Genomic DNA, 115,343 nt, shown 5'->3' with positions numbered 1-115,343 from the left:
GCGGGGTTTTCACCGGTGATTTCGGACAGTCCTACCTCACCGGTCAGTCCGTGGCCGGGGCGCTGCAGGTCCGCGTCCCGGTCACCCTCGCCCTCACTCTGATCACTCTGGTCCTCACCGCCGTCATCAGCGTCGTCCTCGGCGTGACGGCGGCGGTGCGGGGCGGCTGGGTGGACCGGATGGTGCAGTTCCTCTCGGTGCTCGGTACGGCCGTTCCCTCCTTCATCATCGCGATCGTGCTGGTGTTCACCTTCGCCGTGCACTTCAGAGCCTTCCCGGCCACCGGATACACCTCGCCCGAGATCAGCTTCGGTGGGTGGATCTCCTCCGTGACGCTGCCGGTGCTCGCCCTGCTCATCGGGTCCGTGGCGAGTGCCGCGGTCCAGTTCCGGGCGGCGTTCCTCGACAACCTGGGGCGGGACTACGTCCGTACGCTGCGAGCCCGAGGCGTCCCCGAACGCGCGGTGCTCTTCCGTCACGTCCTGCGCAACGCGGGCGGCCCCGGTCTCACCGTGCTCAACCTCCAGCTCATCGGCACCCTCGGTGGCGCCGTCTTCGTCGAGCAGATCTTTGCCCTGCCGGGCATGGGCCAGCTCGGCAACCTCTCCGCCCAGTCCGGCGACGTTCCCATGGTGATGGGCACGGTCCTCGTCACCATCGCGATCGTGATCGTCGTCAACATCCTCGGTGACCTGGCCACCATGCTCCTCAACCCGAAGGCGAGGACCCGATGACCGCGCCCGACCTCGCGGTGCCCGACGCCGGCACCGCCGCTGCCTCCGTCGCCTCCGCGGAACGCTCCTTGTTCGTACGGCTGCTGCGCAATCCGCAGGCGGCGATCTGTCTCGCCTTCGTCGTCCTCATCGCGTTCGTGGCGATCTTCGCACCGCTCCTCGCCCCGTACAGCGCCACCTACACCGACCTTGAGGCCGTGGGCGCCCCCGCCTTCAGTACGGGGCACGTTCTCGGTGGTGACGCGGCCGGGCGCGATGTGCTGTCCCGCCTCATCTGGGGCACCCGGCAGAGCGGGCTCGCCAGCCTCATCGTCCTCGGTGTCTCGCTCGCCGTCGGGGCGGTCAGCGGTCTGGTCGCGGGCTTCTACCGGGGTCGCTTCGAGACCGTCTCCGGCTTCGCCACCGACGTCGTCATGTCGCTGCCCGGCGTCGTCCTGCTCATCGCCCTCTACTCCCTGACCGGTCCCGACATCCCCGTCGCGATGGCCGTGTTCGGCCTCCTGGTCGCTCCCGGCTACTACCGTCTGGTGCGCGGCGTCGTCCTCGGCGTACGCGGAGAGCTGTACGTGGATGCCGCCCGGGTCGTCGGCCTCTCCGACCTGCGCATCGTCGGCCGCCATGTGCTGTGGGCGGTGCGGGTGCCGATCGTCATCCAGAGCTCCTTCGTGCTCGCCGCGGGCATCGGCATCGAGGCCGGTGTCACCTTCCTCGGCCTCGGAGACAGCAACGCGGGCTCGTGGGGTGTGGTGCTGCAGAAGGCCTTCGAGGACGTCTACAACAACCCGCTGGGGATCGTCTGGCCGGCCCTGCTGATCAGCGTCACCATCCTCGCGCTCATCCTGCTCGGCAACGCTCTCAGCGACGTCCTGCAGGCTTCGGCCCGCAGCAAGCCGGTGACGGCGCGGCAGCGCAAGGTGGCGCTCGCCGTCGGGACAACCGATGTGGGGGAGCCCGCGGACGACGCACTCCTGTCCCTGCGCGGCATCCGCATCGCCTACCCGCAGGGCGACGAGATCCGCGAGGTGGTGCACGGCGTCGACCTGGACGTGCGACGCGGCGAGATCCACGGCCTGGTCGGCGAGTCCGGCTCGGGCAAGTCCCAGATCGTTTTCTCCGTGCTCGGCATCCTGCCGCGCGAGGCCCTCACTCTCGCCGGAAGCGTCCACCTCGACGGCGTGGACCTGCTCGCCGACGAAGGCCGGATGCGCGCGGCCCGCGGCCGCCGTATCGCGTACGTCCCCCAGGAGCCGATGTCCAACCTCGACCCCTGTTTCACCATCGGCCGCCAGCTCCTGTACTGGCTGCGCGCGTCCACCGACCTCGGGATCGAAGAGGCCCGGGAACGGATCGTCGCGCTGCTCACGCGGGTCGGCATCCAGGATCCGGAGCGTGTGATGGGTCTGTATCCGCACCAGATCTCCGGTGGTATGGCCCAGCGTGTCCTGATCTGCGGCGCGGTCGCCTCCGACCCCGACGTGATCGTCGCCGACGAGCCGACCACCGCGCTCGACGTCACGGTTCAGGCCGAAGTCCTCGAACTGATGCGTGAGTTGGCGCGTGAACGCGGCCTCGCCATGATCATCGTGACGCACAACCTGGGCGTGGTCGCCGACCTGTGCGACACCGTCAGCGTCATGAAGGACGGCTGGATCGTCGAACAGGCCGCGGTGGACGACCTGTTCGAGTCGCCGCGCGAGCCGTACACCAAGGAACTCCTTTCCGCCTCCCGCCGCGTCGAGCTGATGGAGACCGAGACCTCGTGACCGAGCCCGCATCCGACACCGCACCGCTCCTCAGGGTCGAGGAGCTGGTAGTCCGTTTCGCCGATCGCCGGGGCCGCGGCAAGACGGTCATCGACGGCGTCAGCTTCGACATCGCCCCCGGTGAAACCCTCGGCCTGGTCGGCGAGTCCGGCTCCGGCAAGACCACCATCGGCCGTGCGATCCTGGGCCTCACCCCGGTCAACGGCGGCGAGATCACCTTTCGCGGCAAGACCATCAGCAACGTCTCGCGCGCCCGCCGACGCAAGATCGCCAGCGATATCCAGGTGGTCTTCCAGGACCCGTACTCGTCGCTCAATCCCGCCATGACCGTGGGCAGCATCCTGGTCGAACCCCTCGACGCGGCCGGCGTCCAGGGCGGAGCGGCCAGGATCCGTGAACTCCTCGACGCGGTCGGCCTCCCCGCCGACTCCGCCCGCCGCTACCCGCGCGAATTCTCCGGCGGCCAGCGCCAGCGCGTCGCCATCGCCCGTGCCCTGGCCCTCGCCCCGTCCGTCATCATCTGCGACGAACCGACCAGCGCCCTGGACGTCACCACCCAGGCCAAGGTCCTGACCCTGCTGAAGAACATCCAGGACGAGACCGGCGTCGCGTACATCTTCATCAGTCATGACCTCGGAGTCGTCAACGACATCAGCGACCGCACCGCGGTCCTGGACGGGGGCCGGATCGTCGAGCTGGGGGAGTCCGCCCAGGTCGCGGCGGCGCCGGTCCACCCCTACACCCGCAAGCTCCAGATGGCGGCACCGGTTGCGGACCCGAAGCGACAGCGCCTCCGTCGGGCGAAGCGGCTGAGCCTCGCCGCCGACGAGGGCACCGACGTGCCCGAGACCACGGACGCCTGCTGACACACCGCCGCGCCCGACGGCCCGCCCACCCCTGAGTACCGGCGGCTCCCCGGCATGCCCTGTCACCGACGGGAGTGCCCGGCATCCGCCGGGGACCCGCCATGCCCCGCACCAGCGCGGAACCCACGCCGGCCCGCAACGAACCAGCCCGGAACCCACGTCAGCCCGCAACGAACCAGCGCAGCACGCCCCTCCCAGGAGATGCACATGAGCGTACGACGACCCTCCCGACGCGATTTCGTCCGCACCTCGGCGGCAGGCACCGCCGTCGTGCTGGGAGCGACCCCGCTGCTCAGTACCCCCGCCTCCGCCGAGGCACGGCCGGTGTGCTCGCCGAGCGCCCCCGGCGGCCCCGTGCAGATCACACCCGACTGCGACGACCCGACGTACAACCGGCCCGTCATCGACACCGAGGAGGACCTGACCACCCCCGTCCGGCACCGAAAGGTGTCCGGCCACTTCGAGGGCACGTCCAAGAAGTTCACCATCTACCTGCCGCCCAAGAAGCAGTGGCAGGGGCGGTTCTTCCACAAGGTGTACCCGACCCAGGACGAGCAGGCCCCCGACGACGTCGTCGCCTTCGGCGCGGCCAGCGGCGGGTACGTCGTCCAGACCAACGGAGGCATCGGTTACCGCGTCGAGGCGGCGGCGGCCAAGTTCTCCAGGACGGTCGCGGCGAAGTACTACCGTTCCAGCCGGCGGATCTACGGATACCTCTACGGCGGCAGCGGCGGTTCCTACCAGACCATCGGCGCCATCGAGAACACTGTGGGCGTGTGGGACGGAGCGGTGCCGTTCATCCCCGGCAGCCCGGTGTCCATCCCGAACAGTTTCACCGTGCGCGCCCTGGCCAGGCTGGTGCTGCGGGAGAAGGCCGCCCGCATCGCTGACGCGGTCGCCCCCGGCGGCTCGGGCGATCCCTACGCCGGTCTCAACAGCGTCGAGCGCGCGATGCTGCGCGAGGTGTCGCGCATGGGTGTTCCGCTCCGGACGTGGGAGGACTACTCCTACGTACTCAAACTGCCGGTGGACCCTGACAACCTGCTGGGGTTCGTGGCCGTCGTGCGCAACATCGATCCCACGTACGCGGACGACTTCTGGTCGAAGCCGGGCTATCTGGGCACCGAGCAGTCACCTCTCGGCGACCTGGTCCGTGCCGCGCGGATCGATCACACGGCCACCATCACCGAGGTGCGCCGCGACGTGGACGACGTGCCGACAGCTCTGCTCCTCGACAGCGTGCCGGCCACAGCGATCAGGACACCCCTCGACTTCACGGTCCGCGGTGCGCACGGCACGACGAACGTCGGCGCGCTGAAGGGTTCGCTGGACGTCGCCGCCAAGGTGTTCACCCTCGCGGACGGAAACAGCGCGGACGTCCTCGACGCCCTCGCTGCCGGTGGGAGGCTCCAGTCCGACAACCGCTGGTTCCTCGCCTTCCACGCCTACCACCGGCATCAGGTTCCGACCCGGCCCGGATTCCACACCTTCGACCAGTACCGAGGACCGGACGGACAGCCCCTGTACCCGCAGCGGGCGATCCAGATCGGCCCACTCATATCCGTCGGCACCAGCGACGGCGGTACGCACACCGGCAAGGTGAACGGCAAGGTCATCGTGGTCGCCAACCTGCTCGACTGCGATGCCTGCCCCGTGCCCGGCGACTGGTACGGCGCCCAGGTGAAGCAGGCCATGGGCGAACGCTTCGACGACACCTACCGGCTCTGGTACAACGACAACGCCGACCATCTGGAAGGCTCCGCCACCGGGGCCCGTGCGACCCGACTGGTCGACTGGACCGGCATCCTGGAGCACGCGCTGCGTGATGTGAGCGCCTGGGTGGAACAGGGCAAGGCACCGGCGCGGACGACCTCGTACCGCATGAGCGACAGCCAGATCGCCGTGCCGGCGCGGGCCCGCGCCCGGCTGGGTGTCCAGCCCGTCGTCGACCTCACGGTCCGTGGCCGGGACCGCATCGAGGTCGCCGCCGGACGGCAGGTCGTCTTCCGGGCCAGGATCGAGGCGCCCCCGAAGGCCGGACGCATCGTGTCCACCGAGTGGGACTTCACCGGATCCGGAAACTTCACCGCACGCCCCTGCGGCCCCGCGCGGGAAACCGTGGAGGTCCAGGCCGCCTTCACCTACGACAAGCCCGGCACGTACTTCGTGGCACTGCGCGCGACCGCTCAACGCGAGGGTGACACGCACACGCCGTTCGCCCGGGTGCGCAACCTGGGCCGGGTACGGGTCGTCGTGCGCTGACCCGAGTGCTCACGGGGGGCTCCCCGCAGCCGCCGCACACACCTCGACAAGGAACAGAGTGAACCCATCACGTCAGCCCCACCAAGACGCAGCGGGGACTCGGCCGTGTCCGTAGCCACCTACCGGGAGTTCCTGCGCACTCCCTCGGTGTCCTGGCTGTTCCTCACCTCGATCGTGGGGCGCTTCAACCAGGGCACGACCAGCCTCGCCCTGCTGATGCTCACCATCGACCGGTCGAGCTACGCGGTGTACAGCGCGGTGTCGGCGGTCGGCATGATCGGAGCCCTCGTCTCCGGACCACTGCTGAGCAGACTGGCCGAGGGGCGCGGCCGTCGCCGGGTCCTCGCCGCCACCGCCGTACTGCACACCGTGGCCATGGGGACACTGATCCTGGTGCCCCCGGAGCCGGTCCTGCTGATCGGCCTGTCCCTGTGCCTGGGGCTGTGCACGCCTCCGCTGACCTCGACGGTGCGGGCGACAGTGCCGATGCTGGTCCGTCCGGAACAGGGACGCACCTTCTTCGCACTGGAGGCGACCGCGCAGGAGGTCGTCTTCGTCGTGGGGCCGGTGATCACGTCGACCCTCGCCGCGTTCGGCGGACCCCACCTCGCGCTCGCCGCGTGCGGCACGCTCGTCCTCGTCGGCACGCTCGCCTACGCGGCGGGCCGCGACGCGGAGGCCGGTCGGGTGGCTGTGGCGCCCGTCCGCGGCGGGGCCGTGCTGCGGGTACGGGGCCTGTCTCGTCTCTTCACGGCGGGAGCGCTGCTCACCTGCGCGCTGGCCGCCCAGGTCCTCGGCGTGGTCGCCCTGGTGAGCGGCTCCGAGGTGTCGACCGATGCGGGATTCGTGCTCGCGGTGGGCAGCCTCGGGTCTCTCGTGGGAGGACTGGTCCACGGTGCGCGCAGGCGTCAGAAGGCGAGGCTGCGGCGCCCGTTGCTGTACGTGGCGGCGGGACTGGGGCTGCTGGCGCTCACCCCGGGCCAGACCGCGGTGACCGTCCTGCTCTTCTTCTGGGGCATGACCGTCGCGCCCGCGCTGTCCAGTCTCTTCGAACGGTTGTCCGCGACGGCGCCGACGGGCTCCGCCGCCGAGGCGTTCGGATGGATGGGCAGCGTGCTCGCCATCGGCAACGTGGCAGGGACGACTCTCGCGGGGCTGCTCGTCACGGGCTGGGGTGCGCGCGCCCCGCTGGCCGTGGCATGTGTTCTCGCGCTGCTGGCGGCGCTGGTGTGCGAGCCCTGGCGCAGATCCGGACGGCGGGGCGCCGCCGCGTCCGACGGGACGACCGACCAGGTCACGGGTCAGCCCGCGCGGCCGCCGGTCCCCCCGGACGATCCCGCGACCTTCGCCCCCTCGACAAGGCAGGACCAGCCATGACCTCACCGAACCCGCACCCGGCCGCACCGCTGCCGAACCCGCTGATCCCCGGCTTCAACCCGGACCCCAGCTGTGTCCTCGTCGACGGCGCCTGGTACCTGGTCACCTCGTCGTTCGAGTACCTGCCGGCGCTGCCGCTCTACCGCAGCACCGACTTCGTCACCTGGGAACACATCGGCAACGTGGCGACCCGTGAGGAGCAGGTGGGAGTCGCGAACGTGCCGGACTCCGGGGGAGTGTGGGCCCCGACCATCCGCCACCACGACGGCCTCTTCCACGTGATCGTCACGGTGGCCACCAGTCCCCGAGGCTGCGTCGTGTTCACCGCCGTCGACCCGGCCGGGCCCTGGAGCGACGGCACCACCCTCGACGGAATCATCGGTATCGATCCCGACCTGGCCTGGGACGAGACCGGTGCCGCCTACGTCACCTACAGCGGCCTGCACCTGGACGGGACGACGGTCGTCGAGCACCGGGGCATCCTCCAGGCCAGGGTCGACCTCGCCGAGGGGCGGGCGCTGGAGGAACCCAGGGAGCTGTGGTCCGGAACGGGGCTGGTCGCGCCCGAGGCTCCGCACCTGTTCCGGCGCGGCGACCACTGGTACTTGATGATCGCGGAAGGCGGCACCGGGTACGGCCACGCGGTGAGCGTCGCCCGGGGCCCGAGCATCGAGGGGCCGTTCGAAGGAGCCCCGGGCAACCCGGTGTTGTGCGCCTCGGGCACCGACCGGTCCGTCCAGTGCACCGGCCATGCCGACCTGGTCCGCGGCCCGCACGGCGAGGACGTCCTGGTCCTGCTCGGCACGCGTATGGCCGGCAAGGCCTCGCCCCTGGGACGGGAGACGTTCGTCACGGGCGTGGAATGGGCCGACGACTGGCCGTGCCCGGCGCCCGTGGAGGTGAGCCCGCGCCCGGAACCACTGGACGAGTACTTCGAGTTCACCGACCCGGTCGCCCTGGCCGACCCCGGCTGGCTGGCGGTGGGCCGCACCCCCGCCGACGTCGCGTCCCTCGACGCAGGACCCGGTCACCTGACCGTGAGCGCGGGCTCCGGCGGCCTGGACACCTTCCGGCCCGACTTCGTCGGCCGCCGGCAGCGCCATCTGAACAGTGTGTTCGCGACCCGTGTCGACCCGGCGGACGGCAGGGGCGGGCTCGGTCTGCGCTTCGACGAGCGGAACACGGTCACACTGGTCGCCGAACGGGCACCGTCAGGCAACGGCCTCCTGATCACCGCACGTGGCAACCTGCCCTCTCTGACCCAGACCTGGACCACCGTGGTACCGGGCGAAGAGGCGCTCCTGCGGCTCGAAACCCGTGTCCCCGAACCGCACCAGGTGCCCTGGCTCCCGCCGGGCGACACCATCAAACTCGTCGTCGAGGACGAGTCCGGCACCGAGACAACACTCGCCGAACTGGACGGGCGCTTCTGGTCCGTCGAGCTGGCGTCCCCCTTCACCGGCCGCGTGACCGGCGTGTTCGCCGAGCACGGCACCGTCCACTTCGCCGACTTCCGCTACCGCGGAGAGGGCTCGTCATGACCTCGCCCCCGCGCCGCGTCCTGTTCGGCGCGGCCTACTACCACGAGTACCAGCCGTACGACCGTCTCGAGGACGACCTCGATCTGATGGCCGAGGCGCACTTCACCGTCATCCGGGTCGGCGAGTCCGTCTGGTCCACCTGGGAACCGGAGAACGGCCGCTTCGACCTCGACTGGCTTCAGCCCGTCCGGGAAGCTTGAACGTGTTGGTCAAGGCTTCCTGCACCAAGCGGTAGACGGTCAGTTGTGCGGTGGCGGGTATGTGGGTGTGGCCACCCTGGACCTCGACGCGGGTCGGCAGCCCGGCGGCACGCATCTGGTCGGCGAGAGCTGCCAGTTGCGCGATGCCGGGCAGCGGGTGGCGCTCCGCGTCCGGTTCGTCGGTCCGCAGGATGCCCAGCGAGCGCCGCATGCCGGTCAGGGTCTGCCGGCCCGTCTCGGAGATCTGGATCATCACGGTGGCGACCGGGACAAGGACGACCTGCTGGCGGCCGACTGGACGGCCGTGCGGGCCGCTGACCTCAGCTTCGTCCTCACCCAACTGAACCGTCCGGCTCGAGGTGAGATCGCCGGCCCGCTGACCGGACGCCTGGACACCAGCCGGGTCGCGGTGACCGGCCACTCCATGGGGGGTGCCGCCGCCTTGCAGGCGGCCGGCAGGACAGCCGGTTCGACGCCGTCATCGACCTGGACGTTACCCTCACGGCCCCACCTCGCCCTCCCTCCGCCAGCCGACGCTCGCGGTCACTCAGGCCATCACCCCCGGAACCGACCCGCACTACCTCCCCGCCTCACCAAGGTCCTCAAGCTCAGCACTGCGACGGGCTACCGGCTCACCATGCCCGGCGCCGCGCACCTCACCTTCATGGACGGCCCCCTGTACCTGCCGCCCGCACCCTCGATAGTTGGCTCCCTGGGCCGCACCGAGAGCCCGCGCGTCGTCGCCGCGACCGCGCTCGCCTTCCTTGACACCACCCTGCGGCACACACCCGGCGACCTGGCCGACGTTCTGTCGACCTACGGCGAACTCCGCGTCTACCGCCCGGGCAACACCCGCTGATCAGCTGCGCCACGGCTGCCGAGCGTTGCGGGCTCGACCGCTCGACCGCTCGACCGCTCGACCGGCCACCTGCGCACCCGTCACTCGGACGAACGCGTCTCCCACGGCCACCTGGAGTCCCTGCCGGCTTCGATGAGAGGGATCAGCCGGAACGCGGCGTCGCTCAGGCCGCCGAAGGTGTGGTGGTGCGGGCCGGACGGCGCGTGAGCCGGGGCGTAGCCGGCCAGGTTCCAGGTGTAGACGGGGATGTGCAGAGGGATCGCCCGCAGCGGGTTGGACCACTGACTGGGCCCGGTCTGTTCGTCGGTGACCATGACCACCCGGTCGTGGCGGTCGTAGTGCCGCCTGAGCGCGAGGGCCGTATTGGTGCCGCCGAGGTCATGGAAGCGATCCAGGACGCGCAGTACGGGCTCACCCGGGGCGAGTTCGACGCGACGGCTGTCCGACCCGAACTCCACCAGGTCGGCCCGCGCGGCCCGCTGCGCCAACGCCGTACCGAAGATGGCCGCTGAATCCGCCCGGTTGAGCTGGGTGTGCTCGCTGGGCCGGTCGAACATCGAGCCCGACCGGTCCACGAGGATGAGCGTGCGGCCGGGCAGTTCGGGGACGTTGGCCAGGGAGTGTCCGAGGGCTGTCTCCAGAGCCTCCTCCCAGCGGCGCGAGGGCGCGTTGCGATGGGCGGCGAGGTAGCGGAACGGGAACTGCCGCGAGCGGCGCACCTCCTCCGGGCAGGAGATCCGCGCGGCGACCTCGGCGGCGACCCGGTCGCTCACGCCGGCCTGGTCGAGATTGCGCAGATTGCGTACGAGGGCCATCGCTCCCATCGAGGGGATCAGCGCCTCCCACACCGCCGCGTCGAGCGGCCCCTGCAGCCAGCCCGCCACCGACTCCCAGGTCATCCCTGCCGCGTTCAGCCGCTCATCGCCGCCCGGTGCGGTGACCAGAGAACGCCGTTCCTCGACCGGTACGGCCATCAGCTCCCGGTGTGCGGCGAGCAGAGTCGCGCCGGACGGGGGAAGAGCGCGGTCGGGGTGGTGGCGGCGGTCGATCGCGTACTTGAACAGGTCACCCTGCCAGGGACGTCGGGGGTCGGGGGAGGGGTGGGTGAGTTCGATGACGTCGCCGAAACGGTAGGGGCGTGAGGCGGTGTCGTACTTGAGGAGCGCGCGCCCGGTGTACAGACGCCGTGCGGCGTCGGCGATTCCACGCTTGAGCGGCTGCGGGATCCTGCGCCCGTGCCGAGACGTCCAGTACGCCAGCAACTCACCGGGCTCGTCGGCCCGTTGGAGGACGGCGGACACGGCCTGCCGTGAGAAGCCGACGGCGCCCGCCTCCAGCCTGGCCCGCACGAACTCGGCGGCGCCCACGAGGGAGGCGGTGCGCATGTGGGCTTCGGTGCGCAGCCAGCCCAGCAGGCCGAGGGTCCACTCCGGATCGCTGACCGCGAGCTTGCGTACCAGTTGCTCGTAGCGCTCGTCACGGGCGGCGGCGTCCTCGTAGAAGGTGTGATGGCCGACCATGTTGGCGACGGACAGCAGGAAGAGTTCCATCTTGGGCGTGCGCGCGTAGGCGGCGCCACCCTGGTGCGTACGGTTGTGGAGTCGGTGCGCGGACGGGGGCCGCACGCCCGGTGCGGTGACGGACGGCGGGAGCAGCCACCGGCCGTGGGTGGAGAGCGACGAGGTCGCTCCGCCAGCGGTCAGTCCCGGTATCTCCGCCTGGATCTCGCTCCTGGCTTCGGACTTGGCTCGCTGACGGTTGAAATGGGGCATGCAGAAGGTCCCTTGGGAGACGTTCCTGGAAGAAGGAGAGACGCCTTCCGAGATCAGTAGTGGCACCGGGGTGGTGTTGCGTTTTCAGAAAGGAAGTAACCGGGGCACAGCGCATCGGAAGGCGTCGGACACGCACGCTATTCGATACGACGAGCGGCCGCACGCCATTTATTGCCCGTCCTCCGCCGGCCAGGCCGCCTGGAGTGCTCCTTTGGTCGTGAGCGGGAGTTTGAGCGGATCACCCGGCTCGGGGTCCGGGGCAGTCACCGGTCTCGGTGACCAGTTGCGCTTCGGCCGCCATGACGGTGCCGGCGCCGGCGGGCGCGGGCTCCACCTCGCTGGTGTCGAGTGCGAAAGAGGCAGTACCGCACCCTCAAGCCCCCTGGCCCAGCACCGTTCGGCCGGTCAGGTCTCGCCGCTGCTCCGTCCGGCGACGGCGATCGGGGTACGGAGTCGGGGAGCCGCGCTCCGACGGGCGTTCAGGGCGCCGGCTCCTCCTTGCTGAATCCCTGTGAACGGCAGGTGCTCGCGAGACGCCGAGCGGCGATGTCGCCGCAAGAACGCGGGGCGCGTTGCGCACGTCAGTCCGTTGTGGCGCTCAGTACGGCTTCGAGCTCGGCAGCGGCGCCCGTACCGCCGTCTTCGAGGAGGACCCTGTTCAGCAGGGAGGGCAGTCGGCGGGCGGGCAGGTCCAGGAAGGGCTCCAGTCGCCGGGCCACTTGCGCCGAGTCGCTGCCCAGACCGTGCCGGGCCAGGGCACCGGCCGTGCGCCCCCAGAGCAGGGGGTCGTCCATCATGTCCCGCACCGTGACCACCTCGGACCGTGTCGGCGCCGGGCACGGATCGTCGATGGTCCAGGTGTGCGTGCCGTGGGCAACGGCCACCGGCGGCTGCTCGGAGCCGGGCAGGTGGACGGTGGCCCGCGCTCCTGCGGGCACGACCACTTCGAGGTGGAAGCGGCCGGCCTCGCGCCGCCAGCACACTGACGCTTCGCCGTACGGGGTGGCATGCACGGCCATGGCGTGGGTGAGCGACCGGTGCGGGAGGGGACGCACGAGGATTGCGCGGTAGCCGGGTGCGGCGGGGGCCAGCCCGGCCACGGCGCGGTGCATCCAGTCGGCGACGGCTCCGAGCGCGTAGTGGTTGAAGGAGGTCATCTGGCCGGGATTGACCGAGCCGTCCGGCAGCATGCTGTCCCAGCGTTCCCAGACGGTGGTGGCGCCCATCGTCACGGGATAGAGCCATGAGGGGCAGCCCTTCTCCTGCAGCAGCCGATGGGCGAGGTCCGGGTACCCGGCGGTGGTGAGAGCGTCAGTCATCAGCGGGGTGCCGACGAATCCGGTGGCGATCCTGAAGCCGTTCGTGCGGACGAGGTCCGCGAGCCTGTGCCCGGCCGTCGCGCGATGTCGCGGAGTAGGCAGCAGGCCCCATTGCAGGGCCATGGCGTACGCGGTCGGTGAGTCGCCCAGGATCCGGCCTGCCGGGGTGATGAATGTGCGGGTGAACGCCTCTCGGGTCCGCTGGGCGAGCGCGGAGTACTGGGCGGTCTCTTCGGTGTGGCCCAGTACCTCCGCGGTGCGGGCGACGATGTCGGCGCAGCGGGCCAGGCACGCGGTGGCGACGACGTCCGTAGGGGTGCGGGCGGCGAACGGGTTGTCGGGCGGCGCGGTGGGGTCGAGCCAGTCGCCGAACTGGAAGCCGCCCGCCCACACGCCGTCCGTGGTGAGGGAGGCGATCTTGTCGACCCATGCGCGGGCGCTTGCGAACTGCCGCTGAAGAACGCCGCGGTCGGCGTACCGCTCGTACAGCACCCAGGGCACCACCGCCGCCGCGTCGCCCCAGGCCGCCGCGGTCGGTGCCGCGTCGTCCAGGATGTCGGGGATCACCCAGGGCACCGCGCCGTCGGGGTGCTGCTCGGCGGCGAGGTCGGCGAGCCAGGAGGACAGGAAGCCGGCTGTGTCGAAGAGGAAGGCTGCTGTGGGGGAGAAGACCTGGATGTCGCCGGTCCAGCCGAGCCGCTCGTCGCGCTGCGGGCAGTCGCTCGGTACGTCCAGGAAGTTGCCCCGAGTGCCACGGACGACGTTCTCGTGGAGCTGCTCCAGGTCCGGGTCCGAGCAGGAGAACCAGCCCGTGCGGCGTAGGTCGCTGGCCACGACCACGGCCTGCAGGTTTTCCGCCTCCAGGTCGGTCACGCCGGTGACCTCGGCGTAGCGGAAGCCGTGGAAGGTCAGCGAGGGTTCGAGGACGGTCTCCGCGCTGTCGGCCAGCAGATAGGTGTCGGTGGCGTCGGCGGTGCGCAGCGGTCTGGTGCACAGTTCCTCGTGCTCCAGGACCTCCGCGTGCCGGATGGTGACCTCCGTGCCGGCCGTGGTGTCGCGCAGGCGCAGCCGGACCCAGCCGACGACGTTCTGCCCGAAGTCGACGAGGGTACGGCCGGACGGCGACTGCCAGACCTTCAGGGCCGGCAGTACCTCGACGGCGCGGACGGCCGGGCCCTCCGGGGCGACCAGCCGTGCGAGGTCCGCTTCCTCGTCGGACAGCACGTCCACCGGGCCGTCGGCTGCGCCCGGGAGGAAGCGCAGGTCGGTGTGCTGTCCTTTGTAGAGGTCGTCGGCGAGGACGCCGGTGTCCCGGGCTCGCCACTGCTCGTCGGTGCCGAAGACCTCCACGGAGCCGTCGGCGTAGCGGACTTCGAGCTGCGCGAGCAGGGCCAGCCGGTCGCCGTACAGGGCGCGGGCGCCCCACCAGCCGAGGTGGCCGCGGTACCAGCCGTTGCCCAGTACGACCGAGAGTGTGTTCTCGCCTTCTCCGAGCAGTGCGGTGACGTCGTGGGTCTGGTAGCGCAGCCGGTGGCGGTAGCCGGTCCAGCCAGGGGCGAGGACCTCGTCGCCGATCCGAGCACCGTTCAGGGAGGCGGTGTAGACACCGTGAGCCGTGGCGTACAGACGAGCCGAGATCACGTCCGCACGCAGCACGACCGTCCGTACGAGCTCCGGAGCGGGCGCGTCGAGGGAGCCTTGGCAGCGGGGTGTGATGAAGCGGGCGTTCCAGTCGTCGGGGCGCAGCAGTCCTGTCTCCACGACGGCGGGTGAACTCCAGTCGCTCCAGCGCGTTCCGGACAACACCCGGATCCGGATCCTTGCCCGGGTGCGTGAAGGCAGAGGGGCGAACGGCCAGGGCACGAGGACTTGGTCGGCGGACTCGACCCGTACCGTCGCGGCGCCGTTCAGCTCCACCTCGTACGCCGTCTGCCGCCAGGCGGGATCGTCGGTGCGGACCTGCCAGGACAGGCGGGGTTCCGGGGTACCCACGCCGATGGCGTCCTCGCGGTGCTCGAAGCGAACCGATGCCACTGCGGTGCCTGGTTCGGGACGCTCAACGGTCATGCCGACTCCCTGCCATTTTGTGGAACGTGCCACGATTGAAACGACTCAACCGTGAGGTTCTCGTACCCGGATAGTCAAGAGCTGCGCATGGAATTTGGTGGATCCGCCAGCATCGGGCCGGGCCGGGCCGGGTCGGGGCCTGGGCGGGCCCGGCCCGGCCGGCGTGCGGGTGGTTCAGGCGCGCGGCGCCGCGGTGCTGCCGCGCGACACCAGATGAGGTGCCGAGGCCATGACGACGGCGCGGTCGCGCCGGTTCTCGATCCGCTCCAGCAGCAGCCGGGCCGCGGTCTCGCCCATCATGGCGCCCGCCTGGTCGACGCTGGTCAGGCTCACGGGCGCGAGGGAGGCCACGGAGGTGTTGTTGTATCCGGCGAGCGAGAGGTCGCCGGGGATGCGCAGGCCGAGCTCGGCGGCGGCCCGGAAGACGCCTGTCGCGGCGACGTCCGCGCCGGCGAAGATCGCGGTGGGGGGACGCTCCGAGGTGAGGAGTTCCATGGCGCCGCGGTAGCCGCCCTCCTCCGAGTAGCCCGAATGCACCATTCGGGCCAGGTCCGCCAGGCCGTGCCGGGCCATCGCCTCGCCGTAGGCGGCCCGGATGTGGTGTTCGGGCCGTTGCCGCCACTGGCTGCCGCGCACCGTCGGATGGGACAGGTGGGCGATGTCCCGGTGTCCGAGAGCCACCAGGTGGTCGATGACCTGGTCGACGCCCGCTCCGTCCTGGTTGACCACGTTGTCGTACGCCGGGGAAGGATCGTGATGGCCGATCACCACCGTCGGCACATCGGCCGCGATCTGCAGCACCTCGCTGCGCCGGACGGCGGGCGCGATCAGGACGAGACCGTCCATCTGTCGATCCACCATGGCGTGGATCAGTTTGGTCTGGTCCTCTATCTCGGCGGACCCGCTGGAGCCCAGGAACAGCGCGTATTCGGTGTTCCGCAGCACGGCGTGCATGCCGTCCAGGAGATCGGAGTAGAAGGCGTTGCGGGTGCTCGCGAGGAGAACGCCGAGTGTGTACGTGCGGCTGCCCCGCATGCCGCGGGCGGCGGCGTGCGGGCGGTAGCCCAGCTCGGCCATGGCCGACCGCACCCGCTCGCGCATCGCCGGACTCACGCCATAGGCGTTCGTCAGCACCTTCGACACCGCCGACGTGGACACGCCCGCGCTGCGCGCCACGTCGGCGATGGTGACCCTTTTCGAGCCGCCTGCTGGTCGCACTGGAGCCTTTCTGCTGTCCCGCAACGCTCTCCCCCTTCGGCAGTTTCCGGAACGTTACTCGCGGATGACTTGACGGCTCCGGTGTGTTCGCTTCAACCTTTGGGGCATCCCTTCGTGGCACGTTACACGAAATGGAGCGCACAACCCTCTGCGGGCGGCTTGGGTACTGCCGAGTCGCCTCAGGGGGCCGGAAGGGTCGATCGCGTCCAGGGGCTCAGAAGGGCGCTGTCCGATAGGTATCGACCAGCTTCTCTCATCCGGGAGCCGCCCGGAAGGAGGGTCTCCCATTCGGCTCGCCCCTGCCTCGGCGTCTCGGGCGGGCTCGCACCTGGCATGACCTGGTGCGGAGGTCTTGCGTTACCCGGAGGGCCGCCTCCACGGCGACTGCGGGCCCCGCGGGTGTGCGGATGGAGGCGGTGAAGGGCCTGCTCGTCCGGTGCTCGCACTCGCCACGGCGTCCACGGGGCGTGGTGTCACTACCACTGGTCGTGGCGTGCAACTTGATTGAAACGATTCATACCCTCGAGCGAAGGACATACCCATGAGGTCGACCATCCCCGGCAGGAGAAAGGCGATCGTCGCCGCGGCCGCCGTTCTGCCGCTCCTGCTCAGCGCGTGCAGCGCCGGCTCTCTCGGCTCCTCCAGCGGGGACGGCGCTGCGACGACGATCAAGCTGCTCGTCGACAACGCGCCCGACAACCTCAACGCCGCCAAGCAGCTGGCGAAGGATTTCGAGGCGAAGAACCCGAAGATCGAGGTCAGCGTGGAGACGCGCCCGGGCGGAGCCGACGGCGACAACCTCATCAAGACGCGACTCCAGACGAGCAGCATGGCCGACGTCTTCACGTACAACACCGGTTCGCTGTTCCAGCAGATCGACCCGGCGAAGAACCTCACGCCGATCACCCAGGACCCGTATGCCGAGAAGCTCGACAAGTCCTTCCTCCCGCAGGTCACCGTCGGCGAGGAGACCTATGGCGTGCCCTTCGGCTCCGCCCTGGGCGGCGGTGTTCTCTACAACAAGAAGGTCTACGACAAACTCGGACTGACGGTCCCGACGACCTGGGCACAGTTCATCGCCAACAGCAAGAAGATCAAGGCCGCAGGCATCGCTCCGGTCATCCAGACCTATCAGGACACCTGGACGTCCCAGCTCCTCGTCCTGGGCGACTTCCACAACGTCTCGGCCGCCGAGCCGGACTTCGCCGAGAAGTACACGGCCAACAAGGCGAAGTTCGCCACCGACGCGAACGCGGTCAAGGGCTTCGAACATCTGGAGCAGATCCACGAGCTGAAGCTGCAGAACTCCGACTACGCGTCGGCCACCCTCACCAAGGGACTGCAGATGCTGGCCACCGGCAAGGGGGCCCAGTACCCGATGCTCTCGACCGTCGTCGGCGCGATCAAGGCGAGCAACCCGGACCAGCTCGACGACGTCGGTTTCTTCGCCCTCCCCGGGGACGACGCCTCCACCAACGGTCTGACGGCGTGGTCCCCGAACGCCTTCTACGTCCCGAAGACCACCACCGGGGACAAGCTCACCGCGGTCAAGAAGTTCCTGGCCTTCGCCGCGAGCCCCGCAGGCTGCACCTCCCAGGCGACCGCGGCGATGCCGACCGGCCCGTACCTGGTCGAGGGCTGCACCCTGCCGGCGGACGTTCCCACGGTCACCAAGGACGTCGCCGCGTACTTCACGAAGGACGCCCAGAGCCCGGCTCTTGAATTCCTCTCGCCGGTCAAGGGCCCGAGCCTGGAGCAGTTCTGCGTCCAGGTCGGCTCCGGCATCACCAGCGCGAAGACCGGCGCGGCCCAGTACGACAGGGACGTCGAGAAGCAGGCTCAGCAGCTCGGGCTGTCGGGCTGGTAGGAACGAGAACCCGTGCCTCCCCGCCCTCGGCAGGGGCCGGGGAGGACTTGAGAGAGGTCGACCGATGACCACAGTTGTACCGACCAGGCCACCCACGGCCAAGCGGCCGACAGCGGCAGCGAGGACGGGTCGGTCCACGAAGACGCGCAGCGCCTATCCCCACTGGTTCTACGTGCCGGCGGCGGTGATCTACGGCGCGTTGTTCCTGGTCCCGACCTTCGCGTCGTTCTACTTCAGCCTGACCCGGTGGACCATCTTCAAGTCGACCTTCATCGGGCTGGACAACTTCACCGCGTTCTTCCAGGAACCCGCCCTGGTGAAGGGCTTCGTCAACACCTTCGTCTACGCGGTCGTCACCTCCGGCCTCAAGGTGATCCTCGGCCTCCTGCTGGGCATCCTGCTGACCAGCCAGATCCGTGCCCGCGGTTATCTGCGCTCGGTGGTGTTCTTCCCGGTCCTGGTGAGCACCGTGGGCGTGGGCATCACCTTCACCGCCTTCATGGACCCCTCCACCGGTGCCATCAACAGGGCGTTGGCGACTGTCGGCATCGACGGCCCTGGATGGCTGACCGACCCCTCGCTCGCGCTATTCTCGGTGGCCCTCGTCGACGTCTGGAAGGGCGTGGGACTGGCCACCGTCATCTACATCGCCGGAATCGTCTCCATCCCGAACGACTACTACGAGGCGGCGAAGATCGACGGCGCGGGCCCATGGCAGCTGTTCCGCAACGTCATTCTGCCGCTGAGCTGGCCGGCGACGTCGACGGTGATCATCCTGTCGCTCATCGGTGGCCTGCGGTCCTTCGACCTCATCTGGGCCATGACCCGCGGCGGCCCCGGCTTCAGCTCCGACGTGGTCGCCTCCGTCATCTACAAGCAGTATCAGGCCGGGTTCTACGGCCTGTCGACGGCCGGAAACGTCATCCTCTTCCTGGTCGTGACGGCGATCATCGTCCCCTTGTCCCGCTTCCTGGCCCGCAAGGAGGTCGAGCGATGAAGAACCCCGCCCGCACCTGGCTCGCCGTCCTGCCGGTCGCCGTCAGCCTCGTCGTCTTCGTCGTCCCGTTCGCTTTCATCCTGCTCACGGCGGTGAAGGACCCCCAGCAGGCCGCGCAGCTCGACTTCTCCTGGCCGCGCAGCTTCCAACTCGTGGACAACCTCGTCCAGGTGGTGCAGGCGCGGGACTACATCCTCATCATCGCGTTCGTCAACAGCGTGATCCTCACGGTCGCCAGCGTGGCGGCGATGGTCGTCCTCGGGGCGATGGTCGCCTTCGTCCTCCAGCGGAGAGTCACCCGATGGACCGGACTCATCAACTTCCTGGTCCTGTCCGGGCTCATCATCCCGCCGGCAGTGGTGCCGACCATCTGGGTCCTGCAGAAAGCCGGCCTGTTCGGCACACTCCCCGGGCTGATCCTCGTGGAGATCGCTTTCGGACTGTCCTTCTCCATCCTGCTGTTCCGTGCCTTCATCGCCACCATCCCACGCGAACTCGACGAGGCCGCCATCATCGACGGGGCCTCACCGCTGCGGCTGTTCTTCCAGGTCATCTTCCCGGTGCTGCGTTCCGTCGTCGTGACCGTGATCGTCGTGCAGTCGGTGGCCGTGTTCAACGACTTCACCAACCCGCTGTACTTCCTGCCCGGCGAACAGAACGCCACCGTCCAGCTGACACTGTTCAACTTCCAGAGCCAGTACAGCACCAGCTACAACCTGCTCTTCATGGACATCCTCCTGATCACGATCCCGCCGCTGATCATGTTCCTGTTCTTCAACCGGCAGATCGTGGCAGGCATGACCGCCGGAGCGGTCAAGGGATAGTCCGGACCGCCGACGGCCTTGCAGCGGCTCACGTCAGGCCGAGGCGGACCAGGCTCCCGCTCCCCACACGCCCCCTGCGCCGACGCGATCCAGCGGATCGCCGGCCCGGGCCTGTGGCCGGGGCCCCACATCTCCCCCCCAGCGACACGAAGGAGTCTCGCATGAACCTCCACACCACACCGGGGCCACGACCCGGCATAGGCACAAGACGCGGCCGTTCCGCGCTCGCCACGGTCCTCGTCGCCTTCCTGACCCTTCTCGGCCTGGTCACCGCCTCCCCGGCCCAGGCGCTCAGCGGTGACATCCGCATGCATGACCCGAGCGTCATCAAGGTGGGCAGCTGCTACTACGGCTTCTCCACCGGGTTCGAGAACGACTCGCTCAACCCCAGCGGATCCATCACCATCCGCAAGACGTGCGGCGGCACCGCGGCCTCCGGTTGGGCGAAGGCGGGGAACGTCTGGGAGTCGACCCCGTCCTGGGTCACCGAGAAGCTCGGCTCGACCCCGCCGAACATCTGGGCCCCGGACATCAAGTACTTCAACGGCAAGTACCACCTGTACTACGCGGGGTCCCGCTGGGGCACGAACTACGCCGTGATGGGACTCGCCACCGCCACGAACATCGAGGGCCCCTGGACCGACCAGGGCATGGTGACGGATGTCAACTACCCGATCGACCCCAACGTCGACTGGGGACCGGACGGCCGGCTGTACATCTCCTGGGGCTCGTGGACCGGCTCAGGCACCTACATGCACGTCCTGGACCAGTCCACCGGGAAGCTCTCCACCACCGACCACAACCTCTGGCGCATCGCCATCAACATCGAGAACCCGACGATCATCCTCAACGGCGGCTACTACTACCTCTTCGGCTCCAAGGGCCTGTGCTGCAGCGGGACCAACAGCACCTACTACACCGTGGTCGGCCGCTCCACCAGCATCACGGGACCGTATCTCGACCAGAACGGCACCGACATGGCCTCCGACGGCGGCACCACCGTCCTCACCGGCGCCTACCCCCGGGTGGCCGCGGGCGGCGCGGACGCCTACGACGACGGCACGTCCAAGTTCCTCGCCTACCACTACTACGACGGCAACAACTCCGGGCGCGAGACCCTCGACATCCGGCAAGTCACCTTCCAGAACGGCTGGCCGGTCATCGCCGCCCCGCTGGAGGCCCCGAACAACCACCTGCTGAACCGCAACAGCGCCAAGTGCGCGGACGTATGGAGTCTGAGCACAGCGGACGGGGCAGCGGTGAACTCCGGCAACTGCAACGCCGGGGCCAACCAGCAGTGGGTGCCCGCCGCCGTCGGCTCCAACTACCGGCTGGTCAACGTCAACAGCGGCAAGTGCCTGCAGATCTCCGGTGCCTCCACCGCTGACGGCGCGGTTGCCGTGCAGTCCACGTGCACCGGGGCCTCGCACCAGCTGTGGACCCGAAACGCGGTGATCGGCGGCTACGTCACCTTCACCAACGTCAACAGCGGCAAGTGCCTCCAGGTGGCCGGGGCGTCCACTGCCAACGGCGTGGCCCTGGACCAGGCGACCTGCGCCTCCGGTGCGAACCAGCAGTGGATGGTTGTCTGAGACACGTCGCCAGCCCTCGACGACTTCACGCCGCACAGGTCGGCAGCGGCACCGGCCCCCGGCGACGTGATGTCGCCGGGGGCCGGATCGTGGTAGCGGGGGCGGGATTTGAACCACGCGACCTCTGGGTTATGAGCCCAGCGAGCTACCGAGCTGCTCCACCCCGCGTCGGTCTGACCAGCGTACGGGATACCGGCGGACCAGGCAGGCAATTTTCGCGCTGTGGTGCGGTGCAAGGGCCCAAGTCACCTGTCAGCTGGTGCGGGAGGGCCCTTTCTGTGGCACGGTGCGGTGGATCGGGCCCGTGCCCTGGGACAAGGGCAGCCCCGAGCCCCCGCCGATGTGGGCGATGATCTCCGCGGTGATGGACACCGCCGTCTCCTCGGGGGTACGGGCACCGAGGTCCAGGCCGATCGGGGAGGACAGCCGGGCCAACCGCCCTTCGCTCACGCCGTCCTCCCGCAGCAGGCGCAGGCGTTCGTCGTGGGTACGTCTGGATCCCATGGCGCCGACGTAGCCGACGGGCAGGTCCAGCGCCAGACGCAGCAGGGGTACGTCGAACTTCGCGTCGTGAGTGAGGACGCACACGGCGCTGCGCGCGTCCACCTCGGTGCGTTCCAGGTAGCGGTGGGGCCAGTCGGCCACGACCTCGTCCGCGTACGGAAAGCGTGCCGCGGTGGCGAAGACGGGCCGGGCGTCGCACACCGTGACCCGGTAGCCCAAGAAGGCCCCGGCCTGACTGAGAGCGGCGGCGAAGTCCACGGCGCCGAAGACCAGCATGCGGGGGCGGGACGCATGGACGTGCACGAGTACGGACAGCGGCTCTGGGCAGCTCTGTCCGGTACCACCGAGCGCGACGCGGGCGGTGCGCCCCGCGCGCAGCAGGGCAAGGGCCTCGTCCACCACCACCGTGTCCATCGCGCCGTTGTCCAGCGTCCCGGAGACGACCTGGCCGTCCCCGAGAACGCTGAGTGTCGCTCCGAGAAGGCGGGCCGGCCCGTCCACGACCTGGGCCACCGCAACGGGCAGGCCCCGCACCACCTCGTCGAGGGCCGCCGCGAGATGCGGCTGCGCCCCAGGATCGACGGCCTGGACGAGGACATCGAGTTCGCCGCCGCACGTCAGGCCCACCACGAAGGCGTCGTCGTCCGAATACCCGAACCGGGCACGGTGAGGGGTGCCCCCCTCGCGAAGCACCTGCCGGCACATGTCATAGACCGCGCCCTCGACGCAGCCGCCGGAGATGCTGCCGACCGCGGTGCCGTCCGCGTCCACCGCCACGGCCGTGCCGACGGGCAAGGGCGCGCTGCCCCGGACGTCGACGACGGTGGCCAGGGCGAAAGGACGTGCGTCGCGGCACCAAAGCAGCAGTGTTCGCGCGATGTTCAGCATGGAGCCTGTCTCCGTGGAGGTGAGGGAGCGGTATGTCTCACCAAGGGGGCGTGACTGGCGGCGTTGGCGGCTTCGGCTCCGATTCGGGCTCGTCCTTGCTCCACGCCTTGGTGACGCCGTCGAAGGCGTCGCTGAGGAAGCGCACCAGACTTCGGAACCACCTCACCCCTCAACCTCCGCTTCCGGTGCGCGCGTTGGCGAGGGCGACGACCCCGAGTCCGGACGGGAGTCCCGCTCGGCCATCGTGAGGACCACCCGGTCCGCGTCCAGGGGCAGCTGGTACGGCTGTACGCCCAGCAGGTCACGGAGAGCCGAGCCGATGGCTGCCGCCGGGAGGATCACCGGCGGCTCGCCCAGCCCCTTGGCCCCGAACGGTCCCGTGCGCGAGGGGTTGTTCTCGATGAACACGGTCTCGATGTTCGGCGGTACGTCGGCGATGGTCGGAAGCCGATAGTCGTGGAAGTTGCCGTTGACGATGACTCCCAGGTCGTTCGTCCTCAGGTTCTCCGTCAGGGCGTAGCCGATGCCCTGGACGACGCCTCCCTCGACCTGTCCGCGTGCGCCGACGGGGTTGACGACCCTGCCGACATCGTGGACGGCGATGAAGTTGAGGACGTCGACGCGTCCGGTCTCCTCGTCCAGGGCGATCTCCACGCCGTGGCAGTGGAAGGTGGGCTCGCCCAGCCGGAGGAAGCGGGCGCCCAGCAGGTCGGAGCCTTCGACGGGGGCGAGCTCTGCTCGGTATCGACCGGTCGCGACCACCGGACCGGAGCGCAGATGAGCGGATGCGGACACTTCGGCGATGGTCATGCCGGTCCCCGGGGCGCCCTTGACCTCGACGCGCCCTTCGCGAAGCACCAGGTCGGCCGGGTCGACCTCTAGCAGTCGTGCCGCTTCCTTCCTGATCTGCTCGGCGACGGCGCGCGCGGCGAGGACCGTGGCGTTGCCGGTGGCGAACATGGTGCGGCTGCCCCGGGAGCCTGAGTCGTAGGGGGATTCCCGGGTGCTGCCGGACTTCAGGACGACACAGTCGGGCCGCAGTCCGAGTTCTTCGGCGACCATGCTCGGCAGGGCGGTCGAGATGGCGCCGGTCCCGATCTCGGTGCCGCCCGAGGAGAGCGTCGCTGTGCCGTCCTCGTGCAGTTCGACGGTCGCGGCCGACGGTGTGCCGAGGGTGGACCACCATGCGCAGGCGAGCCCGTAGCCGCGTCGGCGGTGGTCGCCCGGGGCGACGTCGGCCTGTCGCCATCGCTGGAGACGGCTCTCGACGACCCGCATGCACTCGTCGGTCGTCCCGCGGAGGGTGATGAGCTCGCCTGTGGGGCCGCGGTCGCCTTCGCCGATGAAGTTGCGTCGCCGGATCTCTGCGGGGTCCAGCCCGAGCCGCTGGGCGATGTCCTCGATCTGGGCCTCGGCGGCGTAGACCATCTGCGGGCCCGACGGGCCGCGGAACGAGCCGGTGGGGCAGGTGTGGGTGTAGACCGCACGCCCTCGGATGTCGAGGGTGTCGATGCGGTAGGGGCCGGTCGCGTAGAACGCGGCCATCGAGGTCAGGATCGGGGTGTCCATCGCGTACGCGCCGGCGTCGAGCACGACGTCGCACCTACGGGCCAGGATGCGCCCCGTCTCGTCGACCGCGCTGGACATCCGCACGATCGAGTTCTCGCGCGGGTTACCGGTCGCCATGTCCTCCGCACGGGAGCAGACGATCTGGACGGGACGACCGGTGGCCAGCGTCATCGCGGCTGCCTGGGGAGCGAACAGCAGGTGCAGCTTCCCGCCGAAGCCACCGCCGACGGCGGGCACCCGCACCTCGATCGCGCCGGTGGGGAGGTCGAACAGCTCGGCGAGCTGGGCCCGTACCCCGAACGGCTGTTGCGTGCTCATGATCAGCGAGAACCCGCCGGGTGCGGGTGCGGCGGTCACGGCTCGTGGTTCCAGGTAGGCCTGGTGTGCGCGGTGCGACTCGACCTCGGTGTGCACCACGGCGTGTGCCGCGTCGAAGACGGCGTCGACGTCACCTCGCGAGATGTGGACGTCCTCGATGACGTTCGTGTCCCGGTCGTGCACCAGCACCTCGGAGCTCGTCAGTGCCTCGCGGAGGTCGACGACGGGTGTGGTCGCCTCGATGTCGACCTCGACCAGGCCTGCCGCGCGACGGGCGATGGCCAGGGACGTGGCCGCGACCATCGCGACGGGTTCGCCGACGAACCTGACCCGGTCACGGGCGAAGATCGGCTGGTCCTTGACGTAGTTCCCGTAGCGGCGGTCGGTCACGTCCTCGGCGGTCAGCACCTTGACGACGCCGTCGAGTGCCCTGGCCCGGTCGACGTCGACGCCGCGGAGCCGGCCGGCCGCGACGGGCGACTGCACGAGGACGCCGTGGAGCATCCCAGGGAGGCGGATGTCCTCGGTGTAGGCGGTGTGGCCGGTGACGCGCTCGGCCGCGTCGCGGCGGACGAGCTGGGCGCCGATGTTCAGGTGGGGACCGTACTCTTCTGTGCTCATCGCGGTGCCCCGCTCGCTCGTCGGACGGCCTCGATGATCGGCAGGTAGCCGGTGCAGCGGCACAGATTGCCGGCGAGCGCCTCCTTGATGTCCTCGTCGGTGGCCGCTCCTGGTTCGGTCCTGGCGAGCAGCGCACAGGTCGACATGATGATCCCGGGGCTGCAGAAGCCGCACTGGACGGCGTCTGCTTTCACGAACTCCTCGGCGACGACCGCGCCGATCCCGCTCGCGGTGACGCCTTCGGCCGTCTCCACCGAGTGCCCCTCGCATTCCAGCATGTACACGAGGCAGCTGTTGACGGCTTCGCCGTCCACGGTGACGGTGCACGCGCCGCAGTCGCCGGTGCCGCACCCGAGCTTCGCGCCGGTGAGACCGCACTCGTAGCGGAGGGCGTCCAGGAGCAGCGTGTCGGGCGCGACCTCGATGTCATGGTCCGAGCCGTTGACCCGCAGGGTCATGCGTGTGGTCATCGTCGGTGTCCTTCTCGCGCACGCTCGAACGCGATGCCGATCGCGCGTTTGGCGAGCACTGGTAGCACGGTGCGCCGGTGGGCACGTGAGCCTCGGCCGTCGTCGATGGGGGTGGCGGTGTTGAGCACCAGTTGGGCGGCGGCCTCGATGGAGGACGCGTCCAGCCGTGTCCCGACGAGCGCGTCGGCGGCGTCGGGAGCGGGCACAGGGGTGGCCGCGGCGGCGCCGAGCGCAACGCGGGCGGCGACGCAGCGTCCGTTCTCGATCTCCAGATGGGCTGCCACGCCGACGACGGCCAGGTCCATCGCGAGACGGTAGGTGAACCGCAGATACGCGGAGGCACCGGGGGACGCGGGAACGATGATCCGTGTGAGCAGCTCGTCGGGTGCGCGGACCGTCCGGCCCGGCCCGGTGAAGAAGTCGTGGCCTGGCACCAGTCGTGTCCCGGTGGCGGAGGCCAGCTCCAGCTGAGCGTCTGCCGCCAGAACCCCGGGGAGGGTGTCGCCCGCCGGTGAGGCCCGGCAGATGTTGCCCCCGATCGTTCCCCGTGCGCGGGTCTGCCAGCCGCCGACAAGGGCCGCTCCGTCAGTGATCGCGTTGGGCGGGACGACGGTCGTCCGGGCCAGCTCCCGCAAGGAGGTTGCGGCGCCGATGGTGAGCGTGCCGTCCGCGCCGAGACTGATTCCCCGCAGTTCGGGGACGCCCTTGATGTCGACGATGTCGTGTGCGCGGTCGACCATGCCCTCGGCACGCATCACGACGAGGTCGGTGCCGCCGGCGAGCACTGACGCCGGACGGCGGTCCAGGAGGGTCAGCAGTTCGGAAAGGTTGTCGGGCCGCCTGTAGCTGCCGACGTCGGGCTCGGACATCCCCATCCTCGTTGTCATGGCTTGCTGGCAGACGCGCGCACCGAAGCGGCCAGTGCGACGACCGCTCCTATGTAGCCGTGGTGGCGCAGACCCATGACGGTCGCGTCGCAGGACCGGGTGAACGTGGAGAGGTGCCCGGTCGCGAAGATGTTGGCGAAGTGCACCTCGACGAACGGCCTGCCGGTCTCCTCCAGGGCGATGCGCGTCGGGTCGCCGAACGCCCAGAGCCCGCCGGGGTTGATGATGTAGCCGTCCATGCCGGGGTTGTTCTCGAGGAAGTCGACGAGGTCGCCCTCGTGGTTGGAGTGGAAGGCGGTCACGTCGACACCGACGGCGTCGCCGACTTCGGTGACCAGGTCCTCGAGCGCCTGAAGGGAGGCGATGCTCCCGTAGATGTTCCGGTCGCGCCGGCCGAGATTGGTCATGTTCAGGCCGTTGAGCAGCGCGAAACGGAGGCGCCCGCCGTCCTCGGCGCCCGGCGTGCTTGCGCTGCCTGCCGTGCTTGCGGTGCCCGCACTGCCCGCGGTGTCTGCGTTGGTCATCTGAGCCTCCGGGTCAGCCGTAGAGAGAGCGTGGGTTGCCGTGCGAGCGGTTGATCTCGCTCGTTCCCTCGGGGTTGAGGAAGTCGAGGTCGTCGAGCGCGAGGGAGAGGGCCACCAGGGCTCCCAACACCGCGTGTCGGCCGGGCCCGGCGAAGATGCCGGTGACGCTGGGGGCGAAGATCGATTCGCCTCGCAGCTCCTCCTGGCTCAGGTGCAGCTCGATGGAGGGCTTCTTGGCGTCCTTGAGGACGTGCCGCAGGGACTCGCCCACGCGCACCAGGCCGCCGGGGTTCACGAGGAACCCTTGGACCTGGCCGGAGTTCGCGTGGACGTACTCCAGCAGCTTGCCCTCGTGGTTGGACCGGAAGTGCCGAACCGCGATCCCGAGGCTGTCGCCCCACATGTGCAGCTCACGCTCGAACGCGTCGGCAGGCTGGAGCCGGCTGCTGGTGTTGGGGCCGCTCAGGAGGGCGATCTCCCACCGCTGGTCGGTCGTACGAAGTGTCTTGAGGTCCACGGCGTGTCCTTTTCGCATCGGGGAGAGTCAGGACCGTTGGGTCGCGAACCGGGCGGGGGCGGGGCTGTTGCGGGAGCGCAGAGCGCGCACATCGCCGTCGATGACGACGCCGGCGATTCCGGGGATGTCCCCGCGTTCGATGGCGGAGAGCGCGTCGGTGGCGACGCCTCCGGTGGGAGGCTGCATGAGCACGAAGTCGGCGGGGCGGCCGATCTCGATGACGCCCTCGCGGCGGCGAAGCACCCGGCCACCGTTCCCGGTGGCGAGCGCGAGGGCGTCCGTGGCGCTGATGCCACCGAGGGAGGAGAACTCGGCGACCGTCTTGATCATGCCGAGGGGCATCACGCCGGTGCCGGTGGGGGAGTCGGTCGCGATCAGGATGCGGTCGAGCTCGTCGCGCTCCTTGGCGATCTCGAGCATCAGCAGGCTGGAGCGCAGGTTGCCGGCCTGCACCAGCTGGAGAGCTCCGGGAGCCTCGAAGACGGCCTTGAGGTGTTCGTCGGGAAGGGAGGTCGTACCGCCGTTCGCGTGGCCGACGATGTCGCAGCCGAGCGTGATGACGTCGTCGAGCGAGACGGCCGCGGACCCGGGCACGGACGCGCCGCCTGTGTGGTTCATGACGATGAACCCCGCGGCCTGGGCCGCGCGTACCAGCGGGGCCGCCTCCGACTGGCTCTCGAAGGCACCGAAGCCCACCTTCGCCAAGCCGACCCGTTCGGCGGCGAGTTCGGCGAAGTCCTCTTCCTTCAGGGAGGGGCTGATGATGACCGAGCCGCCGAGCACTTTGACGCCGCCCGGACGGATGTTCTCCCAGGACCGCTGCGCCGCGATCGCGAGCCCCTTGAGGCCGGCGCGGTCGCTGGGACGCCCGGGGACGTGGATCTCGGAGGCCGACATCATCAGGGTCGTGCCGCCGTGCATGTAGCTCTCGATCCAGCCGACGGTCTGCTGCCGGGGAGTCCAGTCGCCGAAGGTGACATGCACATGGGTGTCGATGAGGCCCGGGGCGAGGATCGCTCCGTTGGCGTCGAGGGTGACGTCGGCGTCGCCGGCTGCACCGTCGGCGCCGAGCGCCGCGATCTGCCCGTCGACACAGCGGACCGACTCGATCGGCATGAGCGGGTCACCGAGCCGGCCGCTGACGGCACCGGCGAGATTGATGATGTCGAGGGTGCTCACGACGCCTCCCGGCTCTTCGCATCCTCGACCGTCATGCCGCCGACGCGGTCGTTGAGCCGGCCGCGGGAGGAGACGGCCACGATGACAGCCACCTCGTCGGCGAGCGGCGCGTCGGGAACGAACAGGGTGAAGGCGTCGTAGTGCGAGCGGACCCAGATCTCGTCCTTGTAGGCGAGGGGTACGTCGATCTGTACGCCGGGGCCGCAGCGCTTGCTGACCGAGGAGATCCACGCCTCGCCGCCCACCGCGTCGCGGACGCCCTTGCCGAACTCGCCGATCTTGTGAGCGACGCCGTGCTCGATCTCTCCGCCGACGCCCACGAGGGACGCCTTGCCGTAGCCCTCGACCTCGAGTCCGAGGGTCTGGGCAGCGGTGGAGGCCAACAGGTGCCCGAGCTCGTAGTTGTCGTCGGTGATGGCCGCGAGGTCGTCCGAGTAGGGGCGGCCGGCGTAGGGATTGCTCAGCACGGCGATCGCGGCCGCCTTGACGAGAGGCCGGTCCGTTTCCTGGCCGCCCTCGGACCGGGTCTCTTCCCGGACGGTGAGGATCTTGCGGATCCGCATGGTCATCGCTCTTCCTCCAACAGTTCTGCCGACTTGAACCACTGAGTGGGGTCCAGGTCGCGAAAGATCACGTGGACCGTGTCCGGACGAGCGTCGCCGATCTCCACGAAGGCCTCGCAGATCGCGCGTGCGAGCTGCTCCTTCTGCTCGTCCGAGCGCCCCCGGTACCACGTCACATCGACGAGCGGCACGGCACACTCCCGTCCGAACGCGCACCCGGCGCGGCCCACGTGCCCACCGGACGGATCCACGGTGATCCGCCGGCCGTCGCCCGCACACGGTTGTCGAACTCACCGGTCCGCGTCGCGATGTCATGACCGTCGGCGGCCAGGCGCCGCGCCCCGGCCTCTCCGAGTCCGCCTGAGCCGCCCGTGACCGCGGCCACCCGACCATTCATGGAGCTTCACCTTTCGTAGGGCCCTCTTCGACGAGCCCTGATCGTGGGCGGACGGCCAACGCCCGTGGAGGATCGCGAGGCTGCGATCCTGACTTCGCAGTCGGACGTGCACTCCGCGGCAACGCCGAGGTGGCCGGCGAGCCGGTGCGGCACATCAGCGCCGGTGCGAAACAGGATGCCGCGCCGATTGGTTCATGAATAGCGCGGAAACTTGTCCAATATCTTTCAGAATTCCTTCATGGTAGGTTCCGGGCGTGAAGTTCGACCTCCACCGCATGCGGTTGCTTCGAGAGCTGGCGCAACGTGGCACCGTCACCTCGGTGGCCGCCGCGCTGGCCTACAGCCCGTCAGCCGTCTCCCAACAGCTCGCCGTGCTGGAGGAGGAGATCGGGACGAGGCTTTTCGAGCCGGACGGCCGGCGCATCAGACTCACCGAGCAGGCGCACATCCTCGTCGCTCACACAGCCACCGTGCTGGAGCAGCTGGAGCGTGCCGAAACGGACATCCTCGCGTCGCTGGACACCGTCGTGGGCACGATCCGCCTCGCCACCATCCAGACCGCCGCGCTCGCACTCGTGCCCGCGACGCTGACCTCGCTGGCGGAGGACCACCCCGGACTACAGATCCAGCTCACCCAGGCCGAGCCCGAAGTCGCCCTGCCCGGACTCCTGGCGCGCGAGTTCGATCTGGTCTGTGGCGAGAACTATGTCGACTATCCGACCAGCCGCTCCAGCGAGATGAACTTCGACGTGGTCGCCGAAGATCCCATCCGCGTCGCGTTCTTGCGGCCACCCGAGGGGCGCGAACCGGACGAGGTGGCTCTTGTCGATCTTGTCCATTCTCCTTGGGTGCTGGAGCCGGAGGGCAGTCCAGGGCGCGACTGGGCCATGGCCGCCTGCCGTCAGGCCGGCTTCGAACCACGAGTGGCACACGAGACCCCTGACGTACTGGTGCAGGCGCAACTCGTGGCGAGCGGCCACGCGGCGGCGTTCCTGCCGGACCTCACATGGTTCGGCCGTGAGCCGACATTCCACCTGCGACAGATGTCGGCCTCGCACGTACGGCAGATCGTCACGACCTGCCGGGCCGGCTCACACCGCAACCCCGCGCTCGTCGCCGTGCGCGACGCACTCCGAGATGCCTACCGACACAGCAGGCCCAGCATCAGCGACCGCTGAGTCCTGCGAGTCGTCGACTCGCCAACGAGCCCCGCCAGGAACACTTGGCGGGGCTCTTTCGACCCCACCACGTGAACACCGCGAACGACGCGCGCAGGGCCCGAACGCCGATCGACGGAGCAGCTTCGGGTGCGAGCCCTGTTCGAGGAACTGTGCGAGATCCTCGCCGCCTACGCGAATGAGCACTTTTCCTTAACGGTTCCATCCATGTTTCCCCGCTTTACCTGGAGAGCGGGACATGCGTCACTTGGCTCCACGCTGATCGAGGGCCCGGGGGGCTCGATGTCTGCACAGCGCTTCATGACCTACATCGCCTGTCCTGTGCCACCGTGCGCGATCGCTGCTCGTCACGTCGCCTCGCGGGGGCGCGTGCCACCTCAGCCCCACCTCACCACGAGCGACCAGGAGACAGCGTGAGTGCGAGTACCGACGTGGCCGAGTACGGCCTCAAGCGCCAACTGTCCCGCCTGAACATCCTTCAGATCACGATCAACTCGATCATCGGAACGGGGTGGTTGTTCAGTGCGATGAACGCCGCCTCCATCGCAGGACCCGCGGCGCTGCTCGCCTGGTTCGTCGCGATCGCGATTCTCGTCCTCATCGCCTTCAACCATGCCGAACTGGGCGCGATGTTCTCCGTGGCCGGAGGCTCGGCCCGGTTCGTCCACTACTCCCACGGCACCCTCGCCGGATTCGGTATCGGCTGGATGGCCTGGATCTACGGAGCGGCGACCGCCCCCATCGAGGTCCAGGGAGTCCTCAGCTACGCCGAGGGCTACACGCACCTGAACCTGTTCCACGTCGACGGGACCCTGACCGCGCTCGGCTACGGCGTGGCCATTTCCCTGCTGGCGGTCTTCGTCGTGCTCAATCTGTTCGCACTCAAGGCCCTGGGCCGAGTGCACAACGCGGTCACCTGGTGGAAGGTCGGCACCATCCTGCTTGTCATCGTGGCCATCCTGTTCGCCCGCTTCGAACCGTCGAACTTCCACTCTCACGGCTTCGCGCCCTACGGTTTCCACGGCGTGCTGGCCGCTGTCGCCATCGGTGGCATCGTCTTCGCCTACACCGGGTTCGAGCAGGCCGTTCAGCTCGGCGCCGAGACCAAGAACCCTGGCCGGAACATCCCGTTCGCGCTCCTCGGCTCCCTCGTGGTCTGCTCGATCCTCTACATCGGCCTTCAGGTCGCGTACATCGGCGCGCTCTCGCCCGCGGAACTGGCGCACGGCTGGGAAGGAACCACCGTCGACGTCACCACGGGCCCGTTCGCGGCATTGGCCACCTCTCTCGGCCTGGGCCTGATCGCCGCGATCGTCTACATCGACTCCGTCGTCTCCCCGACCGGCAACGGAATCGCCTACGTCACCTCGACCGCGCGAGTCACCTACGGGATGGGGCGGAACGGGTACATACCCGAAGTGGTCACTCGTGTCGACAAGCGTGGCGTCCCTGTCATCGGCGTGATCATCAGCTTCGTGGTCGGCCTGCTGTGTCTGCTGCCGTTCCCGAGCTGGCAGTCCCTCCTCGGCTTCCTCACCTCGGCGACGGCCATGCTGTGGGCAGGCGTTCCCATCGCGCTCGGGTCGCTCCGGCGCTCATTCCCCGACGCGGCCCGTCCGTTCCGACTCAGACCGGCCGGCCTCTGGGCGCCTCTGGGCTTCGCCGCGGCCAACCTGCTCGTGTACTGGACCGGTTGGGAGACGGACTGGAAGGTCTTCGTCGCCATCGCCATCGGCTACGCGGTGTTCTTCATCAACCGTGCCTTCCAGCAGGCCGAGGAACGACCCGACCTCGACTTCCGCTCTTCTTGGTGGGTGTGGGTCTGGATCCTGGGCACAGCGGCCATCAGCTACATGGGCACCTTCGGCCAAGCCTCCCACCCCAGCGGCCTGGGCTACCTGTCGTTCCCCTTCTGGGACACCGCGGTCATGGTTGCTTTCAGTCTCGCCGTCTACTACCTGGCGATCAGGACGAGACTGCCGGCCGAGAAGGCGCGGCAGTACGCCCCGAGCGACGACGAACTCAACCTCACGCCCCGCGCGGGAGCGGCCGGCCTCGGTTAGCCGTCCAGCAGCGCACCCGCCCCTCCCCGAGCACAAGACCAGGACTCAGACATGACGGACTTCCCGAACCTCTTCAACCCGATTCAGGTAGGTCCATACACCCTGAAAAACCGGATCATGAACACCGGTCACGCCGCACACTTCCAACTGGGGGACGGCACCCCGACCGATGCGTACGCCTACTACGTTCGCGAACGAGCCAAGGGCGGTGCCGGTGCCATCGTCACCGGGCATACGGTTCCCGTCTACGACGGCGACGCGTCACTCTCGCTGGCCACCTACGGCGACGCGACCATGGACGCGTTCAGCAAAATGACGCAGGGGTGCCATGAGTTCGACGTCCCCCTCATCGCGCAACTCGGCCACCGTGGACGTCGGCTGATGGACCACGCGGGATTCCTTCGCCGCGACATCGTCGCCCCGTCGCCGGTCCCGACCCCCGAGTATTCGGTGCCCCTGTTCATGCCCCACGAGCTGTCGACCGGCGAAGTGGAAGGAATCGTCGAGTCGTTCGGCGCGGCCGCGCACCGCATGCGTCGCTGCGACTTCGACGGGATCGAGCTCGCCATCGGCATGGACTACCTGTTCGCGAACTTCCTGCATGCGCACGGCAACCGCCGCGACGACAAGTACGGCGGCGATGACCTGCGGGAACGGATGACGTTCCTCAACGAGGTGCTCGAGGTGACGCGCGAAGGCATCGGCAAGGACCGGATTCTCGGCGTCCGACTCTACGACGACGGTGTGGACTACAGCATGAGTCTGCCCGAGCACGTCGAGCTGGCGAAGATCCTCGAAGCAGAACGACTCGTCGACTACATCAGCGTCTGGCAGGCCATCACCTCCATCCCTCGAAGCGGCCGCGCGCACTGGCCCAGCCACTACTTCGAGACCGGGGCCTTCGTCCACCTGTCCGAGGCCATGAAGGACGCCGGCATCACACTGCCGATCATCGGAGCGGGCCGTCAGGACTCACCCGCCTTCGCGGAGCAGTGCATCGCCGACGGAAAGCTCGACATCGTCGGAATGGCGAAGACCCTCATCGCCGACCCGCACTTCCCGAACAAGGCGCGGGAGGGCCGTACCGACGACATACGCACCTGCATCGCCTGCACCCAGTCCTGCGTCGGCCATGTGGACAAGGGCCTTGGTGTCGGGTGCATCTACAACCCCGTCACCGGCCGGGAGCAGGCGTGGGGAGAGCTGGAGGCGGTCGACGAACCGAAGCGGGTCGTCATCGTCGGCGCCGGGCCGGCCGGTATGGAGGCGGCCCGCACCGCCGCCATGCGGGGACACGACGTGGTCCTCTTCGAACGCGACCAGCGCATGGGCGGCCAGGTCAACCTCGTCATGACGACACCGAGACGCGGCAACTTCGAGGAGGTCATCCTCTGGTTCGAACGGCAGCTGCCGAAGGTGGGAGTGGACGTCCGACTCGGCGTGGACGCTGACGTGCGGACCGTCCTGGCCGAGTCTCCCGACGTCGTCCTCGTCGCCACCGGGTCCACGCCCTTCGTTCCGGAGGTGATCGGCGCGGACCTTCCGCACGTGCGCACCGCACGAGAAGTCCTCGCCGACGACACCGTGGCCGGCAGGAACGTGCTCGTGTTCGACGTCGGCGGCCGTGCAGAAGGGGTCACCACAGCCGACCACCTCGCCGCCAAGCGACACAACGTCAGGTTCGTGACCGGGATGGAGACCGTGGCCCCGGAGATGCCGTCGCCGGCGCGACACCATCTGCTCGAAGCGCTCATGAGCAGCCCGCGGGTCGAACTGCGGACCCACACATCCATCCACGAGATCGAAGACGGCTCGATCACCACGTTCAATGTCGTCACCTGGGAGCCCGACAGCATCGAAGGCATCGACACCGTCGTCGTGGCCGCCGGCGGCATCGCCGACGACTCGCTCTACCGGCAACTGGCGAAGCAGCACCCGGACGTCCAGGCGATCGGTGACTGCTACCAGCCGCGCGACATCGAGATCGCCATCGTCCAGGGGCACCAGGCCGGTCGCGAGATCTGACGGGTGTCGGGCCGGAGCCGCCCGCGGGGTGGGCACTGCCGCCGATGTGACCGCACGTCACATCGTCCCGCACGCCGTGGCGGCACGTCCCATGCGCAGCCCACGAGCATCAGGAAGCAGGACCCATGAAGATCGCTGTCTGTGTGAAGTACGTACCCGACGCCACCGGAGACCGGTGCTTCCAGCATGACGGGACCGTCGACCGCGTGGGCGTGGACGGACTCCTCTCCGAGCTCGACGAGTACGCCGTGGAGCAGGCGCTCCAGATCAAGGAGAAGGCCACCAGCCCCGACGACGTCGAGGTGACCGTGTTGTGTATGGGTCCCGAGCAGGCCGTCGATGCGGTCCGCAAGGCCCTGCAGATGGGTGCCGACAACGGCGTGCACGTCCAGGACGACGCGATCGCGGGCTCCGACGCGATCGCCACGTCGCTGGTACTGGCGAAGGCGCTGCGACGGGGCGGTGCCGAGGGGGGGAGGCGTGCCCTACGACCTGGTGCTGTGCGGCATGGCGTCCACCGACGGTTCGATGAGTGTGGTGCCCGCGATGCTGGCCGAGCGGCTGTCGCTGCCTCAGCTCACCTTGGCCTCGACGATCCAGACGGAGGGTGTCCAGGTGCGGATCCAGCGCGACGGCGACGCCGCGACCCAGACAGTGGTCGGGGTGATGCCGCTGGTGGTGTCGGTGACCGACCGGTCCGGCGAGGCGCGGTACCCCTCGTTCAAGGGGATCATGGCGGCCAAGAAGAAGCCGGTGAAGATCCTGGCGCTGTCCGACATCGGGGTCGACGCCGGCGATGTGGGTCTGTCCGCGGCGTGGACCGCGGTCGAGGAGACGACCGCGCGTCCGCCGCGTGAGGCCGGCGAGATCGTCAAGGACGACGAGGGCTCGGGGGCCGAGGCCCTGGCTGACTTCCTCGCCGCCCGGAAGTTCATCTAGGCAAGTCCATCTGAGTCATCCGAGTCATCCGACCATAGATTGCGGAGAGCGCGTCCATGTCCGAGATCCTGGTGGTCGTCGACCACACCGACGTTCCCGAGGGTGGGGGGATCAAGAAGCCGACGTACGAGATGCTCACGCTCGCGGGGCGCATAGGTGAGCCGTCGGCGGTGTTCATCGGCCCGAGGGCCAAGGGGGCGGAGGTCGCCGATGCCGTCAAGCGGTACGGCGCGCAGCGGGTGTACGTCGTCGACGAAGAGGGTCTGAAGGGCTACCTGGTGGCACCGAAGGCCGAGGCGCTCCAGCAACTCGTGGAGAAGGCCTCGGGGTCCGGTGGCGTGGGCGCGGTGCTGATCGCCTCGACCGCCGAGGGCAAGGAGGTCGCCGGCCGGCTCGCCATTCTGACCGGCTCCGGGCTGATCACCGACGCCGTGGACATCGAGGCCGGAGACGACGGCCCGGTGACCACCCAGTCGGTGTTCGCCGGCAGCTACACGGTCAAGGCCAGGGTCACCCGGGGCACACCGATCATCACCGTCAAGCCCAACTCCACGGCGCCGGTGGAGGCCGACGGCGCCGGCCAGGTCGAGGAGGTGGCCGTCGCCGTGTCCGAGGCCGCCCGGGGTGCCCGGATCGTGGCCTCCCAGCCTCGTGCCGCCACCGGCCGCCCCGAACTGACCGAGGCCGCGATCGTGGTCTCCGGCGGCCGCGGCACCGGCGGCGACTTCGATCCGGTCGAGGATCTCGCCGACGCCCTCGGCGCGGCCGTGGGTGCCTCGCGGGCCGCGGTGGACTCGGGGTGGAAACCGCACGGCCACCAGATCGGCCAGACCGGGAAGACCGTCTCCCCCCAGCTGTACCTCGCCGCCGGGATCTCCGGCGCCATCCAGCACCGCGCCGGCATGCAGACCTCGAAGACCATCGTCGCCGTCAACAAGGATGAGGAGGCTCCGATCTTCGAGCTCGTCGACTTCGGCGTCGTGGGCGACCTCCACACAGTCCTCCCCGCCGTGACCGAGGAGATCAGGCAACGCAGAGGCTGACCCCTGCCCAACAGGACGCGGACAGAGCCTCCTGCGCCAGGCGCCAAGAGTCGTCGGCTGCGGGCGCCAGCGGCCGAGCGAGACCACGGATCCGGGGGGCGGCCCCAGTGCCCTCAACGTGCCGCGAGCTGGTCGTCGAGCACCACCGGCTCGTCGCGCAGCGCACGCACCGTGCGACGGGTCTCCTCCACGCCCTCGACGACCAGGCGGCGGGATCGGCCGACCGCGGCCCGCACAGCACCGGCCCCGGCACCGTTCTCCACCAGGCCGTTCACGGCGGTCAGTTGGACGGACAGGGCCGACAGGGTGTGGGCCAGCACATCGTGCACCTCCCGCGCGAGCCGGTTGTGTTCGGCCAGCAGCTCGACCCGCTCGTGTTCGAGGAGGCGCCGCTGCCGCTCCACCACCGGCTCGGCAGCGGCCCACTCCCGCGCCCACTGCTGGCGGCGCGCGGCTCCCAGCAGCAATCCCAGGAGGGCACCGATCCCGGTGGCCGCGAGCCCGCCGAGGCCGTGCCCGGCAAAGCGGCGGCCACGGCTGCCGCCGCCACGCCGGCCCGCCCGGGCGCGTCGTCGGCGCGGCCCCGTGCAGCAGACCGGCTAGACCGACCAGACCCACCACCCAGCTCAGCACCGGCCGCCTACGGACCGCGGACATCCCCTCACTTCCCGGACCAGGGTGAGCGGTTCACGGGCGGCCTTCGGGTGGATCCCGGCCTCCACCCGGTCCGGGGCCAGGTGGATCCAGCCCGCCACCCGGTTCGGGGCGCCGGTGCGTGGGGGTCAGAGACGCAGACTGGTCATGCCACCGTCCACCCGGAGGATCGTGCCCGTGGTCGATCCGGCTCGCGGGGAGGCGAGAGACGCGATGGCGTGGGCCACTTCCTCGGCAGCCACCAGACGCCCCAACGGCTGGCGTGCGCGCAGGGCCTCGGCCGCCGCCTTAGGGTCCTCCGCGTCGTCGAGCAGACGGGTCACCCATGGTGTGTCCGCCGTGCCGGGAGCCACGGCGTTGACACGGATCCCGTCCGCCGCGTGGTCGGCGGCCATGGCCAGCGTGAGGGCGTGGACCGCGCCCTTGCTGGCGCTGTACAGCGCCCTCTGGCGTACACCCAGGTAGGCGACGGCAGAACACACGTTCACCACCGCCGCGTGGGACGAGCTTCGCAGGTGGGGCAGAGCCGCGCGGGTGACCCGCGCGATGCCGGTGACGTTGATGTCGAGGACCCGGGCCCACTCGGCGTCGGCGTTCCGGGCTATGTCGCCGACCGCTCCGATGCCGGCGTTGTTCACCAGGATGTCGAGACCGCCCAGGCGATCGACCGTCTCCGCGATCGCCTCGTCGACCGCGGCCGAGTCGGCGATGTCGCACCCCACAGCCAGTACGTCCGCGGGCGCGCCCTCGACCCGGAGGTCCAGGACGGCCACCCGCGCGCCCCGGTCCCGCAGCAGCGCGGCGGTCGCGGCCCCGATGCCACCGCATCCGCCGGTGACGACCGCGGTGAGACCGTCGAACTCGGTCATGGGTTGCTCACTCCTCAGGCTGATCAGGCAGCGTGTCGACGGGGGTCGACATGGATCTTCGGACCGGATCCCGCGTCCGGTGGCCGCTCGCCGGCGAGGACCGCGCCGGCCTGGGCGAGTCCGACGGTCGCGGCGACCAGGGGTCTGGGGTCGATGGATCCGTCGGCGTAGGCCTGGATGGTGGCGTCGAGGCCGGGGGAGGCCGACAGGATGCCGACGGCCGTGATGTCCTTGAGGGCGAGGGTGCGGGTGTCGATCCTGCTGGGTTCGCCGGCCAGACCGATGTACACGAGGCGGCCGGCGGGTTCCACCAACTCCAGTGCCCTGTCGGGCAGATGGGCCGCGTTCGAGGCGTCGACGACCGCGTCGAACGGCAGGTCCGGCAACGACTCCTCCGTCCACACGTGCGCGAAACCGAGACTCCGGGCGAAGGCGAGCGAGCCTTCCGTGACACCCATGAGGTGGACTTCCGCCCCGGCGGCGCGGAGGAACATCGCGCTCAGCAGGCCGATCGTCCCCGGGCCCAGGACCAGCGCCCGGTCCCCGGCCCCCGCCGAGGCGGCCCGAGCAGCGCGCAGGGCGTTGCCGCCCGGCTCCACCAACGCGCCGAGCACCTCGTCGACGGAGTCCGGCAGTGCGTGCAACGAGCTTGCCGGAACGGCGAGTTGCTCGGCCAGGGCGCCGGGACGGCCGGTGCGCACGCCCACCTCGTGCCGTCGCTCACAGACATGCTGATGCCCGCGCCGACAGCGTCGACAGGTGCCACAGCCGATCATCGTGTCGCCCATGACGCGTCGACCGATCCACCCGTGATCGACGCCGTCGCCGACCGTCGTGACACGGCCGCACCATTCGTGGCCGAGCCGCATCGGGTAGGTGGAGTGGCCCTGGTGGAGGTAGGCCATCTCCCCGGTGAAGAACTCCACATCGGTGCCGCAGACGCCGACCCGCTCGACGGCGATGACGACTTCGCCGGGCCCGGCCACCGGCGCCGGGAGGTCCCGGACCTCGTGGACGCCGGGTGCCGTCAGGACGAACGCGCGCATGGAGGGCAGGCTCACCGGGGCCCGAGCACGCTCTGGCGCTGGGTGCCGAGCTGCTTGATGCCCAGTTCCATCACGTCGCCCGGCTGGAGGTAGACGGGTGGGGTGAGACCCATGCCGACTCCGGGCGGGGTGCCCGTGTTGATCAGGTCGCCGGGCTCCAGCACGAGGAACTGGCTGAGGTAGTGCACGATGAAGTACGGGTCGAAGATCATCGTCTTGGTGCTGCCGGTCTGCCGGCGCACGCCGTTGACATCGAGCCACATGTCGAGGTCGAGGACGTCGTCGACCTCGTCGGCGGTCGCGAGCCAGGGCCCTGCCGGGTTGAAGGTCTCGGCGGACTTGCCCTTGGCCCACTGCCCGCCGCGCTCCAGTTGGAAGGCGCGCTCGCTGACGTCGTTGACGGTCACATAGCCGGCGATGGCGCCGCGGGCGTCGTCCACCGACTCCAGGTAGCTGGTGCGGCGGCCGATGACGATGCCGAGTTCCACCTCCCAGTCGGTCTTGGTGGAGCCACGCGGGATGCGCACGTCGTCGTTCGGGCCGATCAGGGTGTTGGGGGACTTGGTGAACAGGATCGGCTCGTCGGGGACCGGCATGCCGCTCTCTGCCGCGTGGTCGCGGTAGTTGAGCCCGATGCACAGGATCTGGTGCGGGCGCGCGATGGGGGCGCCGACGCGTTCCCCGTCGAACCGGAGGACCTGGCCTGCGGCAGCCCGCTCGGTCACGACGGGGCGGACGCGGTCGATGCCGCCGTCGCCGAAGAACGTCTCGTCGAAGTCGGTGACCACGTCCGACAGGTCGACGTAGGTCTCGTCGTCGATGCGGGCGACGGGCTTCTCGGCGCCGGGTGCGCCGATGCGCATGAGGTACACGGGGGTGTCTCCAGATTCGGTGAGAGGGGGAGGGGGGCGGGGCTCTCAGTAGGAGGGCTCAGCAGTGGGGCTCAGCAGTGGGGCTCGCCGAGCGGGCCGAGCAGTGCCCGGGTCTCGTCGAGGGCGTCGAGCAGGGCGGTCAAGGGCGTCCGGTAGGCCAGCGCGCTGATGCTCACGGCTCCGGACGGCGTTGTCGGTGAGGTGGCGTACACGGGCAGAGCGACACAGTTGACGCCGGTCTCGTTCTCCTGGTCGTCGACGGCGTACCCCCGTTCGGCCGTGGCCCTCAACTCACGGTGCAGGTCGGCGGCCGTGCACAGGGTCTGCGGGGTGCGCCGTTCCAGGGGCGAATCGCCGACCCACGCCTCGACCTCCTCCACGGCACCCAGGTGGGAGGCGAGGAGCAGTTTGCCGACGGCGGTGGCGTGCGCGGGGTTGCGTCCGCCGATCGTCGACGTCAGCTTGACGGCACCGGTGGGCGGATCGACCTTGGCGCGGTAGACGACCTCCCGGCCGTCGAGCACCGCGTAGTGGGCCGTCTCGCCGAACCGGTGCGCGAGAGCTTCCAGTACGGGCCGCACGCGGACGTGGTCGGGCCGGGCCTCGTGGTGGGCGAAGGCCATGCGCAGGAACTCGTCGCCGAGCACATAGCGGCCGTGAGCGTCCTGGTCGGCCAGCCCGGCCCGGCGCAGGGCGGCGAGAGCCCGGTGCACGGTCGGCTTCGGGCTGGCCATCAGGTGCGTCAGCTCGTCCAGGCCCGCTCCGTCGGGGTACCGAGCGAGCTCCTTGAGGACGGCGAGCACCCGGTCCGAGCCGACGAGCCGACCGCCGTCGGCGCCGGTCGCGCCGTTCTCGCCGGGGTCTGTCGATCCGTCGTGTGTCTGCGTATGCTTCATCGTGTTCCACACCTTAGAACGGCATACCGATTATTGGAAGAGGTTCGGGATGACGCTCCGCAGTGCGCAGTGGTACGGGGGACAGGACCGCAACGCCTACATCCACCGGGCGTGGATGCGACGGGGCGTGCCGGACGACGCCTTCACCGGCCGGCCGCAGATCGCCATCGCCAACACCGCCTCCGAACTGACCCCCTGCAACACCCACCTTGACGAGGTCGCGGCCTCGGTCCGCAACGGGGTGTACGAGGCGGGCGGGATCCCGCTGAACCTGCCGGTGGTGTCACTGGGGGAGACGAACGTGCGGCCCACCGCGATGCTGTGGCGGAACATGGCCGCGATGGCCACGGAGGAGATGCTGCGGGCCAATCCCATCGACGGCGTGGTGCTGCTCGGCGGCTGCGACAAGACCATCCCGTCGCTGCTCATGGCCGCCGCCTCGGTGGACCTCCCCGCGGTCGTGGTCCCCGGCGGTCCGATGCTCACCGGAACCTTCCGAGGCAAACCGCTGGGCTGCGGCACCGACGTCTGGCGTCTGTCGGAGGAGGTACGGGCCGGCACGCTCTCCCAGGAGCAGTTCACCCGCTCCGAGTCGGCGATGATCCGCAGCCGCGGGCACTGCAACACCATGGGCACCGCGTCCACCATGGCGCTGGTCGCCGAGGCGCTGGGCACGGTCGTCCCCGGGACCGCCGGAACTCCCGCTCCTGACAGCCGACTTCTGGAGGCGGCGCACCACACGGGCCGGATCGTGGTGGAGATGGTGGGCGCCGACCGGCGACCGGCGACCTTCCTCACCAAGGCCTCCTTCCACAACGCGATCGTCGCGCTCGCGGCGATCGGCGGCTCCACCAACGCCGTCGTCCATCTCCTGGCCATCGCGGGCCGGTTGGGCATCGAGCTGACACTCGACGACTTCGACCGCATCGGCTCCCGCGTGCCCGTCCTGGTGGACCTCCAGCCGGCCGGCCGCTTCCTCATGGAGGACCTGCACCGCGCCGGAGGCCTGCTCGCCGTCCTGCGCGAGGTCCGTGACCTGCTCGATCCGGACGCGCTGACGGTCACCGGCACCCCGCTCGTCGACTGTCTCGACGACGCCCCGATCTGGGACGGCGAGGTCATCCGCACCCGCACCGAGCCGCTGGTCGCCGAGGGCGGCATCGCCGTACTGCGGGGCAACCTGGCTCCCGACGGCGCGCTCATCAAGCCCGCGGCGGCCTCTGCTCACCTGCTCCGACACCAGGGCCGGGCGGTGGTGTTCGACTCCATCGAGGACTTCCACGCCCGCATCGACGACCCGGATCTCGATGTCGACGCCGACTCCGTCCTGGTCCTGCGCGGCTGTGGCCCCAAGGGGTATCCGGGCATGCCCGAGGTCTCCAACATGCCCCTGCCGAGGAAGCTGCTCGAACAGGGCGTGCGTGACATGGTCCGGGTCTGCGACGGCCGGATGAGCGGCACGGCGTACGGCACTGTCGTCCTGCACGTCGCTCCGGAAGCCGCCGCCGGCGGCCCCCTCGCCCTCGTCCGCACCGGCGACCTGATCACCCTGGACGTCGAGTCCCGCCGCATCGACATCGACGTACCCGCCGACGAACTCGCCGCCCGCAGGCCCAACCAGGCCACGCTCGACGGATTCGCCGCTCCCCGCCGCGGCTGGGAACGCCTCTACGTCGACCACGTCCAGCAGGCCGACACCGGCGCCGACCTCGACTTCCTGATCGGCTCCAGCGGCTCCGAGGTGAGCCGTGAGTCGCACTGACGGTCTCCTCACGCCCGACGCCACGCTGCTGGCGCGGCTGGAGGCGGCCGCACCGGGCACGGTGGCCGCCCGCGCCTCCGACCGACTCGCCTTCGCCCACGACGCCTCGCACTACCTGCTGGTGCCGGACGCGGTGGTCACCCCGAAGGACGCGACCCAGGTGGCCGAGCTCCTGCGTACGGGCGCGGCCCACGGCCTGTCCCTGACGTTCCGCTCCGGCGGCACCAGCCTCTCCGGCCAGGCCACCAACGACGGAATCCTCGTGGACACCCGCCGCCACTTCCGCGGCATCGAGATCCTCGACGACGGCGACCGCGTACGGGTCCAACCGGGCGCCACCGTACGGGCGGTGAACCAGCGGCTCGCCCGCCACGGCCGCAGACTCGGCCCGGACCCGGCCAGTGAGAGCGCCTGCACGATCGGCGGTGTCGTCGCCAACAACTCCAGCGGCATGGCCTGCGGCACCGAACTCAACACCTACCGCACCCTGGAGTCGGCCGTGCTCGTGCTGCCGAGCGGAACGGTCCTCGACACCGGCGCCGCGGACGCCGACGACCGACTGCGCACTCTCGAACCGCGCATCCACGAAGGGCTCGTGCGACTGCGGGACCGGGTGCGCGTCAACCCCACCTCACGCGAGACGATCCGCCGCCTGTATGCCATCAAGAACACCATGGGCTACGGCGTGAACTCCTTCGTCGATCACACCCGCCCGGTCGACATCCTCACCCACCTGGTCATCGGCAGCGAGGGCACCCTCGCCTTCGTCGCCGAGGCGACCTTCCGCACCGTCCCCGCCCATCCGCACGCGGCCACCGGGCTGCTCGTCTTCCCCGACCTCGCCACCGCGACCGGCGCCCTGCCCGACCTGGTGGCCGCCGGCTTCGCCACCATCGAACTCCTCGACGCCACCAGCCTGAGAGTCGCCCAGCGGGACCCCGGAGCGACCGCCGCACTGCGGGAAACGCGGGTGCGGGACCACACGGCACTCCTCGTCGAACACCAGGAGCCGACTGCCGAGGCACTGCGCCAAAGGGTCTCGGACACAGCCCAGATCCTGGCCGCTCTCCCGCTGACCACCACCGGCACGCTGACGAGCGAACCCGCCACCCGTGCCGCGCTCTGGCACATCCGCAAGGGGCTCTACACCGCGGTCGCGGGCGCACGTCCGTCCGGCACCACGGCTCTGCTGGAGGACATCGCGGTACCGGTCGACCGACTGCTGCCCACCTGTGCGCAGCTCACCGAGTTGTTCGACCTTCACGGCTACACCGGAGGCGTGATCTTCGGGCACGCGCGGCACGGCAACATCCACTTCCTGCTCAACGAGGATTTCGACAGGCCCGAACTGGCCGAGCGCTACCTGGCGTTCACCGACGACATGGTCGATCTCGTCCTCGGCCACGGCGGCACCCTCAAGGCCGAGCACGGCACCGGGCGCATCATGGCCCCGTACGTCCGTCGCCAGTACGGTGACGAGCTCTACGACGTGATGCGCGAGGTCAAACACCTTCTCGACCCGCACGGACTGCTCAACCCGGGCGTGCTGCTCAGCGACGACCCGAGCGTCCACATCCGTCACCTCAAGTCGACTCCCACGGTCGAGGAGGAAGTGGACCGCTGTGTGGAGTGCGGCTACTGCGAACCGGTCTGCCCCAGCCAGGACCTCACCACGACCCCGCGCCGTCGGATCGTGCTGCGCCGCGAGATCGCGCGTGCCCGAACGGCGGGAGACACCGACCTGCTCGCCCGACTGGAGGCGGAATCCCAGTACGACGTCGTCGACACCTGCGCGGTCGACGGCATGTGCCGCACGGCGTGCCCCGTGCTCATCGACACGGGCGACCTGACCCGCCGACTGCGCGCCGAACGACGCGGCCGCGCCGAACAGAAGGCCTGGGCATCGGCGGCCCGGCACTGGGACGGTGTCACCCGCGTCGCGGCCGGCGCGCTCACAGCGGCGCGGGCCGTGCCGGCCGCCCTGCCCGGCGGCGCGACAGCCGCCGGGAGGGCGCTGCTCGGCACCGACGTCGTACCCGCGTGGTCCCCGGACCTCCCGCGCGGCGGCACCCGGCGACACCCCCGAACTGCCGCGGCCGCGCAAGCGGTCTACTTCCCGGCCTGCGTGTCCACGATGTTCGGCGCTGCCGAGTCGGGGACGGGAAAGGGCGTCGGGGAGGCCTTCCTGGCCCTGTGCGAGCGAGCCGGAGTCGAGGTACGGGTACCCGACAGGATCGCTTCCCTGTGCTGCGGAACGCCGTGGAAGTCGAAGGGCCTGACCGACGGCCATGCCGTGATGCGGGAGCGTGTCGTCCCCGTACTGCGGTCGGCGACGGACAACGGGGCGCTACCGGTCGTGGTCGACGCGGCCTCCTGCACGGAGGGCCTGACGCACCTCCTGGCGAAGGAAGGGATCCGCGTGATGGACGTGGTGGCGTTCGTCGACGCGGAGGTCCTGCCGGGTCTGCCTGCCGCCCGGCGCATCCCCTCACTCGTCGTCCATCCCACCTGTGCCTCGACGCAGCTCGGTCTCGACCCGGCATTGCTACGCGTGGCCTCCGCGGCCGCCGAGGACGTGATCCAGCCGGAGGAATGGCGCTGTTGCGCCTTCGCCGGGGACCGGGGACTCCTGCACCCCGAGCTGACGGCCTCCGCGACCGCAGCTGAGGCCCGCTCCCTGCGCACCGTGCACGCGACGGCGTACGCCTCGGTGAACCGCACCTGCGAACTCGGCATGACGCGGGCGACCGGACGTCCCTACCGGCACCTCCTCGAAATGCTCGAGGAAGTCACCCGCCCGACGCCCGACTGACCGGGAGAGGAAAGCTCGCGCGTTCGTACCCACGCCCTCGACTCACAGGAGAGCCATGACGACCACGAAGGCGGCCCTCGTCACCGGAGGCGCCGGCGGACTCGGCCGAGCCGCTGCCCAGAGGCTTCGGAGCGAAGGGGTACGGGTGACCACCCTGGACATCCACGGCGCCGACGCCTGCGCGGACGTGACGGACGAACGGGCCCTGCGCCAGATCCGCGACGAGATCGGACCGGTGGACATACTCGTCAACGCGGCGGGCATCGTCGGCCCCAACAAGCCGCTCACGGAGACCACCACCGAGGAATGGCGCCGGGTCCTCGACGTCAACGTCCTGGGCACGGTGAACACCATGAGGACCTTCGTCCCCGGGATGCGCGACCGGGGCTGGGGACGCGTGGTCAACTTCGCGAGCATGGCCGGCAAGGACGGCAACCCCAACCTGTCGGCCTACTCCGCGTCCAAGGCGGCCGTGATCGCGCTCACCAAATCGGCCGGCAAGGAACTGGCCACCAGCGGTGTCCTCGTCAACGTCATCACACCCGCGGTCATCGCCACCCCCATGAACGACAGCACCGCTCCCGAGGTGCTCGAACACATCACCGGCCTCATCCCCATGCAGCGGATCGGACGCCCGGAAGAGGTGGCGGAACTGGTCGCCTTCCTCGCCTCGGACCGGGTCAGCTTCTCCACCGGTGCGGTCTACGACATCAGCGGAGGGCGGGCGACGTACTGACAGCCTTACGCCTGGTGTCGCGTACGAGCGCACGACGGCCGCCGCGGGCGGATGGCCCAGGGCGCGCTGGGCGCTCGACCGCTGAGAGACCGCACCACTCGGCGACAGCCCGCTGCGACGCTCGTAGGATGCCTGAATGCCCAAGCCGTTACTGACAAACCGCCGCACGTGGGCTGCCGTGTGGGCGGTGCTGTGCGTGGCCGGTATCGCTGTCACCGCCGCACTGAACGCCTCTACGGCGCCTGACCCGCAGCCGGAGAAGCCCGTCAGTGCCGAGTGCGCCGAGTACATCGCGGACATCGAGGCCAAGGTGGCCAAGGCCAAGGCGGAAGGCAACGACGACGGCGTGCTGGCCTTCACGCGCACCCGGCCCGGAGCGGACGACTGCCACGATGCCCTTCTCGACCACTTCGACGGCGAGCGGTGAAACCGCCGTACGGGGCTTGCCAATGGACCAGGACCAGGCGTGGTTGCTGGACCTCGCGCGCCGCAGCGTGCCCGGTGACCACACGCCACCCGGCCGCGGCGCCGTCCACGCCGAGTGCTCTCCTCCAGGTCGCCAGCCCTCCCGCCCGCCTGGTTGGCGGAGCCCGCGCTTCTCGGTGCTGTGTCAGTGCCGCGTGCCACACTGCCGGCTGTGTCGCTTGCTGATCTCACCCTCGACCTGTGGCGGACCTTCGACGAGGTCACCGCCCGGCGGATCGCCCAGAACGTCGCTGACCACGTCGGCGGCCGGGTGTCACTCGTCGAGGCCGTGGAACACCTCGGTGCCCCGCTGCACCGCGTCCGCGTCGAACGGGACGGGCAAGAGTTCGCCCTGATACCCGGCGGCCGGGTGTCCCTGGGCTTCGACGTCGCCACCTGGAAGCCGACCGCGCAGCAGGCCGCCGACTACGCCGAGAGCCAGGAGCAGGGCTACGGCTACGGGCCCGATCTGCGGACCCACCTCGCACGGATTCTCAGCGCTCGCCGCAGCGTCCATCTGGACACCGTCCTGATGGCCGTGGAGGACGAGACCCTCACCGGACCTCCGGCCGACATGCCGCCCGCCCTCTTTGCCCGTGGCCTGCGGATGCCGAGCTCCGACGAGTGGGAACACGCCTGCGGCGCCGGAGCGGACACCCTGTTCCGCTGGGGCGACGACTGTCCCCTCGACCGCATCCCCTACGGCGACGACACCGGCCCGCACAACGAACTGAACGCCTTCGGCCTGCACATCACCTACGACACCTACCGCGCCGAGCTGACCAGCGATGTCACCGCGATCCACGGCGGCGACGGGGGCGAGTCGGTGTGCGGCGGCTACGGTCACCTGCTGGCCTGGCTCCCCCTGGCGACCGCCAACCGAAACCCCGAGATGGCCGAGTTCGTGTACGGACCGGACGGAGAGGACCAGTACGAAGACTTCTCCACGCGACCGGTGCTCACGCTCTGACCCGATCGCGCGGCCGCCCCGGTCGACGGCGACTCGCGACTGGTGGGACAGATTCGCTCTGCTGCCCTGGGGAAGAGGTCGGTGCCGTTGCCGGGGGTAGGGGTGCTGGTCTTGACGTGCAACGAGCCTCGACCTGATTCGCGGAGGTCTCGACAACACCGGCGACCGGCAGGACCTGCCCGACTGCCGTCGGGGGTGCGGGATACGGTGGCCGGGTGAACGGATCGAACGTACCGGCCGGGCCTGCCACACCCGCCTGCCGCTCCGGCCGCCCGGAGGCATTGCTGCCCCTCCTGGGCGCCGATGAGGAGGCTGTCGCGTTCTTTGCCGGTGTCGCGGACCTCGATGCGACGGCCCCCGACGACCACGAGTTGGAGGAAGGAGTCCGACTCGCCTCCGGGGCCCGGTTGGAGCAGTTCGCGCGGGCGGGTTCGGGGGATGCGTTCTGCTTCGTCGGTGAGGGCGGTGAGGAACGCCCGGTGGTGTACGTGAGCCTGGACGGCGAAGCCGGTCCGCTCGCGCTCGGGCTGCCGGAGTTGGTGCAGCTGTGTCTTGTGGTGCCGTGGTGGCGAGACGCTCCCGGTCGGACAGCTGAGGAACTCCAGACGGTTGCCGATGAGTACCGGGAGGACCTGCCTGACTTCGACCGGCGACGCGACCGTGCGGCCCGCGCGCTCGGAATCGACCCGGACGAACTGCCGTCCGAGGCGACGGTCCTGGCCCGGCTCGTGGAGCGTTCCGGAGGACCGGAAGCAGCGGCCTGCCTCGTCATCGGCTACGAGGGAGAGCCGCTCGAACCCCTCTTCGACGCCGCCCGCCCCTGACCGACCGGCCACCGGCTCCGCTTGGGTGCCAGTACCGTTCGACGCTCGCCTTGTGGGTCACACGCTCCGAGCGCACGCGGCGGGTCGCGGGGGAGCCGGTCACCGATTCGACGTTCAGGTCGTCGATTCCGTCGAACACGAGCGAGTCCCAGAACGTTGCGTCGGCCTGCATGACCAACACCGTCACCGCTCGCCGAGACGGCCATCGAAGCCGCCGAACGCCAGCACACCAGCCTGCCCGGCCTGGGAATCATCCTCGGTGCCGAATTCCTGGCCACCACCGCCGGCGACATGACCGCCTTCGGCACCCCCGACCGCCTCGCCGGCTTCGGCGGCGTCGCCCCGGTGCCCCGTGACTCCGGGAAGATCAGCGGGAATCTGAAGCGCCCGCAGCGATACAGCCGCCGCCTCCAACGCGTCTTCTACACCTCAGCGTTGTTCAGCATCCGTAAGTGCGAGGAGTCGCGCAGGTTCTACGACCGCAAACGAGCTGAGGGCAAGCGCCACACCCAGGCCGTCCTCGGCCCTCGCTCGACGCCGGGGCAACGTCCAATGGGCCCTCCTACGTTGACGGTGCTACGAGCCAGCTCCGCCGGCAAGGGCTGCCGCGTAGGAACGGACGCGACACGTTCCGCGTCGGACGGCCGATCTGGCGCGTTCCGTCAGACCAGGCAGAACTCGTTACCTTCAGGGTCTGCCATCACCACGTGATCCGGCCTGCCCTGCAGCTCGTCCTCGCGGACCACAGTCGCACCCGCCGTGGTCAACCGCTCGACCGCCTCGACCACACGCGGCCAGCGGATCTCCCACGGTGTTTCACGGCCGCCACCTACGTGCACGTCGAGGTGCAACCGGTTCTTCATCAACTTCGGCTCCGGCACCTTCAAGAAGGACAAGGTGGGGCCTACGCCGTCCGGATCCGAGAGATACGCCCCGTCATCCCACTCGTCCTCCGGAACGCCATGGTGCGCGAACCACTCCTCCCAGCTCCCGAACCCTGCGGGCGCGGGCTTCTCCACGTAGCCCAATGCCAGCGCCCAGAACTTGGCCAGCTTGGCCGGGTACGCGCAGTCGATCGTCAAGCTCCACTTGGTCGCCATGAGCCCTCCCCAGTCTGATGGACTGACCGTACCGGGCACCTCTGACAATCCCCGGCCCGTTACTTCGCGCGTGCCCTGTGGCTTGACGAACGGCATGAGGAATCGTCGGGCCGCCACAGCCAGCGCAGCGCGTCAGGCAGCAGGACGCCGCCGTGGTTGGGGCTGTGGCCGCCGTCTCCCAGGACCAGGCGGAAGTCGTAGCCCGCTTCGGCGAGAGCGGCTGCCACGCGCAGGTTTTCGGCGAGCCAGTTCCACTGCGGCTCGTTCCAGTTCAGGTCGCGGTGTCCGCCTTGCATGAAGACGCGCAGCGGCTTGCGGGGTACGCGGGCGATGAGCTGCGGGTAGGGATTGCCGTCCGGCATCTGCGCGAAGCTGGACAGGTATCCGATGACACGGCGGAACTTGTCCGGACGCAGCCACGCGGCGGTAAAGGCACAGTTGCCGCCACTGCTCCCGCCGCAGATGCCCCACTGTTCGGGCGACTGAGCGATGGCATAGCGCTCCGCGACCTGCGGGATGATCTCGGTGAGGAGGAAGGTCACGTACTGGTCGTCGAAGGCGTCGTACTCGTTGTTTCGATTCTTCGGGTTCTCCGCTCCGGGGAAGACACCGGGATCGACGAACACGCCGATGGTGACGGGTATGTCGCCTCGGTGAATGAGGTTGTCCAGGACCATCGCGCCGCGTACCTCCCCTGCGGGGTCCAGATACCACCATCCGTCCTGGAACACCATCAAGGACGCTGGTTCCGCTGGGTCGTACTGCGCGGGCACGTGGACCCAGAACTTGCGGAAGGTTCCCGGGTAGACCGCGCTGTCGCTCCACTCGAACGCGACCGTCTCGCCCGCGGGCACGCCCGGCTGCGGAGCGGAATCGGGTCCGTGGATGTAGCGCACGTCGGACTGGTCGATCGGAAGCGACTGGTAGGGCATCTCGATGGTCACGGGAGGCAACCGTAGGGCGCTCACTGCCCTTGTCTGCAAGGAATTTTCGTCCAGACCGTCCACCCCGCGGCTCAGTTGACGGGTAAGCAAAAACCTGCGGCGCGGTTGCGCGAGCGCCCAGCGTGACACCGAGCAACTGGCACGGCGGGGTCAAGCGGTGCGCTGCGCAGGTGCGACGGGCCGCCGCGGCGACCGGCGCGTTCTGGGCAGGTCAGTTCGGGGTTGTGGTGTACCCGTGCTCGATGCCCAGCAGTGCGAGGGCGTTGTGGACGCCCTGTTCGAGGACTTGATCGGCCAGCTGGGGGTCGGCGAGGGCGCGCGCGAGTTGGAGCGTGCCGGCCATCATGGCGTACGCGCTGAGTGCCATGGTGCGGACCGAGAGCGGGTCGTGCGGGGCCAGGCGGGCGGCGATGCCGTCGGCGACGACCAGCACGCCGTCGGTGTACGCCCGCTTGGTCGGGTGTGTGCAGCGCCCTATCTCGTCGAGCAGGGCGGCGGAGGGGCAGCCGGTGTCGCGGCTGTCGCGGTGCCAGGGGGACAGGTACCAGCGCACGATCTGTTCGAGGCCCGCGCGGCCTGGCTCCGCGTGCGCGACGATGCTCGCGTTCTGTGCCTGCAGCTGGTCGGCGATCGTCGTGGCCACCAGGTCGTCCTTGGACGTGAAGTGGGTGTAGAAGGCGCCGTTGGTCAGCCCCGCGTCCCTCATGACCGCCGCGATGCCCGAGCCGTCGATGCCGTCCCCCTTGAAGCGGCGGCCGGCCGTCTTGATGATCCTCTGCCTGGTGGCCTGCTTGTGCTCTTGCCTGTATCGCACCGCACACTCCTCTGCGTGCCGGGTGGGCCACTCGCCCTCCAGCGGCTCCTCCAATGTATTGTATTGTGAACGTAATTCAATAACCTCGTAAACCTCGGACTCCGGCGCCCTCGCTGCGGTGTCCGCTCCGCCTCTCGGTCCGCGCCGCGCATGTCCGTCCGTACTGCTGGCCCGCACGCGGGTCCGCGTCTGGTCGCGGTCTCCGCTCGCCATGAAGGCCCCCTGTCGACCCAGGTCGCCCCTACTCGGCGTGAAGCCGGCGCGGCGTAGTCGGGGGGCTGTCCCTTCGTCCAGGGCGGCTGCGCAGGAGCACGGGTGAACGCTGCGGCAGTTCGAGGTTCAGGCTGGGGCGGACGTGCATGCCAGTCGCGCCCGCCAGGCCGAACCGGGGCCGTCCACACTGTTCGCCGTCCTCCAGGACCTCGGCATGCCGCCCGACTGGTCTCACGTGCCAGGCGGAACCTGTGATTCCACCGTTGTGCATCTCGTTCGGCCCGCCACTTGCACCTCGATAGAAGTATGATCATACTTCAATGGTCGACGGGTTGTCCGGGAGCCTGATCCAGTGGGTTCTCGCCATCCGGGGCCTCCTCTGGCCGCCGACACCGGACTGCAGTCGCAGCCGGGAATCCTGGGATCCGCTCCGCGCCCATCCGTGAGGAAGAAGAGGTTGGCGCAACCGGCGGTAACCCACACATCGAAGGGCACGACCGTGAACGCACGCGAAACACGAAACGACGGCGACGTGGTGACGTCGTACAAGCACGCGCAGACCCGCACCGTCACCGCCGACGGAGTGACCTTCGCCTACCGCGACCTCGGCCCCCGGACCGGTATGCCGGTCATCTTCATCACCCACCTCGCCGCGGTCCTCGACAACTGGGACCCCCGGGTCGTCGACGGCATCGCCACCAAGCACCGGGTGATCACGTTCGACAACCGGGGCGTGGGCGCGTCCAGCGGCGTGACGCCGAAGACCATCGAGGAGATGGCCAAGGACGCCGTCACCTTCATCCGGGCGCTGGGCTTCGAGCAGGTCGACGTCCTCAGCTTCTCGATGGGCGGCATGATCGCCCAGGTGATCGCCGAGACCGACCCGCAGCTCATCCGCAGGCTGATCCTCGCGGGCACCGGTCCGGCCGGCGGCGAGGGCATCAAGAACGTGACCCGGATCTCGCACTACGACACCCTCCGGGCACTGCTCACCCTTCAGGACGTGAAGCAGTTCCTCTTCTTCACCCGCACCCCGAACGGGATTCGGGCCGGCAAGCAGTTCCTGGCCCGCCTGAAGGAGCGCACCAAGGACCGGGACAAGGCGATCCGCCTCACCTCCTACTTCTCCCAGCTCAAAGCCATCCACCGCTGGGGGCTGGCACAGCCGCAGGATCTCTCCCGCATCCAGCAGCCCGTGCTCGTCGCCAACGGTGACGACGACAGGATGGTTCCGACGTCGAACTCGTACGACATGGACCGGCGACTGCCGAACTCCGAGCTGGTGATCTACCCCGACGGCGGCCACGGCGGCATCTTCCAGTACCACGAGCAGTTCGTGCCGACGGCTCTCGAGTTCTTCGGCCGGCCGTAGGGGCCGCGGTGCGGTCGGCGTACGGACCGAGGACGTGGGTCAGAGCCGTGACGCATGGTGGGCGTCACGGCTCTGTCGCTTGTTCGACGTCACTGACCTGCCCGCTTCTCGGCCGTACGGCACCGAGGCGGTCGTCGTGCGGGATGCCGATGCGGAGACCGGTGTGGCTGACGTCCCTCCCGTCCGGGCGCCGGACCCAGGACCAGCACGGAAACGCGGGTGCGCGGCACCGGCGTCCTGGCCCTTACGAGGTGGTCACCCGGCCGGTATTGACGGGCACCGCGCCAAGGCGAGGATGTTCTCGGTTCCCTGCTCGAGCACCTCGTCGGAGAACTCCCGGTCGGAGAGCGCGCGGGACAGCTGCAGCGTGCCCACGGCCATGGTGTAGAGCCCGATGGCCTGACCGCGGGCGGACTGGGGATCCTCGGGTGCCAGGCGGGCGGCGAGCTCGTCGAGGATGGCCTTGGCGCCGTCGGTGTAGGCGTCCTTGGTCGCGTCACCGCAGCGGCCGATCTCGTCGAGCAGGGCGGCGGACGGGCAACCGTCGCCGGGGTTGTCCCGGTGCTCGGGCGACAGATACGCGCGGATGAAATCTTCCAGTCCCTCGCGACCGGGCCGCAGCGCGTCGTACTGCTTCACCTGCGCGCGCAGCTGCTCGGCGACGACGTGGGCGACGAGGTCGTCCTTGGACTCGAAGTGGGCGTAGAAGGCTCCGTTGGTGAGTCCGGCGTCGGACATCAGCGTGGAGATGCCGGAGCCGTCGATGCCGTCCTGCTTGAACCGGTGACCGGCGGTCTCGATGATCCGCTGCCGCGTCACCTGCTTGTGCTCCTTGGTGTAGCGCGCCACAGGGTTCCTCCGTCAACTCCGCCGGGCCATTGCCTTGCATCCCATCCTAAGGTGTGGTCTGACGCACGTAATATTATGGTCGGCATTTGATCTTGGGTGGGACTTCGTCGTCATCGCCGGCAGACGCGCCCGCCTCGCGAGCGCGTCTGCACCGCTGCCTGGCCGCGCCGCGCGTACGCGGAAGCGCCCGAGGGAGACAGCTCCCCCGGGCGCCGGGCGCTCCGGTCAGGCGGTGTAGGTGGGGTAGTCGGTGTACCCGGCCGCGCCGCCGCCGTAGAAGGTGGCGGGGTCGGGGGTGTTCAGGGGGGCGCCTGCACGTATGCGCTCGACCAGGTCGGGGTTGGCGAGTGCCATCGAGCCCACGGTGATGACATCGGCGATGCCGTTGTCGATGTCCTTGGTGCGGGTGGCGATGTCGGTGCCGGCGCGGTTGAGGATCAGTGTGTGGGGCCACAACTCGCGCAGTGTGCCCAGGAGTTGATCGTCGCCGCCGTGGGCGAGGTGCAGGTAGGCGAGGCCGAGGGGGGCGAGGGCGCGCACGAGGTGCGGGTAGAGCTCGTGGGTGTCGTCCTCGGCGAGGTCGCCGAGCTGGAAGGGGTTGCCGGGGGAGAGCCGGATGCCGGTGCGGCCGGCCCCGATCTCGTCGGCCACGGCGCTGGCGACCTCGACCGCGAAGCGGATGCGGTTGTCGAGGGAGCCGCCGTACAGGTCGGTGCGCTGGTTGGTGCTGTTGGCCAGGAACTGGTGGACCAGGTAGCCGTTGGCGCCGTGGATCTCGACGCCGTCGGCGCCGGCCGCGATGGCGGCCGCGGCGGCGCGGCGGAAGTCGTCGACCGTCGCGGCGACCTCCTCGGTGGACAGCGCGCGCGGCTCCGGCATCTCCTGCATCCCAGCGCCGGTGAACATCTGGCCTGCCGGTTTGATCGCGGAGGGGGCCACCGGCTGTCGTCGGTGGGGGGTGTTGTCGGGGTGGGAGATGCGCCCGACATGCATGAGCTGGATGACGATGCGTCCGCCGGCCTGGTGCACGGCGTCGGTGACCTTGCGCCAGCCGGCGATGTGCTCGTCGGTGTAGATGCCCGGCGTCACCGGGTAGCCCTGGCCGTCGGCGGACGGCTGGGTGCCCTCGGTGATGATGAGGGCGTGCGAGGCGCGCTGGGCGTAGTACTCCGCGTTGAGATCGGTCGGCACGCCGTCCGGGGTGGCCCGGCTGCGGGTCAGGGGGGACATCGCCAGACGGTGCGGCAGGGAGATCTTGCCCGCGACGGTCGGGGTCCACAGGTTGTCGAGCATGCGTGGTTCCTCAAGTGGTCGGTGGCGGGCATACGGGAGCCGGCGTTCTGGGCTGTGCATCCGATGAGGCATCCGCCATGAGCGTGAATGAATTACATTACGATCGTGATTTTTTTTATTGTTCGTGGCTGCGGGCCACGCCGGCGGGAGGGGTCTTGGCGACGTCCGGGCCGGCCTGCATGTCGGTGTCGACCGGCCTGACGTGGACGGCGACGACTTAGGTCCCCTGGGTCTTGAGCTGCTGCCTTGCGGCGTTGGTGTAGCTCCACGCGGCTGCCTTCGACGCGCTGTACGTCGCGGCTACGGGGTAAGCCGCCCACGAGGCGACCGAGAGCATGTTGACGAAGGCACCGCCGCGCGACGGGCGTGAGCCGCGGGTCCGTGATGTGGCGACATCGCGGACAGCCACGTACGCATTGGTTCGCACCGCGGTCGAGGGGCTCGTCCGCGAATGCCTTACCGATGCCAAGGTTGGCGCCGGGTCACCAGGGCTGTCGGACGCGACTGCTGCCCGTGCGTATCGACTTCCTCGCCGCCGCGGGTCGATGACCGCGAAACCGTCGGCCGAGGGCGTGCCGTTCGTCTTTCGCGCGCGGCTGCTTACTCGTCGAGGAACTGGAGGGCGTGCTTCAGGAACCGCTCGGGGTACTGGAAGTGCGCTCCGTGCCCGGCGTCGGGGTAGATCAGCAGTTGGGCGTCGGGGATGTTCTGGGCGAGGTGCCAGGAGTTGATCGAGGCGATCATCACGTCGTTCTCGCCGTTGAGGACCAACGTGGGCTGGGTGATCGCGTTCAGGTAGGCGTAGGGGTTCTCGCCGGGCAGGGGTTCGGCGTAGGCGGCAACCGCTTCGAGCTGCGCCTGTGCGACTTCGAGCGAGCTCGGCGGGTCCTGGTCGACCCGCTGGTGGCGTCGCTCCCAGAAGGCCCGGCCCGCTTCGACGGCGGCTTGTGAGCGGCCGAAGAACAGGAAGAGGAAGTCCTCCACGGTGGGGACCGGATTCGTCGCCACCTCGGGCACCTTGGGGTCGATCGTCGGGTCCCCGCCTCGGAGGCCGGTGCCGAGCAGGAGGAGCTTGCGCACCAGCCGGGGGTGGCGCAGCGCGACCTCCTCCGCCTGCCAACCGCCGATCGAGAAGCCGAGCAGATCGACCTGCTCCAGCCCCAGCGCCCGGATGACCGCGGCGATGTCGTCGGCCATGTCCTCCATCCGGTTGCGCGGCGTGCCGGATGAGGAGGCGATGCCGCGCCCGTTGAACAGGATGACCTCGCGGCCTTCGGCCAGGCCGTCGGTGAGCAGGGGGTCCCAGTGGTCCATTCCCCCGCGGAGGTGCTGGACGAGGAAGATCGGGACGCCGGAGGGCTTGCCCCAGCGGCGGTAGGCGAAGCGGTCGCCGTCGACCTCGATGTACTGAGTGGGTGCGGTCGCATGCGTGTCACTCATGGCCTTGAGCCTTTCTGGTGGGCGATGAGTAATACGATGACGATCGTAATTTAAAAAGTCAACCTCATAGATGTCGATCGACATCTATGTATGCTTGACCGTCGAGCGTCGACCGTGGAAGGGGCGGCCGGACATGCGGGTCACCAGGGCACAGGCGGAGCAGAACCGTGCGCACATCGTCGCGACAGCCGCCAGGCTGTTCCGCGAGCGCGGCTATGACGGTGTCGGCGTGGCGGAACTGATGGCGACCGCCGGCTTCACTCACGGCGGGTTCTACAAGCACTTCCACTCCAAGGCCGACCTGATGGCCGAAGCGTCCGCGAACGGGCTCTCGCAGACCGCGGCACGGACAGAAGGTCTGGATCCCGCCTCGTTCGTCGAGAGCTACGTCTCCCGGGAGCATCGCGACGGGCGCGGCGAGGGCTGCACCATCGCGGCCCTCAGCGGCGACGCCGCACGCCAGCCGGCGGGCATCAGAACAGAGTTCGCAGCCGGGATCGAGAACCTGCTGACGGCCCTTCAGGCCCCGGGCGACACACCGGGGGATGCGGACCAGGACCGACGCGCGGATCGCGCCATGGTGCTCGACATGCTCGCCCATTCGATCGGAGCGATCATGTTGTCGCGGGCATGCCCCGACGATTCTCCGCTGGCGGACGAAATCCTCGATGTCTGCCGCAAGGAAATCCTCGCTTCGCTGGCGCACGGCAGCAGCGATCAGCCGACGGGACTGAGCCCAGAAGCCTGACCACACCCGACCGACGCAGGGCCGACCATCCGAGGGACAGGCTCTGAGGCAACAGCCCTGCGATTCCAAGCCGTTGGTGCGGCAGCACGAGCCCGCTCGACGGATGGTCTGCACCGCTGCCGAGAGCTGTTCATGTGCCGCCGACGAAGTCGCCGCCCGGACGCGAGAACAGGCGACTCGCACGTCTCGACTGTGCGCGGTGGGGCATCGGCCGCCGCGGTCGGTCGTGGGCGCGGCTGGGGGCGCTCAGAGGGCTTCGTTGACCCGGCCGATGTACTCGCCGAGCTGGTACTCGACGTCGAGGCCCTTTTCGGCGGCCAGTGCGCCGAGCCCGACCGCGCGCGCGGCGAATCCCGGCTGCGTCAGGGTGCCCGCGAACTCGCCGAAGGCGGCGACCAGGTGGACGTCCGGCGGCAGTGTCGCCCGGTTGACCTGGGACTTCGCGGTCGCCAGTGCCTGCCGGTCGAAGGAGGCGAGACGGGTGACGGTCGCGTCGACGAAGGCGTCGAGTTCCGCGTCGGGCAGGGTCCGGGTGACCCACCCCCAGCGCTCGGCCAGGTCGGCGTCGTAGTCGGCGCTGGTCAGGATCGCCTCCAGCGCGCGGTCGCGGCCGATCGAACGGGGCAGTCGTTCGGCGCCGCCTCCGCCGGGGACGAGGCCGATGCCGACCTCGGGCTGGCCGAAGAACGCCTTCTCGCGGCTGGCGTAGCGCAGGTCGCAGGCGAGGGCCAGCTCGTTGCCGGCGCCGCGGGTACGGCCCCGGATGGCCGCGATGCTGACGAACGGGGCCTTGCTCAGCCGCAGGACCATGTCGGTCCAGAGCGGGTTGTCGTCCTCGTGCTCGGGCAGGGGGAGGTCGGCGGCCGCGGCGGCGTCGAAGTGGTTGATGAAGAAGTCGGGAAGTTCGCCGGCGAAGACGACGACCTGGATGTCGGGGTCGTTCTCCAGCTCCGAGACGATCTTGTGCAGCGTCACGATCGACTCGGGGACCACCAGGTTCACGGGAGGATTCGAGAACGTGATTCTCGCTGTCCGCGGAGTCGTCCGCTCAAGGCGGATCGTGCTGGGCTGGCTCATGGCGTGGTTTCCTTTTCGTGTTTCATAGAGGGCTTGGGCTTGCGTGGCCGTGATCGCGTCCGGCGACCGTGGCGGTGTTGCGCCGGGTGAGGGCCGGGTGCCGAAGGGGGCGGCGGTGACGTTCAGGTTTCCTTGGCGGACGTGTCATCGCGGTTGGCCGGTAGGGGCGGGCGTTCCTCAGGGGAGCTGCGGGTAGAGCGCCGAGACGCCCCCGGACAGTGCTGCCTGTGCCTGGCGGGCCGCGTTGTCGGCGAGGATCTCGTAGGCGTCGGCGGCGATGCCGTCCACCGCGATGCGCGCGATGTCGGCGGGGTCGGACTTGGCCGCGTCGACGGTGCGGACCATGTCGGTGTCCATGTAGCCGACGTGCAGACCGGCCACGCGGATGCCCTGGTCGGCCAGTTGCACGCGCAGGGTGTTGGTGAGTGACCACTGCGCGGATTTGGCGGCGCAGTACGCGCCGAACTCCGGGAAGCTGACCCAGGACAGGCCGGACAGGACGTTCAGCATGGCCCCGCCGCCGCCTGCCGCGATCTGGGGTGCGAAGGCGCGCGCCACCGTCAGGGTGCCGAGGTAGTGGGTGTTCATCTCCAGGCGGATGTCGTCCAGGTCGGCGGTGAGCAGGTCGGCGCCGGTGGAGGAGCCCGCGTTGTTGACCAGGATGGTCACGTCGCCGGTGGCTGCGGCTGCGGCGGCGACGGAGGTGGGGTCGGTGATGTCGAGTGCGATCGGCTTGGCGCCGGGGAGGTCGACCTGGTCGGGGTTGCGGGCGCCGGCGTAGACGGTGGCGCCGCGGCTGACCAGTTCGGCGGCGAGGGCCCGGCCAAAGCCACGGTTCGCTCCGGTGACAAGGGCGGTGCTGGCGGAGAGGTCCATGAAGGTTCCCGGTGAAGTGAAGTGAAAGTGGAGAGGAGATGGTCGGAGCGCTGATGGCGTGAGGTGACGCGGCTCAGGCCCATTAAATTACGATCGTAAGAATAAGTGGGCCGAGTCGGCGGCCGCAACCGATCCGCCTGGTGACCGACGCTGCGCGGGGACCTTGCCCGAGCACTGTCAAGGAGCTGATCGACGCGGGCAAGGTCAAGCACTTCGGCCCGAACCAAGCCGGCCCGCGGACCATCGGCAGGGCGCATGTCGTGCAGCCGGTCTCCGTCTTGAGACCGGGTATTCCCGCCGAGCGGGATGTCGAGCAGCGAGTTCCGCACCGTCGGCCGACCAACGCGGCGTCGGGACGATTCGAGGCCCTTACGGGCAAGGCGGTGCCCGATGCCACGGGAGGCCAGCCATCGTCGCAGGTGCCGGTAGTCGTATCCCTTGTCCCCGTGCAGCTTGCCGGACTTGCGACGTCGGGGACCGCGACGTGAACGGATCGGCGGGATGCCACGGACCAGCGGTATCAGTGCCTGGCTGTCGTGGAGGTTCGCCGCGGAGATGCCGATCGACAGGGGCATGCCACGACGGTCCACGATGAGGTGGATTTTCGAACCCTTCTTGCCGCGGTCGGTCGGATTCGGTCCCGTCAGCTGCCCCCTTTGAGGGCCCGGACACTGACGGAGTCGATCGCGCACCGTGACCAGTCCAACTCTCCACGGGAACCGAGTTCGTCCAGGACCAGGCGGTGGAGCTTGGCCCACACCCGGGCCTCGCTCCACTCGGTGAACCGGCGAAAGGCGGTCACGCCCGATAGTCCGAAGCCCGGCGGCAGTTGGTTCCAGCTACAGCCTGAGGTCGCCACGAAGATGATCGCGGCCAGCACCTCACGATCTCCTCGTCGACGATGCCCTCCGCCCTGCGGGCGTTCAGGCGCCGGCGGGACCACCCGCTGGAACACTCCCACAGGCCCTCCGGCGCCAACCGTTCGACAAGCGCACGGACGGCCTGTGGCTGCGCAACGCCGGCCACGCCAATGCCGTGGCCGGCCGCCTTCAGGAGGGCCTCAAGGTGAGACCCGAGGTCGCTCTGCTCGGCGCGGCCGACGCCAACATCGTCTTCTGCCGTCTGCCCCAGCAGGTCATCGACGGGCTTCTGGCTGACGGCTACGTCTTCTACCACGACCGCTGGGGGCCGGGTGTCGTCCGCCTCGTGACCTCCTTCGCCACCACGGAACAGGACGTCGACCACCTCGTCCAGGCTGTCGGCCGCCACGCCTCCTGACCCAGGGCCTGGAGTGATAGGGGTGAGCGCTCTCGCCGAGCAGCGCTTCCGCCAGCAGTACGCCCGGTTTCGTGGCGCAGAGCCTGAGCTGTTCGGCGGTGTCCAGGCAGTAGGAGCACTGATCCAGATGCAGCTGCACCTCGGGCAGTGTGGAACCCGCTCCGTGTGAGGGGGCGTCGAGGAGACGGCCGTAGTCCCGGCACTGTCTCCCGGCCGAATTCTCGACATGTGTGCGCAGGAGCGCCGATCGCCACTGCTCCCGCGCCCGGTCCAACTCGAAGGGCGGCATGTCCCCTTCGATTCCGAGCAGGGCTGCGGGGACGGCCGACGATTCGGGTTCCACTTACGGTGTCCCGCACGGCGACGAGCAGGCGAGGGCGCAGGGCATCGGTGGACCCGGCTCGTTGGAGGTCCCGCACCACATGGCGGAACGCCGTGGCGGCGAGCGCTCGCGCGAGGTTGGGGGAACCGGAGGCGCAGATCTCCGCATAGTCGGAGACGCACGGCCCGTGGCGCGCGATCAACGCCGCGACCGGCGTTGTGCCCTCGATGGTCCGGGACATCCTCAGCGCGGCGACGAGGGCGTCGTCCGACATCCCTGGAGCGGTCTCGGGGTCGGGAGCCGGGCTTGCGGGAAACGGGTGAGCGAAAGACACAGGGGGCTTTCCTTCTCCCAAGGCGCGCGCTGGCCAGCCTCATCCCGGGCCGATGAGGGAGCGGCGGCGGCGCGGACCTGGTGTGGCCGTGCGGAGAGAGGTGTTGAGGTGGTGATCGCCCGGCGATGCCGCGCGACCGCCTTGTGGGGGAACGGGCAACGCCACGATCCGTGTGAGCCGAGAGGCCGGTTACGGATTGTTCAAGCGCGAACCACCCTGTCACGCAGGCCAGATGTCCAACAAGGGATGCCAGGACGAAAGGGAACGGGACCCGCAGTCAGAACGGTCGTCGCACCAGGCGCGACCGGCGCGACCGTCGAGACCTCGGCATGGAGCCCGCACCGATTCCGGAGCGGGACGGCGCCGTGTGGCGTACACCGTCGTCCCTCCGTGAGCGAGGGGGTGGCGCCGTTGTCAGGCGGTCAGCGTTTCGGTGATCAGGCGGAGGACCTGGGGGGCCTGGTCGACCAGGTAGAAGTGGCCTCCGGGGAAGGTGCGCAGGGTGAAGTGGCCGGTCGTGTGGTCCTGCCAGGCGCGCACGTCGTCCAGGGGGGCCTTGGGGTCGGTGGTGCCGACCAGGGCCGTGACGGGGCAGTCGACCTGATGGACACGGCCGGGGCGGTAGAGCTCGGCGGCGCGGTAGTCGTTGCGCAGGGCCGGGAGGATCATGCGGAGCATCTCGTCGTCGCCGAGGACGCGGGCGTCCGTTCCCGCCAGTCGTCTGATCTCGGTGAGGAGCGCCTCGTCGCCGCGGCGGTGGACGTCGTCCTCGGCGCGGAAGCGGGACGGGGCGCGCCGGCCGGAGGCGAAGAGCATCGTGGGGACGATGCCGGCCTGGCGCTCCAGGAGGCCCGCCAGTTCGAAGGCGAGCGACGCGCCCATGCTGTGGCCGAAGAGGGCGAGCGGGCGGTCCGCCTCCTGAAGGACCAACGGCAGCAGCCGGTCGGCGAGTTCGGGGATCGACTCGACGCAGGGTTCCAGCCGGCGGTCCTGGCGGCCGGGATACTGGACCGCGAGCACGTCGATCCGGGGCGAGAGAGCCTGCGACACGGGGAAGTAGAAGCTCGCCGATCCGCCGGCGTGCGGCAGGCACAGCAGCCGTACCGCACCGTCCGGGGCGGGGTGGTAGCGGCGGATCCACAGATCCCTGTCCTCGGTCTGCACGGTCACCTGGTGGCTCCGGGGCTCGGGGCTGGCGGTCTTCGGACGCTAACAGCTGACGGTGACGGGCCGGTCACTGCCGCCCCCCTGACCTCACCCCTAACCTCTCGGCGTGCAGTCAGGGGTGTCGCGAGACGGCCGTGATCGTTCTACTTGAATATCGAAACACTCCAGGACCGCTCGGCCCGCCGTCCTGCGGCTGCCGCTGCCCGCTCCCTGGTGTGGTGAACATCCGCACGGCTCCGACCCCAGGGGGTTCCAGTGACGGACGAAGCGCGGCTCGTCGAATACATCCGCACCATGACGGGCGACCTCCGCAAGGCCCACCGACGGCTGAAACAGCTGGAGGACGCCGACAGCGAACCCATCGCCGTCGTCGGTATCGGATGCCGTTTCCCCGGCGGCGTCACCGGCCCCGACGACCTGTGGCGCCTGGTGGACGAGGGCCGTGACGCCGTAGGGGCCATGCCCGGCGACCGGGGCTGGGACTTCGACGCCCTGTTCGCCGAGGGGGACGACCGGCTGGGCACCAGCCGTGCGCGGGAGGGCGCCTTTCTGTACGACGCGGGCGAGTTCGACGCCGGCTTCTTCGGTATCTCGCCGCGCGAGGCCCTCGCCATGGACCCGCAACAGCGACTGCTGCTGGAGGTGACCTGGGAAGCGCTGGAACACGCCCGGATCGTGCCGGCCACCCTCGCCGGCAGCCGCACCGGCGTCTACGCCGGGATCATGTACCACGACTACGGCGGCGAACTCTCCACGCTGCCCGACGAGGTCCAGGGCCTGCTGAGCACCGGGGTCGCCGGCAGTGTCCTCTCCGGCCGCGTCGCCTACACCCTCGGCCTCGAAGGGCCCGCCGTCACCGTCGACACGGCCTGCTCCTCCTCCCTGGTCACCCTGCACCTGGCCGCGCAGGCGCTGCGGGCCGGCGAATGCGAACTGGCGCTGGCCGGCGGTGCCACCGTCATGTCGAGCCCCAGCACCTTCGTGGAGAGCACCCGCCAGGGCAACGTGGCCCCCTACGGCCGCTGCCGCTCCTACGCCGAGGCCGCCGACGGTACCGCCTGGGGCGAGGGCGCGGCCGTGATCCTCGTGGAGCGCCTCTCGGACGCCCGGCGCAACGGCCACCAGGTGCTCGCCGTGATCCGGGGCACCGCCGTCAACCAGGACGGTGCCTCCAACGGACTGACCGCGCCCAACGGTCCCTCCCAGCAACGCGTGATCCGGCAGGCGCTGGCGAACGCCCGGCTCACCGCCGCCGATGTCGACGTCGTCGAGGGGCACGGCACCGGCACCCGGCTCGGCGACCCCGTCGAGGCGCAGGCGCTGCTGGCCACCTACGGTGCGGAACGTCCCGCCGGGCAGCCGCTCCGGCTCGGCTCGGTGAAGTCCAACCTCGCACACGCCCAGGCCGCCGCCGGCGCCGCCGGGGTCATCAAGATGGTGATGGCGATACGGCACGGGCGCCTGCCCCGCACCCTCCACGTCGACCGGCCCTCGCCCCAGGTGGACTGGACCACCGGCGCCGTCGAGCTGCTCACCGAGCCGTGCGACTGGCCCGACCTCGGCCGCCCCCGCCGCGCCGCCGTCTCGTCGTTCGGTGTGAGCGGCACCAACGCCCATGTGATCCTCGAACAGGCCCCGGACGGCGCGGAACCGGCCGGGAACGTGACGCGGGCGCCGGACCGGGTGGGCGGCGACGACGCGTCGGACCGGGTGGTCGGCGGCGGCGACGAGCCGGGCCGGGCAGCCGACGGCGTCGCCCCGGTGAGCGCCCGATCCGCCGCCCCTACCGCCGCGCCCCTGCCCGCCGTGCCCGTCCTCCTCTCCGCCCGTGACGCCGACGCCCTGCGGGCCCAGGCTGCCAGGTTGCACGTGCACGTGAGCACGGGCCCGCCTGACGACGGCCCCCGCCTCCTCGACCTCGGTCTCGCCACCGCCACCACACGGGCCGCGCTCGAACACCGGGCCGTGGCCGTCGCGACGGACCCTGAAGAACTCGCCCCCGCCCTGACCGCCCTGGCCTCCGGAGAACCCGCACCCGGCCTCGTCACGGGACTGGCCGACGAACAGCTCTGCGCGTTCCTGTTCACCGGTCAGGGTGCCCAACGGCCCGGCATGGGACAGGAGTTGTACGCCACCTTCCCAGCCTACGCGCAGGCCCTCGACGCCGTCGGGGCGGAACTCGACGGACACCTCGAACATTCCGTGACCGACCTGATGTTCGCGAAACCCGGCACCGACGCCGCCGCGCTGTTGAACGAGACCCAGTACACCCAGGCGGCCACCTTCGCGATGGAGGTGGCGCTCTTCCGACTGCTGGAGAGCTGGGGGGTGACGCCCCGCCACCTGGCCGGGCACTCCATCGGTGAACTGGCCGCCGCCCACGTGTCCGGCATGCTCACGCTGCCCGACGCCTGCGCCCTGGTGGCCGCACGCGGCCGGCTCATGCAGGCCCTGCCGACGGGCGGCGCCATGGCCGCCCTGGAGGCCACCGAGAGCGAGGTCGCGCCGCTGCTCGCCGGTCAGGAGGACGCCGTCGCGCTGGCCGCCGTCAACGCGGAACGTTCCGTGGTGGTCTCCGGCACCGCCGCCGCGGTCACCGCCGTCGCCGAGCACTTCACCGGCCTCGGCCGCCGCACCCGGCGCCTGAGCGTCTCCCACGCCTTCCACTCCCCGCTGATGGACCCCATGCTCGACGACTTCCGTGACGTCGTACGGAAGCTGGAGTTCCATCCGCCCGTCCTGTCCGTCCTCTCCGGCGTCACCGGCGGATTCCTGGACGACGAGGAGTGGCGGTCGCCCGACTACTGGGTCCGTCAGGTCCGGGACACCGTGCGCTTCCACGACGTGACCCGCACCCTGCGGGAGGCGGGCGTCACCACGCAGGTCGAACTGGGCCCGGACGCCGTCCTCACCGCCATGGCCGACGGCGACGACCGGGCCCTCCGACCCGTCGCCACGCAACGCCGCGACCAGGGCGAGACCCGCGCGCTCGTCACCGCCCTCGCCCACCTGCACACGCGGGGCGTCCCGGTGGACTGGGCGGCCTTCTTCGCCGGCCGCGACGCACACCCGGTGCCCCTGCCGACGTACGCCTTCCAGCGGCGCCACTACTGGCTGCGGCCCAAGCCCGGCGCCTCCGCCGGCAGAGCGGCCGGACTGCCCGCCGCCGGGCACCCCCTGCTGGGCGCCGCCGTCACCGTGGCCGGCACCGACACCCTGCTGCTGACCGGCCGCCTCGGCGTGGACTCCCACCCGTGGCTGGCCGACCACGCGGTGGGCGGTTCCGTCCTCGTCCCCGGCACGGCCCTGCTGGAACTCGCCCTGCACGCCGCCGCGCGCCTGGAGGCCACGACACCCGAGGCCCTCGCGGTCGGCGAACTCGTCCTGCGGGCGCCCCTGGTGGTCCCCGCCACCGGCGGCGTACGCGTCCAGGTCGTCGTCGACGGGCCCGGCGACGACGGACGGCGCGCCCTCAGGATCGTCTCCCAGCCGGAGTCCGCAGACGGTGACGCGTGGACCACCCACGCCGACGGCGCCCTCGGCACCGAGGAGCCCGACGACGGCGCGGGCACGGGTGCGGATACGGGCACCGTGTGGCCCCCGGCCGACGCCACTCCCGTCGACACGGACTCCCTCTACGCCGACTTCGCCGCCGGGGGCTTCGCCTACGGCCCGTCCTTCCAGGGCGTCCGGCGCGCCTGGCGGCAGGGCGACGACGTGTACGCCGAGGTCGCCCTGCCCGAATCGGTCGCGGGCGCCGCCGACTTCGCCCTCCACCCCGCGCTCGCCGACGCGGCCCTGCACGCCGCAGTGTTCGCCGGCGGCGCCTTCGCCGAATCGGCCGGAGCGGCCCGGCTGCCGTTCGTCTGGGACGGGGTGACCCTGCATGCCACCGGCGCCACCGCGCTGCGCGTCCGCATCACCCCCACCGGCCCGGCCAGCCTCACCCTGGCCCTCGCCGATCCGACGGGCACCCCCGTGGCGACGATCCGCTCGCTCACCGTCCGCGCCGCCCCCGACCTGGCCGCCCCCGCCCCGGCCGACACACCGGCCGACGACCTCCAACTGCCCGGCTGGGAGAACGTGCCGCTGCCGGCCGACCCCGCCGCCCCGGCCGCCCGCTGGGCCCTCGTCGGGGACCACGGCCGCCTGCCCACCCTGCCCGGAGCCACCCGCCACGCCGCCCCGGCCGCCGCCGCCCGGGACGCCGACCAGGTCGTCCTCGCCCTCGACGCCGCCCTGCCGCCCGGCACCGACCCCGGGGACACCGCCGCCGTGACGGCCGTCCACAGCGTCACCGAACAGGTCCTCGACACCGTACGGGGCTGGCTGTCCGACTCCGCCGACGTGGGCGCCGCCCGGCTGATCCTGCTGCTGCGGGGCGCGGTGCGCGTCGGGCCCGAGGAGGAGGCCCCCGACCCGATCGCCGCGGCCGTGTGGGGACTGGTGAGTTCCGCCGCGCACGAAAACCCCGACCGGATCGCCGTCGTCGACTGGGACGGCGCCGAGGCCTCGGCCGCCGCCCTCACCCGGGCCCTGTCGATCGAGGAACCCCGGCTCGCCCTGCGGGCGGGCAGCGTCCACGCGCCCCGGCTGCTTCCCCTCTCCCGCGACACCGCGCTGCTGCCGCCGCCCGGCCCCGGCCCGTGGGTCCTCGACCGGGTGGGGGACGGTGCGACCATCGACGACCTGGCGCTCGTCCCGGCACCCGAGAGCCTCGCCGCACCGCTCGGCCCCGGCCGGGTACGGGTCGACGTACGCGCCTGCGGGGTGAACTTCCGGGACGTCGTCGTCGCCCTCGGCCTCGTCGACGGACTCAGCGGCCTCGGCGGCGAACTCGCCGGTGTGGTCACCGCCGTCGGCCCCGACGTGCCCGGCATCGAGCCCGGTGACCGCGTCCTCGGCCTCGGCCCCGCCACCTTCGGCCCGGTCGCCGTCACCGACCACCGCTGGCTGGCCCCGATGCCCGACGGCTGGACCTTCGAACAGGCCGCCGCCGTCCCCATCGCCTACCTCACCGCCTACTACGGCCTGGTGGGCCTCGCGGACGTCCAGCCCGGCCAGAAGGTGCTCGTCCACGCCGGAGCCGGCGGCGTCGGCACGGCCGCCGTGCAACTCGCCCGGCACCTGGGCGCCGAGGTCTACGCCACCTCCAGCGCCGGGAAGCGGCAGGTGCTGCGCGCCGCCGGACTCGACGACGACCACACCGCCGACTCCCGCAGCCTCGCCTTCGCCGACCACTTCCGGGAGACAACCGGCGGACAGGGCATGGACGTCGTCCTGGACTGTCTGGCCGGGGCGTTCGTCGACGCGGGCCTCGGCCTGCTGCCGCGCGGCGGGCACTTCCTGGAGATGGGCAAGACCGACATCCGCGCCCCCGGCACCGTCGCCGCCGCCCACCCCGGCGTCACCTACCAGGCCTACGACCTCCAGGAGGCGGCCCCCGACCGGATGCGCGAGATGCTCCGGGCGGTCCTCGACCTCTTCGCGCGCGGCGCCCTCACCCCGCCGCCACTGACGGTCTGGGACATCCGCCGGGCCCGCGACGCCTTCCGGGCGCTCAGCCAGGCCACACTGGTCGGCAAGGCCGTCCTCACCGTCCCCCGTCGAACCGACCCCGAGGGCACGTTCGTCGTCACCGGCGCGAGCGGCCACCTCGGTGGTCTCGTCGCCCGCCACCTCGTCGCCCGGCACGGCGCCCGCCATCTGCTGCTGCTCAGCCGCCGCGGCCCCGACGCCCCGGGCGCGGCCGAACTGGAGGCCGAGCTGCGCGCGGCCGGCGCCGACGGCGTCACCACCCTCGCCTGCGACGTCGCCGACCGGACCGCGCTGCGCACCGCACTGGCCGGGCTGCCCGCCGACCGGCCGACCACGGCGGTCGTGCACACCGCCGGCCTTCTCGACGACGGCATCACCGCCGGGCTCACCGACGAGCAACTCCACCGCGTCCTGCGCCCCAAGACCGACGCCGCCGCCCACCTCGACGCGGTCGTCCGTGAACTCGGCCACGAACCGGCCGTGTTCGCGCTCTTCTCCTCCGCCTCCGGCTTCACCGGCAACCCCGGCCAGGCCAACTACGCGGCGGCGAACCTCTGGCTGGACGCCCTCGCGGCCCGGCGCCGGGCCCGAGGACTCCCGGGCCTCTCCCTGCTCTGGGGGGCCTGGGAACAGGCCGGCGACGGCATGACCGCCGGACTCGGCGACACCGACCAGCGACGGATGGCCCGCTCCGGGCTGCGCGCCCTCGCCCCGGACCGGGGACTCGCCCTGTTCGACACCGCTCTCGGCATGGACGCCGACGCGGTGGCACCGCTGGCGCTGGACACCGCCGCCCTGCGCGCGCAGGCCGAGGCGGGCACCCTGCCCCCCGGCTTCCGCGCCCTCGTCCAGGCTCCCCTCCTGCGGCGCGCCGCCGCCGCGGGCGCCGGGGAACCGGCCCTGGCGGAGCGGCTGGCCGTCCTGTCCGACACCGAGCGCGACCGGCTGCTGCTGGACCTCGTCACCACCCACACCGCCACGGTCCTCGGGCACGGTTCACCGGACACCCTCGGCTCCGGGCGGACGTTCCGCGAACTCGGCTTCGACTCCCTCACCGCGGTCGAACTGCGCAACGGCCTCGCCGCCGCGACCGGACTGCGGCTGCCCGCGACCCTCGTGTTCGACCACCCCACCCCGCAGGCGCTGGCGGACCGGCTGCGCACCGAACTCGCCCCACCGCGGGCCTCCCCGGCCCAAGAGGCGCTCGCCCTGCTCGACGGACTCCTCCGACACCTGGGGGACGTGCCCCACGACGACCCCGACCGCCGACACCTCGACGAACGACTCGGCCAGGCGCTGCGAGCCTGGCGGCGGCCGGACGACCTCGGCACCACCGCCGACCGCGACCACGACCTCGACACGGCCTCCGACGACGACCTGTTCGCCATGGTCGACGACGGGGCCCGGCTTCCCTGACCCCGGCGCCAACGCGCTGCCCGGCAGGGGCCACACCCCGCCCCGCCGGGCAGATGTCACCACCTCCCCCCACCGCGAGGAAAGCGACGCACGTATGTCCAGGACATCCGACGAACCCGGCAGTGAGACCGAGCACAAACTCCGTGAGTACCTCCGGCGGGCCATCACCGACGCCCGTGAGCTGCGCGAGAGGCTGCGGCGGACGGAGGACCGGGTGCGGGAGCCGATCGCCGTCACCGGTATGGCCTGCCGGTTCCCCGGCGGGGTCGCCTCCCCCGACGACCTGTGGCAGCTGGTGGCCGGCGGAGCCGACGCGATCGGTCCCTTCCCCCGCGACCGGGGGTGGCCGCTGGAGGACCTCTACGAAGCGGCCGACGGAATCTCCTCCTCGGTGACTCTCGAAGGCGGCTTCCTCGACGATCCGGCGGGCTTCGACGCGGAGTTCTTCGGCGTCTCGCCGCGCGAGGCGCTGGCGATGGACCCCCAGCAGCGGTTGCTGCTGGAGGTGTCGTGGGAGGCGGTGGAGCGGGCCGGCCTCGACCCCTCGTCGCTGCGGGGCAGCCGTACCGGCGTCTTCCTCGGGGGCGGGGCCGAGAACTTCGTCGGCCTGATGGCGATGAGCCAGGACGCCGAGGAACCCCCGTCGCTGACCGGGATGACCAGCAGTGTCATGTCCGGCCGGGTGGCCTACACGCTCGGGCTGGAGGGCCCCGCGCTGACCGTGGACACGGCCTGCTCCTCCTCCCTCGTCACCCTGCATCTCGCGGTGCAGGCGCTACGCACGGGGGAGTGCGACCTCGCGCTCGCCGGGGGAGTGACCGTGATGTCGACCCCCGGCATCTTCCCCGAGTTCGCCCGCCAGGGCGGCCTCGCCTCCGACGGCCGCTGCAAGGCGTTCGCGGACACTGCCGACGGCACCGGCTGGGGCGAGGGCGTGGGCGTCCTGATGGTGGAGCGGTTGTCGGACGCCCGCCGCCACGGGCGTACGGTGCTGGCGGTGGTGCGGGGGACGGCGGTGAACCAGGACGGCGCCTCGAACGGGCTGACGGCCCCGAACGGCCCGTCGCAACAGCGGGTGATCCGGGACGCGTTGGTGAACGCCGGGCTGTCCCCGGCCGACGTGGACGCGGTGGAGGCGCACGGCACCGGGACCCGGCTGGGCGATCCGATCGAGGCCCAGGCTCTGCTGGCGACGTACGGGCAGGGGCGGCCGGCGGACCGGCCGTTGTGGGTCGGCTCCGTCAAGTCCAACGTCGGGCACACCGTGGCGGCGGCCGGCGTCGGCGGTGTGATCAAGACGGTCATGGCACTCCGGCACGGGGTGCTGCCGAAGACCCTGCACGTGGACCGGCCGACGCGGCAGGTCGACTGGTCGGCCGGGGCGATGGAGCTGCTGACGGAGGCTCGTCCGTGGCCGGAGACGGGACGTGCGCGAAGGGCGGGCGTCTCCTCGTTCGGCATCAGCGGGACCAACGCCCATGTCATCCTCGAACAGGGTGACGAGGTGTGGGGCTTCGCCTCGGAGGACGACGACGGCGCGGGGGCCGTCCCCTGGCTGCTCTCCGCACGTGGTGAGGCCGCGCTGCGGTCCCAGGCGACCAAGCTGCTGGTCCATCTGCGGGACCACCCCGCAACCCGCCCGCAGGACGTCGGTCTCTCGTCCACGCTCACGCGTGCCGCGTTGGAGCAGCGGGCCGTGGTGGTCGGCGCGGGGCGTGCGGAGTTGCTCCGGGGGCTGGCGGCGGTGGCCGAGGGCCGGCCGGACGCGGGCGTGGTGCGGGGACGCGCGGGGGATGGCCCGGGTCCGGTGTTCGTGTTCCCGGGGCAGGGGTCGCAGTGGGCCGGTATGGCGGTGGAGTTGCTGGAGTCCACGCCCGTCTTCGCGGCTCGGATGGCGGAGTGCGAGCGGGCGTTGTCGGTGTTCGTGAACTGGTCGCTGTCCGAAGTTCTCAGTGATGAGGGCGAGTTGGCGCGGGTGGATGTGGTGCAGCCCGTGTTGTGGTCGGTGATGGTGTCGCTTGCGGAGGTGTGGCGGTCGTACGGGGTGGAGCCGGCGGCCGTGGTCGGGCACTCGCAGGGCGAGATCGCGGCGGCGGTCGTGGCGGGGGCCCTGTCGTTGGAGGACGGGGCGCGGGTGGTGGCCCTGCGCTCACGGGCCGTCCTCGCCCTCTCCGGCCGGGGCGGCATGGCGTCCGTGCAACTCCCCGTCGACGAGGTGCGCGCGCTGTCCGCGCCGGCCGACGGCCGTGTCGAGGTGGCGGCGGTCAACGGGCCGTCCTCGGTGGTGGTGGCCGGGGTCCCGGAGGGGCTGGACGAGGTGATCGCCGAGGCCGAGGCGCGCGGCGCGCGGGCACGCCGCATCGCCGTGGACTACGCCTCGCACTCCCACCAGGTCGAGGAGATCCGGGCGGAGTTGGCGGAATCGCTCGGCCCGGTTGCGCCGGTGTCCTCGCGGGTGGCCTACTACTCGTGCGTCACCGGAGACCGGATGGACACCTCCGGGCTGGACGGCGCCTACTGGTTCCGGAACCTGCGTCAGCCGGTGCGGTTCGAGGAGGCCACCCGGGCACTGCTGGAGCAGGGCCACCACCTGTTCGTGGAGATCAGCCCGCACGCCGTGCTCACGGGCGCCGTGCGGGACACCGCGGAGGCGGCCGGGCGCGCGGTCGAGACCCTCGGCACGCTGCGTCGCGGCGAGGGAGGCCCGCGCCGCATGCTCCTCTCCCTGGGCGAGGCGTACGCGCACGGGGCCCCGGTCGACTGGCGGCCCTGCTTCGCCGGATCCGGGGCCCGGACCGTCGACCTGCCCACGTACGCGTTCCAGCACCGGCGCTACTGGACCGAGATGCCGGCCGTGCGCTCCGGGGACGTGGCCCTGGCCGGGCTCGGGCGGGCCGACCACCCCGTACTCCGCGCCGTCGTGGAACCGGCCGACGCGGACCGTACCGTGTTCACCGGGCGGCTCTCGCCGAGGGACCACCCCTGGACGGCCGACCACGTGGTGCACGGCGCCACCCTGCTGCCGGGCACGGCCTTCCTGGAACTGGCGCTGTGGGTGGGCGAGCGACTCGGGACACCCGAGGTCGAGGAACTCGTCCTGGCGGCACCGCTGTCGCTGCGCGAGGCCGAGCCGGTGCGGTTGCAGATCGTGGTGGACGAGCCCGAGGAGGAGGGGCGGCGCGCGGTGCGCTTCTTCTCCCGTACGGAATCGGCCGACGAAGAGGAGTGGACCCGGCACGGCAGCGCCGTCCTCGGACCGGACCCGCAGCCGGAGTTCGACCTGGGCGTCTGGCCGCCCGTCGGGGCGGAACCCGTGGACCTGGACGGCCTCTACGAGAAGACGGAGGCCGCCGGATTCGCGTACGGGCCGGCGTTCCGGGGCCTGAGGGCCGCGTGGCGCCGTGGGAACGAGGTGTTCACCGAGGTCGACATGGACCCCGCGCACACCCCGGGCGACGGTTTCGTGGCACACCCCGCCCTCCTGGACGCCGCCCTGCACGGCGCCGCTCTGCTCCCCGGCACCCTCGACCAGGGCGCGGGGCTGCCGTTCTCCTGGTCGGGCGTCACGGCGTACGCGACGGGTGCCACATCACTGCGGGTACGGCTGGCCCCGACCGGCTCCGGCGGACTGTCCCTGCACGCGGTGGACGCGCTCGGTGCCCCCGTCCTCGCCGTCGGCGAACTCGCCTTCCGCCCGGTCTCCGCCGACCGCCCGGCACCGGCCGCACCTCTGGGGCCGGACGGACTGCTCCGCGTCGAGTGGCAGGAACTGCCGGCCCGCGTGAGTGCCGCCGGTACGTACGCGTGGCTCCGCACGGAATCCGCGCCGGCACGACCGCCGTACGAGGACACGGCGGAGCCAGGGAGCGACGGGGCCGCGTGGTGTCTCCACGGCGATGTGGCGGAACTGGACGCCGCGCTCGCCGCAGGGGCGGCGGCCCCTTCCGCCGTGGTCGCCCGCTGCCCCGTCGCGGCCACCGACGACACTCCGGTCGAGGCCGCCGAACGTGCCGCCGCGTGGGGGCTGGAGCTGCTCCGGGACTGGCTGGGGGCGGACGGGTGCGCGCGGTCGCCGCTCGTCGTGGTCACCCGGGGTGCCGCGCCGGTACCCGGCACCCCGGAGACGGCCACGGGGACCGCCCACGCCACGCTCGTCGGCCTGCTGCGCTCGGCCCAGGCGGAGGAACCGGGCCGGATCGTGCTCGTGGACGTGGACGGGAACGGGGGTGACCATCCGGACGCGGTCGACGAACGGCCGCTCGACGCGGGTGTGCTCGACGCCGCCCTGGCCGCCGCGGAACCCGAAGTGGCCGTGCGCGGCGGCAAGGTCCACGTACGGCGCCTGGTGCGCGCTGCCGGTGAGCCGGACGTCCTGCGTGCGCCGGCCGGAGCCGCGCAGTGGCGGCTGGACGTCACCGAGCCCGGCTCCTTCGGGAACCTCGCGCTCGTGCCCGACACCGGCGGGACCGCCGAACTCGCCGCGGGCCAGGTGCGGGTGGCGGTGCGGGCGGCCGGACTGAACTTCCGGGACACCCTCATCGCCCTGGGGATGTATCCGGACCGGGCCCGGCTCGGCAGTGAGGGCTGCGGGGTGGTCACCGAGGTGGGCCCCGGTGTCGTCCGGCCCGTGCCCGGCGACCGGGTGATGGGAACCCTCGACACCCCCTTCGCGCCGCTGTCCGTCGCCGACGCCCGCCTCCTCGCGCCGGTGCCCGACGGATGGACCGACGTACAGGGCGCGTCGGCGACCGTCGCCTTCCTGACCGCGTACTACGGCCTGGTCGACCTCGGCGGGCTGTGCCCCGGCCGGAGCGTGCTCATCCACGCGGGAGCGGGCGGAGTGGGGACCGCTGCCGTGCGACTCGCCCGCCACCTGGGCGCCGAGGTGTACGCGACGGCCTCCCGGCCCAAGTGGGACGCGCTGCGAGCCGCCGGTCTCGACGACCGGCACATCGCGGACTCGCGCACCCTCGACTTCCGGGACGCGTTCCTCGCCGCCACCGACGGCCGCGGCATGGATGTCGTACTCAACTGCCTGGCGGGAGAGTTCACCGACGCCTCCCTCGAACTGCTGGCGCCCGACGGGCAGTTCGTGGAGATGGGCAAGACCGATCTGCGGGACCCCGTCCGCGTCGCCGCCGACCGTCCCGGGGTCGGATACCGGCCGTTCGACCTGGCCGACGCGGGACCGGAGCGCATTCAGGAGATCCTGCGCGCGCTGGGAGACCTGTTCGAGGACGGCACGCTCACCCCGCCCCCGGCCACCGTCTGGGACGTCCACGAGGCGCCGAGCGCGTTCCGGGCCCTGGCACGGGCCGGCCTCGTGGGCAAGGCCGTCCTGACCGTACCGCCCGCCGGGTTCGCCCCCGACGAGGCCGTGCTCGTCACCGGCGGCACCGGCACCCTGGGAGCCCTGGTCGCCCGGCGCCTGGTCACCCACCACGCGGCCCGACGGCTCGTGCTGCTGTCCCGCTCGGGACCACGGGCACCCGAGGCACAGGCGCTGCGCGCCGAACTCGCCGACGCGGGCGCCGACGCCGAGATCGTGGCCGGCGACATCGCCGACCCGGATGCCGTGGACCGGCTCCACGACGTCCTCGCGCGCCTCGGGGCGCGGTTGGGCGGGGTCGTGCACTGCGCGGGCGCCACCGACGACGGGGCGATCGGCTCCCTGACGCCCGACCGGCTCGCCGGCGTCCTCCGGCCGAAGACCCACGGCGCCTGGAACCTGCACCGGCTCACACGACTCCACCCGGAGACACGGCGGTTCGTCCTTTTCTCCTCGGCGGCCGCCACCCTGGGCTCGCCGGGCCAGGCCAACTACGCGGCCGCCAACGCCTTCCTCGACGCCCTCGCCCACCACCGGCGGGCACAAGGGCTCCCCGCCGTGTCCATCGGATGGGGGCTGTGGGAGCAGAGCAGCGCGCTCACCGCCCATCTGGACGCCACCGACCACCGCAGACTGCGGGCCGGGGGCTTCCGGGCCCTGCCCACCGACGCGGCACTCGCCCTGTTCGACGAGGTGCTCCTCGACGGGACGACGGCACCCACGGTCGTGGCCGCGCCGGTCGACCGTGCCGCCCTGCGGGCCCGCCACGCGCGTGAACCGCTGCCCGCGCTGTTCCAGCGCCTCCTCGGCCCGACCGCGGCCCGCGCACGCCGCCGGGCCGCCGCCCAGCAGACCCATGAGCCCGGGGAGGCGCTGCGCGGACGTCTGGCGGCGATGCCCGAGGAAAGGCGCACCACCGCCCTGCTCGCCCTGGTACGCGGCGAGGTCGCCGCCGTGCTCGGCCACGCCACGCCTCAACTGGTGGACGCGGACCGGTCGTTCCGTGAGATGGGCTTCGACTCCCTCACGGCCGTGGAGCTCCGCAACCGGCTCAACACGGCTACGGGGCTACGACTTCCGGCTACTCTGGTTTTCGATCACCCACGGCTCGACGCGCTCGCCGCCCGTGTGTCGGCCGAACTCGCGCCGGGCGACGGCCGGTCGGACACGGGGCCGGACGGCGGTGAACGGGAGGCGGAGATCCGCAGCCTCATCATGTCCGTACCCCTGGCGCGACTGCGCGAGAGCGGACTGCTCGACCCGCTGCTCGCCCTGGCCGCCGGCCGGACGGTGTCCCCGGACACGGCCGCGCGCGCGGAACCCGACCAGAGTGACGAGATTCGCGCCATGGACGCGGCGGCCCTCGTGGAAATGGCCAGATCCCTTTCCCTGGAAGGCGAGAAGGGCAGATAACTGGCGCCCAAACATGTGTCCCCGGAGAAGTCTGAGATTCTTCACATGGGGCATCCGTAGCGTTTTGGTATGCCACTTCCATGGTCGCTGCGCCTTGGCTATGTTGGGTGCCGGGTCCGTGGATCGCTGGTGGCGCGGCGGAGCAGGACTTACGTGGTATCGCTCGTATTACCGATGCGGTGTTTGCGGGGGCACCGAAGGCATCGGACAGTTCTACAGACCGTCCGGCGCGCTCTGCGACCGTTCTGGATTGATTCCACAGAACACGCAGAACACGGTGGGGTGTGATTGGGGTTAAGTACATGTTGTTTTCTGGCAGAGAAGACAAACTGCGACTCATGCAGTCCCTCCTCGCAGAGTGTGAGCGTGGCACAGCCACCACCGTGGTTCTGGAGGGCGGTGCCGGCTGCGGGAAGACCGACCTCATGGACGGATTCGCGCACCATGCCGCGGAGCGGGGCGCGACCGTGCTCACCGCCGCCGATCTCAGCGGATTAACCGCACCGGGAACGAAGAACCCGGCCACGGCGGACCGCCCGGAAGGCGGCGAGCCGCTGGAATTAGACGACTGGATAGCCTCCCTCACCCGGACCTCACCCGTCGTCGTCTGCTTCGACAAGCCCCAGGACCGGGAGGCGCCGCACTGGCGCCGACTGCTGGAAGCCACCCGGCGACGGCTGCGCAAGCGCCCTGTCATGCTGGTGCTCACCCTGCCGCCGTTCGGCGGCTGCAAGGGGGACGTGCACTGCGACCTGCTCCGTCAGCCCAACCTCCACCGCATCAGGTTGGGCCTGCTGGACCGGGAACAGACCGTCGAACTCTGCGAGGAACTCCACGGCCGCCCGCTGGACGAGGAGTCGCGTGACGTCCTGCACGCCGTGAGCGGCGGCAGCCCGCTCCTCGTCCGCGCCCTGGCCGAGGAACTGGACATGCGGACACGCACCGACCTGGGAGCACCCTGGCCCTACCCGCGTGGCCTGTACGCGCAGGTGGCCATGGACTGCGTACGCAACAGCGGCGCCGGGGCCGAGACCGTCGCGCTCGGTATGGCCGCGCTGCGCGAGTTCTCCGACCTCGCCACCCTGACGTCCGTGCTGCCGCTGGACGCCCCGGAGATCGTGCGCGGCATGACCCTGCTGCGCGAGGCCGGTCTGGTCGACGGCTGGCGGCTGAGGCACCCGGTGATGGAGGCCGCGGTCCTGGAACGGGCGGGCCGCGACCGGCGGGACGAGATCCTCCTGCGGACGGCGGAACGACTGCGTGAGCGCGGCGCTGGCGCCCGGGTGACGGCCCGCTACCTGCTGGAGATCGGCCATGCCGGCGAGTCGTGGCAGGTGGCCACGCTCCAGCGCGCGGCCGACGAGGCCCTGGCCGTGGACGACACTCCTTTCGCGGTGGCCTGCGTGGAACTCGCCCAGGCCTCCACCACCGACTGCTGGGAGCGGGCCAGACTCGCGCTGAAACGTTCCGTGGTGCTGCTGCGGACCGAGCCCTGGCGGGTCGAGCAGCTGTTCCTGGAGAAGTCCGAGTGGCCCGGCTGCGCCCACGGAGCGAGCCCCTGCCCCGCGCGCCTGGTGCTGACGGCGCTGCTGCTGATCGGATGCGGCCGGCTGGAGGAGGGGAGCGCCATGCTGCGCGGCGTGACCCCGCCCGCCGTGGACACGGGGGAGACGGGGCCGCGACCGGACCACTTCGACGAAGGCTGGCCCTGGTTCTTCTGCCTCACCCCCGGAGTGCCGGACGCCTGGGCCCTGCGCATGTCGTCCGAGCGGACCGCGTGCGGCGAGGGCCACGACATCGGCGGACAGGTCTCCGCCGACGGAGTCAGGATCCAGGTCTGCGTCAACCGCCACCACGTCCGCAGCCGCGCCGTCCACGAGATCGAGGAGCACCTCGGGGCCTGGACCCTCGGCGACACCACCCTCGCGCTGATCGTCCCCGAACTGCGCCATCTGACGGCCATCGGCCGGCCGGACCTGGCCGACGCGTGGACCGAGCGCTTCCGGCGCGAGGCCGCCGAACGCGGCGTGGAGGGCTGGCGTCAGCTCTTCACGGCGCTGCGCGCCGAAAGCTGCCTGGCCCTGGGCAGGATGACGGAGGCCGAGGCCCATGCCCGGGAAGTCGTGGCGCTGGGCGGGGACGTGCCGAGTCACTGGCTGTGCGGCGGGGTCCTCACCGTCCTGGTCGCCGCCTGCACGGCCTCCGGCCAGTACGAGGAGGCCGTCCGGCTGCTCGACCGGCCCGTCCCCGACGGTTTCTTCCGCAGCGCGTACGGGCTGGACTACCTCAGGGCACGCGGTCAGTTCCTGCTCGCGGTGGGCCGGCCGCATCTCGCGCTGTCGGACTTCCTGGCCGTGGGCCGGCACGCCGAGCGCTGGGAACTGTCCCTCAGGCCCCAGTCGACCTGGCGGATCGACGCGGCCGAGGCCTGGCTCGCGCTCGGCAACGTCCGAGAGGCCGAGCAGATGCTCGACGCCCACGCGTGCGAGTCCGGCTCCGACGGCGCCCTGACCGCCGGCCTGTGGCTGCGTGTCCGGGCCCAGCTCGCACAGGTGTGCGAGCGGCCGGGGTTGCTCACCCGGGCCGCCGAACACGCCCAGGCGTCCGGCAACTCCTGGGAACTGGCACGTGTCCTCGTCGACCTCGCGCAGGCCTACAAGGACCTCGACCAGTCCGCCCGCGCCGATCTGACCCTCCGCAAGGCGCGGCAACTGGCCGAGGAATGCGGGTCCGTTCCCCTGAGGGAGCGGATCGCCTTTCTCGGGCTCACCGACGAGTACCAGGTCGTACGGTCCCGCGGCGGAGCTCTCCAGATCCCGGCCCCCGCCGCGAAACTCAGCGACTCGGAACGGCGCGTGGCGGTCCTCGCGGCACGGGGCATGACGAACCGTGAGATCTCCGGCGAGCTCTTCATCACCGTCAGCACGGTCGAGCAGCACCTCACACGTGTATACAAGAAACTCGACATCACCTCCCGTCAGGAACTGCCCCTGCACATAGAACTGGGGTTACCCGAAAGCGCGTGAGCCCGGTTCTCCGGGGTGGGGTAGGGGTTGTCCGGCCGCATGGGCCCTGCCAGATTTCTCGGGACGGTGAATCCGCGATCCGTGTTTTCGTGAATCCCCGAGAAATCAGAGGTTTCGGCATGGTCAATTTCAAGGTGTTGCTGTCGGACGGCCCCTCCTCCTTTCCCGAGGAGGAGAGGATCCAGTTCGCGACCTCACTGACGGAGAAGATCAAGCACCGGTTCGGTGCGGGATACGAGCATTTCGTCCATGCCGGGGAATTCACCACGATCGACGGTGAGGAGGTCGCCGTGTTCCGCTGGTCGACCCGGACCGCGATCGCGGAATAGGGGGTGCGGCCGACATGGGTACTGTGACCGACGCGGTGCTCGCGGGGGCGCACCCCGAGGAGCTGGAACACGCGGCTCTGCCGGAGGAGTTCACCGCCGCCCACCTCCGGGTCGAGGACGTGGACATCTTCCGCGACGTCGCCGACAAGGACGTGCGCAAGACCCTCCGGGTCGGCCCCGTGCCGATGCCGGAGCCCGCCCCCGACGAAGTGCTGATCGCCGTCATGGCCAGCTCGATCAACTACAACACCGTCTGGTCCGCCATCTTCGAACCCCTTCCGACCTTCCGCTTCCTCGCCTCCTACGGACGGCAGGGCGGGTGGGCCGCCCGCCACGACCAGCCCTTCCACGTCCTCGGCTCGGACGCGGCCGGCGTGATCGTCCGGGTCGGCTCGGCGGTCCGGCGCTGGCGCGTGGGCGACCACGTCCTCGTCAACGCCGCCTGCGTCGACGAGCAGGAGGCCGTCACCCAGGCCGACGGCATGCTCGGCGAGCACCAGCTCGCCTGGGGCTACGAGACCAACTTCGGCGGCCTCGCCCACTACTGCCTCGCCCGGGCAGGCCAACTCATTCCCAAGCCCGCCCACCTCACCTGGGAGGAGGCCGCCTCCGTACCCGCCTGCGCCGGCACCTCCTACCGGATGCTGGTCTCGGACCGCGGCGCCCGGATGAAACAGGGCGACGTCGTGCTGATCTGGGGCGCCACGGGCGGCGTCGGCGCCTACGCCGTGCAGTTCGTCAAGAACGGCGGCGGCATCCCCGTCGGCGTCGTCGGCTCCCCGCAGAAGGCGGAAGCACTCCGGGCCCTCGGCTGCGACATCGTCATCGACCGCTCGGAGATCGGCATCGGCGCGTCGGAGGGCGACGACTTCGAGCAGGCCATCGTCGACGGCAAACGGCTCGGCGCCGTCATCCGCCGCGAGACCGGCGAGGACCCGCACATCGTCTTCGAACACGTCGGACAGGCCACCTTCGGGATGTCCCTGTTCGTGGTGCGACGCGGCGGCACCGTCGTCACCTGCGGCTCCAGCACCGGCTATCGGCACCGCTACGACAACCGCTACCTGTGGATGAAACTCAAACGGGTGATCGGCAGCCATGTGGCCAACCTCCACGAACAGTGGGAGTGCGCCCGGCTGTTCACCCAGGGCCGGATCATGCCCGTGATGTCCTCGCTCTTCCCGCTGGAAGAGGTCGGCGAGGCCACCCGGCTGGTACAGCGCAACGAGCACATCGGCAAGGTCGGCGTGCTGTGCCTGGCCCCCGAACCCGGCCTCGGCGTCACCGACCCGGAGCTGCGGGCCCGGATCGGCGCCGACCGGCTCAACCCGCTGCGGCCCTTCGCCGCCGACGTGCCCGGCGCACTGGAGGTGACGGTGTGACCCCCTCCATCGGCATCCTCGGCACCGGCTCCTACCTCCCCAAGGAGGAGATCACCAACGAGGAGATCGCCCGCCGCGTCCCGAACATCACCGCCGAGTGGATCGGCCGCCGCACCCTGATCCAGGGCCGCCGCTACGCGGCACCGGACGAGGCCACCTCCGACCTCGCCCGGCACGCCGCGGTCGCCGCCCTCGCCCGGGCCGGCGTCGAGGCGGACCGCGTCGACCACCTCATCGTCGCCACCTCCACCGGCGACGCCCCCCTGCCGCCCACTTCCTCCCTGGTGCAGAACGCGCTGGGCGCCCACCGCGCGGCCTGCTTCGACATCAACATCGCCTGCGCCGGCTTCGTGCACGCCCTCGACATCGCCCGCGCTCTCGTGGCACTGCGCCCCGGCACCCTCGCGCTGGTGATCGGCGCCGACCTGTACTCGCGGTTCCTCGACTACGACGACCGCGGCACCGCCGTCCTGCTCGGCGACGCCGCCGGTGCCGCGGTGGTGGGCGCCGTCCCGGAACCGTACGGGATCATCGACACCGAACTCGTCGGCCGGGGCGACGCCCACGAACTGATCTGGATCGAGGGCGGCGGCAGCCGGGTCCCCGCGTCCGCCGACACCGTCGCGAACGGCGGACACTACCTCCGTATGAACGGGCGGGGCGTCGCCGATTTCGTCATGGAGAACGTGCCCGTGATGGTCGGCTCCCTGATGGCGCGCACCGGCACCCCCCTGGACCAGGTCGCGCACTTCGTGCCGCACCAGGCCAACGGAGTGCTCCTCGGTGAACTGGTCGAACGCTGCGGCCTCGCCGGCGCCCGCACCCACACACCCCTGGTCACCTACGGCAACATGGGCGCCGCCTCGGTCGCCGTGGCCCTCGACGAAGCGTCCCGCGCGGACCTGCTGGCCGACGGCGAACTGCTGCTGCTCGCCGGTTTCGGCGCGGGCATGGCGGCGGGGCTCTGCCTGCTGCGCTGGCACGCCTGAACGGCCGCACCACCTCCCCCCTTCGGTGACCTTCTTCCACCGAGCCTGTTCCTCAGCCCTGCACCAGAAAGGGAGCACCTTCCGTGACCGTGACACCCGAGCGTGAAGACATCGCCTTCCCCCTTTTGCGGAAGTGCCCCTACACGCCGCCCGACGAGTACGTGAAGTTCCGGGAAACCGAGGCACCCACTCCCGGGCAGCTCTACAACGGCAGGCGGGTCTGGCTCGTCACCCGGTACGAGCAGGTGCGGGCCATTCTCGGCGACGAACGCTTCAGCTCCGACATCACGAATCCCGGATATCCCATCTACGCCGAGGCCTTCGAGGGATCCCGTGGCTTTCCCATGCTGTTCACGATGGACCCGCCGCAGCACACCGTGCAGCGCAAGGCCGTCATCCGGGAATTCACCCTGCGCAGAGCGGAGGACCTGCGGCCGCAGATGCAGCGAAAAGCCGACGAACTGATCGACGCCATGCTCGCGGAGGGAAACTCCGCGGACCTGGTCGAGAAGTTCGCCGGGCCGTTCTCCGGCATCATCACCTGTTGGGCCCTGGGCATGGAGTACAGCGATATGCAGGCCTGGCTCGCCGGCAACCGGGAAGTCCGGGAGAAGGCCCACGCGGTCCTCGACACCGAACAGGTGGGTGCCGAGGTGAGCATGCGCATGATGGCGTTGCAGGAGTACTTCCTCAGGTTCATCGAGGCCAAGGAGGAGGAACCGGGCGACGACCCGGTGAGCCGGGTGATCGCCCAGCACGTCACCACCGGCACGCTCAGCCGGACCGAACTCGCCAACCTCTGCTTCCTGATCTTCATCGCCGGCCAGACACCGGTCCAGGCCATGCTGACCGTCGGGGTGGGCCTGCTGCTGGAGCGGCCCGATCAACTGGCCCTCGTCCGGGACGACCCCAAGGTCCTGCCCGGCACCGTCGACGAGATGATGCGCATGGTCAGCCCGCTCGACCTGATGGCGCGCGTCGCCCTGGAGGACGTCGAGGTCGGAGGGCAACTGATCCGCGCCGGCGAGGGCCTCCTCGTCGCCAACGGCGGCGCCAACCACGACCCGGCCGAGTTCCCCGACCCCGGCCGGCTGGACGTGCGCCGCGCCGCACGAGGGCACCTCGCCTTCGGCTCCGGCATCCACCACTGCCTGGGAGCCAATCTGACCCGGGTCGGCCTCGAAGTCGCGTACGGAACCCTCTTCCGGCGGCTACCGGGACTGCGGCTCGCCGTGCCGATGGAGGAGATGTACGACAGGCCGCTCTGGCACCCGGAGCTGCAGCGGATGCCGGTCACCTGGTGAGGACGACGGTCGCCCGATGAGGCTGAGCACGGCGAAGCGGTCGCCACCCCGCCGGGGTGGCGACCGCTTTCGGGTGACCGCAGTGGCCGAGGGCGACGGCGGCGGCCCAGGGCGGTGGCCGACGGCATCGGCGTCGTCCGACGTCCGACCGGCCGTCGGACGACAGCCGACCGGCCGTCAGATGAGCAGCTGACCGCCGTCCGACACCAGGACGTGACCGGTGCAGAAGCCGTCGGACATCAGATAGACGTACGCCTTGGCCACATCGGACGGGTCGGCGACCCGCCCGACCGGCAACTTCGGCCCGTGCTGGGCGAAGAACCGCTCCGCCCCCTCGGGGTCGGCCTCCGTCGTCAGCGGTGTCCTGACCACGCCTGCCGCGACCGCGTTGACCCGGACCGGCGCCAACTCCAGCGCCAGCGACCGGATCATCGCCTCGATCCCCGCGTACAGCGGACCGCCTACGGCGGTACCGACGGGGATGTAGGGGCGGCGACCGCTGGTGCCGGTGGTGAACACCATGGAACCGCCCTCACGGATGTGCTGGACACCGTGCTTGGCGGCCGCCAGCGCGCCCCAGAACCGTACGGTGAAGAGCTGGTGGGCCTCCGCGATGGCCACGTCCTTCAACGGTTGGATCCCCACCCGGTCCCCGGCGGTGAAGACCAGGTGGTCGAAGGCCCCGACCTCGTCGAAGAAGCGGGCGACGTCCTTCTCGTCGGAGACGTCCACCGTGTGGCCCTCCGTGCCGGCGGGGAGAGCCGTGAGTGCCTTGTCCACGCTGGCCCGGCGGCTGGAGGCGACCACCACGGACGCTCCCGCCGCCGAGGCGGCCTCGGCGACCCCCAGACCGATGCCCATCGTGCCGCCGATAGCGACGACGCGTTTGCCTTCGAGTGCCATGTCCTTGCGTCTCCCCTCTGCGTTGCCGGGTGAGTTTCGCGGCCACGCGGCGCTTGGGCCGCAGCCGCCCGGAGATCCGGGAAAAGGCCCGGGAATTCGCCGTCCGCTCTTCGGCGGAGGCGTCCGGCAAGTGAGCCGGTCCCACCGTCGGGAGCCTAATGGGACGACCTGACGGCAAACACCCCTAGCCGGATCCCGCAGCCCCCGAACAACTGCCGAGGCACCCCTACTTAACACGGTCGGGCTTGTGCGCGACGATGCCGCGTTCATAGTTTCCGAGGGAAGGAAAGACGTCCCGAACTCGCGGAGTAGGCCATGAGCGCACAGCCCGTACAGCCCTCGGACGAGGTCATGCGGGATTCCCTTCCCGCCGACAGCGGGGAGGTCGTGTTTCCCGGCCGTCCCGACGTCGCGCCGGAAATGAAGCAACTCGACTTCCTGCTCGGAGATTTCCGCGTCGAGTACACGAATTTCACCACCGAGAAGGTCACCACCGGCGAAGCGACCTGGTCCACCCACCCCGTGGCCGAGGGCCGGTTCCTCCACATGACCCAGACGATCCCGGTGCCCGGCATCGTCGCCGACTGGCTCTTCGGCTGGAGCGAGGTGGACTCCGCCTTCATCTGCTTCTACTACGACGACTGGGGCAACCACGGCACGTTCACCAGCCCCGGCTGGGCCGACGGCCGCTTCAGGGTCTCCGGCGACAGCGCCGTCTTCGGCGGACGCCACAGCTTCGTGGACGACTTCTCGGTCGTCGACGCCGACCACTTCTTCAAGAAGGGGTTCATCGCCGTGGGCGACGACCTGGTCCAGGGCGACGAGATGCACTGCTACCGGATCTGACCGGCGTCGCCGCGGATCCGACCGGCCGACGGCGTGGGGCCGCCCCGAGCGTGCCCCCGCCCGTTCTCGATCACGTGGAGGGAAACGGATGCTGGGTGAGTCCCAGGCGATCGCCGTCGTCGGCATCGCGTGCCGACTGCCGGGGGCCGGGAATCCGTCGGAGTTCGCGGCCCTGCTCGCCCGCGGCGGCGACGCCGTCACCGAGGCACCGGCCGAACGCCGCGGCCTCGTCCCCGAGATCCCGGGGATCACCGCGCGCGGCGGGTTCCTCGGCGGGGTGGACGGGTTCGACGCCGGCTTCTTCGGGATCTCCCCGCGAGAAGCCGCCGCCATGGACCCCCAACAGCGCCTCCTGCTGGAACTCGGCTGGGAGGCCCTGGAACACGCCGGAACCGTCCCCGCCGGCCTCCACGGCACCCGCACGGGCGTCTTCGTCGGCGCCCTCGCCGACGACTACGCCCGTCTCCTCGGGCAGCACGGCCCCGACGCCGTCACCGCCCACAGTTTCACCGGCGTGCAGCGCTCCCTCCTCGCCAACCGGATCTCCTACACCCTCGGCCTGCGCGGCCCCAGCCTCTCGGTCGACACCGGGCAGTCCTCCTCGCTCGTCGCCGTCCATCTCGCCGTGGAGAGCCTGCGGCGCGGCGAATGCGCGCTGGCCCTCGCCGGCGGCGTCAACCTGATCCTGTCCCCCGAGAGCACCCTCGCCGTCGCCCGTCTCGGCGCCCTCTCCCCGGACGGCCGCTGCCACACCTTCGACGCCCGCGCCAACGGATACGTCCGCGGCGAGGGCGGCGGGCTGGTCCTCCTGAAGCCCCTCTCCCGCGCCCTCGCCGACGGCGACCGCGTCCACTGCCTCATCCGGGGCAGCGCCGTCAACAACGACGGTGGTGGCGACGGCCTGACCGTCCCCGATCCCGACGCCCAGCGCGAACTGCTGCTGCTCGCCTGCGAGCGGGCCGGCACCGACCCCGCCGACATCCAGTACGTCGAACTCCACGGCACCGGCACCCCCGAGGGCGACCCCGCGGAGGCCGCCGCGCTCGGCCGTGCCCTGGGCGCGGGCCGCCCCGCCGGACGACGGCTGAGGGTCGGCTCGGTCAAGACCAACATCGGGCACCTGGAGGGCGCCGCCGGAATTGCCGGCCTCCTCAAGACGGTGCTGTGCCTGCGCGACGCCCGCCTCGTCCCGACCCTGCACCACGAGAACCCGCACCCCCGCATCCGCCTGGACGACTTGGGCCTGACCGTCCAGCACACCACCGAGCCCTGGCCGGACACCGACGGCTCACCGCGGGTCGCGGGGGTCAGCTCGTTCGGGCTGGGAGGCACGAACTGCCACGTGGTGCTGTCCAGTTGGAACCCGGAACCCGAGGTGTCGCGTGGCACGGGTCGTGGGGCGGACGAGGACTCAGGTCCCCGGGAGCGCGGCCACGCCCATGTTCCGTGGGTGCTGTCCGCCCGTACGCCCCAGGCGCTCGCCGAACAGGCGCGGCAGCTCCTGGAGTCCGTCCCCGAGTCGTCGCCCGCCGAGGTCGGCCACGCCCTGCTGACGACCCGCACCCTCTTTCCCCACCGGGCGGTCGTGCTCGGCTCCGACCGCTTCGCCAGACTTCGCGGCCTCGCCGCACTCGCGGCGAACGGAAAGCTCCCCACCGTCGTCACCTCCCCGAGCCGGGCACCGGCCGCCCCGGGGCCCGGCCCCGTCTTCGTGTTCCCCGGCCAGGGCTCCCAGTGGTCCGGCATGGCCGTGGAACTCCTCGACAATCAGCCGGAGTTCGCCGCCGCCTGGGCCCGCTGCGAGCAGGCCCTCGCCACCTGCGTCGACTGGTCCCCGACCGACGTACTCCGGGAAGCACCCGGCGCACCGGGCCTGGACCGGGTCGAGGTGCTCCAGCCGGTCCTGTGGGCCGTCATGGTGAGCCTCGCCGAGGTGTGGCGCGCGTACGGGGTCGAGCCCGCCGCGGTCGTCGGGCACTCGCAGGGCGAGGTCGCCGCGGCCTGCGTGGCCGGCGTGCTCACCCTCGCGGACGGCGCACGCATAGCCGTACGGCGCGCCGAACTCATCGGCCGCCAACTCTCGGGCATGGGCGGCATGGTGGCCGTACCCGAGTCCGAGGAGAGTGCCCGTGCCCGCCTGGCGACACTCGGCGGGCACATCGAACTCGCCGCCGTCAACGGCCCCGACGCGGTAGTGGTGGCCGGCGCCGACGACGCGCTGGAGGACCTGCTTGCCTCCTGCTGCGCCGACGGCGTCCGCGCGCGCCGCGTCGCCGTGGACTACGCCTCGCACTCCTCCCACGTCGAGGGCATCCGTCCCGAACTCCTCGGCGCCCTCGCGGACATCACCCCGCTGCCCGCCCGGGTTCCCCTGTACTCCACCGTCGACAGGGGAGAGGTGGCGCTCGGCGAGGACGGGCCACGGCTGGACGGTGCCTACTGGTACCGGAACCTGCGCGAGCCTGTCGCCTTCGCCGCCGCCGTCACCGCGCTGGCCGAGGCCGGCCACCGCACCTTCATCGAGATCAGCCCCCACCCGCTCCTCACCGCCTCGGTGGCCGCGACCGTCGAACACACCGGTGACACCGTTCCGGTCGTCGTCCCCACGCTGCGCCGCAACCACGGCGGCCCCGCGCAGCTCGCCGCCGGGCTGGCCCAGGCCTTCGTGACGGGGACGCACGTGGACTGGACGGCCGCCTTCGCCGGACACCGGCCCGGCTCGGCCCTCGAACTGCCGACGTATCCCTTCCAGCGGCGCAGGTACTGGCTCGGTCCTGACGGCGTGACGGGTACGACGGGCGTGGCCGACGATGTGCGGGGCGTGCATGACCTCAGTGGCGGCCGTGACCTGCTGGACCTCGTGCGCGCCGAGGCGGCCGCCGTCCTGGGCCATGAAGCCGTAGCGGAGGTCGACCCGGGGCTGACGTTCAAGGACCTCGGCTTCGACTCCCACCTGGCCCTGGAACTGCGCGTCCGGCTGAACGCCGCGACCGGCCGACGCCTGCCCACCACCGCGCTGTTCGACCACCCGACGCCCAGGGCGGTCGCCCGGTATCTCGGCGCCGAGGAAGTCGAAGCCGGTGGCGGTCTCGATGGCGGTGACAGCGGTGGTGGCGGTGGCGGGGCCTCGTCAGCGGGCGTGGGCGCCGCCGTCGAACCGATTGCGATCGTCGGTATGGCGTGCCGGCTGCCCGGAGGCATCCGAAGCCCCGAGGAGCTCTGGCGGGCAGTGCTGGCGGGGATCGACGCGATCTCCGCGCCGCCGGCCGAACGCGGCTGGGACGACGAGGGACACCGGGGCGGCTTCATCGAGGACGCCGCCGACTTCGACGCCGACCTCTTCGGTATCGCGCCGCGTGAGGCCTTGGCGATGGACCCCCAGCAGCGGCTGCTCCTGGAGACGGCGTGGGAGGCGGTGGAACGGGCGGGCATCGCCCCCTCGTCCCTGCGCTCCACCCGTACCGGCGTCTATGTCGGTGCCATGTCCCAGGAGTACGGCCCACGGCTCCACGACGCCCCCGACGACCTGCGCGGCCACCTGCTGACCGGGAACACGGCCGGCGTGCTCTCGGGCCGACTGTCCTACGTCTTCGGGTGTGAGGGACCGGCCGTCACCGTGGACACGGCCTGCTCGTCCTCGCTGGTCGCCCTCCATCTCGCCGCCGAGTCCCTGCGGCGGGGGGAGTGCTCGATGGCGCTCGCGGCGGGGGTGGCGGTGATGGCCACCCCCGGTCTGTTCGCTGAGTTCGGACGGCAGGGCGGGTTGGCGGGTGACGGCCGGTGCAAGGCGTTCGGGGCGGCGGCCGACGGGACCGGCTGGTCGGAAGGGGTCGGCGTACTCGTCGTCGAACGGCTTTCCGACGCCCGCCGCGACGGCCACCGTGTCCTCGCCGTGCTGCGGGGTTCGGCCGTCAACCAGGACGGGGCGTCCAACGGTCTCACCGCGCCCAACGGGCTCGCCCAGCAAGGGGTGATCCGCGACGCGCTGGCGAGCGCCGGGCTGTCGCCGTCCGACGTGGACGCCGTGGAGGCCCACGGGACGGGCACCCGGCTCGGCGACCCGATCGAGGCTCACGCGCTGCTCGCCACGTACGGGCAGAACCGCGAACGGCCCCTGCGGATCGGCTCGTTGAAGTCGAACATCGGTCATGCCCAGGCCGCCGCCGGCGTGGCCGGTGTCATCAAGACGGTGCTGGCGCTGCGGCACGGGGTGCTGCCGCGCACGCTCCATGTGGACGAACCCTCGCCCGAGGTCGACTGGTCGGCGGGCTCGGTGGAGCTGTTGACGGAGTCCCAGCCTTGGCCGGAGACGGGCCGCCCCAGGCGGGCGGGCGTGTCGTCGTTCGGGATCAGCGGGACGAACGCGCATGTAGTCCTGGAGCAAGGGGAGACGCCCGCCGATTCCGATTCCGATTCCGATTCCGATTCCGGTGTTGATACCGGCTCGGGTGCCGGTGCCGGTGCCGGTGCCGGTGCCGAGTACGAGTCGTTCGAAGTATCGCCCGAGCGCGTCCCGAGCCCTGCCCTTCTTGCCGTCCCCGCCCCTACCTCTCCCTCCGCGCGTACCTCCACCCCCACCCCCCTCCCGCTCGTGCTGTCGGCCGCGAGCGAGGGGGCGTTGAGGGCGCAGGCCGGGCGGTTGAGGGCGCGGCTCGCCGGGGCGCCGCCGGAGATCGGGGTGGGAGCGTTCGGGCACGCGTTGGCGGTGACACGAGCCGCGTTGCCGTACCGGGCAGCTGTCGTGGCCGTCGACCGGGAAGAGGCGACGGCCGGTCTGGACGCCCTCGCGGCCAGGACCGACGCTCCCTCGGCGTTCCGGGCGACGGCGGCCGAGGGACGGACCGCGTTCCTCTTCACCGGGCAGGGCAGTCAACGAGTCGGCATGGGCTCGGAGTTGGCCGCCGCCCACCCCGTGTTCCAAAGCGCCGTCGACGAGGTGGCGACCCACCTGGACGCCCACCTCGCGCAGCCCCTGACGAAGGTGCCGGCCGACGAGAGGGGGCTGCTCGACCGCACGGAGTACGCCCAACCCGCTCTGTTCGCCCTCGAAGTGGCTCTCTTCCGGCAGATGGAGCACTGGGGGATCATCCCCGACCATCTGCTCGGGCACTCGGTCGGCGCGCTCGCGGCGGCCCATGTGGCCGGAGTGCTGTCGTTGCCGGACGCCTGCCGCCTCGTCGCGGCCCGTGGGCGGCTGATGCAGGCCCTGCCCGCGACGGGCGCCATGGCCGCGGTGGAGGCCACCGAGGCGGAGATGCTGCCCGATCTCTCCGCACGCGGCCACGAGATCGGTCTCGCCGCCGTGAACGGTCCGACGGCCGTGGTGATCTCCGGCGACACCGAAGCCGTCATGCGTACGGTGCGAGACTGGGAGCGCCGGGGCCGCCGGACGCGCGTGCTGCGGGTCTCCCACGCGTTCCACTCGCCCCACATGGACGCGATGCTGGCCGACTTCGACGAGGTGGCCCGCTCGGTCACGTACCACCCGCCGACCCTCTCCGTGATCAGCGACGTCACGGGAGAGCCCGCCTCGCACGAGGAACTGTGCTCGCCTCTCTACTGGGTCCGCCATGCGCGCCAGACGGTCCGCTTCCACGACGGTGTGCGCCGGCTGAGGGCCCTGGGAACGACGCGGTACGTCGAACTGGGGCCGGACGCGGTGCTCAGCGCGATGGTGCGGGAGTGCTTGGCGGAGGGCGGCGAGCAACTGGGCGGGGCCGAGCGGCGCGAAGGGACGCGGGCTGCGGCGGAAAGCTCCGGCGCGCTGGTCGTGCCCGTGCTGCGCCGGGCCCTGCCGGAGCCGCTGAGCGCGGCGGTGGCCGTCGCCCGGTTGCATGTGACAGGCCACACCCCCGACTGGTCGGCCGTTTTCGAGGGGCACCCGCCCGCTCCGTGCGAGGCCCTGCCGACGTACGCCTTCCAGCGCCGCCGCTACTGGCTGGCCCCCACAGCGGCGCAGGCCACCGCCGCTGCCGGTACGACGCCGCTCGGCCACCCGCTGCTCTCCGCCGCCCTCACCCTCGCGGAGACCGGGCACACCTCGCTGACCGGCAGGCTCTCCCCGGCCACCCGTCCATGGCTCGCCGACCGTGTGATCGACGGCAGGGTGGCCGTGCCCGACCCCGTTCTCCTGGACCTCGCCGTCGTCGCCGCGCGCGAGACCGGCTCCGGGCAGGTCGCCGAACTCCGGCCCGTACAACCGCTGGTGCTTCCGGCGCGGGGCGCGCTGGAGCTACAGGTCACGGTAGGCCCCCGGAACGGCGTGCACGGCCACCGCCCCGTGACCGTGCACGCCCGCCCCGAGGGCCGTGACAGCGGCTGGGTCCGGCACGCGGAGGGGGCCCTGGCTCCCGCGATCCCCCCTGCCGCCCTTCCCCTCGACCGCGCCGGGGAGGCAGCCTTGCCCGGCGCCGGTGGAGTGGGGGAGTGGCCGCCGAAGGGTGCCGAGCCGATCGAGGTGGGATCGGTCGCCGACGGACACGGCGCCGAGATCGAGGTCACGTACGGGCCTGGTCTCGCCGCACTGCGCGCGGTGTGGCGGCGGGGCGGCGAACTCTGGGCCGAACTGGTCGTACCGGACGCCGACAGCACGGACAGCACAGACAGCGCTGAGGGGGACGCCTTCGGTCTGCACCCGGCGTTGCTGGAGGGCGTACTGCATGCCTTGCGGCTCGCCCGGGCCGAGGGCGACGGAAAGTGGTACGGGGCGACCTTCCGCGACGTCAGCGTGCCGGGCACCGCGACCGGTCGGCTACGGGCCCGGATCACCTCCCTTGGCGCGGACCATGGCTACGGCGGCGACGATCGCGTGCTCCCGGACGGCCAAGCTGCCGAAGCCGGAGTAGGAGGCGGAGTAGGCGTAGAAGTACGAGCCGGCGTCGCCGTCCGGATCACCGACCTCGCCGGGCGTCCGGTCGCCGTCATCGGAGCCCTCACCTCGCGCCCGCTGCCCACCTCCATCTCGGCGAGTGGGGTCCCCTACGCCGATGCCGCGCCGTACGAACTGGCCTGGCGCCCCGTCGAACAGCCCCCGGCAATCCCGTCCGCCAGCTGGGCCCTGCTCGGCGACTCCTCGACTCTCCCGCCCGAAGCCCTGCCGGGTGCCGAACTCCATCGGGACCTCGCCTCCCTCCTGGCGGCGGGGCCGCCGCCGGATCTGGTCGTCGCCTGCTGCGGCACCGGTCCCGACGACGTGGCCTCGGGTCTCCCCGGGGCCACCACTCCCGACCCGGCCACCGTCGCCCACGCCGCAGCGCACCGAGCGGTTCGGCTGGCGCAGGCCTGGGCAGCCGAGGAGCGCCTCGCCGACACGCGGCTGGTGGTCGTCACCCGGCGGGCGGTCGCGGCCGACGACGGACCGTGCGAGCCCGGTGCGGCGCCCGTGTGGGGCCTGTTCCGCTCGGCGCAGAGCGAACACCCCGGTCGCTTCCTGCTCATCGACCTGGACGAGGACCCGGCGTCCGCGGCGGCCCTCCCCGCAGCGGTCGCCTGCGGCGAACCCCAGGTCGCGATCCGGGCCGGCCGCCTCCACGCACCCCGCGTGGTCCGCCCGCCGGCGTGGGCTGTCTCCCCCGGCCCCTCCAGTCTCTCCAGCCCCTCCGGCGCCTCAGTGGCGAGGGAGGCTAAAAAGGCCGCCACCCCGTCCGAACGTGTCGCGGAGGCGGGCAAGTTCGCCGGAGGCAATGCCTCGGCGCTCGACCCCGACGGCACCGTTCTCGTCACTGGCGGGACGGGGGCCCTGGGGCGTCTGGTGGCCCGGCACCTGGTGGCCCGGCACGGTGTGCGGCACCTGCTGCTGGTCAGCCGTCGGGGTGCCGGAGCCCCCGACGTCGACGAAGCCGTCGCGGCGCTCGGCACGGACGTGCGGGTCACGGTCGCCGCCTGTGACGTGGCCGACCGGGACGAGCTCGCCGCCGTTCTCGCGGGGATCCCCGACGCGCACCCCCTGACAGCCGTCGTGCACACGGCGGGCGTCCTCCACGACTCAGTCGTCGAGGCCATCGCCCCCGAGGCGCTCGACAGGGTGCTGCGGCCGAAGGTCGACGCGGCATGGCATCTGCACGAACTGACCGCCGGGGCGGACCTCGCCGCCTTCGTGCTCTTCTCGTCCGTCTCCGGTATCAACGGGGCCGCAGGGCAGGGCAGTTACGCGGCAGGAAACGCCTTCCTCGACGCGCTGGCGCAGGCCCGTCGTGCCCAGGGGCTGCCCGCCGTGTCGCTCGCCTGGGGGCCCTGGGCCTCCGGCGCGGGCATGACCGGGGGCCTCACCGCGACCGACCTGCGGCGGATGCGCCGTACGGGACTGCTGCCGCTCGACCCGGAGCACGGGCTCGCGCTCCTCGACGCCGCCCTGCGCCGACCTGGGCCCGCGCTGCGACTACCGGTTGCCCTGTCCCTGCCCCTGGTGCGGCGGAGCGCGCACGCGGGGGAGGCCTCGCCCCTCTACCGGGAACTCGCCGGCAGCGCCTGGCGCGATCCCGCCGCGGGCGACGCCGGCTCGCACGCGGGGCCGACGGGGGAGGGCGACGGCGGCTCGACGCCCGTCCGGCTGACAGTCGAGGCCGGACGCTCCGCACCGGAACAGGAGGCCGCCCTCCTCGACCAGGTCCGCGCGCACGCCGCGGCCGTGCTCGGGCACCGCGACGGGCGACGGGTGGACGCGGCCCGCACCTTCAAGGAGTTGGGGTTCGACTCCCTGATGGGCGTCGAACTCCGCAACCGGCTGGCCGCCGCGTGCGGACGCCGCATGCCCGCCGGACTGCTGTTCAACCAGCCCACGCCCCGGGCCGTGGCCCGCTTTCTGCGCACCCGGCTCGCCCCACCGGACCTCCCGGCCGACGCGGACATGCTTGGCGACGGGATCGGCCGTCTGGAGCGACTGCTGACGGGGGCGCCCGTCGAACCCGCGGAACTGCGGCACGCGGCCGACCGACTGCGCGTCCTGCTCGCCCGGTGCGACGCTCCCCATCCCGTCACCGCGCCGACGACGACCGGTACCACCGGCACACCGTCACCGGCCGACGGACGCACGTCGCGGACGAACGCCAACGGCACGCACGGCGCCGACAGCGCGTATGGCGCGAGCGACTCGGCCGACGCCGGGGACGGCGGTGGCGTGCGCGCCGCTCTCAGCACGGCGAGCGTCGACGATCTCTTCTCCTTCATCGACCGGGAACTCGGCACCGACCGGCAGGAGCACGGGGAATGACGGACATGGCGGCAGCGGCGTCGGCAGAGGCATCGTCGGCGGTGGAATCCGAGAAGCTGGTCGAATACCTCAAGCGGGTCACCGCCGAACTCCACGACACCCGGGGGCGGTTGCGCCGGGCCGAGGACAGCGCGCGCGAGCCGATCGCGATCGTCGGAGTCGGCTGCAGGCTGCCGGGTGGCGCGGACTCGCCGCAGCGGTTGTGGGAGCTGGTGGCCGAGGGCCGGGACGCCATCGACCGGGTTCCGGCCGAGCGGGGGTGGGACGTCACCTATCCCGGTGGCTTCCTGCCGGACGTGGCGGGTTTCGACGCCGCCTTCTTCGGTATCTCACCGCGTGAGGCCGCCGCCATGGACCCACAGCAGCGGCTGCTCCTGGAGACCGCGTGGGAGGCCTTCGAACGCGCCGGGATCGCCCCCCGCTCGCCCGACTCCCGGCGGACGGGAGTCTTCGCGGGGCTGGTCGCCCAGGAGTACGGGCCCCGTCTGGACGAGGCGTCCGACGACACGGGTGGGCATGTACTGACCGGCACCACCGCGAGCGTGGCCTCCGGCCGGATCGCCTACACCTTCGACTTCGAGGGGCCGGCGGTCACCGTGGACACCGCCTGCTCGTCCTCGCTGGTCGCCCTGCACCTGGCCGCCCAGGCGCTGCGGCGCGGCGACTGCGACCTGGCGCTGGCCGGCGGTGTGTGCGTGCTGCCGACACCCGGTACGTTCCTCAGCTTCGAACGACAGGGCGGCCTCGCGGCGGACGGCCGGTGCAAGGCGTTCGGGGCCGGAGCCGACGGCACCGGCTGGTCCGAGGGCGCCGTCCTGCTCCTCGTCGAGCGGCTCTCCGACGCCCGCCGCAACGGCCACCCCGTCCTCGCGGTGGTCAGGGGCACGGCGGTGAACCAGGACGGTGCCTCCAACGGCCTCAGCGCGCCCAGCGGGCCCGCGCAGGAGCGCGTCATCCGGGCGGCGCTCGCCGACGCCGGGCTCACCGCCGCCGACATCGACGCCGTGGAGGCGCACGGCACCGGCACGCGACTCGGCGACCCCATCGAGGCGGAGGCCCTGCTCGCCGTGTACGGCGCCGACCGCCCGGCGGACCGGCCGCTGTGGCTGGGCTCGCTGAAGTCGAACATCGGCCACACCCAGGCAGCCGCCGGCGCCGCCGGTGTCGTCAAGACGTTGCTCGCGATGCGGCACGGCGTCCTGCCGCCGACCCTGCACGCCGCCGAGCCCACGCGTGAGGTCGACTGGTCCGAGGGCACGGTACGGCTGCTGACCGAGGCCCGCGCGTGGCCGGAGACGGGCCGTCCGCGCCGGGCGGGCGTGTCGTCGTTCGGGATCAGCGGCACCAACGCCCACGTCATCCTCGAACAGGCCCCCGCCGACCCCGGCTCCGCCGCCACGGACCGCGGCCCCGCCACCACCGATCTCACCGATGTCGCGACCGGCACCACCGGCCCCGACCTCGCCACGGCCCCGTTCACCGCGCCGCCCCTGCTGCCCTGGCCGCTCACCGCCCGCTCCCGGACCGCTCTGGAGGACCAGGCCCGCGCCCTGCACCGCCACTTGACGACGGGCACCTCAGCCACCGTCCACGCCGAGGCCGACGCCTCCGCGGCCGACGTCGCCCTGTCGCTCGCCACCACCCGGGTGGCCCTGGAACACCGTACGGTCGCCCTCGCACCCGACCGCGACGGTCTGCTCGCCCTGCTGGCGCGGGCCGCCGACCGGGCCACGCCGCAGGGCCTCGTACGCGGGCACCACGCGGCTCCCGAGCCCGCGCGCACCGTGTTCGTCTTTCCAGGCCAGGGCTCCCAGTGGGCGGGCATGGCGGTCGAGCTGCTGGACGCCTCACCGGTGTTCGCCCGCCGTATGGCCGAGTGCGAGACCGCTCTCGCGCCGTTCACCGACTGGCGGCTCACCGACGTGCTGCGCGCCCCGGACGCCGCCGAGGCGCTGACCCGTGTGGATGTGGTGCAGCCCGTGCTCTGGGCGGTCATGGTGTCCCTCGCCGAACTCTGGACCGCGTGCGGAGTACGGCCCGACGCCGTCCTCGGCCACTCCCAGGGCGAGATCGCCGCCGCGGTCGTCGCCGGTGCGCTCACCCTCGACGACGGGGCCCGCGTCGTCGCCCTGCGCTCCCGGTCGCTGACCGAACTACCGGTGCGCGGCGGCATGCTCACCGTCGCCGAACCGGCCGACACCGTACGCGCCCGGCTGGCCCCCTTCTCCGGCCGGCTCGACATAGGGGCCGTCAACGGACCGGCGTCGACCGTCGTCACCGGCGACACGGCGGACCTGGACGCCCTGGAGGCCGCCTGCGCCCACGACGGCGTACGCGCCCACCGCGTCAACATCGACTACGCCTCCCACTCGCCCCTCGTCGCCATGCTGGAGGACCGGATCACCGGTCTCCTCGCCCCCGTACGCCCTCGCGCCGGTCATGTCGCCTTCTACTCACCGCTGACCGGCGGCCGACTGGACACCACGGCACTCGACGCCGGCTACTGGTACCGCAGTCTGCGCCGCACCGTCAGGTTCGAGGAGGCCACCCGCGCCGCGCTCGACGACGGACACACCCTGTTCATCGAGGTCAGCCCGCACCCGGTGCTCGTCGGCCCCGTCCAGGGCACCCTGGACGCCACCCGCCGGGAGGCCACCGTGCTCGGCACCCTCCGCCGGGGAAGGGGCGGCCGGGCCGAACGGTTCGTCGAGGCGCTCGCCGAGGCGTACGTGCACGGAGCCCCCGTCGACTGGACGGCGCTGCTCGTCGGTACCGGCGCGCGCCGCGTGGAGTTGCCCACCTACGCCTTCCAGCGCTCCCGGCACTGGCTGAACAGGCCCGCGACGGCCGACCACCCGGACGATCCCGCGACGGCGGCCCTGTGGGAAGCCGTCGACAGGGACGACGCGGCCGATGTGGCCGCGCGGCTGGGCATACGACCCGACGACTCCCTCACCGCCACCGTGCACGCCCTGGCCGCCTGGCGAGCCGACTCCCGCCGCACCGCCACCATCGCCCGCTGCCGTTACGAAGTCACCTGGAAGCCAGTCCCCGAACCGGCGGCTCCCCGGCTCACGGGCGACTGGGTGCTGCTGGTGCCGGAAGAGGAAGAGAGGGCGAGAGGCGCGGACTTCGGCAACGGCGCGGAGTCGTCCGGCGGCGCCGGTGCCGGTGCCGGGGACGCCGATGCCACGGACGTCCGCGCGACCTCCGTCCGCGCGACGGCTCCCGGCTCCGGCCCGGCCGACTGGGTGGCGGACGCGCTGATCGCGCACGGGGCCGAGCGCGTCGACCGGATCGCGGTCGGTGCGGGCACCGGCCGTGAGGAACTGGCCGGGCTGTTGCGGCGGCACGGCCCGGCCGCCGGAGTCGTCTCGCTGCTCGGCACCGACGTACGTCCGCACCCCGGCCACCCCGCTGTCCCCGTAGGGGTCGCCGCCACCCTGACGGCCGCTCAGGCGCTTCTGGACCTCGGCGGGTCCGCTCCGCTGTGGTGCCTCACCCACGGCGCCGTCACCACCGGCTCCGACCTCGCGTCCCCGGCCGCAGAGACGCTCGGCGACGCCGAGGACGGGCCGGTTCCGGAGCAGGCCCAGATCTGGGGGCTCGGCCGGGTCGTGGGGCTGGAGGCGCCCGGCGTCTGGGGCGGCCTCGTCGACCTGCCGAGGCGACTCGACGAGACGGTGGCCCGCGCCCTCTGCGCGGTCCTGGCCGCTCCCGGCGACGAACAGGAGTGGGCGCTGCGTGCGGCGGGCCCCCGCGTCCGACGCCTCGTCCGCGCCCCGCGTCGCACCGAGACCCCCGCCCGGAAGTGGCGGCCCCGCGGCACGGTCCTGATCACCGGCGGAACGGGCGCCCTCGGCGGCCATGTCGCCCGCCGCCTGGCCAGGGACGGCGCCGACCACCTCGTCCTGACCGGCCGCCGGGGCGCCGAGGCCCCGGGTGCCGCCGAACTGGCCGAGGAACTAAGGGCCTTGGGCACCCGCGTGACACTCGCCGCCTGCGACGTGGCCGACCGGGACGCACTGGCCGCCGTGCTCGACGCGATCCCCGCCGAACACCCTCTCACCGCCGTCGTGCACGCCGCAGGCGTCAGCGCGCTCGGCCGCCTCGACACCACCACGTCCGCCGACCTCGCCGCGATGGCGGACGGCAAGGTGAGCGGCGCCCGCCACCTGGACGACATCCTCGCCGACCGCGCGCTCGACGCGTTCGTCCTCTTCTCCTCCGGCGCCGCCGTCTGGGGCGGTGCCCGCCAGGCCGCGTACGCCGCCGCCAACGCCCACCTCGACGCCCTCGCGGCCCGCCGCCGGGCACGTGGTCTGGCCGCCACCTCTGTGGCGTGGGGCAGTTGGGGCGGCGGCGGGATGGTCGACGCCCGCATCCAGCGCGTCTTCGAGCGGATCGGCGTACGGGCCATGGACCCGGACACGGCCGTCGACGCGCTGCTCGGCGCCGTCGGCGACGACGAGACCGCGGTGACGGTCACCGACATGGACTGGCGGGCCTTCGCCACCGGGTTCCGTCTCTCCCGCCGCCGTACCCTCCTCGACGACATCCCGGAAGCCGCCGACGCGCCCCCGTCCACCGGACCCGCACCCGACGAAGCCCGCGCCGCCGAAACCCCCGCGCTCGCGGAGGTCCTCGCCGGCCTCACCGACCGTGAACGCGACCGGCGCCTGCTGGACCTCGTCCGCTCCTGCGCGGCCACGGCCCTAGGCCACACCGACGCGAGCGAGGTCGCCCCCACCGCCACCTTCCGTGACCTCGGCCTGGACTCGGTGACCGCCGTGGACCTGCGCAACCGGCTCACCACCGCCACCGGCCTGACCCTGCCCGGCACCCTCGCCTTCGACCACCCCACCCCCACCGCCGTGGTCGCCGAACTGCGCACCCTGCTGATACCCGCGTGGGCACCGACACCGACACCGACACCGGCACAGCCGCACGCACCCGTCCTCGCACCCGGATCCGCCCGCACAGCGACGCTCGTCGAGGACCCCGTCGCCGTCGTCGCCCTGTCCTGCCGCCTGCCCGGCGGGGTCACGTCGCCCGAGGACCTGTGGCGCCTGGTCGTCGAGGGCCGCGACGGCATCACCCCCTTTCCCGCCGACCGGGGCTGGCACACCGCCGGACTCGGCGACGGCCACGCCCTCCCCGGCGAGGGCGGCTTCCTCGACGACCTCGCGGGCTTCGACGCCGCCTTCTTCGGCATCTCACCCCGCGAGGCCCTGGCGATGGACCCCCAGCAGCGGCTGCTGCTGGAGGTTGCGTGGGAGGCCCTCGAACGAGCCGGCATCGACCCGCTGTCGCTGCGGGGCAGCCGTACCGGAGTCTTCGTCGGAGCCGGGCACTTCGACTACGCGACCCTGGCCGCCACCACCGAGGAGGGCAAGGACTACGCCCTGACCGGCTCGGCCGGCAGCGTGCTCTCCGGCCGGGTCGCCTACACCCTCGGCCTGGAGGGCCCGGCGGTCACCGTCGACACGGCCTGCTCCTCCTCCCTGGTCGCCCTCCACCACGCCGTCCGGGCCCTGCGCGACGGCGAGTGCGCCCTCGCCCTGGTGGGCGGCGCCGCCGTGATGGCCACCACCGGCGCGTACGAGGCCTTCGCCCGGCAGGGCGGCCTCGCCCCCGACGGCCGCTGCAAGGCCTTCGCGGACGCGGCCGACGGAACGGGCTGGGGCGAGGGCGTCGGCATGGTGGTGGTGGAGAGACTGTCGGACGCCCGCCGCAATGGTCATCCGGTGTGGGCTGTGGTGCGGGGTTCGGCGGTGAATCAGGACGGTGCGTCGAATGGTCTGACGGCGCCGAACGGGCCGTCCCAACAGCGGGTCATCCGGGACGCGTTGGCGGTCGCGGGGCTGGCTTCGTCGGACGTGGACGCGGTCGAGGCACACGGCACCGGGACGCGACTGGGCGATCCGATCGAGGCGCAGGCCCTGTTGGCGGCGTACGGCCAGGACCGTGAACGGCCGCTGTATCTGGGGTCGTTGAAGTCGAACATCGGCCACGTCCAGGCCGCTGCCGGTCTCGCGGGGGTCATCAAGACGGTGCTCGCGCTGCGGCACGGTGTGCTGCCGAAGACACTGCACGTCGACGAGCCGACCCGGCACGTGGACTGGTCGGCGGGCGCGGTGCGGCTGCTCACCGAGAACCTGCCCTGGCCCGAGTCGGACCGTCCACGCCGGGCCGGCGTCTCCTCGTTCGGCGTCAGCGGCACCAACGCCCATCTGATCCTGGAGCAGGGCGATGAGATCGGGGCGGGGCACGACCTGCCGGTCCGTCATCCGTTCCGTCATCCTTCGCCCGCCGTGCCCCTGGTGCTGTCGGCCCGGAGCACAGCGGCCCTGCGCGCCCAGGCCGTACAGCTGCGTGACTTCTTGGACGGCGACCTGACGCGCCCCGCCCTGCACGACATCGGCCTCACCCTCGCCGCGCACCGGGCCACGCTCGACCACCGCGCCGCCGTCGCGGCGGCCGACGAGGAGACCTTCCGCGCCGCACTCGACGCACTGGCCGAGGACCGGCCGTACCCCGGGCTCGTACGCGGCTCGGGCGGCGGCGCCGCGAACAGCCTGGCGGTGGTGTTCTCGGGTCAGGGGGCGCAGCGGGTCGGTATGGGGCGTGACCTGTACGAGGCGTACCCGGTGTTCGCGGCGGCGTTCGAGGAGGTGTGCGCGGGGTTCGAGGGGTTGTTGCCGGACGCCTTGAGGGAGGTCGTCTTCGACGGTCTGGCGGAGGAGTTGGAGTCGACGGGGTGGGCGCAGCCGGCGTTGTTCGCGGTGGAGGTGGCGCTGTTTCGGTTGCTGGAGTCGTGGGGGGTGCGGGCGGATGTGGTGATGGGGCATTCGCTGGGGGAGTTGGTGGCGGCTCATGTGGCGGGTGTGTGGTCGTTGGGGGATGCGTGTCGGGTGGTGGCGGCGCGTGGTCGGTTGATGCAGGGGTTGCCGTCGGGTGGGGTGATGTGGGTGGTGGAGGCGCGTGAGTCTGAGGTGCCCGACGGTGTCTGTGTGGCGGCGGTGAATGGTGCGTCGTCGTTGGTGCTGTCGGGGGCGGAGGACACCATGCGCGAGGTTGTCGAGCGGTTGGCGGCGGATGGTCGGCGGGTGAAGCGGCTGGCGGTGAGTCATGCCTTCCACTCGGTGTTGATGGAGCCGATGTTGGAGGACTTCGCCGGGGTGCTGGCGGGGGTGAGGTTCCACGAGGCGTCCGTGCCGGTCGTGTCGAACGTGTCGGGTGAGGTGGCGGGGGAGGAGTTGTCGACCCCGGAGTACTGGGTGCGGCATGTCCGGGCGACGGTGCGGTTCGCGGACGGGGTGCGCGCTCTGCGGGCCCAGGACATCGGCACGGTGCTGGAGATCGGCCCCGACGGCTCCCTCGTCTCCCTGGTGCAACAGAGCGCCCCCGGCGTGGTGGGCGTCGCCGCCCTGCGCCGGGACCGGCACGAGGCGGTGGCGCTGTCGGCCGCGCTGGCGGAGATGTGGGCGCACGGGGTGGCCGTGGACTGGCGGGCGGTGTTCGCCGGGACCGGGGCCCGCCGGGTGGACCTGCCGACCTACGCCTTCCAACACCGCCGCTACTGGCCCGACACGGCGGGCGCGGCGCCCGCCGGGGCGCTCCGGGCCGCCGGTCTCGGCACGGCCGACCACCCCCTGCTGCGCACCTGGCTCGTCCGGGCCGGCGACGCGGAGGTGATCGCCACGGGACGGATCACGCCCGCGACACAGCCCTGGCTCGCGGACCACCGGGTGCTCGGCACCGTCCTGCTGCCCGGCACCGCCTATGTGGACATGGCGTGCTGGGCCGGACAGCGCCTCGGTTGCCCGCAGCTGTCCGAACTGACGCTCTCCACCCCGCTGGCGCTGTCCGGCGAGGAGGCGGCCGATCTGCAACTCGTCGTCGGCGCGCCGGACGAGGAGGGGCGTCGTGCGATCGCCGTGCACTCCCGGCCCGTCGCCCCCGGCGGGAACGCCGATGACGAACTGCCCTGGACCCGGCACGCCGAGGGGATCATCGCCCCGGCCGGCGATCCTGCCCCCGCCGTCCTCTCCTGGCCCTCGGACTCCGTCGTCCCGCTCCCGCTCGGTGACTTCTACCCGGGCCTGGTCGAGGCAGGGTTCGCCTACGGGCCGTCGTTCCAGGGGCTCCGCTCCGCCCTGCGGACCGACGACGGCACGCTGTACGCCGAGGTCGAACTGGACGAGGACGACCGGGCGGCGGCCGGACGGTTCGCCGTGCACCCCGCCCTGCTCGACGCGGCCCTGCACGTCCTCGGCGTGGACCTGCCGCCGGGCGCCCCGGCCCGGTTGCCGTTCGCGTGGAACGGCGTACGGGTCCACGCGACCGGCGCCGACGCCCTGCGGGTTCGCGTGACGCGTGGTGCGGACGGGGCCGTGGGGCTGACCGCGGTGGACGTCGAGGGTGCGCCGGTCGTCACCGTCGAGGGACTGACCCTGCGCGAGGCCTCGGCCGAACGGCTGCCGGGCGCCGCCGCAGACCGTGACGCCCTGTTCCGTGTCGCGTGGACGGCCCTGCCCCTTCCGCCGGACGCGGCCCCGGTCGAGCCGGTCCCGTTGCCGGTGACCGAGGACGGGGACGTCGACTTCGACCGTGTCGAGGGCCTTCCCGACGCCGTGGTGACGCACTGCCCGTCCGGCCGGGTCGACGACGTCACCGCCCGTGTGCTGCGGATGCTGCAGGGGTGGGTGACCGACGAGCGGTACACGGCCGTTCCGCTCGTGGTCGTGACCAGGCGGGCCGCCGTGGTGACGGAGCCGGCCGTCGGCGCGGCGGACCTACGGACCGACGAGACGGACGAGGGGGACGACGACCTCCTCGCCCAGGCCGCCGTGGCCGGGCTGGTGCGCGCGGCCCAGGCCGAACACCCGGGGCGCCTCGTACTGGTGGACGACGACGGCGCGTCCCCGCGTGCCGCCGGGCTTGACAGCGCGCTTCCGCTGGCCGAGATCCTGGCCGGCGGGGAGCCCGACCTGGCCGTCCGGGCTGGACGCCTGTACGGCCGGCGGCTGGTCCCGGCACAAGCAGGGGCGGATAAAGAGGCTGGGGCGGTGCTTCGCGCGCCGGTCGGCCCGTGGCGGCTGGACTCGGTACGGCGCGGCTCGATCAGCGGCCTGGGCCTGGTGCCGCACCCCGGCGCGGAACGCGACCTGGCGCCGGGCGAGGTGCGGGTCGCCGTCCGCGCGGCCGGGTTGAACTTCCGGGACACGATGATCGCCCTCGACATGTATCCGGGCGCGGCCGAGCTGGGCATCGAGGGTGCCGGAGTGGTGCTGGAGACAGGCCCCGGTGTCACCCGGTTCGCGCCGGGCGACCGCGTGGCGGGCATGCTCGACGCGGCCTTCGCGCCCGTCGCCGTCACCGACCAACGGCTGCTCGCCCCCGTGCCCGAGGGCTGGACGTTCGCACGGGCCGCCGCCGCACCCGTGGCGTATCTGACGGCCTGGTACGGACTGCGCGACCTCGGTGGGCTGGGCCCCGGCGACCGGGTGCTCGTCCACGCGGGGGCGGGCGGGGTGGGTTCCGCCGCCGTGCGACTCGCCCGCCACCTGGGCGCCGAGGTGTACGCGACGGCTTCTCGGCCCAAGTGGGAGGCGCTGCGCGCCGCCGGGCTGGACGACGCGCACATCGCGGACTCCCGTGACACCGGCTTCCGGGAGCGGTTCCTCGCCCGTACGGGCCGTGCCGGCATGGACGTCGTACTGAACTGCCTGGCCGGGGAGTTCACCGACGCCTCCCTCGAACTGCTGCCGCGCGGCGGCGTGTTCGTCGAGATCGGCAAGACCGATCCGCGCGACCCGGACCAGGTCGCCGCCGACCACGCCGGTGTCCACTACCGCGCCTTCGATCTCGGTGACGCCGGCCCCGACCGCATCCGGGAGATGCTCACCGAACTGAACGCGCTCCACGCCGACGGCAGCCTGACCCCGCCGCCCGTCACCACCTGGGACATCCACCGTGCGCCCGAGGCCTTCCGGGCTGTCGCCCAGGCCCGGATCGTCGGCAAGGCCGTGCTCACCCTCGCCCCCGAGCCCTCGTCCGACGGAACGGTCCTCGTCACCGGCGGTACCGGCACCCTGGGCGCGCGGGTGGCGCGCCACCTGGTCGCGGGGCACGGCGTACGCCGCCTCGTGCTGACCTCACGCACGGGCGACGCGGCCCCCGGCGTGGCCGAACTACGGGACGAACTCGCCGCAGTCGGCGCCGAGACGGACATCGTCTCCTGCGACATCGGCGACCGGACGGCCGTGGCCGCGCTCCTGGACCGCCTCGCGGCCGACGGTCACCGACTCACCGGCGTCGTGCACTGCGCCGGCACCGTCGACGACGGCGTCCTGACCTCCCTCACCCCGGACCGGCTCGACCGCGTCCTGCACGCCAAGGCCCACGGCGCCCGCCATCTCGACGAGCTGACCCGCGCCCTCGACCTGTCCTCCTTCGTCCTGTTCTCCTCCGCCTCCGCCACCTTCGGCGCCGCCGGCCAGGCCAACTATTGCGCGGCCAACGCCTACCTCGACGCCCTGGCCGAACGCCGCGCGGCCAAGGGCCTGCCGGCCGTCTCCATCGCCTGGGGGCTGTGGGACGAGACCAGCGGCATGACCGCCGCCCTCGGCGACCGCGACCGGGAACGACTCCTGCGCACCGGCACCACCCCACTCCCCACCGAACGGGCCCTCGCCCTGTACGACGCCGCGCTCACCGCCCGCACCCCGGCCCTGACCGCAGCCCCGCTCGACCTGCCCCGGCTGCGCGCCGCCCACGGGGACCGGCCCACCCCCGCCCTGCTGTCCACGCTGCTCGGCCCGCCGCCCCGCCGCGCGGCCGTACGGCGACCGGACGCGCCCGGCGCCGACCTGACGACCTCCCTCATCGCCCTGCACGACGAAGAACGCCACGCCCGTGTCCTCGCCCTCGTGCTGGACCGCACCGCCCAGGTCCTCGGCCACACCCGGCCCGACGACGTCGACCCCGACCAGGTGTTCAAGGACCAGGGCTTCGACTCCCTCACCGCCGTCGAACTCCGCAACCAGCTCAAGGCGGCCACCGGACTGGACGTCCCGGCGACCCTCGTCTTCGACCACCCCTCGCCCACCGCCCTCGCCGACCACCTGCTGCTGCGGCTCCTGCCCGCGGCACCGAGCCCGCGGGAACGGCTGCGCCGCGACCTCGACCGGCTGGAGACCAGCGCCGAGGCCCTGACCGCCGACGACCCCGCCCACACCGAGGTGACCGAACGGCTCCGCCGGATCCTGCGCCTCCTGGAAACCCCCGCGGCCACGCCGGCCGGCCCCGCCGACGGCGACGAGACCCTCCGCGAGGCCACCGCCGACGAGGTCCTCGCCTTCATCGACAGCGAGTTCGGCGACCTCACCTGAACCCCTTCCCGTACGTACGGCCGAATCGGAGCACCCGTGGCGAACGACGACAAGGTTGTTGACTACCTCAAGCGGGTGACCGCCGACCTCCAGCGCACCCGAGGCAGGCTCCGCGAACTGGAGGCGAGCCGACGGGAACCGGTGGCGATCGTGGCGATGGCCTGCCGTTTCCCCGGCGGGGTCACCACGCCCGAGGAGCTGTGGCACCTGGTCGCCGAGGGCCGGGACGCCATCGGCGCCTTCCCGGCCGACCGGGGCTGGCGCACCGACGGCCTGGCCGACGCCGGAGCCCGACTCGAAGGCGGATTCCTGTACGGCGCGGGCGACTTCGACGCCGAGTTCTTCGGAGTCTCCCCGCGCGAGGCCCTCGCCATGGACCCGCAGCAGCGGCTCCTGCTGGAGACCTCCTGGGAGGCGATCGAGCGCTCCGGGCTCGACCCGGACGACCTCAAGGGCTCCGACGGGGGCGTCTTCGTCGGCATGACGGACCAGAAGTACGGCCCTGAGGACGACGATGCCCTCCGCGAGGTCCGAGGGCACATCCTCACCGGCACCACCAGCAGCATCGCCTCCGGCCGGCTCGCCTACTTCTACGGACTGGAGGGCCCGGCGCTCACCGTCGACACCGCCTGCTCCTCCTCCCTGGTCGCGCTCCACCTGGCGATCCGTGCCCTCCGCGCCCGCGAGTGCTCCTTCGCTCTGGTCGGCGGCGCCACCGTGATGGCCAGGCCAGGGCTGTACGAGGAGTTCCTGCTGCAAGGGGGCCTCGCCGGGGACGGCCGCTGCAAGGCCTTCTCCGATGCGGCGGACGGCACCGGATGGGCCGAGGGCGCGGGCGTCCTGGTCCTGGAGCGACTTTCCGACGCCCTGCGCGCCGGGCACCAGGTGCTGGCGGTCGTCCGGGGTTCGGCGGTCAACCAGGACGGTGCCTCCAACGGCCTCACCGCACCCAACGGCCCTTCCCAGCAACGCGTCATCCGCGCCGCCCTCACCGACGCCGGGCTCAGCCCCGCCCAGGTCGACGCCGTCGAGGCCCACGGCACCGGCACCCGCCTCGGCGACCCGGTGGAGGCGCAGGCCCTGCTCGCGACGTACGGGCAGGAGCGTGAACTGCCGCTGTATCTGGGGTCGTTGAAGTCGAACATCGGTCACGCGCAGGCGGTGTCCGGGCTCGGCGGTGTGATCAAGACGGTGCTGGCGATACGGCACGGGGTACTGCCGCGCACCCTGCACGTGGACGCGCCCACGGCCGAGGTGGACTGGTCGGCGGGCTCGGTGGAGCTGCTGACGGAGGCCCGCGCATGGCCGGACACGGGCCGTCCGCGCCGGGCGGGCGTGTCGTCGTTCGGGATCAGCGGCACGAACGCCCATGTCGTGCTGGAGCAGGCCCCTGTGGGAGAGGCCCCTGTCGGAGAGGGGCCTGTCCAACAGGCCCCTGTCCGGGAGACCACGGTCGACGCCCGGTCCGAGGAGCCGGGCGGAAACGCTCCGGTGGCGCTGCTCCTCTCCGCCCGCACGCCCGAAGCACTACGGGAGCAGGCCGCCCGACTTCAGGACCACATCGGTCACGCCGGGAACGCCACTCCTGTCGACCACGCCGACCACGCCGACCACGCCGACCACGACGGCCAGGTCGACGACGCTGCCGGGGTGTCGATCTCCACGTCGGACGCCGACGGCTCCGCCCCCCGAGGCGCGGCCCCCGCGCCACGCGCCGTGGCCCGGGCCCTCGCCGCCCGCCGTCCCCGGTTCACCCACCGGGCCGTCGTGGTCGGCGCGGACCGTACGGATCTGCCGGCGGCCCTCGACGCCCTCGCCCAGGGCACTCCCGACGCGCGCGTGGTGCGCGGCGCGGCGGCCGGGGCCGGGCCCCTGGCCTTCCTCTTCACCGGCCAGGGCGCCCAACGCGTCGGCATGGGCCGCGAACTGTACGCCGCCCACCCGGTGTTCACCGAGGCCTTCGACGCCGTGTGCGCCCGGATCGACCCCCGACTGGGCCGGCCGCTCACCGACGCCCTCGCCTCCGAGGAACTGCTCGGACGGACCGCCTACACCCAGACCGCCCTGTTCGCCTTCGAGGTGGCCCTCTTCCGGCTCCTCGAACACTGGGGACTGGCCCCCGACCATCTGCTCGGCCACTCCATCGGCGAACTGGCCGCCGCACACGCCGCCGGAGTGCTCTCCCTCGACGACGCCTGCACGCTGGTGGCCGCCCGCGCCACCCTCATGGACAGTCTCCCCGAAGGCGGCGCGATGCTCGCCGTCGAGATCGCCGAGACCGACGTACCCGCCCTCCTCGACGCCGCAGACGCCACCGGCCGGCTCACTGTGGCGGCCGTCAACGGGCCCCGCGCCACCGTGCTGTCGGGCCCCGCCGACGCCGTCGACGCCACGGCGGCCCTCTGCGCCGAACGAGGGCTGCGGACCCGCCGCCTGAAGGTCAGCCACGCCTTCCACTCCCCGCTGATGGAACCCATGCTCGACCGGTTCCGCGCGGTGGCCGAAGGGCTCACCTTCCACGCGCCGCGCATCCCCCTCGTCTCCAACGTCACCGGCCTCCTCGCCACCGAGGAACAACTCCGCTCGCCCGACTACTGGGTGCGGCACGTCCGAGAAACCGTCCGTTTCCACGACGGTGTCCGCCTGCTCGGCGAACTCGGCACCACCGCCTGCCTGGAACTCGGCCCGGGCGGCGCCCTGAGCGTGCTGGCCCGCGACTGCCTGCCCGACGGCACCGCCGCCTTCGTCCCCTCCCTCCCGCACGGTCACCACGAACCCACCGCCCTGCTGACCGCCCTCGGGGAACTGCACGTCCGAGGCGTCGGCGTGGACTGGTCGGCCGTCCTGGGAACCGGGGGGAGCACGGGCCAGGGCGGGCCCGAGGACACCCTCGCGGACCTGCCGACGTACCCCTTCCAGCGCACCCGCTTCTGGCTGCCCGCCATCGCCGGAACCGGCGCCCCCCTGCTGGCCGCCCCGCCGCCCGCCGTCACCGGGGCCGAACCGTCCGCGCGTGGCCGCGCCTTCGACGTGGACCTGGTCCGTGCCGTCGCCGCCGCCGTCCTCGGCCATCCCACCCTCGGCGCCGTCCCGCCGGACCGCCCCTTCAAGGATCTCGGCTTCGACTCGCTCTCCGCCGTCCGGTTCCGCGACCGGCTCGCCGAGGAGACCGGGCTGCCGCTGCCCACGACCCTGGTCTTCGACCATCCCACCCCGGAAGCGGTCGTCGCCCACCTCAACGGCGAGCACACCGGCCGGTCGGCCGCCGTCCGCAGGCGTGCCGTCATGGACGAACCCCTCGCCGTCGTCGGCATGGCCTGCCGCTACCCCGGCGGGGTCACCACGCCCGAGGAGCTGTGGCACCTGGTCGCCGAAGGCCGGGACGCCGTCACCGCCTTCCCCCGGGACCGGGGCTGGGACCCCACCGCGCTCCGCCGGATCGACGGCGGCACCCCCACCACCGGCGGATTCCTGCACGACGCCGCCGAGTTCGACGCCGACTTCTTCGGCATCTCGCCGCGCGAGGCCCTGGCGATGGACCCGCAGCAGCGGCTGCTCCTGGAGACCTCCTGGGAAGCCCTCGAACGGACCGGCATCGACCCGGTGTCCCTGCGCGGCAGCCGTACCGGCGTCTTCGCCGGCATCGCCGGGTCCGACTACGCCGGCGTGCTCGCCTCCACGCGCGAGACCGAGGGTCATGTCATGACCGGCACGGCGGGCAGCGTCGTCTCCGGCCGGGTGTCCTACGTCCTCGGACTGGAGGGCCCGGCGGTCACCGTCGACACCGCCTGCTCCTCCTCGCTCGTCGCCCTGCACCTGGCGGGACAGGCGCTGCGGGCGGGCGAGTGCGACCTCGCCCTCGCGGGCGGCGTCACCGTCATGAACACCCTCGGCGGTTTCCTGGAGTTCGCCCGGCAGGGAGGTCTCGCCTCCGATGGCCGGTGCAAGGCGTTCGCGGAGTCGGCGGACGGCACCGGTTGGGCCGAGGGCGCGGGTGTCCTCGTCCTGGAGCGGCTGTCCGACGCCCGCCGCCACGGCCGCCGGGTGCTGGCCGTGGTGCGGGGCTCGGCCGTGAACCAGGACGGTGCGTCCAACGGCCTCACGGCACCGAACGGCCCATCCCAACAACGGGTGATCCGGGACGCGTTGGCGAGCGCGGGACTCTCGCCGTCGGAGGTGGACGCGGTGGAGGCCCATGGGACGGGGACCCGGCTGGGGGACCCCATCGAGACGCAGGCCGTGCTGGCGACGTACGGACAGGAACGGGAACGTGAACGGCCGCTCTGGCTGGGCTCGTTGAAGTCCAACATCGGCCACAGCATGGCGGCGGCCGGCGTCGGCGGCGTGATCAAGACCGTCATGGCGCTGCGCGAGGGTCTGCTGCCGCGCACGCTGCACATCGACGAACCGACCCGGCAGGTCGACTGGTCCACCGACACCGTACGACTCCTGACGGACGCCGTGCCGTGGCCGGAGACCGGACGCCCCCGCCGGGCCGGTGTGTCATCGTTCGGGATGAGCGGCACCAACGCCCACGTCATCCTCGAACACTCTCCCGTCGACCAGGCCCTCGTCGGACGTGACCCGGTCGAGCCCGTTCCCGCAGACCAGGGCGGCGGCCACCGTCGCGTGCGCCCCTGGCTCCTCTCCGCCCGCACCCCGGACGCCCTGCGCGCCCAGGCCGCCCGCCTCGCGGCCCACCTCGACCGAGACGACGGTGCCGACGCCACGCCGGCCGCCCTCGGCAGCGCCCTGCTCCGCAGCCGTTCGCTCTTCGAACACCGTGCCGTCGTCCTCGGCACCGACCGCGCCGACCTGCTGACCGGGGTGCGCGCCCTCGCCGACGGCACGGCCACCGCCCCGAAGGTCATCACCGGCACGGCGGCGCCGACCGGCCGTGGCCCGGTGTTCGTGTTTCCGGGGCAGGGGTCGCAGTGGGCCGGTATGGCGGTGGAGTTGCTGGAGGCCTCGCCGGTGTTCGCCGCCCGGATGGCCGAGTGCGAGCGGGCCTTGTCGGTGTTCGTGGACTGGTCGCTGTCCGAAGTCCTTTCTGATGAGGGTGAGTTGGCGCGGGTGGATGTGGTGCAGCCCGTGTTGTGGGCGGTGATGGTGTCGCTTGCGGAGGTGTGGCGGTCGTACGGGGTGGAGCCGGCGGCGGTGGTCGGGCACTCGCAGGGGGAGATCGCGGCGGCGGTGGTCGCCGGAGCCCTGTCCCTGGAGGACGGTGCCCGGGTGGTGGCCCTGCGTTCGCGGGCGATCCTTGCCTTGTCCGGTCAGGGGGGTATGGCGTCGGTGCGGTTGCCGGTCGACGAGGTACGGGGGTGGTCTCCGCTGGTCGATGGGCGGGTGGAGGTGGCGGCGGTCAACGGTCCGTCCTCGGTGGTGGTGGCGGGGAGTCCGGTGGGCTTGGACGAGGTGATCGCCGAGGCGGAGGCGCGCGGGGCGCGGGCCAGGCGGATCGAGGTCGACTACGCCTCGCACACGGCCCACGTCGAGCGGCTCCACGGCGAACTCCGCACCCTTCTCGACGAGGTGACTCCGACCGAGTCCCGGACCCCGTTCTTCTCCACCGTCACCGCCGACCGGTTCGACACGACCGGCCTGGACGCGGAGTACTGGTACCGCAACCTGCGTTCCACGGTGCGCCTCGACGACACGGTGGCGGGGCTGGTCGAGGCCGGTCATCGCGTCTTCGTCGAGATCAGCCCCCACCCGGTCCTCACGGCCCCCCTCACGGAGACCGTCGAGCGGACGGAGGCCGAGCCGCTCGTCGTCGGCACCCTGCGCCGGGGCGACGGAGGCCTCGCCCGCATGTTCGCCTCCCTCGCCGAACTCGCCGTCGGCGGCGTACACGTGGACTGGACGCCGGCCTACGCCGACCACACCCCCACGCCGTCCGAGCCCCCGGTCGAGCTGCCGACGTACGCCTTCCAGCGCCGCCGCCACTGGCCGCGGACGCTGCCGAGCGGACCCGTGGCCGACCCCGCCCACGAGGAGTTCTGGCAGGCCGTCGAGGAACAGGACGCCACCGCCCTCGCCGCCACCCTGGACCTGCCCGCCGACGAACCCGCCCTCCGTACCGTCCTGCCCGCGCTCTCCTCCTGGCGCCGTGACCGGCGGGAGCGCGGCACGGTCGACGCGTGGCGGTATGCCGTCGACTGGCGCCCGATGGATGCGGGCACGACCCCCGAAGTCCTGCCCGGCACCTGGCTGATCGCTCTGCCGGAGGCATGGCGGGACGACCCCGCGCTCGTCGCGGCGGCCGAGGCCGTACGGGAGCGTGCCGAGCACGCGGTGATGCTGACCGTGACGACCGACGACGACGTGGACAGCCTCGCCGCTCGCGTCCGCGAGATCGGGCCGACGGGCGCGGTGACCCTCACCGGGACCGACTCCACGCCGCACCCGGACGGCCCCGTCGTGCCCACCGGCCTCGCCACCACCCTCACCCTGTTCCAGGCCCTGGTCGCGACGGGCACACCCGTGCCGCTGTGGTGTCTGACCCGGGGCGCCGTCGGCACCGCCGACGACGCCGGGCCCACCGACCCCGCGCAGGCCGCCGTGTGGGCGCTGGGCCGATCCGCCGCCGTCGAACTGCCGCAGTACTGGGGCGGTCTCGTCGACCTCCCGGACGTCGTCGACCCCGCCGTCACGGACCGGTTCATCGCCGTCCTCGCCGCGACCGGTGGTGAGGACCAGGTAGCTGTGCGGGCTTCCGGCACCTACGCCCGCCGCCTGGTCCGCACCACCGGCCCGGCGAACGGGAACGCCGGCTGGACCCCGCGCGGCACGGTGCTGATCACCGGCGGTACCGGCGCTCTCGGAGCGCACGTCGCCCGCCGGCTGGCCCGCGACGGCGCCGAGCACCTCGTGCTGCTCAGCCGGAGGGGCGCCGACGCGCCCGGTGCCGACGCCCTGCGCACCGAACTGCGGGAGGCCGGCGTACGGGTCACCCTCCTCGCCTGCGACACCATGGACCGGGCCGCCCTGACCGCCGCCCTCGCCGACGTCGAACGAGACGGCGAACAGGTCCGGGCCGTCGTGCACGCGGCGGGCGTGGGCGTGCTCGGGCCCGTCGCGCGGGCCCCGTTCGCCGACCTGGTCACCGTCCTGGGCGCCAAGGTCGCGGGCATCGAGAACCTCGAAGCCGTCCTGGATCCCGCCCAGTTGGACGCGGTCGTCTACTTCTCCTCCATCACGGCCGTCTGGGGGGCCGGCGACCACGCCGTCTACGCGGCCGGCAACGCGGTCCTCGACGCCCGTGCCGAGCGGCGCAGCGCCGACGGAGTCCCGACCCTTTCGGTCGCCTGGGGGCCGTGGTCGGGCGGCGGCATGGTCTCCGACACCATCTACGACCAGCTGCGCGCCACCGGCCTGCCGGTCATCGACCCGGACACGGCGCTCTCCGGTCTGCGGACCGTCCTCGCCGACGGCGAGACGTCGGTGATCCTGGCCGACGTCGAGTGGGAGCGGTTCGCGGAGGTCTTCACCAGCGGCCGGCCCAGCCGTCTGCTGGACGGTATCCCGGAGGCGCGGCCCGCCACCCCGTCCGAGGAGGCCACGGGCGGCGCCCCTGCCTCGGACCTCGCCCGCCGCCTCACCGCCCTCGACGGACCCGCCCGCACCCGCGCCCTGCGCGACCTGGTCCGCGACCATGCCGCCGCCGTCCTCGGCCACCCGGACCCCGGCGCCGTGGATCCCGGGCGCGCCCTCAAGGAGCTGGGCTTCGACTCGCTCACCGCCGTCGACCTGCGCAACCGGCTCGCCACCGCCACCGGCGTCCGGCTGCACAGCACCCTCGTCTTCGACCACCCCACCGTGACCGCCCTCGCCGTGTTCCTCGGGGAGAAGCTGTTCGGCGGGCAGGAGCGTGCGGCGCCCGTGGTCGTCAGGGCCGCCGCCGACCGCGACGACCCCGTGGTGATCGTCGCCATGGGCTGCCGCTTCCCCGGAGGCATCGGCACCCCCGAGGACCTGTGGCGGGCCCTCGCCGAGGAGGCGGACCTCACCGGCCCCTTCCCCACGGACCGGGGCTGGCCCCTGCACCGCCTCCACGACCCCGACGAGACCACCCCCGAGTCCAGCTACGTCGACCGCGGCGGCTTCCTCGGCGACGCCGCCCTGTTCGACCCGGCGTTCTTCACCATCTCACCGCGTGAGGCGCCCGCGATGGACCCCCAGCAGCGACTCCTCCTGGAGACCTCCTGGGAAGCACTGGAACGCGCCGCCATCGACCCGTCGACCCTGCGCGGCAGCCGTACGGGCGTCTACGTGGGCATCAGCGAACAGGGGCACACCGCGCGGCTGCTGGACGCGGCCACCGACGTCGAGGGCTACTTCGCCACCGGCGCCGCGGCCAGTGTCGCCTCCGGCCGAATCGCGTACACCCTGGGCCTGGAGGGCCCGGCGGTCACGGTCGACACGGCCTGCTCCTCCTCCCTGGTGGCCCTGCACCTGGCCGTCCAAGCGCTGCGGGCGGGGGAGTGCGACCTGGCCCTCGCCGGCGGGGCCACCGTGATGTCCGAGCCCGCCTCCTTCATCGGCTTCAGCCGCCAGCAGGCCCTCGCGCGCGACGGCCGCAGCAAGTCCTTCGCCGCGGCGGCCGACGGCTTCGCCCTCGCGGAGGGGGTGGGAGTGCTGGTGGTCGAGCGGTTGTCGGACGCCCGCCGCAATGGTCATCCGGTGTGGGCTGTGGTGCGGGGTTCGGCGGTGAATCAGGACGGTGCGTCGAACGGTCTGACGGCGCCGAACGGGCCGTCCCAACAGCGGGTCATCCGGGACGCGTTGGCGGTCGCGGGGCTGTCACCGTCCGACGTGGACGCGGTCGAGGCACACGGCACAGGCACCCGGCTCGGCGATCCGATCGAGGCGCAGGCCCTGCTGGCGGCCTACGGCCAGGACCGTGAACGGCCCCTGTACCTGGGCTCCTTGAAGTCGAACATCGGCCACACCCAAGCCGCGGCCGGCGTCGGCGGCGTCATCAAGACGGTCCTGGCACTGCGGCACGGCGTCCTGCCGCGCACCCTGCACGTGGACGAACCCACCCCCGAGGTCGACTGGTCCGCCGGCGCGGTGGAGCTGCTGACGGAGGCCCGGGACTGGCCGGGGCAGGGCCGCCCGCGCCGGGCCGGCGTCTCGTCGTTCGGGATCAGCGGCACCAACGCCCACGTCATCCTCGAACAGCCCGAGGAACTGGAGGAACTACCGGAGGAGCAATCCGCGACACCGTCCCGGGCTGTCGTCCCGCTCGTCGTGTCCGCCCGGGATGACATGGCCCTACGGGCCCAGGCCGCCCGGTACGCCGCCTTCCTGGCCGACCACCCCGACATCCGGCTGCCCGACCTGGCCCTCTCCCTCGCCACCACCCGGGCCGTCCTGCCCCGCACCACCGTCCTGACCGCCGCCGACCGGACCCAGCTCCACCAGGCCCTCACCGGCCTCGCGGAAAACGGCGCCACCGTCACCGACGAACCATCGGCCGGAGGGCTCGCGGTGGTGTTCTCGGGTCAGGGGGCGCAGCGGGTCGGTATGGGGCGTGACCTGTACGAGGCGTACCCGGTGTTCGCGGCGGCGTTCGAGGAGGTGTGC

61 protein-coding genes, 1 tRNA gene and 5 pseudogenes (1 of these 67 running past the window's edge) are annotated in these 115,343 nt (G+C 71.6%); 38 read left to right on the top strand and 29 right to left on the bottom strand.

Annotated features, from left to right (window positions below):
* The 8 genes and pseudogenes from HW837_RS40305 to HW837_RS40270 form a co-directional block, all read left to right on the top strand.
* Positions 1 to 734 carry the 3' portion of an ABC transporter permease gene (locus tag HW837_RS40305; protein ID WP_045558376.1) on the top strand. 208 nt of this gene lie to the left of the window's left edge, so only the last 734 of its 942 coding nucleotides appear in the window; the start codon falls outside the window, past its left edge; it ends in the stop codon at positions 732 to 734.
* The gene (locus tag HW837_RS40300) at positions 731 to 2,497 is read left to right on the top strand and encodes a dipeptide/oligopeptide/nickel ABC transporter permease/ATP-binding protein (protein ID WP_045558375.1); all 1,767 of its coding nucleotides are present in this window, start codon (positions 731 to 733) and stop codon (positions 2,495 to 2,497) included. The genes HW837_RS40305 and HW837_RS40300 overlap by 4 nt, the downstream gene beginning before the upstream one ends.
* On the top strand, positions 2,494 to 3,363 hold the full coding sequence (locus HW837_RS40295) for an ATP-binding cassette domain-containing protein (RefSeq protein ID WP_045558374.1): 870 nt from the start codon (positions 2,494 to 2,496) through the stop codon (positions 3,361 to 3,363). Before HW837_RS40300 ends, HW837_RS40295 begins: the two co-directional genes overlap by 4 nt.
* Before the next feature lie 207 nt (positions 3,364 to 3,570).
* Positions 3,571 to 5,625 (top strand): PKD domain-containing protein, encoded by a 2,055-nt coding sequence (locus HW837_RS40290; RefSeq protein WP_093790828.1) that lies wholly within the window; start codon positions 3,571 to 3,573, stop codon positions 5,623 to 5,625.
* A gap of 105 nt (positions 5,626 to 5,730) precedes the next feature.
* Entirely contained in the window at positions 5,731 to 7,002 is a 1,272-nt protein-coding gene (locus tag HW837_RS40285) for an MFS transporter (protein WP_093790827.1), read from the top strand.
* A complete protein-coding gene (locus HW837_RS40280) occupies positions 6,999 to 8,543 on the top strand; it encodes a glycoside hydrolase family 43 protein (RefSeq protein ID WP_093790826.1) in 1,545 nt (514 codons plus the stop codon). Before HW837_RS40285 ends, HW837_RS40280 begins: the two co-directional genes overlap by 4 nt.
* Positions 8,540 to 8,731, top strand: a pseudogene (locus HW837_RS40275) (beta-galactosidase); the annotation flags it as partial. The gene HW837_RS40280 and the pseudogene HW837_RS40275, both read left to right, overlap by 4 nt.
* A gap of 271 nt (positions 8,732 to 9,002) precedes the next feature.
* A pseudogene (locus tag HW837_RS40270) lies at positions 9,003 to 9,602 on the top strand (alpha/beta hydrolase); the annotation flags it as partial.
* 80 nt (positions 9,603 to 9,682) lie between these two features.
* Here HW837_RS40270 and HW837_RS40265 read toward each other — a convergent pair.
* From HW837_RS40265 to HW837_RS40255, 3 genes are all read right to left on the bottom strand, one after another.
* Positions 9,683 to 11,374, bottom strand: a complete 1,692-nt coding sequence (locus HW837_RS40265) for a TROVE domain-containing protein (RefSeq protein WP_052682900.1) — start codon at positions 11,372 to 11,374, stop codon at positions 9,683 to 9,685.
* Between the two features lie 581 nt (positions 11,375 to 11,955).
* Positions 11,956 to 14,760 (bottom strand): family 78 glycoside hydrolase catalytic domain, encoded by a 2,805-nt coding sequence (locus HW837_RS40260; RefSeq protein ID WP_193381708.1) that lies wholly within the window; start codon positions 14,758 to 14,760, stop codon positions 11,956 to 11,958.
* A gap of 174 nt (positions 14,761 to 14,934) precedes the next feature.
* Positions 14,935 to 15,936, bottom strand: a complete 1,002-nt coding sequence (locus HW837_RS40255; protein ID WP_313895645.1) for a LacI family DNA-binding transcriptional regulator — start codon at positions 15,934 to 15,936, stop codon at positions 14,935 to 14,937.
* A 583-nt stretch (positions 15,937 to 16,519) separates the two neighbouring features.
* On the opposite strand from HW837_RS40255, the gene HW837_RS40250 reads away from it, so the two are divergent.
* From HW837_RS40250 to HW837_RS40235, 4 genes are all read left to right on the top strand, one after another.
* Positions 16,520 to 17,845 carry an ABC transporter substrate-binding protein gene (locus tag HW837_RS40250; protein WP_045558367.1) on the top strand — a complete coding sequence of 442 codons (1,326 nt, stop codon included), beginning with the start codon at positions 16,520 to 16,522 and terminating at the stop codon, positions 17,843 to 17,845.
* Between the two features lie 64 nt (positions 17,846 to 17,909).
* Entirely contained in the window at positions 17,910 to 18,842 is a 933-nt protein-coding gene (locus HW837_RS40245) for a carbohydrate ABC transporter permease (RefSeq protein WP_045558366.1), read from the top strand.
* A complete protein-coding gene (locus tag HW837_RS40240) occupies positions 18,839 to 19,666 on the top strand; it encodes a carbohydrate ABC transporter permease (RefSeq protein WP_045558365.1) in 828 nt (275 codons plus the stop codon). The genes HW837_RS40245 and HW837_RS40240 overlap by 4 nt, the downstream gene beginning before the upstream one ends.
* Before the next feature lie 161 nt (positions 19,667 to 19,827).
* Complete coding sequence (locus HW837_RS40235) at positions 19,828 to 21,258, top strand: family 43 glycosylhydrolase (protein ID WP_193381710.1); 1,431 nt, start codon at positions 19,828 to 19,830, stop codon at positions 21,256 to 21,258.
* Between the two features lie 90 nt (positions 21,259 to 21,348).
* On the opposite strand, the gene HW837_RS40230 is transcribed toward HW837_RS40235, so the two are convergent.
* From HW837_RS40230 to HW837_RS49215, 10 genes are all read right to left on the bottom strand, one after another.
* Positions 21,349 to 21,426 (bottom strand) — tRNA-Met (locus HW837_RS40230).
* A gap of 84 nt (positions 21,427 to 21,510) precedes the next feature.
* Positions 21,511 to 22,650: an XdhC family protein gene (locus HW837_RS40225; RefSeq protein ID WP_093790822.1), complete on the bottom strand. Its 1,140-nt coding sequence runs from the start codon at positions 22,648 to 22,650 to the stop codon at positions 21,511 to 21,513.
* A gap of 162 nt (positions 22,651 to 22,812) precedes the next feature.
* Positions 22,813 to 25,158: a xanthine dehydrogenase family protein molybdopterin-binding subunit gene (locus HW837_RS40220; RefSeq protein ID WP_193381711.1), complete on the bottom strand. Its 2,346-nt coding sequence runs from the start codon at positions 25,156 to 25,158 to the stop codon at positions 22,813 to 22,815.
* Entirely contained in the window at positions 25,155 to 25,628 is a 474-nt protein-coding gene (locus HW837_RS40215) for a (2Fe-2S)-binding protein (protein ID WP_045558362.1), read from the bottom strand. The genes HW837_RS40220 and HW837_RS40215 overlap by 4 nt, the downstream gene beginning before the upstream one ends.
* Positions 25,625 to 26,497 carry an FAD binding domain-containing protein gene (locus HW837_RS40210; protein ID WP_177262002.1) on the bottom strand — a complete coding sequence of 291 codons (873 nt, stop codon included), beginning with the start codon at positions 26,495 to 26,497 and terminating at the stop codon, positions 25,625 to 25,627. Before HW837_RS40210 ends, HW837_RS40215 begins: the two co-directional genes overlap by 4 nt.
* A 14-nt stretch (positions 26,498 to 26,511) precedes the next feature.
* Complete coding sequence (locus HW837_RS40205; protein WP_078853499.1) at positions 26,512 to 27,039, bottom strand: type II 3-dehydroquinate dehydratase; 528 nt, start codon at positions 27,037 to 27,039, stop codon at positions 26,512 to 26,514.
* Between the two features lie 13 nt (positions 27,040 to 27,052).
* Positions 27,053 to 27,556, bottom strand: a complete 504-nt coding sequence (locus tag HW837_RS40200; RefSeq protein WP_045558360.1) for a type II 3-dehydroquinate dehydratase — start codon at positions 27,554 to 27,556, stop codon at positions 27,053 to 27,055.
* A 27-nt stretch (positions 27,557 to 27,583) separates the two neighbouring features.
* Positions 27,584 to 28,735: an amidohydrolase family protein gene (locus HW837_RS50145; RefSeq protein WP_196790049.1), complete on the bottom strand. Its 1,152-nt coding sequence runs from the start codon at positions 28,733 to 28,735 to the stop codon at positions 27,584 to 27,586.
* Positions 28,732 to 29,304, bottom strand: a complete 573-nt coding sequence (locus HW837_RS40190; protein WP_193381712.1) for an amino acid synthesis family protein — start codon at positions 29,302 to 29,304, stop codon at positions 28,732 to 28,734. Before HW837_RS40190 ends, HW837_RS50145 begins: the two co-directional genes overlap by 4 nt.
* On the bottom strand, positions 29,301 to 29,489 hold the full coding sequence (locus tag HW837_RS49215; RefSeq protein ID WP_045558357.1) for a tautomerase family protein: 189 nt from the start codon (positions 29,487 to 29,489) through the stop codon (positions 29,301 to 29,303). The genes HW837_RS40190 and HW837_RS49215 overlap by 4 nt, the downstream gene beginning before the upstream one ends.
* 460 nt (positions 29,490 to 29,949) lie before the next feature.
* On the opposite strand from HW837_RS49215, the gene HW837_RS40180 reads away from it, so the two are divergent.
* From HW837_RS40180 to HW837_RS40160, 5 genes and pseudogenes are all read left to right on the top strand, one after another.
* A complete protein-coding gene (locus HW837_RS40180; RefSeq protein ID WP_193381713.1) occupies positions 29,950 to 30,873 on the top strand; it encodes a LysR family transcriptional regulator in 924 nt (307 codons plus the stop codon).
* 413 nt (positions 30,874 to 31,286) lie between these two features.
* On the top strand, positions 31,287 to 32,936 hold the full coding sequence (locus HW837_RS40175; RefSeq protein WP_193381714.1) for an APC family permease: 1,650 nt from the start codon (positions 31,287 to 31,289) through the stop codon (positions 32,934 to 32,936).
* Between the two features lie 51 nt (positions 32,937 to 32,987).
* A complete protein-coding gene (locus HW837_RS40170) occupies positions 32,988 to 34,961 on the top strand; it encodes an oxidoreductase (protein ID WP_093790818.1) in 1,974 nt (657 codons plus the stop codon).
* 125 nt (positions 34,962 to 35,086) lie between these two features.
* Positions 35,087 to 35,900: pseudogene (locus tag HW837_RS40165) on the top strand (electron transfer flavoprotein subunit beta/FixA family protein).
* Between the two features lie 56 nt (positions 35,901 to 35,956).
* A complete protein-coding gene (locus HW837_RS40160; protein ID WP_045558354.1) occupies positions 35,957 to 36,943 on the top strand; it encodes an electron transfer flavoprotein subunit alpha/FixB family protein in 987 nt (328 codons plus the stop codon).
* Positions 36,944 to 37,056: 113 nt separating this feature from the next.
* On the opposite strand, the gene HW837_RS40155 is transcribed toward HW837_RS40160, so the two are convergent.
* The 5 genes from HW837_RS40155 to HW837_RS40135 all read right to left on the bottom strand — a co-directional run bounded on the left by HW837_RS40155 (position 37,057) and on the right by HW837_RS40135 (position 41,280).
* Entirely contained in the window at positions 37,057 to 37,410 is a 354-nt protein-coding gene (locus HW837_RS40155) for a histidine kinase (protein WP_193381715.1), read from the bottom strand.
* A 315-nt stretch (positions 37,411 to 37,725) separates the two neighbouring features.
* Complete coding sequence (locus tag HW837_RS40150; protein WP_045558352.1) at positions 37,726 to 38,466, bottom strand: SDR family NAD(P)-dependent oxidoreductase; 741 nt, start codon at positions 38,464 to 38,466, stop codon at positions 37,726 to 37,728.
* A gap of 23 nt (positions 38,467 to 38,489) precedes the next feature.
* Positions 38,490 to 39,512, bottom strand: coding sequence for a zinc-dependent alcohol dehydrogenase (locus tag HW837_RS40145; RefSeq protein ID WP_045558351.1), 1,023 nt, complete (start codon positions 39,510 to 39,512; stop codon positions 38,490 to 38,492).
* An 11-nt stretch (positions 39,513 to 39,523) separates the two neighbouring features.
* Entirely contained in the window at positions 39,524 to 40,384 is an 861-nt protein-coding gene (locus HW837_RS40140) for a fumarylacetoacetate hydrolase family protein (RefSeq protein WP_193381716.1), read from the bottom strand.
* Between the two features lie 71 nt (positions 40,385 to 40,455).
* Positions 40,456 to 41,280 (bottom strand): IclR family transcriptional regulator, encoded by an 825-nt coding sequence (locus HW837_RS40135; RefSeq protein WP_093790815.1) that lies wholly within the window; start codon positions 41,278 to 41,280, stop codon positions 40,456 to 40,458.
* 49 nt (positions 41,281 to 41,329) lie between these two features.
* Here HW837_RS40135 and HW837_RS40130 point away from each other — a divergent pair, with 49 nt between their 5' ends.
* The 7 genes and pseudogenes from HW837_RS40130 to HW837_RS40100 form a co-directional block, all read left to right on the top strand.
* The gene (locus tag HW837_RS40130) at positions 41,330 to 43,042 is read left to right on the top strand and encodes an IlvD/Edd family dehydratase (protein WP_093790814.1); all 1,713 of its coding nucleotides are present in this window, start codon (positions 41,330 to 41,332) and stop codon (positions 43,040 to 43,042) included.
* Positions 43,029 to 45,854, top strand: coding sequence for an FAD-binding and (Fe-S)-binding domain-containing protein (locus tag HW837_RS40125; RefSeq protein WP_193381717.1), 2,826 nt, complete (start codon positions 43,029 to 43,031; stop codon positions 45,852 to 45,854). Before HW837_RS40130 ends, HW837_RS40125 begins: the two co-directional genes overlap by 14 nt.
* A gap of 55 nt (positions 45,855 to 45,909) precedes the next feature.
* Positions 45,910 to 46,590, top strand: a complete 681-nt coding sequence (locus HW837_RS40120) for an SDR family NAD(P)-dependent oxidoreductase (protein WP_060888246.1) — start codon at positions 45,910 to 45,912, stop codon at positions 46,588 to 46,590.
* Positions 46,591 to 46,726: 136 nt separating this feature from the next.
* Entirely contained in the window at positions 46,727 to 47,017 is a 291-nt protein-coding gene (locus tag HW837_RS40115) for a hypothetical protein (RefSeq protein WP_045558345.1), read from the top strand.
* A 210-nt stretch (positions 47,018 to 47,227) separates the two neighbouring features.
* Positions 47,228 to 48,025 carry a hypothetical protein gene (locus HW837_RS40110; protein WP_045558396.1) on the top strand — a complete coding sequence of 266 codons (798 nt, stop codon included), beginning with the start codon at positions 47,228 to 47,230 and terminating at the stop codon, positions 48,023 to 48,025.
* A 215-nt stretch (positions 48,026 to 48,240) separates the two neighbouring features.
* The gene (locus HW837_RS40105; RefSeq protein WP_234442568.1) at positions 48,241 to 48,849 is read left to right on the top strand and encodes a hypothetical protein; all 609 of its coding nucleotides are present in this window, start codon (positions 48,241 to 48,243) and stop codon (positions 48,847 to 48,849) included.
* 231 nt (positions 48,850 to 49,080) lie between these two features.
* Positions 49,081 to 49,420: pseudogene (locus tag HW837_RS40100) on the top strand (transposase); the annotation flags it as partial.
* A gap of 91 nt (positions 49,421 to 49,511) precedes the next feature.
* Here the strand turns inward: HW837_RS40100 and HW837_RS40095 are convergent.
* From HW837_RS40095 to HW837_RS40085, 3 genes are all read right to left on the bottom strand, one after another.
* Positions 49,512 to 49,949: a VOC family protein gene (locus HW837_RS40095; RefSeq protein WP_045558342.1), complete on the bottom strand. Its 438-nt coding sequence runs from the start codon at positions 49,947 to 49,949 to the stop codon at positions 49,512 to 49,514.
* Positions 49,950 to 50,008: 59 nt separating this feature from the next.
* Positions 50,009 to 50,893: an alpha/beta hydrolase gene (locus tag HW837_RS40090; protein ID WP_193381718.1), complete on the bottom strand. Its 885-nt coding sequence runs from the start codon at positions 50,891 to 50,893 to the stop codon at positions 50,009 to 50,011.
* A 211-nt stretch (positions 50,894 to 51,104) separates the two neighbouring features.
* Positions 51,105 to 51,707 carry a TetR/AcrR family transcriptional regulator gene (locus HW837_RS40085; RefSeq protein WP_045558340.1) on the bottom strand — a complete coding sequence of 201 codons (603 nt, stop codon included), beginning with the start codon at positions 51,705 to 51,707 and terminating at the stop codon, positions 51,105 to 51,107.
* A 712-nt stretch (positions 51,708 to 52,419) separates the two neighbouring features.
* On the opposite strand from HW837_RS40085, the gene HW837_RS40080 reads away from it, so the two are divergent.
* Complete coding sequence (locus HW837_RS40080; RefSeq protein ID WP_237312220.1) at positions 52,420 to 53,292, top strand: alpha/beta fold hydrolase; 873 nt, start codon at positions 52,420 to 52,422, stop codon at positions 53,290 to 53,292.
* A gap of 255 nt (positions 53,293 to 53,547) precedes the next feature.
* Here HW837_RS40080 and HW837_RS40075 read toward each other — a convergent pair whose 3' ends face one another.
* The 3 genes from HW837_RS40075 to HW837_RS40065 all read right to left on the bottom strand — a co-directional run bounded on the left by HW837_RS40075 (position 53,548) and on the right by HW837_RS40065 (position 56,874).
* Positions 53,548 to 54,141 (bottom strand): TetR/AcrR family transcriptional regulator, encoded by a 594-nt coding sequence (locus HW837_RS40075; protein ID WP_045558338.1) that lies wholly within the window; start codon positions 54,139 to 54,141, stop codon positions 53,548 to 53,550.
* A gap of 225 nt (positions 54,142 to 54,366) precedes the next feature.
* Complete coding sequence (locus tag HW837_RS40070; RefSeq protein WP_193381719.1) at positions 54,367 to 55,434, bottom strand: alkene reductase; 1,068 nt, start codon at positions 55,432 to 55,434, stop codon at positions 54,367 to 54,369.
* 600 nt (positions 55,435 to 56,034) lie between these two features.
* The gene (locus HW837_RS40065; RefSeq protein WP_045558336.1) at positions 56,035 to 56,874 is read right to left on the bottom strand and encodes an alpha/beta fold hydrolase; all 840 of its coding nucleotides are present in this window, start codon (positions 56,872 to 56,874) and stop codon (positions 56,035 to 56,037) included.
* Between the two features lie 70 nt (positions 56,875 to 56,944).
* On the opposite strand from HW837_RS40065, the gene HW837_RS40060 reads away from it, so the two are divergent.
* Positions 56,945 to 57,622 carry a TetR/AcrR family transcriptional regulator gene (locus HW837_RS40060; protein ID WP_237270581.1) on the top strand — a complete coding sequence of 226 codons (678 nt, stop codon included), beginning with the start codon at positions 56,945 to 56,947 and terminating at the stop codon, positions 57,620 to 57,622.
* Between the two features lie 246 nt (positions 57,623 to 57,868).
* On the opposite strand, the gene HW837_RS40055 is transcribed toward HW837_RS40060, so the two are convergent.
* From HW837_RS40055 to HW837_RS40045, 3 genes and pseudogenes are all read right to left on the bottom strand, one after another.
* Positions 57,869 to 58,699 (bottom strand): enoyl-CoA hydratase/isomerase family protein, encoded by an 831-nt coding sequence (locus tag HW837_RS40055; protein ID WP_193381720.1) that lies wholly within the window; start codon positions 58,697 to 58,699, stop codon positions 57,869 to 57,871.
* 177 nt (positions 58,700 to 58,876) lie between these two features.
* Complete coding sequence (locus tag HW837_RS40050; protein ID WP_193381721.1) at positions 58,877 to 59,575, bottom strand: SDR family oxidoreductase; 699 nt, start codon at positions 59,573 to 59,575, stop codon at positions 58,877 to 58,879.
* 350 nt (positions 59,576 to 59,925) lie between these two features.
* Positions 59,926 to 60,601, bottom strand: a pseudogene (locus HW837_RS40045) (IS5 family transposase); the annotation flags it as partial.
* 39 nt (positions 60,602 to 60,640) lie between these two features.
* Here HW837_RS40045 and HW837_RS40040 point away from each other — a divergent pair.
* Entirely contained in the window at positions 60,641 to 60,853 is a 213-nt protein-coding gene (locus HW837_RS40040) for a hypothetical protein (protein ID WP_045558333.1), read from the top strand.
* A gap of 1,070 nt (positions 60,854 to 61,923) precedes the next feature.
* Here the strand turns inward: HW837_RS40040 and HW837_RS40035 are convergent.
* Positions 61,924 to 62,679: a thioesterase II family protein gene (locus HW837_RS40035; RefSeq protein WP_093790806.1), complete on the bottom strand. Its 756-nt coding sequence runs from the start codon at positions 62,677 to 62,679 to the stop codon at positions 61,924 to 61,926.
* Between the two features lie 252 nt (positions 62,680 to 62,931).
* On the opposite strand from HW837_RS40035, the gene HW837_RS49780 reads away from it, so the two are divergent.
* The 7 genes from HW837_RS49780 to HW837_RS40000 all read left to right on the top strand — a co-directional run bounded on the left by HW837_RS49780 (position 62,932) and on the right by HW837_RS40000 (position 83,402).
* On the top strand, positions 62,932 to 69,630 hold the full coding sequence (locus HW837_RS49780; RefSeq protein WP_193381722.1) for a type I polyketide synthase: 6,699 nt from the start codon (positions 62,932 to 62,934) through the stop codon (positions 69,628 to 69,630).
* Between the two features lie 94 nt (positions 69,631 to 69,724).
* Positions 69,725 to 76,372, top strand: coding sequence for a type I polyketide synthase (locus tag HW837_RS40025; RefSeq protein WP_193381723.1), 6,648 nt, complete (start codon positions 69,725 to 69,727; stop codon positions 76,370 to 76,372).
* 338 nt (positions 76,373 to 76,710) lie between these two features.
* A complete protein-coding gene (locus HW837_RS40020; protein WP_078853490.1) occupies positions 76,711 to 79,398 on the top strand; it encodes a LuxR family transcriptional regulator in 2,688 nt (895 codons plus the stop codon).
* Between the two features lie 119 nt (positions 79,399 to 79,517).
* Positions 79,518 to 79,727 carry a DUF5988 family protein gene (locus HW837_RS40015; protein WP_045558328.1) on the top strand — a complete coding sequence of 70 codons (210 nt, stop codon included), beginning with the start codon at positions 79,518 to 79,520 and terminating at the stop codon, positions 79,725 to 79,727.
* A 14-nt stretch (positions 79,728 to 79,741) separates the two neighbouring features.
* Entirely contained in the window at positions 79,742 to 81,109 is a 1,368-nt protein-coding gene (gene ccrA / locus HW837_RS40010; RefSeq protein ID WP_193381724.1) for a crotonyl-CoA carboxylase/reductase, read from the top strand.
* Positions 81,106 to 82,098, top strand: coding sequence for a 3-oxoacyl-ACP synthase III family protein (locus tag HW837_RS40005; RefSeq protein WP_045558326.1), 993 nt, complete (start codon positions 81,106 to 81,108; stop codon positions 82,096 to 82,098). Before ccrA ends, HW837_RS40005 begins: the two co-directional genes overlap by 4 nt.
* Before the next feature lie 83 nt (positions 82,099 to 82,181).
* Positions 82,182 to 83,402, top strand: coding sequence for a cytochrome P450 (locus tag HW837_RS40000; protein WP_093790803.1), 1,221 nt, complete (start codon positions 82,182 to 82,184; stop codon positions 83,400 to 83,402).
* A gap of 177 nt (positions 83,403 to 83,579) precedes the next feature.
* On the opposite strand, the gene HW837_RS39995 is transcribed toward HW837_RS40000, so the two are convergent.
* Positions 83,580 to 84,305, bottom strand: a complete 726-nt coding sequence (locus tag HW837_RS39995) for an SDR family oxidoreductase (protein ID WP_045558324.1) — start codon at positions 84,303 to 84,305, stop codon at positions 83,580 to 83,582.
* 315 nt (positions 84,306 to 84,620) lie between these two features.
* Between HW837_RS39995 and HW837_RS39990 the strand changes: the two genes are divergently transcribed.
* From HW837_RS39990 to HW837_RS39945, 4 genes are all read left to right on the top strand, one after another.
* Positions 84,621 to 85,151: an NlmOI gene (locus tag HW837_RS39990; protein ID WP_237270580.1), complete on the top strand. Its 531-nt coding sequence runs from the start codon at positions 84,621 to 84,623 to the stop codon at positions 85,149 to 85,151.
* Between the two features lie 88 nt (positions 85,152 to 85,239).
* The gene (locus HW837_RS39985; protein ID WP_193381725.1) at positions 85,240 to 94,359 is read left to right on the top strand and encodes a type I polyketide synthase; all 9,120 of its coding nucleotides are present in this window, start codon (positions 85,240 to 85,242) and stop codon (positions 94,357 to 94,359) included.
* Positions 94,356 to 105,755: a type I polyketide synthase gene (locus HW837_RS49185; protein ID WP_237270579.1), complete on the top strand. Its 11,400-nt coding sequence runs from the start codon at positions 94,356 to 94,358 to the stop codon at positions 105,753 to 105,755. Before HW837_RS39985 ends, HW837_RS49185 begins: the two co-directional genes overlap by 4 nt.
* A gap of 36 nt (positions 105,756 to 105,791) precedes the next feature.
* A partial coding sequence (locus HW837_RS39945) for a type I polyketide synthase (protein ID WP_319681262.1) occupies positions 105,792 to 115,343 on the top strand: 9,552 nt, incomplete at its 3' end.

This window comes from Streptomyces caniscabiei (assembly GCF_014930365.1).
Taxonomy (GTDB): domain Bacteria; phylum Actinomycetota; class Actinomycetes; order Streptomycetales; family Streptomycetaceae; genus Streptomyces; species Streptomyces caniscabiei.
This window is presented reverse-complemented; position numbering and strand designations above follow the sequence as displayed.

What these genes read in the sequence shown, in the direction of transcription:
- HW837_RS40300 (WP_045558375.1), top strand. Translation starts at nt 731, where the DNA reads ATGACCGCGCCCGACCTCGCGGTGCCCGACGCCGGCACCGCCGCTGCC.
- HW837_RS40290 (WP_093790828.1), top strand. Translation starts at nt 3,571, where the DNA reads ATGAGCGTACGACGACCCTCCCGACGCGATTTCGTCCGCACCTCGGCG.
- HW837_RS40280 (WP_093790826.1), top strand. Translation starts at nt 6,999, where the DNA reads ATGACCTCACCGAACCCGCACCCGGCCGCACCGCTGCCGAACCCGCTG.
- HW837_RS40265 (WP_052682900.1), bottom strand. Translation starts at nt 11,374, where the DNA reads ATGCCCCATTTCAACCGTCAGCGAGCCAAGTCCGAAGCCAGGAGCGAG.
- HW837_RS40260 (WP_193381708.1), bottom strand. Translation starts at nt 14,760, where the DNA reads ATGACCGTTGAGCGTCCCGAACCAGGCACCGCAGTGGCATCGGTTCGC.
- HW837_RS40250 (WP_045558367.1), top strand. Translation starts at nt 16,520, where the DNA reads ATGAGGTCGACCATCCCCGGCAGGAGAAAGGCGATCGTCGCCGCGGCC.
- HW837_RS40245 (WP_045558366.1), top strand. Translation starts at nt 17,910, where the DNA reads ATGACCACAGTTGTACCGACCAGGCCACCCACGGCCAAGCGGCCGACA.
- HW837_RS40240 (WP_045558365.1), top strand. Translation starts at nt 18,839, where the DNA reads ATGAAGAACCCCGCCCGCACCTGGCTCGCCGTCCTGCCGGTCGCCGTC.
- HW837_RS40235 (WP_193381710.1), top strand. Translation starts at nt 19,828, where the DNA reads ATGAACCTCCACACCACACCGGGGCCACGACCCGGCATAGGCACAAGA.
- HW837_RS40225 (WP_093790822.1), bottom strand. Translation starts at nt 22,650, where the DNA reads ATGCTGAACATCGCGCGAACACTGCTGCTTTGGTGCCGCGACGCACGT.
- HW837_RS40220 (WP_193381711.1), bottom strand. Translation starts at nt 25,158, where the DNA reads ATGAGCACAGAAGAGTACGGTCCCCACCTGAACATCGGCGCCCAGCTC.
- HW837_RS40215 (WP_045558362.1), bottom strand. Translation starts at nt 25,628, where the DNA reads ATGACCACACGCATGACCCTGCGGGTCAACGGCTCGGACCATGACATC.
- HW837_RS40210 (WP_177262002.1), bottom strand. Translation starts at nt 26,497, where the DNA reads ATGTCCGAGCCCGACGTCGGCAGCTACAGGCGGCCCGACAACCTTTCC.
- HW837_RS40205 (WP_078853499.1), bottom strand. Translation starts at nt 27,039, where the DNA reads ATGACCAACGCAGACACCGCGGGCAGTGCGGGCACCGCAAGCACGGCA.
- HW837_RS40190 (WP_193381712.1), bottom strand. Translation starts at nt 29,304, where the DNA reads ATGACCATGCGGATCCGCAAGATCCTCACCGTCCGGGAAGAGACCCGG.
- HW837_RS40170 (WP_093790818.1), top strand. Translation starts at nt 32,988, where the DNA reads ATGACGGACTTCCCGAACCTCTTCAACCCGATTCAGGTAGGTCCATAC.
- HW837_RS40160 (WP_045558354.1), top strand. Translation starts at nt 35,957, where the DNA reads ATGTCCGAGATCCTGGTGGTCGTCGACCACACCGACGTTCCCGAGGGT.
- HW837_RS40150 (WP_045558352.1), bottom strand. Translation starts at nt 38,466, where the DNA reads ATGACCGAGTTCGACGGTCTCACCGCGGTCGTCACCGGCGGATGCGGT.
- HW837_RS40145 (WP_045558351.1), bottom strand. Translation starts at nt 39,512, where the DNA reads ATGCGCGCGTTCGTCCTGACGGCACCCGGCGTCCACGAGGTCCGGGAC.
- HW837_RS40135 (WP_093790815.1), bottom strand. Translation starts at nt 41,280, where the DNA reads ATGAAGCATACGCAGACACACGACGGATCGACAGACCCCGGCGAGAAC.
- HW837_RS40130 (WP_093790814.1), top strand. Translation starts at nt 41,330, where the DNA reads ATGACGCTCCGCAGTGCGCAGTGGTACGGGGGACAGGACCGCAACGCC.
- HW837_RS40120 (WP_060888246.1), top strand. Translation starts at nt 45,910, where the DNA reads ATGACGACCACGAAGGCGGCCCTCGTCACCGGAGGCGCCGGCGGACTC.
- HW837_RS40115 (WP_045558345.1), top strand. Translation starts at nt 46,727, where the DNA reads ATGCCCAAGCCGTTACTGACAAACCGCCGCACGTGGGCTGCCGTGTGG.
- HW837_RS40095 (WP_045558342.1), bottom strand. Translation starts at nt 49,949, where the DNA reads ATGGCGACCAAGTGGAGCTTGACGATCGACTGCGCGTACCCGGCCAAG.
- HW837_RS40070 (WP_193381719.1), bottom strand. Translation starts at nt 55,434, where the DNA reads ATGCTCGACAACCTGTGGACCCCGACCGTCGCGGGCAAGATCTCCCTG.
- HW837_RS40065 (WP_045558336.1), bottom strand. Translation starts at nt 56,874, where the DNA reads ATGAGTGACACGCATGCGACCGCACCCACTCAGTACATCGAGGTCGAC.
- HW837_RS40060 (WP_237270581.1), top strand. Translation starts at nt 56,945, where the DNA reads ATGTCGATCGACATCTATGTATGCTTGACCGTCGAGCGTCGACCGTGG.
- HW837_RS40055 (WP_193381720.1), bottom strand. Translation starts at nt 58,699, where the DNA reads ATGAGCCAGCCCAGCACGATCCGCCTTGAGCGGACGACTCCGCGGACA.
- HW837_RS40050 (WP_193381721.1), bottom strand. Translation starts at nt 59,575, where the DNA reads ATGGACCTCTCCGCCAGCACCGCCCTTGTCACCGGAGCGAACCGTGGC.
- HW837_RS40025 (WP_193381723.1), top strand. Translation starts at nt 69,725, where the DNA reads ATGTCCAGGACATCCGACGAACCCGGCAGTGAGACCGAGCACAAACTC.
- HW837_RS40020 (WP_078853490.1), top strand. Translation starts at nt 76,711, where the DNA reads ATGCAGTCCCTCCTCGCAGAGTGTGAGCGTGGCACAGCCACCACCGTG.
- HW837_RS40015 (WP_045558328.1), top strand. Translation starts at nt 79,518, where the DNA reads ATGGTCAATTTCAAGGTGTTGCTGTCGGACGGCCCCTCCTCCTTTCCC.
- ccrA (WP_193381724.1), top strand. Translation starts at nt 79,742, where the DNA reads ATGGGTACTGTGACCGACGCGGTGCTCGCGGGGGCGCACCCCGAGGAG.
- HW837_RS39995 (WP_045558324.1), bottom strand. Translation starts at nt 84,305, where the DNA reads ATGGCACTCGAAGGCAAACGCGTCGTCGCTATCGGCGGCACGATGGGC.
- HW837_RS39990 (WP_237270580.1), top strand. Translation starts at nt 84,621, where the DNA reads ATGAGCGCACAGCCCGTACAGCCCTCGGACGAGGTCATGCGGGATTCC.
- HW837_RS39985 (WP_193381725.1), top strand. Translation starts at nt 85,240, where the DNA reads ATGCTGGGTGAGTCCCAGGCGATCGCCGTCGTCGGCATCGCGTGCCGA.
- HW837_RS49185 (WP_237270579.1), top strand. Translation starts at nt 94,356, where the DNA reads ATGACGGACATGGCGGCAGCGGCGTCGGCAGAGGCATCGTCGGCGGTG.